The sequence below is a fragment of the Bacteroides propionicifaciens DSM 19291 = JCM 14649 genome, assembly GCF_000375405.1.
In the GTDB taxonomy this organism is placed as follows: Bacteria; Bacteroidota; Bacteroidia; order Bacteroidales; family Bacteroidaceae; genus Bacteroides_E; species Bacteroides_E propionicifaciens.
Genome location: NZ_AQWS01000005.1, coordinates 1 through 92,282, shown reverse-complemented (window position 1 = coordinate 92,282; position 92,282 = coordinate 1). Strand labels below are relative to the sequence as shown.

The 92,282-nt window shown below is 37.3% G+C and carries 77 protein-coding genes and 1 other RNA gene; 28 read left to right on the top strand and 50 right to left on the bottom strand.

The window, feature by feature from the left end:
- The 3 genes from B091_RS11655 to B091_RS0102675 form a co-directional block, all read right to left on the bottom strand.
- On the bottom strand, positions 1 to 197 hold a 197-nt coding region (locus tag B091_RS11655), incomplete at its 3' end, for an ISAon1 family transposase N-terminal region protein (protein WP_018108468.1).
- Positions 198 to 355: 158 nt separating this feature from the next.
- Positions 356 to 2,245 (bottom strand): amidophosphoribosyltransferase, encoded by a 1,890-nt coding sequence (locus B091_RS0102680; protein ID WP_018108467.1) that lies wholly within the window; start codon positions 2,243 to 2,245, stop codon positions 356 to 358.
- A 387-nt stretch (positions 2,246 to 2,632) separates the two neighbouring features.
- Positions 2,633 to 3,148 carry a TlpA family protein disulfide reductase gene (locus tag B091_RS0102675; RefSeq protein ID WP_018108466.1) on the bottom strand — a complete coding sequence of 172 codons (516 nt, stop codon included), beginning with the start codon at positions 3,146 to 3,148 and terminating at the stop codon, positions 2,633 to 2,635.
- 272 nt (positions 3,149 to 3,420) lie between these two features.
- Between B091_RS0102675 and serB the strand changes: the two genes are divergently transcribed.
- Positions 3,421 to 4,656 (top strand): phosphoserine phosphatase SerB, encoded by a 1,236-nt coding sequence (gene serB / locus B091_RS0102670; protein WP_018108465.1) that lies wholly within the window; start codon positions 3,421 to 3,423, stop codon positions 4,654 to 4,656.
- A gap of 102 nt (positions 4,657 to 4,758) precedes the next feature.
- Positions 4,759 to 5,976 carry a DEAD/DEAH box helicase gene (locus B091_RS0102665; RefSeq protein ID WP_018108464.1) on the top strand — a complete coding sequence of 406 codons (1,218 nt, stop codon included), beginning with the start codon at positions 4,759 to 4,761 and terminating at the stop codon, positions 5,974 to 5,976.
- Positions 5,977 to 6,203: 227 nt separating this feature from the next.
- Here the strand turns inward: B091_RS0102665 and B091_RS0102660 are convergent, their stop codons facing one another.
- From B091_RS0102660 to B091_RS0102610, 14 genes are all read right to left on the bottom strand, one after another.
- Entirely contained in the window at positions 6,204 to 8,195 is a 1,992-nt protein-coding gene (locus B091_RS0102660) for a glucosamine-6-phosphate deaminase (RefSeq protein WP_018108463.1), read from the bottom strand.
- 507 nt (positions 8,196 to 8,702) lie between these two features.
- The gene (locus B091_RS0102655; RefSeq protein WP_018108462.1) at positions 8,703 to 10,271 is read right to left on the bottom strand and encodes a RagB/SusD family nutrient uptake outer membrane protein; all 1,569 of its coding nucleotides are present in this window, start codon (positions 10,269 to 10,271) and stop codon (positions 8,703 to 8,705) included.
- Positions 10,272 to 10,289: 18 nt separating this feature from the next.
- Entirely contained in the window at positions 10,290 to 11,555 is a 1,266-nt protein-coding gene (locus B091_RS12810) for a TonB-dependent receptor domain-containing protein (protein WP_238319408.1), read from the bottom strand.
- A complete protein-coding gene (locus tag B091_RS12805; RefSeq protein ID WP_238319410.1) occupies positions 11,486 to 12,934 on the bottom strand; it encodes a SusC/RagA family TonB-linked outer membrane protein in 1,449 nt (482 codons plus the stop codon). The genes B091_RS12810 and B091_RS12805 overlap by 70 nt, the downstream gene beginning before the upstream one ends.
- A 32-nt stretch (positions 12,935 to 12,966) precedes the next feature.
- Positions 12,967 to 13,347 (bottom strand): carboxypeptidase-like regulatory domain-containing protein, encoded by a 381-nt coding sequence (locus B091_RS12800; protein ID WP_051069794.1) that lies wholly within the window; start codon positions 13,345 to 13,347, stop codon positions 12,967 to 12,969.
- A gap of 774 nt (positions 13,348 to 14,121) precedes the next feature.
- Positions 14,122 to 14,516, bottom strand: a transfer-messenger RNA (tmRNA) gene (gene ssrA, locus B091_RS12425).
- 139 nt (positions 14,517 to 14,655) lie between these two features.
- Positions 14,656 to 15,597: a PCMD domain-containing protein gene (locus B091_RS0102645; RefSeq protein ID WP_018108460.1), complete on the bottom strand. Its 942-nt coding sequence runs from the start codon at positions 15,595 to 15,597 to the stop codon at positions 14,656 to 14,658.
- A 63-nt stretch (positions 15,598 to 15,660) separates the two neighbouring features.
- Positions 15,661 to 16,770: a cholesterol-responsive sulfotransferase gene (locus B091_RS0102640; protein ID WP_018108459.1), complete on the bottom strand. Its 1,110-nt coding sequence runs from the start codon at positions 16,768 to 16,770 to the stop codon at positions 15,661 to 15,663.
- 9 nt (positions 16,771 to 16,779) lie between these two features.
- Complete coding sequence (gene cysN, locus B091_RS0102635; protein WP_018108458.1) at positions 16,780 to 18,210, bottom strand: sulfate adenylyltransferase subunit CysN; 1,431 nt, start codon at positions 18,208 to 18,210, stop codon at positions 16,780 to 16,782.
- A gap of 11 nt (positions 18,211 to 18,221) precedes the next feature.
- Entirely contained in the window at positions 18,222 to 19,133 is a 912-nt protein-coding gene (gene cysD, locus B091_RS0102630; RefSeq protein WP_202898293.1) for a sulfate adenylyltransferase subunit CysD, read from the bottom strand.
- 12 nt (positions 19,134 to 19,145) lie between these two features.
- Positions 19,146 to 19,760: an adenylyl-sulfate kinase gene (gene cysC, locus B091_RS0102625; protein ID WP_018108456.1), complete on the bottom strand. Its 615-nt coding sequence runs from the start codon at positions 19,758 to 19,760 to the stop codon at positions 19,146 to 19,148.
- A 14-nt stretch (positions 19,761 to 19,774) separates the two neighbouring features.
- Positions 19,775 to 21,328, bottom strand: coding sequence for an SLC13 family permease (locus B091_RS0102620; protein WP_018108455.1), 1,554 nt, complete (start codon positions 21,326 to 21,328; stop codon positions 19,775 to 19,777).
- Positions 21,329 to 21,341: 13 nt separating this feature from the next.
- The gene (gene cysQ, locus B091_RS0102615; RefSeq protein WP_018108454.1) at positions 21,342 to 22,148 is read right to left on the bottom strand and encodes a 3'(2'),5'-bisphosphate nucleotidase CysQ; all 807 of its coding nucleotides are present in this window, start codon (positions 22,146 to 22,148) and stop codon (positions 21,342 to 21,344) included.
- Between the two features lie 84 nt (positions 22,149 to 22,232).
- Positions 22,233 to 22,742: an SPOR domain-containing protein gene (locus B091_RS0102610; RefSeq protein ID WP_025069400.1), complete on the bottom strand. Its 510-nt coding sequence runs from the start codon at positions 22,740 to 22,742 to the stop codon at positions 22,233 to 22,235.
- A gap of 345 nt (positions 22,743 to 23,087) precedes the next feature.
- Between B091_RS0102610 and B091_RS0102605 the strand changes: the two genes are divergently transcribed.
- The 3 genes from B091_RS0102605 to B091_RS0102595 are packed head-to-tail and all read left to right on the top strand — an operon-like array spanning position 23,088 to position 23,956.
- Positions 23,088 to 23,300: a YtxH domain-containing protein gene (locus B091_RS0102605; protein ID WP_018108452.1), complete on the top strand. Its 213-nt coding sequence runs from the start codon at positions 23,088 to 23,090 to the stop codon at positions 23,298 to 23,300.
- Positions 23,301 to 23,321: 21 nt separating this feature from the next.
- Positions 23,322 to 23,681 carry a phage holin family protein gene (locus B091_RS0102600; protein ID WP_018108451.1) on the top strand — a complete coding sequence of 120 codons (360 nt, stop codon included), beginning with the start codon at positions 23,322 to 23,324 and terminating at the stop codon, positions 23,679 to 23,681.
- Positions 23,681 to 23,956, top strand: coding sequence for a hypothetical protein (locus tag B091_RS0102595; protein WP_018108450.1), 276 nt, complete (start codon positions 23,681 to 23,683; stop codon positions 23,954 to 23,956). The genes B091_RS0102600 and B091_RS0102595 overlap by 1 nt, the downstream gene beginning before the upstream one ends.
- Before the next feature lie 85 nt (positions 23,957 to 24,041).
- On the opposite strand, the gene B091_RS0102590 is transcribed toward B091_RS0102595, so the two are convergent.
- Positions 24,042 to 24,329: a class II aldolase/adducin family protein gene (locus B091_RS0102590; protein WP_026166294.1), complete on the bottom strand. Its 288-nt coding sequence runs from the start codon at positions 24,327 to 24,329 to the stop codon at positions 24,042 to 24,044.
- 204 nt (positions 24,330 to 24,533) lie between these two features.
- Between B091_RS0102590 and B091_RS12795 the strand changes: the two genes are divergently transcribed.
- Positions 24,534 to 24,776, top strand: a complete 243-nt coding sequence (locus tag B091_RS12795) for a helix-turn-helix domain-containing protein (protein ID WP_018108448.1) — start codon at positions 24,534 to 24,536, stop codon at positions 24,774 to 24,776.
- 143 nt (positions 24,777 to 24,919) lie between these two features.
- On the opposite strand, the gene kbl is transcribed toward B091_RS12795, so the two are convergent.
- Entirely contained in the window at positions 24,920 to 26,107 is a 1,188-nt protein-coding gene (gene kbl / locus B091_RS0102580) for a glycine C-acetyltransferase (protein WP_018108447.1), read from the bottom strand.
- Positions 26,108 to 26,261: 154 nt separating this feature from the next.
- Between kbl and B091_RS0102575 the strand changes: the two genes are divergently transcribed.
- The 6 genes from B091_RS0102575 to B091_RS0102550 all read left to right on the top strand — a co-directional run bounded on the left by B091_RS0102575 (position 26,262) and on the right by B091_RS0102550 (position 33,333).
- The gene (locus B091_RS0102575) at positions 26,262 to 27,215 is read left to right on the top strand and encodes an NAD-dependent epimerase/dehydratase family protein (protein WP_018108446.1); all 954 of its coding nucleotides are present in this window, start codon (positions 26,262 to 26,264) and stop codon (positions 27,213 to 27,215) included.
- A 22-nt stretch (positions 27,216 to 27,237) separates the two neighbouring features.
- Complete coding sequence (locus B091_RS0102570) at positions 27,238 to 28,107, top strand: DUF4348 domain-containing protein (RefSeq protein ID WP_026166293.1); 870 nt, start codon at positions 27,238 to 27,240, stop codon at positions 28,105 to 28,107.
- 16 nt (positions 28,108 to 28,123) lie between these two features.
- Positions 28,124 to 29,134, top strand: a complete 1,011-nt coding sequence (gene murB / locus B091_RS0102565) for a UDP-N-acetylmuramate dehydrogenase (RefSeq protein ID WP_018108444.1) — start codon at positions 28,124 to 28,126, stop codon at positions 29,132 to 29,134.
- The gene (locus tag B091_RS0102560; protein ID WP_018108443.1) at positions 29,134 to 29,895 is read left to right on the top strand and encodes an MBL fold metallo-hydrolase; all 762 of its coding nucleotides are present in this window, start codon (positions 29,134 to 29,136) and stop codon (positions 29,893 to 29,895) included. The genes murB and B091_RS0102560 overlap by 1 nt, the downstream gene beginning before the upstream one ends.
- Positions 29,896 to 29,974: 79 nt before the next feature.
- Complete coding sequence (locus B091_RS0102555; protein WP_018108442.1) at positions 29,975 to 31,474, top strand: hypothetical protein; 1,500 nt, start codon at positions 29,975 to 29,977, stop codon at positions 31,472 to 31,474.
- 68 nt (positions 31,475 to 31,542) lie between these two features.
- A complete protein-coding gene (locus tag B091_RS0102550) occupies positions 31,543 to 33,333 on the top strand; it encodes a MutS-related protein (RefSeq protein ID WP_018108441.1) in 1,791 nt (596 codons plus the stop codon).
- Positions 33,334 to 33,418: 85 nt separating this feature from the next.
- Here B091_RS0102550 and B091_RS0102545 read toward each other — a convergent pair whose 3' ends face one another.
- From B091_RS0102545 to dnaN, 6 genes are read right to left on the bottom strand one after another with little or no spacing between them, the layout of a single operon-like run.
- Complete coding sequence (locus B091_RS0102545) at positions 33,419 to 35,122, bottom strand: tetratricopeptide repeat protein (protein WP_018108440.1); 1,704 nt, start codon at positions 35,120 to 35,122, stop codon at positions 33,419 to 33,421.
- 50 nt (positions 35,123 to 35,172) lie between these two features.
- Positions 35,173 to 35,922 (bottom strand): 23S rRNA (guanosine(2251)-2'-O)-methyltransferase RlmB, encoded by a 750-nt coding sequence (rlmB, locus tag B091_RS0102540; RefSeq protein WP_018108439.1) that lies wholly within the window; start codon positions 35,920 to 35,922, stop codon positions 35,173 to 35,175.
- A 17-nt stretch (positions 35,923 to 35,939) separates the two neighbouring features.
- Positions 35,940 to 37,601: a DNA repair protein RecN gene (gene recN, locus B091_RS0102535; RefSeq protein WP_026166291.1), complete on the bottom strand. Its 1,662-nt coding sequence runs from the start codon at positions 37,599 to 37,601 to the stop codon at positions 35,940 to 35,942.
- Positions 37,602 to 37,629: 28 nt separating this feature from the next.
- A complete protein-coding gene (gene coaBC / locus B091_RS0102530; RefSeq protein WP_018108437.1) occupies positions 37,630 to 38,826 on the bottom strand; it encodes a bifunctional phosphopantothenoylcysteine decarboxylase/phosphopantothenate--cysteine ligase CoaBC in 1,197 nt (398 codons plus the stop codon).
- Entirely contained in the window at positions 38,826 to 39,596 is a 771-nt protein-coding gene (locus tag B091_RS0102525) for a 3'-5' exonuclease (RefSeq protein WP_018108436.1), read from the bottom strand. Before B091_RS0102525 ends, coaBC begins: the two co-directional genes overlap by 1 nt.
- Positions 39,597 to 39,622: 26 nt before the next feature.
- Positions 39,623 to 40,747, bottom strand: coding sequence for a DNA polymerase III subunit beta (gene dnaN, locus B091_RS0102520; RefSeq protein WP_018108435.1), 1,125 nt, complete (start codon positions 40,745 to 40,747; stop codon positions 39,623 to 39,625).
- Positions 40,748 to 40,925: 178 nt separating this feature from the next.
- Between dnaN and B091_RS0102515 the strand changes: the two genes are divergently transcribed.
- Positions 40,926 to 41,288, top strand: coding sequence for a DUF3127 domain-containing protein (locus B091_RS0102515; RefSeq protein ID WP_018108434.1), 363 nt, complete (start codon positions 40,926 to 40,928; stop codon positions 41,286 to 41,288).
- A 255-nt stretch (positions 41,289 to 41,543) separates the two neighbouring features.
- On the opposite strand, the gene B091_RS0102510 is transcribed toward B091_RS0102515, so the two are convergent.
- Both B091_RS0102510 and B091_RS0102505 read right to left on the bottom strand, forming a co-directional pair.
- On the bottom strand, positions 41,544 to 41,819 hold the full coding sequence (locus B091_RS0102510) for a putative quinol monooxygenase (RefSeq protein WP_018108433.1): 276 nt from the start codon (positions 41,817 to 41,819) through the stop codon (positions 41,544 to 41,546).
- A 167-nt stretch (positions 41,820 to 41,986) separates the two neighbouring features.
- On the bottom strand, positions 41,987 to 44,620 hold the full coding sequence (locus B091_RS0102505; RefSeq protein WP_018108432.1) for a valine--tRNA ligase: 2,634 nt from the start codon (positions 44,618 to 44,620) through the stop codon (positions 41,987 to 41,989).
- A 132-nt stretch (positions 44,621 to 44,752) separates the two neighbouring features.
- Here B091_RS0102505 and mazG point away from each other — a divergent pair, with 132 nt between their 5' ends.
- Positions 44,753 to 45,538: a nucleoside triphosphate pyrophosphohydrolase gene (gene mazG, locus B091_RS0102500; RefSeq protein ID WP_018108431.1), complete on the top strand. Its 786-nt coding sequence runs from the start codon at positions 44,753 to 44,755 to the stop codon at positions 45,536 to 45,538.
- Between the two features lie 117 nt (positions 45,539 to 45,655).
- Complete coding sequence (gene fumC, locus B091_RS0102495) at positions 45,656 to 47,050, top strand: class II fumarate hydratase (protein WP_018108430.1); 1,395 nt, start codon at positions 45,656 to 45,658, stop codon at positions 47,048 to 47,050.
- Between the two features lie 72 nt (positions 47,051 to 47,122).
- On the opposite strand, the gene B091_RS0102490 is transcribed toward fumC, so the two are convergent.
- The 6 genes from B091_RS0102490 to B091_RS0102465 form a co-directional block, all read right to left on the bottom strand.
- On the bottom strand, positions 47,123 to 47,581 hold the full coding sequence (locus B091_RS0102490; RefSeq protein WP_155888233.1) for a hypothetical protein: 459 nt from the start codon (positions 47,579 to 47,581) through the stop codon (positions 47,123 to 47,125).
- A 4-nt stretch (positions 47,582 to 47,585) separates the two neighbouring features.
- Positions 47,586 to 47,951, bottom strand: coding sequence for a hypothetical protein (locus tag B091_RS0102485; RefSeq protein WP_018108428.1), 366 nt, complete (start codon positions 47,949 to 47,951; stop codon positions 47,586 to 47,588).
- Between the two features lie 43 nt (positions 47,952 to 47,994).
- Positions 47,995 to 48,549: an RNA polymerase sigma factor gene (locus B091_RS0102480; RefSeq protein ID WP_018108427.1), complete on the bottom strand. Its 555-nt coding sequence runs from the start codon at positions 48,547 to 48,549 to the stop codon at positions 47,995 to 47,997.
- 18 nt (positions 48,550 to 48,567) lie between these two features.
- Positions 48,568 to 49,482 carry a ribonuclease Z gene (locus tag B091_RS0102475; RefSeq protein ID WP_018108426.1) on the bottom strand — a complete coding sequence of 305 codons (915 nt, stop codon included), beginning with the start codon at positions 49,480 to 49,482 and terminating at the stop codon, positions 48,568 to 48,570.
- A 124-nt stretch (positions 49,483 to 49,606) separates the two neighbouring features.
- Positions 49,607 to 51,418 (bottom strand): 30S ribosomal protein S1, encoded by a 1,812-nt coding sequence (rpsA, locus tag B091_RS0102470; RefSeq protein ID WP_018108425.1) that lies wholly within the window; start codon positions 51,416 to 51,418, stop codon positions 49,607 to 49,609.
- A gap of 164 nt (positions 51,419 to 51,582) precedes the next feature.
- On the bottom strand, positions 51,583 to 53,781 hold the full coding sequence (locus B091_RS0102465) for a DUF5686 family protein (RefSeq protein ID WP_018108424.1): 2,199 nt from the start codon (positions 53,779 to 53,781) through the stop codon (positions 51,583 to 51,585).
- A gap of 188 nt (positions 53,782 to 53,969) precedes the next feature.
- Between B091_RS0102465 and B091_RS0102460 the strand changes: the two genes are divergently transcribed.
- Both B091_RS0102460 and B091_RS0102455 read left to right on the top strand, forming a co-directional pair.
- The gene (locus B091_RS0102460; protein ID WP_018108423.1) at positions 53,970 to 56,159 is read left to right on the top strand and encodes a glutamine synthetase III family protein; all 2,190 of its coding nucleotides are present in this window, start codon (positions 53,970 to 53,972) and stop codon (positions 56,157 to 56,159) included.
- A gap of 95 nt (positions 56,160 to 56,254) precedes the next feature.
- Positions 56,255 to 56,956, top strand: a complete 702-nt coding sequence (locus tag B091_RS0102455; RefSeq protein ID WP_018108422.1) for a Crp/Fnr family transcriptional regulator — start codon at positions 56,255 to 56,257, stop codon at positions 56,954 to 56,956.
- Between the two features lie 83 nt (positions 56,957 to 57,039).
- Here B091_RS0102455 and B091_RS0102450 read toward each other — a convergent pair whose 3' ends face one another.
- Positions 57,040 to 58,938 carry a DNA topoisomerase 3 gene (locus tag B091_RS0102450; protein WP_018108421.1) on the bottom strand — a complete coding sequence of 633 codons (1,899 nt, stop codon included), beginning with the start codon at positions 58,936 to 58,938 and terminating at the stop codon, positions 57,040 to 57,042.
- Between the two features lie 351 nt (positions 58,939 to 59,289).
- On the opposite strand from B091_RS0102450, the gene B091_RS0102445 reads away from it, so the two are divergent.
- Complete coding sequence (locus B091_RS0102445) at positions 59,290 to 59,985, top strand: UPF0489 family protein (RefSeq protein WP_244847785.1); 696 nt, start codon at positions 59,290 to 59,292, stop codon at positions 59,983 to 59,985.
- A gap of 33 nt (positions 59,986 to 60,018) precedes the next feature.
- On the opposite strand, the gene B091_RS0102440 is transcribed toward B091_RS0102445, so the two are convergent.
- The 4 genes from B091_RS0102440 to mutA form a co-directional block, all read right to left on the bottom strand.
- Complete coding sequence (locus tag B091_RS0102440; RefSeq protein WP_025069396.1) at positions 60,019 to 60,675, bottom strand: glycosyltransferase family 10 domain-containing protein; 657 nt, start codon at positions 60,673 to 60,675, stop codon at positions 60,019 to 60,021.
- A 22-nt stretch (positions 60,676 to 60,697) separates the two neighbouring features.
- Positions 60,698 to 61,069, bottom strand: a complete 372-nt coding sequence (locus tag B091_RS0102435; protein ID WP_025069395.1) for a hypothetical protein — start codon at positions 61,067 to 61,069, stop codon at positions 60,698 to 60,700.
- A 463-nt stretch (positions 61,070 to 61,532) separates the two neighbouring features.
- On the bottom strand, positions 61,533 to 63,677 hold the full coding sequence (gene scpA, locus B091_RS0102430) for a methylmalonyl-CoA mutase (RefSeq protein ID WP_018108419.1): 2,145 nt from the start codon (positions 63,675 to 63,677) through the stop codon (positions 61,533 to 61,535).
- A 6-nt stretch (positions 63,678 to 63,683) separates the two neighbouring features.
- The gene (mutA, locus tag B091_RS0102425; protein ID WP_018108418.1) at positions 63,684 to 65,579 is read right to left on the bottom strand and encodes a methylmalonyl-CoA mutase small subunit; all 1,896 of its coding nucleotides are present in this window, start codon (positions 65,577 to 65,579) and stop codon (positions 63,684 to 63,686) included.
- 237 nt (positions 65,580 to 65,816) lie between these two features.
- On the opposite strand from mutA, the gene B091_RS0102420 reads away from it, so the two are divergent.
- Entirely contained in the window at positions 65,817 to 67,508 is a 1,692-nt protein-coding gene (locus B091_RS0102420; protein ID WP_018108417.1) for a putative transporter, read from the top strand.
- A gap of 103 nt (positions 67,509 to 67,611) precedes the next feature.
- On the opposite strand, the gene B091_RS0102415 is transcribed toward B091_RS0102420, so the two are convergent.
- Positions 67,612 to 68,250, bottom strand: a complete 639-nt coding sequence (locus B091_RS0102415; protein ID WP_018108416.1) for a cytidylate kinase-like family protein — start codon at positions 68,248 to 68,250, stop codon at positions 67,612 to 67,614.
- Between the two features lie 127 nt (positions 68,251 to 68,377).
- Positions 68,378 to 69,760, bottom strand: a complete 1,383-nt coding sequence (locus B091_RS0102410; RefSeq protein WP_018108415.1) for an MATE family efflux transporter — start codon at positions 69,758 to 69,760, stop codon at positions 68,378 to 68,380.
- A 227-nt stretch (positions 69,761 to 69,987) separates the two neighbouring features.
- Here B091_RS0102410 and lysS point away from each other — a divergent pair, with 227 nt between their 5' ends.
- The 4 genes from lysS to B091_RS0102390 all read left to right on the top strand — a co-directional run bounded on the left by lysS (position 69,988) and on the right by B091_RS0102390 (position 74,956).
- Entirely contained in the window at positions 69,988 to 71,718 is a 1,731-nt protein-coding gene (gene lysS / locus B091_RS0102405; RefSeq protein ID WP_018108414.1) for a lysine--tRNA ligase, read from the top strand.
- A gap of 70 nt (positions 71,719 to 71,788) precedes the next feature.
- A complete protein-coding gene (locus B091_RS0102400; RefSeq protein ID WP_025069394.1) occupies positions 71,789 to 72,784 on the top strand; it encodes an NAD(P)H-dependent glycerol-3-phosphate dehydrogenase in 996 nt (331 codons plus the stop codon).
- A gap of 14 nt (positions 72,785 to 72,798) precedes the next feature.
- Complete coding sequence (locus B091_RS0102395) at positions 72,799 to 74,136, top strand: glucose-6-phosphate isomerase (RefSeq protein ID WP_018108412.1); 1,338 nt, start codon at positions 72,799 to 72,801, stop codon at positions 74,134 to 74,136.
- Positions 74,137 to 74,209: 73 nt separating this feature from the next.
- On the top strand, positions 74,210 to 74,956 hold the full coding sequence (locus tag B091_RS0102390) for an inorganic diphosphatase (RefSeq protein ID WP_018108411.1): 747 nt from the start codon (positions 74,210 to 74,212) through the stop codon (positions 74,954 to 74,956).
- Between the two features lie 96 nt (positions 74,957 to 75,052).
- Here the strand turns inward: B091_RS0102390 and panD are convergent, their stop codons facing one another.
- Together panD and panC are read right to left on the bottom strand one after the other, a co-directional pair.
- Positions 75,053 to 75,400 carry an aspartate 1-decarboxylase gene (gene panD / locus B091_RS0102385; RefSeq protein ID WP_018108410.1) on the bottom strand — a complete coding sequence of 116 codons (348 nt, stop codon included), beginning with the start codon at positions 75,398 to 75,400 and terminating at the stop codon, positions 75,053 to 75,055.
- Positions 75,401 to 75,407: 7 nt separating this feature from the next.
- Complete coding sequence (panC, locus tag B091_RS0102380; protein ID WP_018108409.1) at positions 75,408 to 76,256, bottom strand: pantoate--beta-alanine ligase; 849 nt, start codon at positions 76,254 to 76,256, stop codon at positions 75,408 to 75,410.
- Positions 76,257 to 76,474: 218 nt separating this feature from the next.
- Between panC and B091_RS0102375 the strand changes: the two genes are divergently transcribed.
- Both B091_RS0102375 and B091_RS0102370 read left to right on the top strand, forming a co-directional pair.
- Complete coding sequence (locus B091_RS0102375) at positions 76,475 to 77,305, top strand: glycogen/starch synthase (RefSeq protein ID WP_018108408.1); 831 nt, start codon at positions 76,475 to 76,477, stop codon at positions 77,303 to 77,305.
- 22 nt (positions 77,306 to 77,327) lie between these two features.
- Positions 77,328 to 78,806: a DUF4270 domain-containing protein gene (locus B091_RS0102370; protein WP_025069393.1), complete on the top strand. Its 1,479-nt coding sequence runs from the start codon at positions 77,328 to 77,330 to the stop codon at positions 78,804 to 78,806.
- 107 nt (positions 78,807 to 78,913) lie between these two features.
- On the opposite strand, the gene B091_RS0102365 is transcribed toward B091_RS0102370, so the two are convergent.
- The 6 genes from B091_RS0102365 to B091_RS0102340 form a co-directional block, all read right to left on the bottom strand.
- Positions 78,914 to 79,405: a ferritin gene (locus tag B091_RS0102365; RefSeq protein WP_018108406.1), complete on the bottom strand. Its 492-nt coding sequence runs from the start codon at positions 79,403 to 79,405 to the stop codon at positions 78,914 to 78,916.
- Positions 79,406 to 79,476: 71 nt separating this feature from the next.
- The gene (gene lysA / locus B091_RS0102360) at positions 79,477 to 80,637 is read right to left on the bottom strand and encodes a diaminopimelate decarboxylase (protein WP_018108405.1); all 1,161 of its coding nucleotides are present in this window, start codon (positions 80,635 to 80,637) and stop codon (positions 79,477 to 79,479) included.
- A gap of 81 nt (positions 80,638 to 80,718) precedes the next feature.
- The gene (locus B091_RS0102355; protein ID WP_025069392.1) at positions 80,719 to 82,041 is read right to left on the bottom strand and encodes an aspartate kinase; all 1,323 of its coding nucleotides are present in this window, start codon (positions 82,039 to 82,041) and stop codon (positions 80,719 to 80,721) included.
- Positions 82,042 to 82,096: 55 nt separating this feature from the next.
- The gene (locus tag B091_RS0102350) at positions 82,097 to 82,786 is read right to left on the bottom strand and encodes a cell division ATP-binding protein FtsE (RefSeq protein ID WP_018108403.1); all 690 of its coding nucleotides are present in this window, start codon (positions 82,784 to 82,786) and stop codon (positions 82,097 to 82,099) included.
- 321 nt (positions 82,787 to 83,107) lie between these two features.
- On the bottom strand, positions 83,108 to 83,593 hold the full coding sequence (locus B091_RS0102345) for a porin family protein (RefSeq protein WP_025069391.1): 486 nt from the start codon (positions 83,591 to 83,593) through the stop codon (positions 83,108 to 83,110).
- The gene (locus B091_RS0102340; protein WP_018108401.1) at positions 83,590 to 83,820 is read right to left on the bottom strand and encodes a hypothetical protein; all 231 of its coding nucleotides are present in this window, start codon (positions 83,818 to 83,820) and stop codon (positions 83,590 to 83,592) included. Before B091_RS0102340 ends, B091_RS0102345 begins: the two co-directional genes overlap by 4 nt.
- 117 nt (positions 83,821 to 83,937) lie before the next feature.
- Here B091_RS0102340 and B091_RS0102335 point away from each other — a divergent pair, with 117 nt between their 5' ends.
- Positions 83,938 to 85,419: a glycoside hydrolase family 10-like protein gene (locus B091_RS0102335; RefSeq protein WP_018108400.1), complete on the top strand. Its 1,482-nt coding sequence runs from the start codon at positions 83,938 to 83,940 to the stop codon at positions 85,417 to 85,419.
- On the opposite strand, the gene B091_RS0102330 is transcribed toward B091_RS0102335, so the two are convergent.
- Complete coding sequence (locus tag B091_RS0102330) at positions 85,376 to 86,557, bottom strand: hypothetical protein (protein WP_018108399.1); 1,182 nt, start codon at positions 86,555 to 86,557, stop codon at positions 85,376 to 85,378. The genes B091_RS0102335 and B091_RS0102330 overlap by 44 nt on opposite strands.
- A gap of 388 nt (positions 86,558 to 86,945) precedes the next feature.
- Here B091_RS0102330 and B091_RS0102325 point away from each other — a divergent pair, with 388 nt between their 5' ends.
- Together B091_RS0102325 and nifJ are read left to right on the top strand one after the other, a co-directional pair.
- Positions 86,946 to 88,124, top strand: a complete 1,179-nt coding sequence (locus B091_RS0102325) for an ATP-binding protein (RefSeq protein WP_018108398.1) — start codon at positions 86,946 to 86,948, stop codon at positions 88,122 to 88,124.
- Positions 88,125 to 88,152: 28 nt separating this feature from the next.
- The gene (gene nifJ, locus B091_RS0102320) at positions 88,153 to 91,710 is read left to right on the top strand and encodes a pyruvate:ferredoxin (flavodoxin) oxidoreductase (RefSeq protein ID WP_018108397.1); all 3,558 of its coding nucleotides are present in this window, start codon (positions 88,153 to 88,155) and stop codon (positions 91,708 to 91,710) included.
- 336 nt (positions 91,711 to 92,046) lie between these two features.
- Here the strand turns inward: nifJ and B091_RS11645 are convergent.
- The coding region (locus B091_RS11645; RefSeq protein WP_040368768.1) for a transposase at positions 92,047 to 92,282 on the bottom strand (236 nt) is incomplete at its 5' end.

Sequence of the window (92,282 nt, the reverse complement as noted above, 5' to 3'; positions counted from 1 at the left end):
AGAGGATAGTCATGCATCTTTATTTCCTCATAAAAACCTTTACTCTCAAGTTTATCATCGTGGTATTCAATAGGAGTTATATTAAGCTCTTCTAGATAAATATGCACTACTGAATCGCCAGGCTGAAAGTCTGACATCTCAAAATAATCGAATAAACCATCTGGTAAAATAAAGCGAACTAAAGGATCCCAACCCATGGATAAAGCATTTATATATTTTACTGCAAATATATATGTTTCAATCTTTTTTTAATACTTTCCCCACAGCTTTTCGGTATGAGCCTCGATTACAAATATAGCAGCACCTAAATAGATGCTGCTATATATTTTATTTAGACAAGATAGAAAACTATCGCCTAAGCTTTAAAATCATAGTTTTTCTCAACGTAATTTATGAAGGCATCGTTCACTAATTTAACACCTCCAGGCGTAGGATAATTGCCCGAGAAATACCAATCTCCTTTATGATTAGGACAAGCCTTGTGTAAGCCTTCAATCGGCAAGTAAACAATCTGAAGCTCTGCGTTAAATTGCTCTGGTTTAACCAGCTCTGCAATCTTCTGAGAAACATCTTGATCAGTAAAAGGAGCATAGATGTCTTTCACGTAGTTTTTCATTTGCTGGCGAGGAAGATTCAGTTGAGCTTTGGATTTCTTGTAAGCTTCTTCAAGAATACCTAATTGGTTAGTATCCTTTAGTAATTCAACTGCGGCAACAAAAGCAATAAACTCTTCCATCTTAGTCATATCTATCCCGTAATAATCAGGATAACGAACTTGTGGCGATGAAGAGACCACAATTATCTTTTTAGGTTGCAAGCGATCAAGAATGCTCAGAATGCTCTGGCGCAGTGTAGTTCCTCTAACGATACTATCGTCTATAATGACAAGATTGTCTTCATTAGCATTAAGACTGCCATAGGTGACGTCATAAACGTGCGTAGCAAGATCCTTACGACTATTACACTCGGCAATGAACGTACGCAGCTTAATATCTTTAATTGCCACCTTCTCACTTCGAATGCGGTGAGCAAGAATCTCTTGCATCTTTTCGACTGTAGCATCTTTACCCAGCGCTGCAATTTGACGTGCCTTATCTTTGTTTAGATAAATATCCAAGCCTTCGAGCAAACCAAAGAAAGCTACCTCGGCAGTATTTGGAATAAAAGAGAATACAGTGTGATCTAAATCGTGATTAACAGCTTCGAGGATAGAAGGGATTAACATCTCTCCCATCATCTTACGCTCCTTGTAAATATCCATGTCACTACCACGCGATAGATAGATACGTTCGAAAGAACAGGCCTGATTTTCTTTAGCCTTTATAATATTTTGAAAGTGAACTTCTCCAGCTCGATTAATAAGCATAGCTTGACCTGGCTTTAATTCCTTTACATCTTCAGCAAGAACATTCATGGTAGTTTGAATCACGGGACGCTCAGACGCCGCAACAAGAATCTCATCATCCATATAATAAAATGCTGGTCGAATTCCCCAAGGATCACGCATCATAAACATCTCTCCACTTCCTGTAAGACCACACATCACATATCCACCATCCCAATCTTTAGATGTTGAGCGAAGCACATTAAACATATCAACATTATCTTCGATGTAATTGGTGATATCCATGCCTGTACGTCCACCAGATTCGGCAAGATTGAATACACGTTCAACCTCACGATCCAAACGGTGTCCCATCTGCTCTAAAAGAATATAAGCATCGGTATATTTACGAGGGTGTTGGCCAATAGCAGTAATTCGAGAAAATATTTCATCGAGATTAGTCATGCTAAAATTACCACAAAGTGCGAGACTTTTAGCTCTCCAGTTATTTCTTCTCAAAAAAGGGTGTACAAATTCAAGACCAACCCTACCCGAACTGTTATCGCGTAGATGGCCCATGAAAACCTCCCCAGCAAAAGGCAGGTTTTGCTCAACCCAATCAACATCGTTAAGTTGCTCGGGGGTACACGAGTTGAATTTGGAGTGAATTACAGAAAAGATATCAGTTATAGCGTTTGCCCCCATGGCACGTTCACGAAACATATATTCCTCACCCGGCTGAGTCTCAAGTTTTATGCAGGAAATACCTGCACCATCTTGGCCTCGGTTATGCTGCTTTTCCATAAGCAAGTAGAGCTTATTGATTGCATACATCCAGGTGCCATACTTTGCTTGATAATACTTTAGAGGTTTGAGCAAACGAATCATGGCTACGCCACATTCATGTCTAAGTTCTTCCATTTTTTTGGTTAGAGAATTAATCGTTTCTATAAGTTTGTGTTAGCACTGCTTCTTAAGACGACGATTTGGTTGTTGAACAATAAATTTAGGAACAATTGGCAGGCCAGTCAAATGTAGAGTATTTTAGAAAAATAACACATCTACTCCACTTTGAGTAGCACGCACGAAAGTAGTGAATTATTGTGAGTTATAAATGTAATAAACTATTTTTTATCTCCCAGAGAGATGTTCCGTGTCAAATAAAAGTTCCGCCAACTTTATGACAAGTCATAAATGTTGACGGAACAGTTTTGTTGTATATTTCCTTAATCCAAAATCCGAAATTTGCATTCGGACTATTAAAATTTGATTTTATTCCTTTTCTATATTTCCTTATAAGTCATCACATCATGATGCCGATTTCAATAATAGAGAAGGAATCTCTGACGTTGTGACATTTTTGGCTATAATAATGCCATTCTCATCTAGTAAGAAGTTCTTGAATCCTTGGTTCAATTTATATGTTTTAAACAAATTGGATTCGTCACCATCGACCACCAAATAGCAATTGGATAGGTTGATTTGATCCATACGTACAGTCTCTTTAAATATTGATGGAAATTCATCAAAAGAAATAGAGACCATTTGTACCTCTGAGCCCAGATTTTGCAGAGCGCTGTTTAGCTTTATGTTCTGCATTCTTGATGCTGCGTCATAGCTAGCCCAGAAACTGAGTAATACAGGCTTTCCCTTCATTTTAGCGAGTGAAAACTCTGCATTATTACTTTTAACTGATGTAGGTTCGATGTTAAAATCAGGGGCTACATCACCCACATTCAAACCTCCAGTAGTTGTAGATTTATCTGCAAAGGAGGTCAAGGAACTTGCAATTAATACAACAAAAATCCATTTTACATTTCTCATGTAAGTCGAATTTAGTTAGTACTATTCGGGACTGCCTCAAGCAGTAGTTTCAGCCCGAAACATAACTTTTAAATGCTTAGATAAGTCTTAATAACACTGACTATCAAGGCGTTCTATTTTGAAACCGAGTGCAAAGTTAAAGAATAAAATAGCTAACTTCCAAATAATTAATACTAATAAACACTTAGCACTACTTGTTAAATCTTAGTAAAAGCCCCTCATATCACTCTAATTTAACTATTTTTGTTGACGATAATAAACCTATTAGAATTATGACTACTCTTGACTCTTCACTGATACAAGTCCGCATCACAGGCGTCGATAGCATTGGCTTGACGCATAGTATTACACAAATTCTTGCCGCCTATAATGCGACTATTTTAGACATTGGACAAGCCGACATACACGAGTCGCTAAATTTGGGAATATTAATTCACGTTAAAAATAAAATAGTGGATGCACTACTCGATGATTTATCGCATAAATGCATCGAATTGGGAGTTGACCCTCATTTTAAAACTGTTACGCCCCAAGCATACGAAGATTGGGTCGCTCAACAAGGGAAAAACAGGTATATACTCACCATTTTGGGTAGAAGAATAACTGCACATCAAATAGCAAAAACCTCCGAGATCATATCAGCTCAAGGCCTTAATATTGACTCTATAAAGCGTCTAACAGGTAGGGTACCCTTACACAAGAGCATATCAAACCTACGAGCTTGCATTGAATTTTCACTGCGTGGGACTCCTACGAATCAAAAGCAAATGCAAAAACAATTAATGGAGCTCTCTAGCGAACTTCAAATTGATTACAGCCTCCAAAAAGACAATATGCACAGACGTATGCGAAGATTGATCTGTTTTGATATGGACTCTACACTAATCCAAACCGAGGTTATCGACGAACTGGCCATGCGCGCAGGTGTAGGAGATCGAGTTAAAGCCATTACAGAAAGTGCTATGCACGGAGAAATTGACTTCAAGGAGAGTTTCAAAGAGCGAGTAGCCCTACTCAAAGGACTCGACGAATCGGTAATGAAAGATATTGCAGAAAAACTTCCCATCACCGAAGGGTTAGACAGGCTCATGTACGTACTCAAAAAGTATGGTTACAAAACCGCTATCCTATCAGGAGGCTTTACATACTTTGGAGCTTATCTTCAAAAGAAATACGACATCGATTATGTTTATGCCAACCAACTAGAGATTGAAGATGGCAAACTAACAGGACGATATTTAGGCGAAATAGTTGATGGTCAACGCAAGATGGAGCTATTACAAGAAATCGCAACCAAGGAAAAGGTTGATTTAGCCCAAACTATAGCTGTAGGAGACGGAGCAAACGATTTACCTATGATCAACGCTGCAGGGCTTGGAATTGCCTTCCATGCCAAACCAAAAGTACAAGCTAATGCTGATCAAGCCATAAATACGATAGGAATAGATGGAGTACTCTACTTCCTAGGCTTTAAAGATTCAAACTTGGATGAAGTGGGTAAACTCTAATTTTATTTAAGGTCATCGATGTAAATAAACAACTACATACTTTGTAGCACCGTGGATTTACTAGTATCTTTGTAGCTAATAGAGATTGATAATTATATATTTATGAAGTTTTCCGAATTAAATTTAAACGATAACGTTCTAGAAGCTCTAGACGCTATGATGTTCGATGAGTGTACGCCTATTCAGGCCGAAGCAATCCCCATAATCTTAGAAAATAAAGATTTGATTGCTGTCGCTCAAACGGGAACAGGCAAGACTGCTGCTTTTTTATTACCCGTGCTGAACAAACTTTCTGAAGGAAAACACACTCCAGATAAAATCAACACTATCATTATGTCGCCGACTAGAGAGCTTGCACAACAGATCGATAAAGAGATGGAAGGCTTCGGCTATTTTGTTTCGGTATCTAGTGTAGCAATTTATGGAGGCAACGATGGAATAGCTTTTGCACAACAGAAAAAGGGTTTAACCCTAGGTGCTGATGTTGTAATTGCTACCCCTGGTAGATTATTATCTCATTTAAACCTCGGTTATGTTGACCTCTCACACGTAGAGCACTTCATATTAGACGAAGCAGACAGAATGCTTGATATGGGATTCTTTGAAGATATAATGCAGGTGGTTAAATGCTTGCCAAAAGAGAGACAAACAATCATGTTCTCTGCAACTATGCCTTCAAAAATCCAAAAACTGGCTAGCAGCATTCTTACTAATCCTGAGGTTATCAAGCTATCGGTTTCCAAACCTGCTGAGAAGATTTTACAAGCTGCCTACGTTTGTTTCGAGAATCAAAAACTCGAAATTATTCGCACGCTATTTAATAATGAGGACGCAAAGAAATCGGTAATTTTTGCTTCTTCCAAGCTCAAAGTAAAAGAGGTTGCTAGAGAACTTGCCAAGATGAATCTACGAGTTGGTGAGATCCACTCAGACTTAGATCAAAAGAATAGAGAGCAAATGCTCCAAGACTTTAAGTCAAACAATATTGATATTCTTGTGGGTACAGATATAATCGCACGTGGAATTGATATTGACGATATAGGTCTGGTAATCAACTACGATGTACCGAACGACAGCGAGGACTACGTACACCGTATTGGTCGTACAGCACGTGCGAATCATGAAGGTATTGCCATCACATTTATCAGTGAGAAAGATCAAGAAAACTTCTACGAAATCGAACGATTCTTAGAAAAAGAGATTTTTAAAATACCTCTTCCTGCAGAATTGGGTAATGCACCAACCTACGACCCTAAAAACAACAGCCCAAGAAAACAGCAATACAACAAGAGACCTGCTAGAAATAAAAATAAAAACTAACTATAAGCTTCTCTTTGTTTAGAGTTTCTAAGAATATTAAAGTTAACTCACTTCTTAATCAGAAGTGAGTTTTTTGTTACACCTATCTCTTAGAATATAAGAGATAGGTGTAACAAATAAAAAAGAGTACCCGTTAGCTCATTCAAGCCAAACGGATACTCTTTTAATGTATTTAGAACACTAGTTAGAAATAATGACTCATTTCTAACTAGTTATTTACTCTTTGATTATAGAGGAACGTACTCAACAAAAGCTTCCATAGCTTCGTACGAAGCAAGACCAAGCTGAGTGTATAAGTCTGCAGTACCTCTATTTCTTGCTTCACTACGCTGCCAGAACAGGCGATCGTCGTTACCCAAGAATGGAGCACTTTCCATTTGAGATTGGTGCTTCAAGATTGAGTTACGTTTAGCTCTTAGCTCTTCAGGACTAATAGGCACAACCATTTCAATGTTTTCAATTTCCCATTCAGCCCATGCACCACGGTACATCCAAATGCGACAATCTTCTAACCATTTAGCTCCAGCTTGTTTTTCTAAGTCAACTGCAGCGAAAACAGCATCTGTACACACTTTGTGAGTTCCATGAGGGTCAGCCAAGTCACCAGCAACATAAATTTGATGTGGTTGAACCTCTTGTAGCAATTTACGAACGATATCAACGTCAGCTCTGCTAATTGGGTTCTTTTGGATTTTACCTGTTTCGTAGAATGGTAAATCTAAGAAGTGACAATGATCAAGGGGAATATGGTTATATGTACAAGCTATTCTAGCTTCTCCTCTACGAATAAGACCTTTGATGGTAAGAACATCTCTTGAGTCCATATCACCATTTTTCTTATTGGCTAAGAATTCACGAATTTCTTTATACTTATCGTTGATTACCTGATCATCACCTTCGTTGAATATTTGGTTAAAGCCATTGATGAAGTGTAAGAAACGTACAGCCTCTTCGTCACCTACAGCAATATTTCCTGAAGTTTGGTAAGCTACATGTACATCATGATCTTGTTCTACAAGACGACGTAAAGTACCTCCCATTGAAATCACATCATCATCAGGGTGTGGTGAAAAAACAACTACACGTTTTGGGTATGGTGTAGCACGCTCAGGACGATAAGTATCGTCAGCATTAGGTTTTCCACCTGGCCAACCAGTAATTGTTCTTTGGAAGTCATTAAAGATCTTAATGTTTACATTATAAGCAGAGCCGTAAAGAGCTAATAGCTCACTTAGACCATTTTCATTATAATCTTTATTAGTTAATTTCAAGATTGGTTTATTAACCAACTGACATAACCAAACAATAGCACTGCGAATAAGTTTTTCATTCCAATCACATGATGTTACCAACCAAGGGTGTTTGATTCGAGTCAAACTGTCAGCACCAGCAAGGTCTGTTACAACAAATGTATTGTTATGAGTTTGAAGGAAAGTAGCAGGAGTAGTATCAGAAACTTCACCCTCAACTGTAGCCTTAATGATTGAAGCTTTTTCTTCGCCCCAAGCCATTAAGTAGATTTTGTGAGCAGCTAAAATAGTGCCCATACCCATCGTAATAGAGCTGATAGGGGTTTTCTCAACACCACCAAATATCTTTGATGCCTCTTTGTGAGAAGTCGAATCAAGCAATATTAATCTAGTAGTAGAGTTTTGACGAGAACCTGGTTCGTTAAAACCAACGTTACCAAGTCGGCCGATACCAAGTAAAACAATATCAATACCACCTACTTCTTTAATCTTTTGTTCGTATTCAGCACAATGCTCAAAGATTGAATCTTGAGGCATAGTTGTATCTGGTGAATAGATGTTTGCTGGATCAATATCCACATGATTAAGCAGCATTTCCTTTAGCTCATTCAAGTTGCTATTAATAGCATCAGCAGCCAATGGGTAGTATTCGTATAAGTTAAAAACAACTACGTTGTTGAAACTTAAACCTTCTTCTTTATGCATTCTTACTAGTTCGGAATAAACCACACGTGGAGAATCACCACCTGATAATGCCAACACACAGTTACGACCAGTTTGTTGTTTCTCTCTAATTGTTTTAGCTATATCGCAAGCTATTTTCTTAGAGCCTTCATCTACTGATTCAAAAATGTCTGTTGGTAATTTTTCTAATCTAGTTAGTGCAGATTTCTCAAAAGCATTCTCTGGACGATAGTATCGGGGAGATACACGATTTAGAGTGATTTGAGAAGTTAAATTAGTCTTCATAAATTCTATAATAAAGTGTTGTTAGATTTGTTATATTATATTCTTCGTGTATTGCAAAGATACAAAAGTTGTTAAGCTTAAAACTACCAATTGAGAGGTATTGTTGCATGTTTTCTTGGATTTTAACAATCTTTGTTTATTTATATTCATTCTTAATAAGCAACTAACATCAAGGCCACCAACAAACAAGATAACCAAACCAAACAGTAACTGCCAGCTCTATATGCAAAACATTAAACTTAAGCCTAAAACCGACTATCACATGGATAAAGCTTGTATTTTGGCTATCTACTCAGTAAACACAAACAAATAGGTCGCTCACAACTAAGAAGTAAGTCAGTCTAGGCAAACCAGCTAGTCGTTTTTAGTCAATGAAGCTAAAGGCCAACATTTTTTTATACCAAAAAAACTGTATACTTACGACTCTATATGTATGTGTAAAAAAAGCAGGGATGGTATCGATTGATACCATCCCTGCTTACGTTCAGAACATATAAATTATCTTTTCTACAAAGCGTCCGATATATTTTTAGGATTTTGTACTAAAGCATCATTCGATTTTAAATCTACTTCTGGAATCATCCACAAGAAATCTTTTGTAGGAATAAAGTTTAGTGGTAAGAATAAATATAACCCCTCAGACACACCTTTATCAACAAAGGCTTTAAGTCTCTTTCCTAGTCGATTTGTTCTTAACTCATCGTAATAAATTTTTGCCTCACCGATAAATTCCCAGCCTCTTTCTAGAAATATAGCCTCATCAAGATCCTGCTGATTTAAGCCTACCAAATCATCAAGTTTGGAGCGTCTTCTTACTTCATTTAACTTATCCAGTGCGTCTTGTGAACCACCTTCTAATTTATTTTTGGCCTCAGCATAGTTAAGAAGAACTTCAGCATATCTAAGCATATAAAAGTTAGCACATGGCAGAGCCAAATCTACACTGGTCTGAAAGTCGTAATATTTAGCATTACCAGGAGTTGCGGTTAACCAGTTTTCTTGGCCTGGATAATATCCCTTATCTGATGGTAGAAACTTATGTTCTTTATCATTCATCATAAAACTTGTAATAAAGGCACCCAATCGCTCATCTTTCTTATCATAACTTTCCCATGCATAGATAGATGGTCCATAACGATGATAGAATGCAAATCCCATACCTGGAATTGTTATACTATTTCCTAAGCCAAACATGGTATGATTATTATTGAATTGACCTGGCGAAGCCGTGAATTGTAGCTCGAATATTGACTCTTCGTTATTTTTAGCATTAGGATTAAAAGCATACCAAAGATCAGTAAATTTATCCATCAACTGATATTTGCCCGATGCTATAACTGCAGCATTATAATCCAATGACTTCTGATAATAGTCCATATTATCTTCCATAGATGCCATTGTCAAGTAAACACTACCCAACAAAGTTTGTACAGCTCCTTTAGAACTTCTCCAAACTTCATACCCCTCTTCACCTCGCATAGGCAATACTTCTTCGCAATGTTCTAATTCAGCTATAATATAGTCGTAAACTTCACTTACAGACACTCTAGGTATATCCAAATCTTTACTTACCCCCTCTGTAAATTTGGTGGAGATAGGTACTCCACCATAAATTCTTACGAGCACATAGTAAGAGTAAGCTCGCAAAAATCGTGCTTGAGCAAATAAGATCTCTTTTTTTGTTTCATCCATAGGCGTATTTTGACCTCTGGCTATCACCGTATTTGCTCTATTTATTACGATATAAGAATTCTTCCAAACATTAGTAAATGTATGAGTAGAAGCATTGTTTATATCATACCAACTATTAATATATTGACAATCATCCTTGGTATAACTAGGCTGGCCATAGTCTGTGCAACACTCAATTCGCATAATGTATTTATAATCTGCGTTCATTTTTCTAAACTGAGCATACACACTAGCTAATCCATCTTCTAATTGATTTTCATTCTTGTAGAATGCCTTAGGATCAATAAATGTAAATGGCTTTTCGTCTAGGTTTGTACATCCTACAACTGTGGTAAGTGCTACAACAGACAAAAGCATATATTTGAGTATATTTCTTAGATTCATAACGGTCTTTTATTAAAATTAAAATTTAGCATTAACACCAATAATAACAGATTTAGCCCAGGGATTACTAGCGTCGCCATTGATAGGGTTATACCCTCTCTGGTTAGAGAATGTTACGAAGTTTTGGAAGTTGACATTTAATACTAATTTTTTAAAGGCTTTCATCTTAATTATATTTGAGAAGTCATAACTCAACTGGATATTCTTGAGGATAAAGTATTTCCAATTCGCATTGGTTCTATCAGAAAGATAGACGTTATGTGCTCCAGCTGCTGGAAAACTTCCACCAGGATTTGACGGACTCCACATGCGTTTATAGGCATACTCGGTAGGAATATAGATGTTATTGAGCACTTGATTTTCACCATAAAGCATAAAGCCACTCAAATCAGCATACCCCATTGACCAAGAAGAGTTTAAAGCAGCCGCATTTTCAGCACCAAGAATCGAGGCATATTTAGTACCTCCTTGTCCGAAAATACTCAGGCCTAGCCCCTTGTAGTCTGCACTAAGATTTAATCCATAATAATATTTTGGTTGTACTGATCCCAAGCAGATATAATCAGCCGAACCAATCGATCCATCGCCATCTAAATCGGCATACATTTCATCACCAAGTCTGGCGCTTGCAGCAGTATTGGGTACAGTTTCTTTATACCACGCTAACTGTTCCTCTGTTTTAATGATGCCTAAAGATTTTCTAGAGTAAACCCCATCAACAGGGTTACCTACTTTAAGAATTTGTGCAATTCCTGCGGGTGAATATTTAATTGCCACCTCGTCTACATCACCATAAAGTTCTTTTATCTCATTCTTATTGTAGGTTAGGTTTACAGAAGCATCGATATTCAAATCTTTTGTTCTTACAATACTACCACCAATAGTAAGCTCCCAACCCCTATTCATAACTTTACCAACATTACTTAATACTGACTGGAATCCAGAAGTAGAAGGTATTGGAACATTATACAGCAGGTCATTAGTATTTCTGGTATAGTAGTCAAAATTAATAGTCACTCGATTAAAAAGCATCGCATCGAAACCGATATCCCATTGTGATGTCTTTTCCCATTTCAGATCATCGTTTCCGATTGTTTCATAAAAGCCATTTATAATTGAGGTACCATCTGTGTAATTCCCTGACACAAGCTTCGCAAGTGACTGATAATCTCCAATCTCTTGGTTAGCCGTAATACCGAAACTACCTCTGATTTTCAAATATCTTTCAGGAAGTCTTCTTGAGTAACTCTCCAACCAAGCCCAACTGAGGGGAAGAATCCCCATTTACTATTAGAACCAAATCGAGAAGATCCGTCCCATCTGCTGGTTGCTGTAAGAAGATATTTATCATCATAAGCATATGATGCCCTACCCGTAAACGATATTAACGAGTTATCATACTTAGTAGAGGAAACCTTTAAAGATGCATGATCGGCTAGTCCGACATCCCAAGCACCAGTTTGGTCGTTCTCATAGCCACTACCCATTACCGATTGATTATCGTAGGTGAAATTTTGCCATGAATAAACAGCAGTAGCCGAAACTCTATGCTTATCCCAAACTTGATTATAAGACAAAATATGCTCCATAATCTTACTCATTCCCTTACTCCAAAAGTTACCTCCGTCACCATTAACTTTTTTAGTTTGGTTTGAAGCATCTTGAGATGAATTATAAATGTAGTTTCTTAGATTTTTTACATCAGTACCTATAGTTACACGATAGGTCAACTGATCTAAAATTTTAAAGTCCACAAAGGCATTAGCTAAAAATCGGTTGTTCTTAGAACGATTCGTACGTTCTTTCATATCCAAGACAGGATTCCATGGATCATTAATAAATGCATTATTAGTTGAAGACACATTGTACGAACCATCTTCATTAAAAACCGGCTCGGTAGGCCAACCATATCTAAAGATATTGATTAATGCCATATTGAACTTATTCCTTGTAGAATAGGTATATTGTATATTAGCTCCAACAGTAAGCCAATTATTAAATACTTTTTGAAGATTAGATCTCAATGAGTATTTTTCAAACCCTTGTGCTTTTACGAGTCCCTCTTGATTAAAGAAGCCTCCAGAAAGCAAATAGTTTAGACCATTACTGCTCCCATCAAAAGAAACATTATAATCTTGAATCAATGCCGTTTTTTGGAGTACCTCTTTTTCCCAGTTAGTACTAGCATCATAAGTTGATGGAGCATTAGGAAAAGGTACTTTAGAGTCTTTTGAACCTTGGTTTTCATAACCTGCGTTCATGAAGTTTATAAAGTCATCTCCCGAAATTAGGTTTGTCAACCTGCCAGGAGTTTGAATACCTGTTAGAATATTAACATTAAGATTATTTGCTTCTCGAGATCCTCTCTTAGTAGTAATCATAATCACACCATTAGCCCCTCTAGAACCATAGATAGCTGTGGATGAAGCATCTTTAAGGACCTCCATCGATTCAATATCATTAGGGTTAATATCACTAATATCACTATCCATCAAAGGAAATCCATCAACTACAAATAGGGGTTCATTACTAGCCGAAATTGAACCACTACCTCTAATTCTAATTGAAGGAGAAGCACCCGGTTCATTACTGTTGAACACAGCAATACCCGCAGCCTTACCTTGCAAAGATTCGAGCGCATTACCTGATACAGTAGAGGTCAGATCCTCGGGTTTTAATTGTGCGGCAGAGCCCGTTAAGTCGGTTTTTTCACCACACCATAACCAACGACTACAACTTCATCAAGAAGTTCTGTGTCCTCTTTTAGGGTTATCTGAAACATGCGCTTGCCTGAGATAGGGATTGACTGTTTGATGTAGCCAACATAAGAGACTTCTAAAGTCCCACTAGTTGGAGCAGCATTTAGTGTAAACTTTCCATCTATATCTGTCAATGTACCTAGAGTGGTACCCTTAACAGTTACGTTGGCCCCAATAATTGTTTCACCAGATGAATCAATTACCACACCTTGAATTGTGTTTTGAGCATATAAATCTGCCCCATACACCATTAACAGACAAAAAAAGATGGCCTTTAGCCATGTCGTGTTATGGAATAAGTTAATTCTGTTTTTCATACTTTAGTATTTGTTTTAGGTTTATGTGTTGATGCTAAACTACGTTAATACATTTAATAAAACAAGAATTACAATAAAATAACTATATAGTATAAATTACTTAACACAATTGATATGTGTAACAATAATTACTAATTTTATTTAATTAGAAGTTACTACTATTTACAAAACAACGCATTATTTAACAACGATTAACAGATCAGGTCATACCAACCCCAGAAGGCACACAACTGCACTTTTACTGTCATGAAATATAATGCTCGAAGAAGTTTACTATTCCGTGACACCAATACAGCACCATAACAAATATTAATATTATTAATTATACATCTGGTATATAATAATAAAACATAACAATCAAATAATTCACACCAAAGTAATATTTTACAATTATTAGCTTATCACACATAAGAAATCAGTTATTCAAAATCGTGTATTTAGTGAATTTTATACCCTAGCAAACACGAATTTATGCAGAAATTAAATTCACTAATTACCCTAATGTAGAGTAAATAGCACCATGCATAAATTTATATATTAAGCTATTCTCAGAAACTATCACGTAAGCTTCGTGATCTATTGTATTACTCTAAGTTCTCAAGTAGCTTTGCGTACTCATTGAATAACTGAACAACTCACGTTTTTGAGGTAAAAAGTATATGTAAGATATATCAGGACTTAGGAACCAAATGTGAGGTATTGAGGGGGGTGCTAATACAAAAAGCGTTGATATACTGATATATCAACGCTTTTAAATTAATTTGAATTTTATTCCAGTGGAGCTGGAGGGAGTCGAACCCTCGTCCAAACGAGGAAGTAATATGCCTTCTACATGCTTATCTTCGCTTAAGTTTTCGAGTATAGACAAGACCGAAGCTACCAATCTATACCTTATCCTCTTTAATTTCGCCTAAGGTCCGAGGCTACCTTAAACTATTTCCGATATACTGCACCACTTGACCGGAAGACTTCGGAACAACAGTTTCCGAGTGATGTCTCGTCTCAACACCTAGTGCCGAGATAAAGCTAATCTACTGTGATTCGATTAAGCAGCAAGAGCGTAGTTATTTTCGCCAGATAAAAGTTTGATACTATGATTAGAGTGCTTAATATCAATGCACTGCATGCTTACACACCAATTCTACCCGCTGTCAAAGCCAATCAGCCCCAATCTTTACGATGTAAAACCTACACGAGAATATTCTCTAATAACCTTATGTAGGAGTGCAAAGATAAGAATTAACCATGGATTCACCAATAAATGAACCCAGTATTTACTATCCAATTAATATTGCTCGGACCTTATTATTAGTAAACTAGTTTAACATTGTCAACCCAAAAAGTATTACCTGGAGAACCAATATATGCTCCACCATGGCTAGAAGAGAATTGTAAGATGATATGCGTTGGTGCTTCATCAGCATTTGCCCAACCTATCTCTTGTATCAAGACAATATCCCCTTTGCTATTAACAGTATAACGGTCTTGATCTTGAATTTTCATTCGATCTTCTAAATAATATCTATTTGAGGCAATATCACCATACATAATCTGATAGGTAGCATTATCTATCCATTCAGTGTCATCATAGTAATAGTTAACCATCGTTCCTACACGCTTAGCAAACACATTACCTTTTTCATCTTCCCATCGCTTTTGCAAGAGCAAAACAGTAGCTGGCAAATCTTTTCCCTTAATTGTTTTAGTTCTACCAAAACCTGTTGCACGGATACGATCTGGCTCTCCCGAGAGCTTGATTTTGTAGTCATAACGCACAGCACGAGGCTTCTTAGTAAATGGCACACCAAACTGAAGAATCTTTTGAGGGTTCTTTGTACTTTTAATTGGTTCATGAACTGAACCTAAAAAAACAGAGCCTGCAGCCAATACAGTTATATCAATCAGACCAAAAACCTTCACGCTTTCCATACGCGTATCCATACGTGCCGAAAATCCAGTTCCTCTACGATCAGGGAAAACAGAAGTATTTGTCTTTGTAACACCAGCAACTTTGGCCATAACGTTAGAAGTTGCCCAAGGAGAGCCACCCTTATTTACATAAGGAATATCACCCGTTATAACTTCTGTTGGCCCAATAGCATAAACGTCTTTTGTTTTTCCACCTATAATAGCAGATTCGGTAATTCGACGAGTAATCCACTGATTCATGTCACCATACGCTATCATCTCCACACGCTCATTAGCTAAGGTATCACCCAACACACGCTGAGCAGATACACCAGTGGTCATGCTAACGAAGACCAAAACCAGTACAAATAACCTTTGTGTTATATTCTTCATAAAAATTTAATATTAGTCTATAGTATATCCCCATTTCTCGAGGGCAAACGACCAATTGTCTTCAACCAACTTAATGGTACGTTCGTCATACTTATATTTATTTTTCTTATATCCTTTCTTTTCCCCTACATAGGCTTGAAAAGCATCCTTTGCTTTATCATATCCACTTAGATTTAGTTTTTCATAAATCTGCTGAGTCATACCCATAGCATCAGCCTCAAAGTCTTCAAACTTAATTTCTAAAAGATTGCCTTCAGGTATTAGGCTTTTTTCTTCTTCGTATTGATGATATAACTTAGCATAAATAGATAGAATATTTTCTTCAATTTCTTCATTAGAAACATCCTGAAGCTTAAGAGGTTTAATCGTATTGGTAAAAAAACTACGAGTTGACTCTAAAACTGTATACGGATTACGCATCAAGTAGATAAACTTCGCATTTGGAAACATTTTAACCAATTCCTTTACTCGCCCTGTATGTGGAGGGTTTTTGCTAAGGAAACGTTTACCTTTTGTATTCCATAAAGAAATATTTATAAGCTTCTTAAATGTTTGCTCAAATACACCAAGCTCTTCACTGGTGATATCATTAAATAGCAAATATTTATCTGCATACTCTTGCTGATACTTAGGCAAAAACCAGAAGTTATAGTAAGTGTAAGGCATCATATTAGCCAAAGCGAACTCCTCTTCCTGAGGCAAATCTACTGCCAACTCCATATTATCAGTAGGACGCTTATCAGGCATGAGAAAACTCATTGTGCTTTTGAAGAAGGGTTGCCCCCACATCATCAAATGTGGAAAAACAGTCTGAAACGTTGTATTGTATCCAAACTGTTTATCTTTAGACAACACATTATGAACGAAAGTTGTTCCACTTCTCCAATGCCCCAAGATAAAAACAGGATCTTCTGTTTTGGGTGCATTAGCTAAGTATTTAGCATACCTGCGGTCTTGAAACCAACCGAGTGGAGATAATATACCACAAATCATTTTGGTGAGGCGATACTTTCCTTTATAGGCTGGATCAACTTCTCGACCACCGGTGATGGCTTTAAATGTTTTCCAATCTGCTCCGACTAAGGTGTTAATTGGAAGTTTGTCAAATTCTAATAATCCCATTCCTACTTTTTAATTTATTACTTTAATTCGAATTCCTTGTCTTTCAAGCTCAGAAACAGCTTTCAAGACAGCATTATGATGTGAGTGATCAATACCTAATCCTGCTAGATTAAGAATTAAAGCATCGTCTTCTAGGTGAATCTGATCTTCTCCAACTTCACCTAAAATCATTCCTACAGCACTTGTATTATTTGTTATAGGATCAATTAGAATGAATGCTCCACAAGACTTATTGTCTTTGTAAGCATCAAAAAACAGTTCTTTAGCAGAGGTAAATACAACACGCCCGATTTCGTTCAGCTCCAAGAAAGAAACTTCAGAATGCTCCATTGTATTTACATCAACACGATATTTAATATTATCAATACGGATTCTGCTCGTATTAGTAGTATGTTTAATGTAGTATTTCTTCGATACATCCATAGCGTCTTCATCCATCCAAACCAACATAGCTTCGAAGTTGCGAGCTACAATAGGTTGAGCGTGGGGATGAACAAGCATGTCGCCACGAGAAATATCAATCTCATCTTCTAGAGTTAGGGTCACACTTTGAGGGGGAAATGCCATATCAAGTTCACCATCGTAAGTTACAATCTGTTTGACACGTGATTTCTTGCCAGAAGGTAACACCATAACTTCATCACCTTTGCGGACTATTCCTGAAGCAACCTTACCCGAGAAACCTCTAAAATTAAGATTCGGGCGAAGTACGTATTGCACAGGATAGCGAAGCTGATCAAAAGCATGGTCTATTTTAGTCGGTACAGTTTCAAGATGCTCTAAAAGAGAGATTCCAGTGTACCAAGACATATACTTCGAAGGCTCTACAACATTATCTCCATTGAGTGCAGATAAAGGGATATACTTAATATTAGGGATATTAAGTGGCTCAACAAAGTTTTTGTAATCAGCAACGATTTCATCAAAACGAGACTTATCGTAATCGACCAAGTCCATTTTATTAACGGCTAATACAACGTTTTCAATACCAAGTAAAGAAGCCAAGAACGTATGTCTACGAGTTTGAGTAATTACACCCTTACGCGCGTCAACAAGAATAATAGCCAACTGAGCTGTAGAACCACCCGTAATCATATTACGCGTATATTGTTCGTGCCCAGGAGTATCAGCGATAATAAACTTTCTGTTGTTCGTGGATAAATAGCGATAAGCAACATCAATCGTGATTCCTTGCTCCCGCTCAGCTTTTAATCCGTCTAATAGAAGAGCATAGTCTATATTTTCACCAGCATTACCAATGCGCTCACTATCTTTTTTTAGCGCGTCTAATTGGTCTTCGTATAGCTTTTTACTATCGAAAAGCAAACGACCGATCAACGTAGATTTTCCATCATCTACTGAACCTGCAGTAAGAAAACGCAATAAGTCTTTTTGCTCGTCTTTATTTAAAAATTCAATTATATCTTTATTTTCTGTCATGTCTATGTTCTTTAGAAGTAACCCTCACGTTTCTTTTGTTCCATACTAGCATCTTGATCGAAATCAATAACACGAGTTGTACGCTCACTCTTAGTTGTTGTCATCATCTCCTCTACTATCTTCTCAATAGTATCGGCTTCACTCTCTATGGCACCCGTAAGTGGCCAACAGCCAAGAGTACGGAAGCGAATATTACGATATTCAACTTTGTCGCGCAATTCTTCTGGAAAACGCTCATCATCTGGCATAACCAGATTACCATCAAGCTCTGCTACAGGTCGCTCTTTAGCAAAGTAAAGCGGAACAATAGGAATTTTTTCTAAACGAATGTATTGCCAAATATCAAGTTCAGTCCAGTTGCTTAAAGGGAAAACACGAATACTTTCACCTTTATGAACACGAGCATTATAGATGTCCCATAACTCAGGTCGCTGATTTTTTGGATCCCATTGATGAAAGCTGTCTCTAAACGAAAAAATACGTTCTTTTGCTCTTGATTTTTCTTCGTCTCTACGAGCACCACCAAAAGCCGCATCAAATTTATACTTATCAAGACCGTCAAGCAATGCTTTTGTTTTCATTAAGTCGGTATGAACCTTACTACCATGAGTAAAAGGACCTACGCCACTTTCAAAAGCCTCAACATTACTCTCTACGATTAGATTCCAGCCGTGATCTTTTGCATACTTATCACGAAAGTCTATCATTTCCTTAAACTTCCACTTGGAGTCTATATGCATAAGCGGAAAAGGAACCTTACCAGGGTAGAAAGCTTTTTCAGCTAAACGAACCATTACGGAAGAATCCTTTCCAATACTGTAAAGCATTACAGGATTATCGAACTCTGCAGCTACTTCACGAATGATGTGAATCGCTTCAGCTTCTAACTCTTTTAAGTGACTTAAGTTATATTCTGACATAATTATATTTTTATTTTATTTTGTGCTAAACTCAATACGGGGTAAGATAAGATTTAACAGCTCATTGACAGACTCCTCTAAACTCAGTTTTGAAGTATCTATTGAAATATCAGCATGAGTTGGAGCTTCAAAAGGAGATGAAATACCAGTAAAGTTCTTAACCTTACCTTCACGTGCCTTTGCATAAAGACCTTTAACATCACGCACTTCGCACACAGCCAAAGGTGTACTTACATAAACCTCAATAAAATCATCTGAACCAATGATTTCTTCAGCTAGGTCTCTAATCTCTGTAGTAGGGCTAATAAAAGCAGCAAGAGTAACAATTCCCATGTCAATAAATAGCTTAGATACCTCTGCTATTCGTCGGACATTTTCTTTCCGATCTTCTTCACTAAAACCTAAATTGCTATTTATACCAGAGCGAATATTATCACCATCAAGTAATTTACAAAGAACTCCACGCTTATGTAATTCGCGTTCAAGAGCAATTGCAATTGTACTTTTACCTGAGCCACTTAGACCTGTTAGCCAGATCATGATGCCTTTTTGGTTTAGTAATTCTTCCTTATCTGCCCTTGCAAGCATTTTATCGAATACTGGATATATATTATTGGATTGACTATTCATTTATGAAATTTTTATTAAAAAGGCCAAATCAAAGGTATCAACAACATTGAAATGATAAAGGTTATAACATTTAAGGGTAAACCTACTCGCAAGAAGTCCGTAAATTTATAATCCCCTATACCTTGTACAATTAAATTGGTCTGATAACCAATGGGTGTTGCAAAACTTGCAGAAGCTGCAACACAAATTACCACAAAAAATGGCATGGGGCTAACACCAAGTTGACTAGAGATTGAAAGAGCCAAAGGAAAAGATAAAGCTGCTGCAGCATTATTGGTAATAACCTCAGTAAAAATATTAGTTATTAAGAAGAGTGCTGCGAGTAAGACGTGAGGACCAAAGTAGTGGCTCAGTTGTATCATCCGACTAGCGATCAAGTCGGAGACTCCAGAGTTAACCATTGCCTTGCTCACAGCAAAAGCGCAAGCAATTGTTATCAATATATCCCACGAAATATATTTAGTATACTTTCGAGGAGAAAACAACCTCGCCCAAGCCATTATCACAGTTGTAACTGACACAAAAAAGAACATATCCAACTGAATATTTGGAAACATTTCTTTAACGACAGGCAACTCTCCTACTGTAGCACCGATGATCATTAAACCTAAGAGAGTGATTGCTAAAATCTTTCTTTTACTTCCAATAGGGCTAACTTCAGTAGGATCCTCCTGCCCATTGGCTAGCATCACAAATACCGATGATTCTCCCCAAGTAGCAACAAATGATTTATCAACAACCAGCACCAAGGTATCTCCTTCTTTCATACGGATATTTAGCAGTTCTTCTGACGAGAAAAAATCTCCCGCTCGCTTTATTTGCTTGACTTCAGCACCGTAATGACGCTCAAAGTTAAAGTCTTTTAGAGTCTTATTAACTCCAGGAAAACGAGGTCCAATAACCGCTTCGACAATATTGATACAGTTTACATTTTCATTGTCAATTAAAGAGTCTCTACGATCAGGAAGTAACCTAGAAGAAAACACAGACAAATATATTAGACCTGCCAATGCAATAAAGATACCGACTTTACCTAACTCAAACATAGTGAATCCTTCATAGCCTGCTGAGGTAATCATACCATGAACTACAAGGTTCGTAGAGGTACCAATTAACGTACACATTCCTCCCAGAATAGTTATATAGGATAAAGGAATTAAAAATTTAGTTGCAGGAAGTTTTACACGTTCGGCCCACTGCTTGATCATGGGAGCAAAAATAACCACCACAGGGGTATTGTTTAAAAAAGCAGAGATAAAGGCAACGCTTGGTAGTATTCGTAAATGACTTTTAAAAATCGTCGTCTTTTTTACAGGCAGTAGTTTCTTTATAATAGAGCTTAGGGCGCCAGATTTTCGGACCCCCTCACTTACAAGAAAAAGTAAAGCAACTGTAATTACTCCTTTATTACTAAACCCTGCTAATATTTCTTCAGGGCTAATTATTCCAGCACAGAGAAAAAAGACGGATACAGAAAAAAGAATCATTCCTGGTCTCATATAATCGAGAACCAAGGTCACAATCATAAAAACCAAAGCAATAAGAACTAAGGCAACTTGTATAATCATGAGGAGATTTTATCTATTTTACTATAAACCAGGGATTCAAAAGATTCTCCTTATTATAGATTAATGGTAAACCATTCTCTACTTGGATTACTCTCTTACCTGCAGCCAAGGCGATTGCATGACCAGCAGCAGTATCCCACTCCATAGTAGGAGCAAAACGAGGATATACATCAGCTACACCTTCTGCCACCCAGCATATTTTTATGGAACTACCAACAGACACAAAGTCAACCTTGTCGTGTTCAGATCTTAGTTGATTGATATAATCCTCTGTTTCTTTAGACAAGTGAGAACGAGAAGCTACTACAATAAAATCATCTTTAGACGCACTTGTTATAGGCAACTTAAGGCTTTTATTAATCAGAACCTCTAGAGAATCTGTAGATGATAAACGAGTAATCTGGCTTAACTTATATGCCCCTAAATCTTCACTTGAAAAATAAAGGATTTGCTTGACTGGTAGATAAACAACACCTAAGATAGGAGTATCTCCTTTAGCCAAAGCAATATTAACGGTAAACTCGCCGTTCTTCTTTATAAACTCTTTTGTACCATCGAGTGGGTCAACCACCCAAAAAAGGTCCCAAGATCTACGCTCATTAAAGGAAGCGATACTACTTTCTTCACTAAGAATAGGAAAGCCAAGCTTTTCAATTTCTTTACAAAGCACAGCATTTGCTGCTCGATCAGCGATTGTCAATGGAGATTGATCAGATTTCTTTTCAACTCCGAAATCAGCCTTAGGATCAGTGTAAATATCCATAATCGTTGAACCTGCTTTTAAAGCTGCATCAATAGCTACAAGTAATAAATCTTTCATTTAAAGCGTTTCAAAATAAGAATTAAAAATAAAGGGGCATACAACCATAAGTTGAAGCCCCTTATTTATATGGTATTTATATCATTAGAATAAACGGTAAAGTAACCAAGCACCTTGGAAATCTTTACGGTTTGGATATTTTGACTTGAAAGAGTCGCGAGCACGGTCAGCAGAACTTCTTTCATCAAATGTGTTTACAATAACACGGTACATGTTCATATCAGAATTGTAAGCAACAATAGCTGAATAACCTTGTCCGTCAAGATATTTCTTTAAATTTTCAGCATTTGATTTAATACCAAAGCTACCAGCAACAACGCTGTATTTTTTCAGACCGTCAACTCCAGAAACTACAGTAACTTTTTCTTGACGAACACCAGCTTCTTTCTTAGGCTGAGTTCTTACAGGTGCTGCAACAACAGGCTCAACTGTCTGAGTTCTAACAGGTGCAACATATTCCACCTCTTCAACAACAGTCAACTCTTGTTCTTTTGCTTGTTCGTAAGCTTTTTTATAAGCACTCTCAGTAGACTTACAAGAAGCAAATCCTAATAACATAAAAACGCTTAAACTATACACAAATAGCTTTTTCATAATTGTATTTTAAAATATTAATATTCAGCACTATGAATGGCTAAATTTCACAATAGTAGCCAACACCTCAATAATACATAGCAAATTAATAGAATTTTATTGTGGTATCAAAAAAATAGTCAACAAAAAAAGTAAATAGCAACATCTTTTTAGTTCATCAATAAGTATCACCATTAGCTAATTACCCATAATACTACATATGCATATCTAAAAAACAACTATTAAAAACCTTTTTAGACACTAAGACAAGAAACTTAATTTTTCAATCAATTAATGGCAACATAACCAAAACATTTTCATTCATTGCAATGTTTTAAAATAGCAATAACTTAAATACATTTAATTATGAGAACTTTAGGAATAATTGGTGCCTTTATTGGTGGTGCCGTAATTGGTGGAGCTTTAGGAATTTTATTTGCTCCTGAAGAAGGTGAAAAAACTCGTGAAAAAATCGCAGATGCTTTACGTCAAAGAGGAATCAATCTTAATAAAAGAGAGATGAAAGACCTTGTAAACGAAATCGCTTCTGAAATTAAAGGTGGAGTTGACGAGTTGTAATCAACTTAATTAATTTAAAGTATGTCTTTTAGAGAAAACAGTATTAATAACTTCAAGCAATTGTTTAGTGAGATCAAGAAATACCTTGACTTACAAAAAGAGTTTGCCAAAGCCGAGGTGACCGAAAAGCTATCTGCACTAGTCTCTGTACTGGTTTTAGGTGGAATTATTCTTGTATTTGGTGGAATAGCTCTGCTATACATTTCATTTGGCGTAGCATATATGCTTGCCGATTATGTAGGTGGCATGGGTTATAGTCTTGTGATCATGGCTGCCATATTACTTTTCATTTTACTAATTGTATATCTTAGCCGTAAGAAATTAATTTTCAACCCTGTAATTAACTTCTTAGCCAACTTATTTTTAAACGATTCAAAATAATGAATAGAATAAAAGAAAAATTAGAACGCAACGAACAAGTAACTATGGCTGACCTAAGAGAACATAAGAAAGCTGTACTAAACCAACTGCGTCTTCAACAAGAGGCAGTTAAAACTAGTGCAGAAAATATCATCTCACCCATAGCCAATACAGGTAGCTCACTGATCAGCTCATTCAATTGGGGCATGGCTGCTTTTGATACAATATTTATCGGCTTCAGGGCAGTTAAACGTATTTTAGGCTTATTTGCTCGAAAAAGTAGAAGGAGATATTGATATTTCCCTGTTTTCTTTCACACAAAAAAGCGCTCGCAATATCTATTGCGAGCGCTTTTTTGTAATTGAAGTCACACCTGTAAGATTAACACTGAATATTAAATGGTTCAATTAAATCTTTAAGCTGCTGATCTGATAGGCCTTCTGGAGTATAACCACACTGTCTAGCAAAAGCGTATATTTGAGCTGACTTTGAGAGTGTATCAATTAGATCAAAAGTTGCAGCTAGGTTATCACCTACAGCAAACACACCGTGTTTTTCCCAAATAAGAATATCATGCTTTTCTAAAAGAGGCAGAGTTAAATTAGCTATATCTACCGTTCCAGGAATCTCGTAAGGAACCAAGTTAGCAAGTCCAATATTATCAAACAAAGACAACTACTCTATCAGTCATTCTTTGAAAATAATAAAACAGAAACCGAGAAAAAATTAGTTGAGGTAAATTCTAGCAGTACAGAAAAAGAAGATCAAACTGTAATTACACCTCAAGATGAACAGTTTATCAAGGACGTAAAAAGAATTATTGAAGACAATATTGACAGAAGCGATTTCGTTGTCGAAGATCTTGCTAGTGAAATGCTAATGAGTAGAACTGTATTTTTTAAAAAACTTAAGAGTTTAACTGGACTAGCACCAGTTCAATTTATTCGAGAAGTCAAAATCAGATATGCAGCTCAACTCATTATTAGCCATGACTACACTATAAAGGAAATATCCTATATCGTAGGGATAGCTGATCCTAAATATTTCACTCGATGGTTTAAATCCATCATAGGTGTAACCCCAAGTCAGTACCGAGAACAGAACAAGGTATCTTAAACCCTCAAAAAGCTTTTAGAACCGAGTTTAAGAATACAAGAATATAAATATAAAAAGCAAGAGAGAATCTATTAGATTCTCTCTTGCTTTTAGGGGTAAAATGCTGAGCATTTATTATATCACTTTATTCAGTTTTAAGCACCTTACTTAATAGTTCCTAGCTTCTTACCAACTTTAATAAACGCATTAATACATTTGTCTAGCTGTTCACGGTTATGACCAGCCGAAAGTTGAACGCGAATACGAGCTTCATCCTTAGGAACAACAGGGTAATAAAATCCTGTTACATAGATACCCTCTTCAAGCATTTGCGCTGCAAACTCTTGAGAAAGCTTAGCATCGTAGAGCATCACCGCACAAATAGCACTTTGAGTTGGTTTTATATCGAAACCAGCAGAAATCATTTTATCGTAGAAGTAGGCTACATTCTCAGCTAGTTTATCGTGAATGCTATGATCCTCTTTGAGCATTTCAAACACCTCTAAGCTTGCACCAATAATACTTGGAGCTAGTGAGTTAGAGAATAGATAAGGACGGCTACGTTGACGGAGCATATCAATAATCTCTTTACGTCCTGTAGTGAATCCACCCATAGCACCACCAAATGCTTTACCAAGGGTTCCAGTGTAGATATCGACACGGTCGTAAGTACCAAACAACTCACTCACTCCATGACCAGTCGCTCCAACAACTCCAGCAGAGTGAGATTCGTCAACCATCACTAAGGCATTATACTTATCGGCTAAATCACAAAGTTTGTCCATTGGCGCAACATTGCCATCCATCGAAAACACACCATCAGTAACAATAATACGAAAACGCTGAGCTTGAGATTCTTTTAAGCATCTTTCCAAGTCGTTCATATCAGCATTCTTATATCTATATCTTTTAGCCTTACACAAACGTACACCATCAATAATAGAAGCGTGGTTTAAAGCGTCAGAAATAATAGCATCTTCATCAGTAAATAAAGGGTCAAAAACACCTCCATTAGCATCAAAACAAGAAGCATAAAGAATAGTATCTTCTGTCTTAAAATAGTCAGAAATAGCTGCTTCAAGTTCTTTATGAATATCTTGAGTTCCACAAATAAAACGCACAGAAGACATGCCATAACCACGCTCATCTAAGGTTTTCTTAGCTGCATCAATTAATCTTGGGTGATTAGAAAGCCCAAGGTAATTATTTGCACAGAAGTTAAGCACTTGCTCACCTTTAACCTTAATGCTGGCTTGCTGTGGACTGACAATTAATCTTTCGTCTTTATAAAGACCAGCCTCTTTAATATCAGCAAGCTCTTTACAAAGATGTTCTTTCATTTTTCCGTACATAAAAGTATATTTTAGAGTTATATTCCTATCGCTATACAAAGGACACGAATTTTAATTAAATAAACAATTCCGATTCATATTAAATATAAGAAAAAAACGCTTACTTTGTGAATACAATTGATTATATATTTACTGTCACATATCAAAGATTTCAATGAAGAACATACTTGTTATTGGCTCAACTGGTCAAATTGGATCAGAACTAACATTAGAGTTAAGAAAGCGTTATGGCAATGACCATGTTGTTGCAGGGTATATCACAGGTTCAGAACCTCAAGGGGAATTAAAAAATTCTGGACCGTCAGAGATTGCTGATGTAAGTAATATTGCCCAGCTTGAAGCGATAGTAAAAAAATATAATATTGATACCATTTATAATTTAGCTGCCCTACTCTCTGTAGTAGCTGAATCTAAACCACGATTAGCTTGGACCATCGGTATTGATGGATTATGGAATATTTTAGAATTAGCACGTCAATACAACTGTGCTGTTTTTACTCCAAGCTCTATCGGTTCCTTTGGCGGTGGAACCCCACTTGTAAATACTCCACAAGATACCATTCAACGTCCACGAACGATGTATGGTGTATCAAAAGTTACTACAGAACTACTTAGTGATTATTATCATATAAAATACGGTCTGGACACACGCGCAGTTCGTTTTCCTGGTATTATTTCTAACGTTACCCCTCCAGGAGGTGGTACAACAGATTATGCTGTAGATATCTACTATTCAGCAGTAAAGGGAGAGAAATTCATTTGTCCTATTGGTGAAGGCACTCTTATGGATATGATGTATATGCCCGATGCCATTCGTGCAGCTATCGACTTAATGGAAGCAGACCCAATCAAGCTAATTCACAGAAATGCCTTCAACGTTACAGCTATGAGTTTCGCACCCGAAAACATTTATGCCGAAATCAAAAAGCATATACCTAGCTTTGAGATGGAATATAATGTTGATTCACTCAAACAATCAATAGCCAATAGCTGGCCCGATAGTATGGATGATACCTGTGCTCGTGAAGAATGGGGATGGAAACCTAGCTATGATCTTTCTTCGATGACTATAGATATGTTAGAAAAACTCTCTTCTCGTTTAAAGTGATAGATAAAATGTTTATTTTGTTATGATGATATTTAAAAAGATTCAGCCTTTTATTATTTGGTGCGGTGTATTTATGTTTATAGCATGTGGTGGACCTAAAAAGCAGACACAAGAGAATGTCTATGCCCACGACGAACTATATACAGAAGAATTTACTCTTAAAGATTCTACAGGAGGAGATTTTTCAGGACAACCCTATCCTATGGCTGTAGATGAATCTTTTGATGACTTCGTCTTTGCTTATGCTGCAAATAAAGATTTTCAAGTACAAAGAACAACATTCCCTTTAAGAGTATACGAAGCTAATGGAGACTCTTCAGTCATTTCGAAATTACACTGGAAGCCTGATAGCCTCTTTACCGATCGCTATTTTTACACTATCTTATTTGATCAAGAAAATGATATGGAGCTGATCAGTAATCCTGATATAACTGAGGCTAAAGTTGAATGGATATATCTCAACGCAAATAACACTAAATCCTATAACTTTGAAAGAATTGATAAGGTTTGGATGCTAAAGTCTATATCTAAAGGGTATTTGGAAAAATACAACAACGAAGAATTTGTAAAGTTCTATAATCGTTTTGCAACAGATAGTCTGTTTCAGATTTCTAGAATTACTGTTCCGCTGGAATATATAACAATCGACCCTGAAGACGATTTTGAAATTCTTGAAACTGTTATTGACGCTAACAGTTGGACAAGCTTAAAACCCGTATTACCAACTAATAAACTGGTGAACATTAACTACGGACAAGAATATAACTCCAAATCAAAAACAAAAGTACTTGCTGTTAAAGGTATAGGGAACGGTTTTTCAAACGTTTTCTTCTTTAAATTAAACTCGAAAGGCTTTTGGGAACTTTATAAGTTTGAGGATGTTGGGGTATAAAACATTTTAGTTATTTATGATTGACATTAAATACAATTACTCTCTTCGCTCGCACAACACTTTTGGAATTGATGTGCGAGCGAAAAAGTTTATAGAATATGGCACAACCAAAGAACTTGTGCAGTTAATTAAAGAAGGAGAAATAGAATCTCCTTTTTTGCATATTGGTTCGGGTAGTAATTTACTATTTATTCGTGATTTTGAAGGGACGATCCTTCATTCTAAAATCGATAGTATAGAGATAACTCATCAAGACTCTGAATCTGTTTATCTACGTGTTGGATCAGGCATAGATTGGGATAAGTTTGTAGCCTATACAGTTGATCAAAATTGGTATGGACTCGAAAATCTCTCTCTTATTCCTGGTGAAGTTGGGGCAAGTGCAGTACAAAATATTGGTGCCTACGGTGTAGAAGTCAAAGACTTCATCCAGAAAGTTGAAACAGTCGATTTAAGTGGAGACCAACGTATTTTTGCTAAAGATGAATGTAATTATGCCTATAGATACAGTATATTCAAGGAGCCCGAAAATAAGAATAAGGTTGTAACCCATGTACATTATAAGCTCAGCAAAATAGAGGAGCTAAATTTGGGTTACGGAAGCATCCAAGCTGCATTAGCTCGTTATGGTGAGATCTCACTCAAGAATGTACGCAAAGCGATTATACAAATAAGAGAAGAAAAACTACCAGACCCTAGGATTATAGGTAATGCTGGTAGCTTCTTTATGAACCCAATTGTAGATAGAGCACATTTTGAACAAATAAAAGAACGCTATCCTAATATGCCGTTTTACGAACTATCGACTGATCAGGTCAAAATTCCTGCAGGCTGGATGATAGACGTTTGTGGTTGGAAAGGAAAATCACTGGGTAATGCAGGAGTACATAAAAATCAAGCTCTAGTATTAGTTAACCGTGGAGAAGCAACAGGCCAAGAAATCATTAACCTAGCTCACGCCATTCAAAAATCTGTATTTGATGAATTTAAAATCAACATTCATCCCGAGGTAAATTTCATTAAGTAATGACAAATATCCGAATTTTAGGCACTGGCACTTCAACTGGAGTGCCAACAATAGGATGCACATGTCCAGTATGCCAATCAACCGACCCTAGAGATTCACGTCTAAGAACTTCGGTACTCTACCAAGAAGACAACACCAGAATATTATTGGATTGTGGCCCAGACTTTCGTCAACAGGTTCTTCCTTTACGCTTTGAACCCCTTCAAGCAGTTCTTTTAACACATGAGCATTTTGACCATGTGGCTGGCATAGATGACTTACGCTCATTTAGTTATCGAAAAGAATTGCCTATTTATACCAATGAGTTAACTGCTATACATTTAGAACAACGAATGCCCTATTGCTTTGTTGATAAATCGTATCCTGGAATCCCTAAGTTGTCTCTAAAGGAGGTTGAAGCCCATAAAACTTTTAGCGTAGGTTCTGTAGCAATCACACCAATTTCTGTTATGCACGGTGATTTACCCATTTTTGGCTATCGCCTCAATAAAATGGCCTATATCACCGATATGCTTTATATGCCTGAAGACTCATTCGATGAGCTTCAAGGTCTTGAAGTACTTATCATAAATGCCTTACGCATTAAACCCCATAGCACACACGAGTCATTATCAGAAGCAATCCAGGTGGCTCAACGCATTGGAGCTAATCAAACTTATCTTGTGCATATGAGCCATGATATAGGGCTTCATGCTCAGGTTGAGAAACAATTACCCAAAGGAATATTCATAGGCTACGACGGTCAAACTATTGAATATTAAGCAGAATAGTTGAGCCCTACATCCTTTTTTCGAATAGATATGCTTATCTTGTTTTGACTAAATTTAAGCGAAATAAATAATGATCGGAAGCAGATTCAAAAAACTCATACTAATACTTTTATTAGCTTTAATAATTGTAGGTGTATTTTTGTTTCGTTTTTTCCAGATTAGCAAGCCATCAATCACTAACCCTGCTTATCTCATCTCTTCGGCTATGACTTCTGTCTTAGACATCTACGATTTAGATACCACATTACCCCTTCTAAGGTTAGTAAACGATCAAAGTATAACAGACAATAAGGGTTTCATCAAAGTGTTCTCCGACTTTATTTCAGCCAAACCCGAATTCGGTGAATCTCCAATTTGCATTACCCTGGGGCTCTATGATTTATTATCTTTTGAACAAGGGATAATAAGCCTAAAAGATACTGAGCTCAGTAAAACTTGGATTGAGTCCTATCTTAGAGGTTTTTCACAAACAGAAGTTCCACCAAAAATTCATCTTTACAAAGACTATAATATCAATATCTACCCCATAAAAGGTGGAGTATTTAATGCTATACTTAGTATTGATGGCACTATAGTCTTATCCAATAGTCTGTGTAACATCGAATCAGTCATAGACAATCTTGGAGCATCATCCAATAACCTACAAAAAGCAGATTATTTTAAAGATCATAAGAATAAATTATCAGCGGTAGCCTATATCAAGGAAAACAATGGTCGATGGATGAACTACGGTTTATCTGTCAATAAGGGTAGATACGAACTACTTCACCCACTAAAAGCAAACGAAGTGACAGAACTTCACTTCACCCAAGCCCAAGCCCAAGATAGTATGCGAATACAAGTACCACCCAAGGAAACTTTCACTATAAATCATTATACTCCCAAGCAAGTGATGTTTAGCTACCAGCAATCATTAGACACAATTTTAAGTAAGAATGAAAGCGAGTGGAATATCGCTTGGGAACCACTTATACAAGAAAATCTTGATAAAGGGCTATTTGCATTTCGGCTACAAGATTCAGTTGTCTCATCTAGCCTGATATTACAATGCCCTGTTTCCAACAATTTTACATCTAAACTGGAACTATTCAAACAACAAAATAAGAAGCTCATTCGCACGCTCTTAAGAGAGGAAGGGCTGTATTCACACAGAGGAGTACTTGCATTACCTGCTCCATACTGGCTTAATAATTTAACACAAACAAGTAGAGACTTACGTGTGGTATATATGGACTTGCACAAGAACAATTTATTTATCAGCTGGGATTATCAACATCTATCAAACTATATCACTCAACTCAAAATAGATACTAAGGGTACCACCTCTTGGTTACCAGACTTAGCAAAACTACCAAAAACAGCTAATAGCTTCTTCGCAGGAAACATCGAACAGATGTTGTTAGACTCTATCACAAATTACTCCATACTGAGTTATTTTACACCAACCCAACAGAATCTACTTAAGCCTTATGTATTAACTGAAGAATATTTACGAACTAAGAATGACCTATTCTTGCTTATTACCCTTAGTGAGAATAAGCTGAATAAGGCTGGAACACTAAATAAATAGCATAAAGTTGCCACGCTTTGATAATCTTTCTTTATATTCGACACTCATTTAAAAATCTGATTTAGAGCATGAGAAGAAGCGAATATGATAAGCATATCTTAGAAGAAGATATTATACTCAAAAAGCTACATAAGAACAGTAAAATGTTTTTATGGGCAAAATTAGGAACATTTCTAGCAGCGATATTTTTTATATACAAATCAGTATTCAATGATTTTGACAACTATTGGATGATAGCTTTTGGGCTATTTATTACTCTCTACCTGGTTGCCCTATTTTTAGACAGCAAGCTACAGCGCAAGATTGTCTTACATGAGCACCTAAAAAAAACACTCGAAAATGAAATAGCCTACCTCAATCGTGATTTTTCTCCTTTCGATCCTGGCCTAGATTTTATTGATCCCGCTCACCCCTACTCTTTCGATTTGGATGTGTTTGGTAACGAGTCATTCTTTCACCGCATAAACAGAACAGTTACCGACTTAGGAAGAAGAAAATTAGCCAATTACCTAACGAACTTAACCACAAATATACCCAAGATACTCAAACGTCAAGAAGCTTTAAGGGAGCTTGCAAACTTAGTTAAATGGAGAACTCATTTTATTGCTGTGGGCTCACCTACTAAAGTGGATTTAGAAACACTATCGGCAGAGTTGCAAACTAATGCTAATCCTGAAATTTTCGAAACCTCTAAATTTAAAGTCAGTATCAGTATCTCATGCCTATTGACTCTTGGGGCAATTATACTGGCTATTTTGGGTATAGCACCAACTTCACTAGCAATTCTATTCTTTTTATTACAAATACTTGCAGTCATTCTATTCTCGGGCCTAATACAAAAATCCACACAACAAGTGGGCAAACTCTTTAAAGGGCTTCATTCTTATCGAGATATTATTAATCATATTATCCAGACAAAGTTCGAAAGTGAAGAATTAACAATACTAAGAAATACCCTCCAAGTCGACGAAGATGTGGATATACGAAAAGCCTTTAAAGAATTGTCGGGCATTCTTAATAGGCTTGATCAGCGTGCGAATCTGCTTGCATTTATATTTCTAAATGGCCTTTTCCTTAATGATCTTTGGACCATGAGCAGTTTTGCAATCTGGAAGAAGAAGTATGCAAACTACCTTCCCCAGTGGGCCGATACAATTGGAGAGTTTGATGCTCTGATTAGTTTATCAACCTATGTCTACAATCAACCAGCCAATTGCTTTGTAGAATTCACTGAAGACAAGTCCGTATTACGTGCCAATGGGCTTTACCATCCATTCATACCCAAAGACAAAGTAGTGTCAAATGATTTTGATTTGGCTACGCATAATTTCACCATCATCACGGGAGCTAATATGGCTGGTAAAAGTACCTTTTTACGCTCGGTTGGTATAAACTTTATTATGGCACTAAATGGATTAACTGTTTGTGCAAATACGTTTGAAGTGACTCCTATGGAGCTATTCTCTAGCATGCGAACAAGTGATAACTTAGTCAAAAACATATCCTACTTCAATGCGGAGCTTATCCGTCTTGAACAAATGATTAATTATTGCAAGCAAAATAACCACACACTTATTATCCTTGACGAGATATTGAAAGGAACAAACTCCATCGATAAACTCAAAGGTTCTAAACTCTTACTCGAAGAGATATCTAAACTTCCAGTTTCGGGAATTATCGCTACCCACGATTTAGAACTTACAAAGATGGCAAATGAGAACAAGCACATTTGCAATCTCTGCTTTGAGATAGAGCTTGGTGACGAAATAAATTACACCTATAAAATAGAACAAGGGGTAGCGCAAAATTTGAATGCTACATACCTTCTCAAAAAGATAATCAGCAAGATTAATAATTAATCTACTGCTAATAGCCTCATACAAAATAGCACGTCTGACATTAATTCTGCCAGACGCGCTATTTGTATCTAATAACCAAGGTTCATTACTTGCAATTGCTTTTAATTAGATCATCAGCCAATGTGTCGCCAAGTTCTTTTGCCTTTTTCAAGCTACTACAAGCCCTTTTGTCCTTTTTCTGAATGTAGCTAACTCCTTGCAAGCGATAAGCCTCAGCGTTGGTTGGATCTAGCTTAATTATATCTTCGAGCAGCACCAAAGCTTCGTCATACCTACCCACCCTTAAATTTAATGAAGCACGCTCCAAAAGATAAAGTAGATTTGTAGGTTCGAGTTGAATAGCCAACTCTATATCATCAAGCGCTTGATGATACTGACGAGCAGACAAAGCAACTTGTTCTCTAATATAGAAAAAGTTAGCATTCACTCCCCCCTCTACAGCATAGTAATATTCATTTAAATCTTTCAAAGCCTCACGATGTTTACCCATATCGATAAGGTGTAAAGCACGATCAAAAAGATAAGGTGAAGCATCAAAAGCATAAGGTTTGGGCAATCGAACTATACTGCTGTCAAGTAGAGCTAAAATTTCTTCAGGTTTAGCCTCTTTCTGCTTGTAAAGTTGAGCTGTATTATAAAATGAGAGAGAAGAGGCAATATCCGAATTATTAACAATCGCATAAGCTGCAATAGCCTCATCTGTTCTACCCAAATTATCTAAAAGCTCAGCCTTGACTTGCACATAGATAGGCAAAGGGTTTATTGCGATAGCTTGCTCAATCAGACTCAGCGCATCTTCAATAGTCCAGCCTTTGAGGCCATTTAAAAATTCGTTTTGTTGATTCGAACTTATAAACTTGACTATACTAAATAATGCCTCGTCTTTTGCTCTACTCAATTCATTAGCTTTGTCTAAAGTTACCTTAACCTCTTTAACATCAGCCTGCGACTTAGCCCCATTCAAAAGGGATTGTGCATATCGAATATAGCCTTCACTATTGGCAGGAAACTGGCGAATAAAATCTTTGTATATGCCTGCTAATTCATCAGCTGATAGACTAGATTCATTGACATACAAATAGACTAAGGCCTCGTTCTCATCGGTAGGTAATCCTTTCTTTATGAATATATCTTGTAATGCAGGGTCGGCAAACGATAATGCACCAACTTTCAAATCATTAATAAAATCAATACCTACTACATGAGAAATCATAGCACTAGAACTACTGTGATCCTTCTGTAATATACCTATTACTGCTCCATCAACATCCACTACAGGGCAGCTTTCTAAGGCCTCCTGCATGCGCAGGTCAAGCGTATAGTAAGAACGGTTGCCACGAATAACATCAACAGATTTAACCTTACCTGGATAACAAAGTCGATCTTTCTTAACCGAGTAGGGCAAAACTAAAACCTCTGCTCCAATGGGTAAGGATACCTCAATAGCAGCCAAATGATCAACCTTCTTCTTGCCCTGCAAATCAACCAAAAACTTTACCACATCGTAAGTGTCATCCGCACCTAAGATTGAATAAACGGGATATTTTTCACCTTCAGTATCAATAACAACAGCCTTACTAGCTCCTTTAAAAAGATTGAAGTCGGAAACTCCAACTCCAGTTTCGGATATAAAGAAACCATTTCCAGTTTTGAGCAAATTGTCTAAATTATCGAAAGTCATTATAGAAAATACAGCCTTCTTGGCATTGGGTACCCATTTAGGACCCTGTCCAAAAGCTAAGACTGATCCAAAACAGCTTACCAATAGAGTAAAAAGTATACGTTTCATAGCGCGAGAATTAGTTATTTGGTATTAAAATCAGGTCGAACAGGCAAAGACTATTCTGCTTGCTCCGAACGCTTATTTATTGCTTCATAAATCAGAATACCAGCAGCAACAGATACATTCAAAGACTGGATAGTTCCCATAATAGGAATAGTCATCCACTCGTCACAGAGTGAGAGCACATCCGAAGATATCCCCTTGTCTTCAGAACCCATGATTAAGCAAATAGGGCCTGTATAATCTCCCTTAGTATAGCTATAATCACCTTTCTCCGTAGCAGCAAGAATTCTAAAACCACTGTTCTTTAAAAACTTAACAGTAGTATAGAGATTAGTTTCTTTGCATACAGGTAGCGACATCAATGCCCCAGCCGAAGTTTTAACAGCATCAGCATTAACCGAAACACTACCTTTAGATGGAATTACAATTGCATCAACACCTGCACATTCGCAGGTACGGGCTATAGCTCCAAAGTTTCTCACATCGGTCACGCCATCAAGCATAACAAAGAATGGATTTTTTCCCTCTTCGTATAAAAAGGGAACCATGTCTTCGACTGTTTGATAAGTTACAGATGAGATATATGCAATAACACCTTGATGGTTTTTGCCAGTAATACGGTTCAATCGCTCTACTGGAACGTGCTGAACAGTAATCCTGCGGCCTCTTATAGCTTCAAATAACTCTTTAGAAAGTTCACTTTGGATGTCTTTCTTTACTAGGATTTTGTCAATTTCTTTGTCGGCTTCGACAGCTTCGATTACCGCACGAACTCCAAATATGAGTTCATTCTTATTTACCATATTATTATTCTATATATTTATTTATAGCCCAGCAATGCTCTTGCATTACTGAGAGCCGCATCAGTGAGGGTAGCACCACTTAACATGTTGGCTATCTCCTTGATTCGTTCTTCCTTGTTTAATTTCTTTATATTACTGATAGTCTCTTGCTCATTATCCTCTTTGTAGACTTTAAAATGAGAAGATCCCTTGGCAGCAATCTGAGGCAAATGAGTAATGCTAATAACCTGTCGGTCGAGCCCGCCCATTTTAAACATCATATCGGCCATGCGATCAGCTATTTCGCCCGAAACTCCTGTATCAATTTCATCAAATATGATTGTGGGCAACTTAACAGCCCCAGCAATCATCGCTTTAATCGAAAGCATAACACGAGCAATCTCTCCACCAGAAGCTACTGAGGTAATGTTTTGTAATGTTCCATTTTTGTTAGCAGAAAACAAGAATGATACTGCATCCAAACCATGAGCACTTAAAGCCTCCTTTGGAGTAATGTCAATTTGAAAACGTACGTTCGGCATACCTAGAGGTAAGAGACGCATACTCAACTCATCTTCAACTTTTTTAGCAGCAGCTCGTCTTGTTGCCGATAATGACTCAGCAAGTTTAAAAGCAGCATCTAATGCTTGTTTCGTGTGAGCTTCCAACACCTCTATACGTTCGTCATAAGAGGTAATATCATCAAGTTGTTGAATAAATTCACGTTCGATGTCCATCAGCTCCTTTACAGTCTGAACCCTATGTTTTTGCTCCAAGGAGTAAATTGAGTCCAATCGTTTTTCGGCCTCTTGCAGTCGCTCAGGATTATAAGATACCGACTCCCCCTTATCGGAAATCTCTTCGGCAATGTCTTTGAGTTCTATTACAGCACTCGCAACACGTTCGGCTAACTCTTCAACTTGGGGATAGATAACCTTGAGGTTTGAGAGTTCGTTAGAAGCTTCACGCAGTAAAGTTAGTAATCCTACTTGGTCTCCGTCAAAAAGTTGAGTTAATTTATATAGAGACGATTTAATATCTTCGGTATGAGCTAAAGTTTCAACCTCTTGCTCAAGAAGTTCTTTTTCTCCGACCTTTAGACTAACCTCAGCAAACTGTTCGAGCTGAAACCGTATATAATCTTCATCGGCACGAGAACGCTCAGAGAGTTCTCGAAGGCCAGTAAGTTCTTTTTCTAGTTTCCGCCAAGACTCATAAGCCCTAAAGTAGTCGTTATTGAGAGGTTCATTACCAGCAATCATATCGAGTACATCGAGTTGAAAGCCCTCCTTATTGAGTAGGAGATTTTGGTGTTGTGAATGAATATCAATCAACTGATCGCCAAGCTCACGAAGTAAAGTCAGTGAAACTGGTGTGTCGTTTATAAAGGCTCGACTTTTGCCTGAGGCCTGAACTTCACGTCTTAAGATACAAATGTCGTCGTAATCGAGTTTATTTACCTCAAAAAAGGTCTGCATTGCATATTGACTCACTTCAAAAAATGCCTCAATTACACATTTACTTGCACCCACACGAATGGCTTTCACATCGGCACGTTGCCCTAACAGTAAGTTTATTGCACCCAGAATTATAGATTTACCAGCCCCTGTCTCACCCGTAATGACAGAAAAACCAGCATCAAAATCCATATGCAACGCATCAATTAAGGCGTAATTCTTTATATGTAAGGAACGCAACATAAATTTAGACTTTACTGTATAATCAGATTTAAAGAATCTCTACCAAACGATTTATTATATCCTCTGCAACTTCAGGCTTCGATTTTAAAGGGAATTCCGTTTTGGTGGACCTATCAATAAGATAAATCTTATTGGTATCACATTGGAATCCTGCTCCTTTATCTTGCAAAGAGTTGAGCACAATAAAGTCGAAGTTTTTCTTCTCCAACTTGCCTTTTGCATGTGACTCTTCGTCATTGGTTTCTAAAGCAAAACCAACAATACGCTGGTCTTTGGTTTTAAGTTTGCCCAAGTGTGCAGCAATATCTTTGGTGGGTTTTAGATACAGATTGAGTGCCTCACCCTCTATACGTTTCATTTTTTGATCGGCAGCCACAGCTGGTGTATAATCAGCTACAGCGGCTGAAAGGATAGCAACATCCATTTTCGGGAAGGTTTCTACTGCCACCTCAAACATCTGCTGAGCCGAAGAAACATCAATACGCTTGATGTTAGGATGATCAAGTTTTAGTTGGACTGGTCCTGTAACTAAAGTCACATTGGCTCCCCGATTGGCGCATTCTTGAGCAATAGCAAAGCCCATTTTACCTGAAGAGTAATTTCCAATAAAGCGAACGGGGTCAATTTGTTCGTATGTTGGGCCTGCAGTTATTAGCACATTTTTGCCTTTCAAATCTGCTTGCTTTACGAAGTAGTCCTCCAGCACAGCAATGATGTTATCGGGATCTTCCATACGTCCTTTGCCTACCAAGTGACTAGCAAGTTCACCAGATGTAGGTTCAATGATAATATCACCATACGAACGTAGGGTGTCTAAGTTACGATGTGTCGAAGGGTGTGCAAACATATCAAGGTCCATTGCAGGAGCAATAAAAACTTGCGACTTTGCAGATAAATAAGTAGTGATAAGCATATTATCAGCTACCCCATTGGCCATCTTACCCAGAGTTGAAGCAGTAGCTGGAGCAATAAGCATAGCATCTGCCCAAAGACCTAAATCAACATGACTGTTCCAACTACCATCTTTTTGAGCAAAAAACTCACTGATCACAGGTTTACTCGTTAAAGCCGATAACGTAATAGGAGTTATAAACTCTTTGCCAGCAGGGGTAATCACCACCTGCACCTCGGCTCCTTTTTTGATTAAGCCTCGAATAATTAGACAGGCTTTATAGGCAGCAATGCTACCTGTTATGCCTAATATAATTTTTTTACCTTTCAACATTACTGTCCAGTTAATTCTCTAAGTTTAATTTTAGTCAATTCAGCTTTGGTGTTGAGCGTAAAATCATTATTTAACATCCAGCTAAAATAACCCAAGTCTTTTTTTAAAACCTCCGCTACAGGCTGACCTTTGTATTTACCAAAGTTGAACACTTCAACTCCGTTTTCATCAAAAATCATGCGACCTGCAAAATCCACATTCTTATTGAAGCTCGAAAAATCGGCTAAGAAAGCAATATCATTTTCAAGATCTTCGTAACGGTCAAGTTGAGACTTCAACACCTCGTAAGTGGCACGCGTATCGGCCTCAGCTGAATGTGCATCGTCAAGGCTCTTGCCGCAATAGAATTTATAGGCTGCAGAGAGTGTTCTTTGTTCCATTTTGTGAAATATCACCTGAACATCTACAAACTTGCGCTTGCTCAAATCAATATCAACTCCTGCACGAAGAAATTCCTCAACTAAAACAGGAATATCAAAGCGATTTGAGTTAAACCCTGCCAAATCAGATCCTTCGATATCTTTGGCAATATTCTTGGCTACTTCTTTGAACGTGGGGCAATCCACAATGTCTTTATCGTATATGCCATGAATAGCAGAAGATTCTGCAGGAATGGGCATTTCTGGATTAATGCGCAAGGTTTTAGCCTCTTCATTACCATTAGGGTGAACCTTAAGGTAACAAATTTCAACAATGCGATCTGAGTTTATATTGGTACCTGTAGTTTCTAAGTCAAAGAATACTATAGGGTTTTTCAGGTTTAATTTCATTTTGTATGTTTTATGCTTGCTTAAACTTAGTCGTTAAGCATCATTGGCATTAAAAGTGTTAGTAGTTTCTCACCTTCTTCTTGCTCTACAGGAACAATTAAGCCTGCGCGAGAAGGATCGGCCAATTCTAAAATCACTTCAGCAGATGAGATGTTTGAAAGAATATCTATCAAGAAAGTCGATTTAAAACCAATGCTCATTTCTGAATCTGAATATTGGCATGGCAATGACTCTTCAGCAGAAGTAGAGAAATCAATGTCTTGAGCAGAGATATTAATACTGCCCGGTTTGATATTCAACTTCACCAAGCTACTTGCCTGAGAAGAGAAAATAGCAACACGACGCAATGCACCAATTAGTGAAGCACGGTCAACGGTTACTTTAAAGGGGTTGTCTTTTGGGATTACCGAGTTATAATTGGGATAGCGTCCTTCAATCAGACGGCAAATCATATGGTAGTTACCCAATTCGAATACTGCATTTCTTTCGTCGAAAGCAATGGTTACCTCACCTTGTTCTTTAGGAAGGATATTCTTCAACAGATTTGCAGGCTTCTTAGGCAAGATAAATGCAGCTCTGTCTGAGCCTTTAGCATCTAATACTTGGCAACGCACAAGTTTATGACCATCAGAAGCTACCATAGTGATGTCTTCTTGAGTAATATCAAAATAGATACCATTCATAACTGGGCGTAACTCATCGTCGGCAGTAGCATATACAGTTCTGTTAATACCTGTAAGCAATGCATCAACGGGCATAGTGAATTTTACAGCCTCAGCTGAAAGAGCAGTAGCCTGAGGATATTCATCTCCATTTTGACCCATCAAGCTGTACTGACCATTTTGGTAGGTTACAGTAACTTCTAGCGTTGCTGAATCAACACTAAATGTCAATGGCTGTTCGGGAATCTCCTTCAAAGCATCCAATAATGTCTTCGCAGTAATAGCTATTTTGCCTTCAGTAACACTTTCAATTACAGGAATTGAGGTTTGCATGGTTGTTTCACTATCTGATACAGTTACAGAGAGAATACCTTGTTGGAGTTGAAACAAGAAACAATCCAAAATGGGCAATGCATTTTTACTATTAATTACACGACTTACAGCTTGTAAGTGACTGTATAATGCAGCACTAGAAACGATAAACTTCATATCTATGGGTGTTAAATATTATCTATATGTAATTATTATATTATAATCTATAGTCTATACAAAGTTACAAAAAAAGATTGTCCCGTAATAATTTAACCTATTAAAAAAGGCTTTTACAGATTGGTATCTTTCACTAATTATCGTAACTTCGCAGAACGAATTAAAAATACAAAATAGAATGGAATTTACTGGAAAAATCATAGCTGTTCTCCCCGTTAAAAGTGGAACTTCTAAAACTGGAAATGCTTGGATGGTACAAGAGTATGTAGCTGAGAGCAATGAAATGTATCCTAAGAAAATGTGTTTTGACATTTTCGGCGAGGATAAAATTAAACAGTTTGATATTAAAATGGGCGAAGAACTAACTATATCTTTTGATATCGACGCAAGAGAGTGGCAAGGTAGATGGTTTAATAGTGTGCGTGCTTGGAGAGTAGAACGCGTAGCAGCAAGTGCTCCTGGTGAGCCTTTGCCTCCACCAGCACCAACTGAAATGCCCGACTTCCTACAAGGAAGCGACACAGATGATCTTCCTTTCTAAAACAAGAAATACAGATATGAAAACGGCGAGATGCACAAAAATGCATCTCGCCGTTTTGCATTTAGCCCAAAGGCTCGGTTGCCATCCTTGAAAACCAAAGGCTCATCACCTTGCTCCGACCTACTGCCAATACCCAAACGACTTACTCGTTAGCTATATTGCACTAAGTCGTGCCTACAGGGGATAAAAATAAACGCATCTTGAGTCAACGAGATACGCTTAAATATTTACGGTTAGAGCAAGTTTGCTCTGAACTTAGAAGTGAAGTTTTTCAATCTTCATTTTTGCATACTTTTCTAACTCTGGAAGTAGAGAAATAAAATGTGCTGAACTAGAATGTGCTTTGAGTGAAGCCTCATCTTGCCAAGTCTCACAAATCATAAAGACATCCGAGCGAGTTGAACTTTCAAACAAGTCGTAAGCAATGCAGCCTTCATCAGCCAAAGACTTCTCTACCAATTCTTTTGCTAACTCTAAAAACTTTGCTTTTCCTGAACTCTCTACTTGGATAAATACATTTATTCGAATCATAATGATGTTTTGTTTTTAGTATATCTACTCAGCGTTAAATGCTAAGCGAATCTAAAATAACTATTTTTTTGAGACTTTGAGGCTCGCACAAATAAAAAAGTCCTGTAAAGTAAAAACTCTACAGGACTTTCATAATTATTTTCAAGAAAAAGAGCTGAAAAAACTTCTTATTTCTGAGAATCTCTCAGCGACTTGATGTTCTCTTCTAGCGATTTAATGATGCTTTCAGCATCTGCTTTTTTCTTATTCTCAAGGTCTACAACCTGTGCTGGAGCACTAGCCACAAAACGCTCGTTGCTAAGCTTCTTAATTACACCTTGCAGGAATCCTCGCTTATGCTTAAGTTCTAACTCAAGTTTCTGGATTTCGGCATCAACATCGATTGCACCCGATAGCGGTATACTCAACTCGAATGTTCTTACCATAAAGGTAGCCGAGCCGTCTAAGTGATTTTCAACCTCCTGGATAGCCGAGACATTAGCAATCTTCTCTACGATTGAATTGAAGCCAATTACAGGGTTAGTGCCTAAGATATTAAGCTCAAGAGCATCTTTTAGAGAAATGTTCTTTTGTGCTCTAATGGTACGCACGTGACCAATAATATCTTTTACGATGTCAATATTATCCAATAACTCTTTGTTGATTACCTTAGAGCTACTCATTTGTTGAACCATCAAACTAGCTCCCTTAGCTCTTGGTTCCATAGCTTGCCATAATTCTTCGGTGATAAAAGGCATAAATGGATGTAAGAGTTTCAATAAGCTCTCAAAGAATGAAAGTGTCGAAGCGTAAGTTTTAGCATCAATAGGTTGGCTGAAACCTGGTTTAATAAGTTCTAAGTACCAAGATGAGAACTCATCCCAGAATAGCTTATAGATAACCATTAAAGCTTCACTTAATCTATATTTGGCAAACAGCTCATCAACCTCGATTATAGTTTCGTTGAGCTTGCTTTCAAACCAAGCAGTAGCCAATTTAGAAACCTCAGTTTGCTCTAGATCTTTATCAATCTCCCAACCTTGAATCAGGCGGAAGGAGTTCCAGATTTTATTATTAAAGTTACGTCCCTGCTCACAAAGTGCCGTATCGAAAGGAATATCATTACCTGCAGGTGCTGTAAGCATCATCCCCATACGTACACCATCAGCACCGTATTGGTCGATTAGTTCGATTGGGTCGGGTGAATTACCCAGTGATTTGGACATCTTACGGCCCTTAGCATCACGAACGATACCAGTAAAGTAAACATTCTTAAATGGCATCTTATTTTCGTACTCGTAGCCTGCCATAATCATACGTGCTACCCAGAAGAAAATAATATCAGGACCTGTCACTAAGTCAGATGTTGGATAATAATAGTCCATCTCTTTGTTGCCTGGATTATTGATTCCATCAAATAAAGAGATCGGCCATAACCAAGAAGAAAACCAAGTATCTAGACAATCTTCGTCTTGACGAAGATCGGCCATAGTTAAAGCTGGATTACCCGATTTCTCGCGAGCCAACTTTAAAGCTTCTTCCTCGGTGTCAGCTACAACATAACCACCCTCAGGAAGGTAATAAGCAGGAATACGATGTCCCCACCAAAGCTGACGGCTAATACACCAATCACGGATATTTTCCATCCAGTGACGGTAAGTATTCTTGTATTTCTCTGGATAGAAACGAATATCTTCGTTCATTACAGGAGTCAATGCTTTTTCAGCCAAATCTTCCATCTTCAAGAACCACTGCATAGACAACTTTGGCTCAATAACAACGTGAGTACGCTCAGAATAACCCACTTTATTGGTATATTCTTCGACTTTAAGCAATAAGTCAGCAGCTTCAAGGTCTTTCACAATTTGTTTACGCACCTCAAAACGATCTTGCCCCACGTAAAGCCCAGCAGCTTCACTTAATGTTCCGTTATCATTGAAGATATCAATACTAGCTAGGTTATGTTTCTCACCAAGCATATAATCGTTTACATCGTGAGCAGGAGTTACTTTTAAGCAACCTGTACCAAACTCAATATCAACATAATCGTCTTCAATAACTGGTATAACTCTACCTACCAGAGGTACAATTACTTTTTTACCCTTGAGATGTTCATTTTTGGGGTCATTTGGGTTAATACACATAGCAGTGTCACCCATAATAGTTTCAGGACGAGTCGTTGCAACGGTTGCATATCCAGCTTCGCCTTCAACTTTATATTTAAGATAGTAGAGTTTACTTTTCTCTTCTTTGTGAATCACTTCTTCGTCAGAAAGCGCAGTTAGTGCTGCAGGGTCCCAGTTTACCATACGAACCCCTCTGTAAATCATCCCTTTATTATAAAGGTCTACAAAAACTTTCAAGACACTAGAGCTACGGATCTCATCCATTGTGAATGCGGTTCTATTCCAATCACAAGAAGCTCCTAAGCGACGTAATTGCTTTAGAATAATGCCACCGTGTTCTTCTGTCCACTCCCAAGCATGCTCAAGAAACTCATCTCTGGTTAGATCTGTTTTTTTAACACCTTGTTCTGCTAGTCGGTTTACCACTTTGGCCTCTGTTGCAATTGAAGCATGGTCTGTGCCCGGAACCCAACAAGCATTTTTACCCTGCATACGAGCTCTACGCACTAAGATATCTTGAATCGTATTGTTCAACATATGCCCCATGTGCAAGACTCCAGTAACGTTTGGAGGTGGAATGACGACGGTATATGGTTCTCTTCCATCGGGTTTCGAACTAAATAAATCGTGATCCATCCAGTAGGAGTACCACTTCTCCTCAACATTAGCGGGATTGTACTTACTTGCTAATTCCATATTAAATTTTAATCAATTATATATTGGTATATTATAGAGTGCAAAATTAGTAAATATAAAGTGAATAACGACTTTCAATTATGTACTTTTGCCCCGACAGATACATAAAGACCCTATAAATAGTTTAAAAAGATGCATACTAGAGAAGAAAAGTTAGAGGCATTCGGACGTTTTTTGGATGTACTAGACGAATTGAGAGTAAAATGTCCGTGGGACAGAAAACAAACCAACGAGAGTCTTCGTCCCAATACAATAGAAGAAACCTACGAACTTTGCGAGGCATTGATGCGTAATAATGAACTCGAAATCTGCAAAGAGTTGGGTGATGTGCTTTTACATATTGGCTTCTATGCCAAAATCGCCTCCGAAAAAGAGCAATTCGACATTAAAGATGTATGCGATAAACTCTGCGACAAACTGATCTACCGACACCCCCATGTATTTGGCAATACCGATGTAGCCAATTCGGACGAGGTTGAAAATAACTGGGAACAACTCAAACTCAAAGAAAAAGACGGAAATAAGCGCGTACTTAGTGGAGTGCCTGCTGCCCTACCTGCTCTAATTAAAGCTTATCGCATTCAAGATAAAGCTCGTCATATTGGGTTCGACTGGGAGCAAAAAGAACAGGTTTGGGATAAGGTTCGTGAAGAGTTTTCGGAGCTAGAGGAGCAAATCAAGAACCTCAATAAGGAAGAGATGGAAAAAGAGTTCGGCGATCTATTTTTCAGCCTAATTAATGCGGCACGAAAATATGATATCAATCCCGAAAATGCCTTAGAACTCACCAATCAAAAATTTATTCGTCGTTTCAACTATCTTGAAGACCATACACTAAAATCAGGACGTCAACTTAGTGGCATGAGCCTTGAAGAGATGGATCAATATTGGGACGAAGCCAAGGCCAAAGGCTTATAGACTAAAAGAGATAAAACCGAGCCATACATTTATCTATTATAGGATAATTCATAACATACTTGATGTTTTAAGTGTTAATAGTATAATTCAAACTATTCATCTTAAAACATCATTTTTATGGATTATATTATTGAGAAAGACACAATGGGTGAAGTTAGAGTTCCTGCAGACCGTTATTGGGGTGCACAGACCGAACGTTCACGCAACAATTTTAAAATAGGAGCACCAGCCTCCATGCCACTTGAGATTATTCATGCTTTTGGTTATCTCAAAAAAGCGGCAGCCTATACCAATCACGATTTAGGAGTACTCACTAAAGAGAAAAGAGATATTATCGCTCAAGTTTGTGATGAAATCATAGCAGGCAAACTAGACGAACATTTCCCACTTGTGATTTGGCAAACAGGTTCGGGTACACAATCCAATATGAATGTCAACGAGGTTATATCCAAGCGGGCTGGGGTCTTACTAGGAGGTAAACTTGGAGAGAAAAGTCCGATACACCCCAACGACGATGTCAATAAATCGCAGTCGTCAAACGACACCTACCCTACGGCTCTAAATATTGCAGCCTACAAAAAGCTAATAGAGAATACGATTCCTGGAGCAACAGAACTTCTTAAAGAGTTAAGCCGCAAAGCTGATGAATTTAGCCAGATTGTTAAGATTGGCCGAACGCATCTACAAGATGCCACCCCGCTAACACTTGGTCAGGAGTTCTCTGGTTATGCTATGCAGGTGCAAAATGGAATAGCAGCCATTAAGGCTACACTGCCACATCTATCTCAGCTTGCTTTGGGAGGAACAGCAGTAGGTACAGGACTTAATGCACCCAAAGGATATGATCTAAAAGTGGCTCAATACATTGCTGAGTTTACGGGACTCCCCTTTATTACTGCACCGAATAAGTTTGAAGCACTTGCGGCCAACGATGCCATTGTTAGCACGCATGGAGCGTTAAACCAACTGGCAGTAGCCTATTTCAAGATAGCGCAAGATATCCGAATGCTGGGTTCTGGTCCTCGTTCAGGGATTGGTGAGATTCATCTACCCGAAAATGAACCCGGCTCATCAATCATGCCAGGCAAAGTCAATCCAACACAGAATGAAGCCATAACTATGGTTTGTGCTCAGGTGATTGGCAACCAAACTACAATATCTTTTGCTGGAGCGAATGGTCATTATGAATTAAACGTATTCAAACCTGTAATGGCTGCTAATTTTTTGGAATCAGCGCAACTCCTAGGAGATGCTGCACGCTCTTTTAGCCAAAACTGTGTAAAGGGAATTACTGCCAATAAAGACCGCATTGAAGAGTTACTCAATAATTCATTAATGCTAGTTACAGCACTCAATACACATATTGGTTACGAAAAGGCTGCTCACATTGCTAAATCAGCACATCGAAATGGTACAACTCTTCGTCAAGAAGCTATTAATTCGGGATATCTCACTGCTGAGCAGTTTGATGAATGGGTTCGACCAGAAAAAATGGTTGGTAATCTTGAATAAAAAAAGTAGAGCAGCGAATCTTAGTGATCTGCTGCTCTACTTTTTATATCTAAACTAGGGGTAACCATCAATCTACTTACCAGAACGCTTACCTCGTTTTTGGTGATTCATCCCTCGGATAATTTGACGTCTGAACTTAGACTCCGCACGTATAATCTCAAAAATCTTTTTACTTGGTATAACCTGCTTATATTTTTCGTTATACGCTAAGTCTAAATCTGCATTACTCTTCTTAAGTTTAAAAATCTCATCGAGAGTTTGGGTGTACTCTTCATCAGATAGTTCCTGATTCGACTTCTTCATGAGCTCCATAATCTTTCGATTATTTACACGTTTTGCCTCTTGAAGCTCATTATAGAGTGTAAAGAAACTATTTGCTTCCTGAGGTGTAAGCTTAACCTCAGCTGTAATAAATTCGCGTTGCTTCTGCTGAAACTCTACAGGAGTCAAGTGCTGATAAAAATGTGTTGAAGCTTCAGCACCGAGCACTAGTGTCAGACAAAACAAAAAACTGAACATTATCCTTTTCATAAACCTATTCTGTATAACTGGTTAAATAAACGTGCATATCATAATCATCAAGAAAAGCACCTTCAATAGTCTCGTCTATAAATTCATCCGAAACCTCTTCAACATTGATTTGAGAGATGTAATCATACTCCTCTGTTTTAGTGTTAATAAGCACACGAACAATCAAAGCAGCACCAATAAATATAGCAGCTAGATAAGCTAAAGGCTTAACTTTATCCCAAAGACTAACAGGTTGATTTTTAATAGATTCTTCAACCGATGACTTTGTAGGTAACCCCTCCATTATCTGATCCGTAAGCGTACTGAAGTAATCTTCAGGAACAATAAAAGGATTCTCACCTTTAATCTTATCTAAATTTTTATTATCCATAATACCTCCTTCTAGTTATTAGATGACTATTAATGTGAAAGGTTTAATCGAGTTTACGAAAATATTCCTCAATCTTGTTTGTTGCATGATGATAAGAGGCTTTGAGAGCCCCAACAGATGTACCAAGTATCTTAGATATCTCAGTATATTTCATATCATCATAATATTTCATAAGAAACACCAAGCGTTGTTTCTCTGGTAGTTCTTGAATAGCCTTTTGAAGTTCAATGGCTAATTCATCACCACAGAAATAACTATCACTCTTTAGCATATCTTCAAGTCCATGCTCGGGATTATCAATATCAAGAGCAAAACGATTCTTATTCTTTTCTATAAAGCTCAGACTTTCATTGACTGCAATCCGATAGAGCCAAGTAGATATTTTGGATCTTCCTTCAAAGTTTTCGCAACCCAACCATGCCTTCATAAATGTATTTTGAAGTACATCATTGGCATTCTCATGTGTTAAAACTATTCGTCTGATATGATGATACAACGGCTCACTATAGGTATCAACTAAATATCTAAATCCTAATTCAAGGGTTCGTTCGTCTTGAATCAAAAGAGCTATTTGTTCATCTGTTATTTTAGTTTTCATGCGATACCTCAATTAAAATCATACCGTAAAAGTCAACATCTCATCTGCTACTTCAACATTCGGAAAGACCTGCATGGCCTCCTGCCTTAATCGCTCCTCATTGGGATAACGTGCAGAAAAATGTCCAATTAACAGACGCTTCACTTCAGCCTGTTTAGCAATAGTGGCTGCTTGCTCGGCTGTAGAGTGCAGGGTTTGTGCAGCACGAAGAGCTTCAGTGCTCGCAAATGTAGCTTCATGGAAAAGCAAATCGACTCCCTTTACATGCTCTATTACTGGTTCATAATAGGCAGTATCTGAACAATAAGCATAGCTGCGTACAGGCTCAGCAGGGAATGTTAGAACAGAGTTTGATATGGTCTGCCCCTGAGGAGTAACATAATCAAAACCCGCCTTCAGTCGGTTCAATTCAAAGCTTGGAACCTCATAAAAGTCTATCTGTTCCTTATTTATATGGTTAGGCCCTGCTTTCTCCTGAAAACGAAAACCAGAACTGGGCATACGATGCTTAAGCGGAATGCTAGTTACAACTAGCGAACGGTCTTCATAGAGAACAGTAGAAACTTTGGGGTTAAACTCCTCAAATATCACCTTAAATGGACTCTGATTACAAAAGAAGTTCAGGGAGGGTTCGAGAAGTGCAGCCAAGCCTTTAGGACAGTGGATATACAGATCAGCAGTTCGTCCGAGCATGCCAAATGTTGATATCAAGCCCAGTAGGCCAAAGCAATGATCACCATGTAAATGAGATATAAAAATACGCCCAAGTCGAGTAAACTTGAGCTTTGCTTTTCTAAACTGCAACTGCGTACCTTCACCACAGTCGATCATAAAGAGTTTCTCTCTAAAATTTACGACCTGAGAAGTCTGGTTATGCTTGGTGGTGGGAAGTGCTGAACCGCAACCCAATATAGTAACTTCAAACTTTGGCATAATTCAAATAAGGTTTTGAGCAAAGATAAAAACTTCCTACGTACTAATACAAGAATGGGGTGTTTACTTTAAAGTAAACACCCCATTCAATATACTGGAGAATTAATCTAAACTAAGTTTAAGATTAGTTTTTACCTTCTAGTTTTTCTTTCAATTCAGCAAGAGCATCAAAATCACCTAGTGTAGTTGAAGCAGCTTGGTTTTGAGATGGAGCAGCAGCAACTTCTTTCTTAGGAGCTTTTTTAGCAGCAGCTTGGTTGCTAGCTTTTACTTCTTCTCTAGCTTCTCTAGCTTCTGTCTTAGCAGCATCTTCGAAGATACGGCTGTGAGAAAGAATGATACGTTTAGCTTCTTTGTTAAATTCAATAACTTTGAAGTCTAGTTTTTCGTCTAGTTGAGCTTGTGCACCGTCTTCTTTTACTAAGTGTTTTGGAGTTGCGAAACCTTCAACACCGTAAGGAAGAGCAATTACTGCACCTTTATCAAGCATTTCGATGATAGTACCTTCGTGTACTGAACCTACAGTAAATACTGTTTCGAATACATCCCAAGGATTTTCTTCAAGTTGCTTGTGACCTAGGCTTAAACGGCGGTTTTCTTTGTCGATTTCAAGAACTACGATATCAAGATCAGCACCTAGTTGAGTAAACTCAGATGGGTGTTTGATTTTCTTAGTCCAAGAAAGGTCTGAGATATGTACTAAACCATCAACACCTTCTTCGATTTCAACGAAGATACCAAAGTTTGTAAAGTTACGTACTTTAGCAGTGTGGTTAGAACCAACAGGGTATCTTTCTTCGATTGATTCCCATGGATCTTGTTTAAGTTGTTTGATGCCTAGAGACATTTTGCGTTCTTCACGATCAAGTGTCAAGATAACAGCTTCAACTTCGTCACCAACTTTCATAAAGTCTTGAGCTGAACGTAAGTGTTGTGACCATGACATTTCTGAAACGTGGATAAGACCTTCTACACCTGCAGCGATTTCAACGAATGCACCGTAGTCAGCCATAACAACAACTCTACCCATTACTTTATCACCAACTTTAAGGTTCTCATCAAGAGAATCCCATGGATGAGGAGTAAGTTGTTTTAGACCCAAAGCAATACGTTTCTTCTGATCATCAAAATCAAGAATAACAACGTTAAGTTTTTGGTCAAGTTCAACAACTTCTTTAGGATCACTTACACGGCCCCATGAAAGGTCAGTAATGTGGATAAGACCATCTACGCCACCAAGGTCGATAAATACACCGTATGATGTGATGTTCTTAACAGTACCTTCAAGTACTTGTCCTTTTTCAAGTTTGCTGATAATTTCTTTCTTTTGTTGTTCAAGTTCAGCTTCGATAAGAGCTTTGTGTGAAACAACAACGTTTTTGAATTCTTGGTTGATTTTAACCACTTTGAATTCCATAGTTTTACCAACGAACACATCGTAGTCACGGATAGGACGTACGTCAATTTGTGAACCTGGTAAGAACGCTTCGATACCAAATACGTCAACAATCATACCGCCTTTAGTACGACATTTGATGTAACCTTTGATAATTTCTTCGTTTTCAAGAGCAGCGTTAACATGCTCCCATGCGCGAGCTGCGCGAGCTTTTTTGTGAGAAAGGATTAATTGTCCTTTTCTATCTTCCTGGCTTTCGATATATACCTCAACAGTATCACCTACTTTAAGATCAGGATTGTAACGGAATTCATTTAAAGGAATGATACCGTCAGATTTGTAACCAATATTCACAACAACTTCACGTTTGTTCATAGCGATTACAACGCCATCAACCACTTCACGGTCGCTTACTTTGTTTAAAGTTTCATCATAAGCTTTTGCTAGTTGATCGTGGTCAACTCCTGTAGAGATTTCTCCGCTTTCATATGCATCCCAGTTGAAATCTTCAAGAGGAGCAATGTTTTTAAAATTTTCCATTAATTAATTGTTATTAAATACTTTAATTGAATTAGACATTATATTATTCTAGAATCGGGTGCAAAAATACACTTATTGAATGAATTCACCAAAAATTCAAGCGCCTTATTTTTAGAAGAATAAGTAGTTTATAGACTGATTAGCAATTCTATAAAAAATACAGCTTACCTATTAAACAACTCAAAGGTTATCTTACACCCTATTTTTGTATTATTCCAGTTTGCCAAAGCACCAAAAACCCCAAAATCGAAGATATGAGTACCTATACCATAACCTACCTCCATATAAGGATGCATCTGGTTCATTACTAAAAGATTCAGATAAAGACGCTCATTGATTACTGAACGCGTGTACTTCTTTATATGAGGCAGAAGTATGAAAGGTGATTCATAAACAAAGTTCGCTCTCAAATACCACTGCGAAGCATTAAACCATTCTCGCCCTAAGAGCTGAAACGTTCCTCCAATATCATCATTCCACCCTTCGGGTAAGTTGTTTTTAGCAAAATACACAAAGTCAACAAAGTACATTTGGTCTTGATTTGAAAAGACTCCTCCGCCAAAACGGTAATATAAATTCTTCATCATCGTTAGGGCAAGCTTATGTTGAATATTCATTTCAAGCCGCTCGTGAGAACCTGTTGCACCCATAAAACCTTTAATGCCACGCTCCCAGTCGATGATAAAAGTGGGATACTTAGAGTAAAGATTAATCTTACGATACCCATTCATATAGTAATACTGACCAGGAGTCCAAGTTGTACGAACACGTGGTGCCACACTAACGTACCGTCCATTAAACCGTCCATCAAGATTAAGTGAGTCGGGCAAATTGTTCCTAGGACTAACCCTACGAGAGGCAGATAAGCCAATATCGAAATGAAGCCCATTTACGACTTCCCAAGTATGCATAACATCGAAGTGAAGATTTTTAAAGTAGTTCAGATTAAGCTTTTTAAAATCAATCGTATCTGTTTGCCCTTTAAGATCATCAAGCACTTCACTACTATAAATTCGGTTACCATTACCTGTATTAATTTCTATACCTAGACGCTTTTGTGGCCAATAATTAAAATGCGCAAAGGTCTTCCAATAGAACTCTTTATACTTGAAGTTATACCCAAGGGTAGGATAAATCCGCAATAACCTATCATTCTTAAAGAGTCGGTTATATTTAATCTTCAATTTATAAGAAATTCCATCTCGCCCATTATAACTCAACAGAAAAGGATTTAGTATTGGTGAAAACTTCACACTCCCAACTTCATATAGATTAAGTGTGTAGTTGCTCACTAGGAAATCCCCTACTTCACCCCAAAATATTGCTGATTTATTTTTCTTTGTAACATCTTTGTAGATCTGGATCGAATCTTTGGATGCTCTGAGATTGGTGTAAAGTTGAGCCTCATCAGCCTGCAAAGGCAGCAACCTGAATTTATAGAAATTATCATATTCTCGCTCTATTTTCACCGTATCGGGAAACTGAAAAGAATAGGACTCTGTTAAATTGTACTTGCTCTTACGCTCCACCGTGTCTGTTGGAAATTGAACACTCAACTGAGGCTGTATCTTATCATATTTAAAGGCACCTTGATAGACATTTCTAATTTTGTTCCACAAAAACCTAAAAGTAACATCTATATTATGCTTTAAGGGTAGAAATTCTGTAGAGGTTCCAACTTCTCCCAAACGAATGTAACATTGCACACTCAAGTATTCGGAGCGACCATAGAAACTAACTTCACGAATACTCCATACATCATCGCTTACTATAAAATATCCTTCAATCAACTGATAACTTTGGCTTTTGGGTACAAAGCTTATTTTAAACTCCAACTTATTGTTAGCATCTAGGTAAACCTGTTCAATTTTATAGCGATAATATTTGGCGAACTCTTTTTGAATGGGTGAAATTAACTTAGTGTTAAGAAAACTAGTGGAATAAATATTAATTGTAAAATACCTCAGCACACTTGGATTGCTTCCTTTAAGCCTCGGAGTAGTACCTGTTATAGCTTTAACTCTCTGGTCATAAATATCGGGAGCAGTATAATGCACATCACTATAAGTTTCTAGAACATATTTATCAACGCCTTTTTGTGGACGAAACATTTGAGGAATATATCGCATCAAAAAGTTCTTTCGCTGAATATCAATATTTGTTTTCACATATAAATCGGCATCATACTCAGCTATAGCAGTTTTATAATAAGGCGCATAGAAGTATACATTATTCATAATAGAATCAACACAGAAAGACTCAAGACTTGGTGTTTCCAAGCTAGAGTATTGCTGCAATTGAGCTTGAATAGTAAAGGGCAAAAGCAATACACAAAACAGAACCTGATATTTAAGCCATCTCATCATACACTAACAAATATACCTTATTAATGAAAGTTTTCTTCCTTTTTTTATCATTATTATGATAAAACTCTATTCGAGCCAAATGAAATTATTTTTGCAAGGCAAACAAAATACCCCCTCTAATTTAAATGATATTAAGTTCAAATACACTATTTTTGTCAGCAACCCCCCTATAAAATAGTACTAAAATGTCTAAATTACGTTTTTTCGCCCTAAAAGAGCTCAATAATAGAGTTCCACTCAAAGTCGATAGACCTTCGAATAAACTCTCAGACTACTATGCTAGTCACGTGTTCCACCAAAAAAAAATGCAAGAGTATCTTCCTCGAGAAGCTTTCGATGAATATACAAAGGCTTTAGACAAAGGCACTCCAATTTCTAGAGAGTTAGCTGACTTAATTGCAAATGGCATGAAAAGCTGGGCTAAAACATTAGAAGTAACTCATTACACACACTGGTTCCAACCCCTAACTGATGGTACTGCCGAAAAGCATGACGGTTTTATTGAGTTAAATGAAGATTTTGATGCAATAGAACAGTTCTCGGGTAAGGTGTTAGTCCAACAAGAACCCGATGCTTCATCTTTTCCTAATGGAGGCATACGTAATACTTTTGAAGCACGTGGCTATACAGCATGGGATACTAGCTCTCCTGCATTTGTTGTTGATTCAACATTATGTATACCAACAATATTTATCTCATATACAGGAGAAGCACTCGACTACAAGACACCACTCCTAAAAGCTGTAGCAGCTGTCGACAAAGCAGCAACAAAACTTTGCAAACTATTTGATAGAAACATATCTAAAGTTTATGCTAATTTAGGCTGGGAACAAGAGTTTTTCTTAGTTGATATTGCTCTTTACAATGCTCGACCAGATCTATACCTTACGGGTAGAACCCTTATGGGGCACTCGTCGGCCAAAGATCAACAACTCGACGACCATTATTTTGGATCTATTCCACCAAGGGTGACCTCATTTTTAAAAGAGATTGAGATTGAGTGTCATAAACTAGGTATCCCTATTAAAACCAGACATAACGAAGTAGCACCCAACCAGTTTGAGGTAGCACCCATATTTGAAAATGCTAACCTAGCCAACGATCATAACCAGCAAGTTATGGATCTTATGAAACGAGTAGCTCAAAAGCATAGCTTTGCAGTACTGTTTCACGAAAAACCTTATAAAGGAATTAACGGATCGGGTAAACATAACAACTGGTCATTATCTACAGACACAGGAATCAACTTATTTGCTCCTGGTAAAAACCCCAAAGGAAACTTACTTTTTCTAACTTTCCTTGTGAATGCGATTAAGATGGTTTACAAGAACCAAGACCTACTAAGAGCTTCCATAGTAAGTGCTGGGAATACACATCGTTTGGGTGCCAACGAAGCACCACCAGCTATTTTATCGATATTCTTAGGCAGAGAACTCACCGAAACTCTCGACTCAATAGTAGAGCAAGTGGGCGATAACAAGATGACTCCAGAGGAAAAGACCACACTCAAACTTGGTGTAGGAAGAATTCCTGAAATCTTACTTGACTCGACTGACAGAAATAGAACTTCTCCTTTTGCGTTTACAGGTAACCGATTTGAATTCCGAGCTGCTGGTTCGTCAACCAATTGTGCTGCCTCAATGATTGTTATCAATGGAGCTATGGCCTATCAGCTAAATCAATTTCGAGAAGAGCTTGAAAACCTTATAGCCAAAGGAATAAGCAGAGATGAAGCACTCTTTAAGCTACTCAAGAAAGAAATTCTTGAATCACAGACCATTTTATTTGAAGGAGATGGATATTCTGAAGCATGGAAAGAAGAAGCACAACGAAGAGGTTTAAGTAATATTAATCCCGTGACCGAAGCACTGACCTACTATGTTAGTGAGTCAACGAAGAAAATGTTTACTTCAGAACGTATATTCACTGAAAGTGAACTCAATAGCCGCCTAGAGGTAGAACTTGAGAAATACACTAAAAAGATTCAGATCGAAAGTAGAGTTTTGGGAGATTTAGCCATCAATCATATCGTACCTATTGCGGTTAGCTATCAAAACAGACTCTTAAGAAATTTAGTAGGACTAAAAACAATCTTTGATGATGAAGAATTTAAAGTTCTTAGTGCAGACCGTCTAGAGCTTGTGCGAGAAATATCATATCGTGTAACAAGCATAAAAAAACTAGTTAAAGAGATGATTGAGTGTCGCAAGGTGGCAAACAAAATGGACTGCTATACCGAAAAGGCCGAAGCATATGAGAGAACTGTTTATCCTCATCTAGACGAAATTAGATACCATATTGATCATCTAGAAATGGAGGTTGATGATGAAATTTGGCCATTACCTAAGTATAGAGAATTACTTTTTGCAAGATAAACAAAAGACTGATTCATAGTATTATCGGTATTTCATAAGCCTTTTTGTTTTTTTATTTTTATATTTGTGTTGCACAACATAGTTAAGAAATAGTTATGGGCAAAAAGACCTTATCAAATACCGAAATATCAAAAAGCATATCTGATATTTGGGAACCTCTCACTGAGAAACAGAGAGAGCTTCTCGAAGATAGTTATCACCTTCAATCATACAAAAAGAACGAGGTTATTTATGATGAAGATGAGTCACCTAAATACCTCATGTGCTTATTATCAGGTAAGGTAAAAATATACAAAGATGGAGTTGGTGGTAGAAGTCAGATTATTCGAATGATTAAACCCGTTGAATATTTTGGCTATCGTGCTCATTTTGCCAAAGAGGATTATCTTACTGCTGCTTCAGCTTTTGAAACTTCTCTTGTATGCCTTATACCAATGGATATCATAACAAAGCTAGTGTCAGAAAACAGTGAATTGGCTTTATTCTTTATAGAACAACTTTCTACAGATTTAGGAATAGCCGACGAACGTACCGTAAACCTAACTCAGAAACACATCCGTGGAAGATTAGCCGAATCGTTGCTATTTTTAAAGACAAATTACGGACTTGAAGAAGATGGCTATACACTAAGTATTTATCTATCGAGAGAAGACCTTGCTAATTTATCGAATATGACCACCTCAAATGCTATTAGAACCTTATCTAATTTTGCATCCGAACGAATCATAGCTATTGATGGACGAAAGATTAAAATTATCAACGAGCAAAAGCTTCGTAAGATAAGTCAAATAGGATAAAAGTATATAATACCTTTTATAACAAAAGAGTCAGAGCTAATTAGTTCTGACTCTTTTGTTATAAATATATTGGACTACTAAGTTTAATCTTCAACTGCTTGCCTAAACTCACAGCCGTCTTTCCAACAAGAACATCCCAGAGCGTTATTTCCCTGAATCAAAACACCACGACCACAAATTGGGCACGGGTCACCAACTTTCAACACTAGCCTTCTATCGGTGTAATCTTGCTTAACGGCATAGACAACTTCAGAGACCATCGCTTTAAGTTCTTCAATAAACTTTGAGGCACTATAGGTTTGATTTTCGATCTCTCGAAGTTTTTTCTCCCAAATACCTGTCAGTTCAGCCGATTTAAGAAGTTCTTCGTGTATCACACGAATCAGGTCTTTTCCTGTTTGTGTAGGAACAAGGTTTTTTCGTTCTTTTTGGATGTAGTTACGCTTGAAAAGAGTCTCGATAATAGCTGCACGCGTGGAAGGACGCCCAATTCCATTTTCTTTGAGTGCATCACTTAGCTCTTCTTGCTCGACAAACTTACCGGCTGTTTCCATGGCACGCAAAAGAGTTGCCTCAGTATATAACTTAGGTGGTGAAGTCCACTTTTCTTGCAATGCAGGTTCGTGGGGTCCAGACTCCCCTTTTACAAAGTCAGGAAGTACTTTCTCCTCTTTTTCCTTATCGTCATCTTCAGACTCATTTTCGAAGACTACTCGCCAGCCCTTGCTCAGAATCTGCTTACCTGTGGTTTTAAACTTAACTTTCTCAACAGCGCCTTCAACTGTAGTAGTTGATATCTCGCAAGCAGGATAAAATGCGGCGATAAAACGACGCGTAATTAAGTTAAAGATCTTTTTTTCATTATCTGTCAACCCACTTGGATAAACTCCTGTAGGAATGATTGCATGGTGATCGGTAACCTTTGTATTGTTGAATACCTTTTTGGACTTGGTTAACTTCTTGGTTAATAATGGTGCGGTAAGCTCAGCATAATCACGCAGACCCTTTAATATAGAAGGGCATTTAGGGTAAATATCATCACTAAGAAATGTGGTATCTACACGAGGATAGGTGGTTAGCTTTCGCTCATATAACCCCTGAATAAGCTTAAGTGTTTCATCGGCCGAAAAGCCAAATTTTTTGTTACCCTCAACCTGAAGTGAGGTCAAGTCAAATAGCCTTGGCGGAAATTCAGAGCCTTTCTTAATCTGGATAGATCCAACCTGAAAGGGTTTTCCAATTATAGTTTTTAGTTGTTCCTGAGCTTCTTCTTGTTTATCAAACTTACCTTTAGCAGAGTTAAACGTCGTATCTCGATATACAGTTTTAAGCTCCCAATAGGCTTCAGGCACAAAATCATCAATCTCTTGTTGGCGGTTGACAATTAAAGCTAAGGTGGGTGTCTGAACACGCCCCACTGAAAGCACCTGCTTATTCTCACCATACTTTAATGTATAAAGACGAGTCGCATTCATGCCAAGCAGCCAATCGCCAATGGCACGAGCCAAACCAGCTTCATAAAGAGGTTGGAATTCTTTTTCATCTTTGAGCTTAGTAAAACCTTCACGGATTGACTCCTCAGTCAACGAAGATATCCACAAACGCTTCACTGGGCAAGTAGCACCTGTCTTCTGCATCACCCAACGTTGAATAAGCTCTCCTTCTTGTCCAGCATCACCACAGTTTACAATCATCTTAGCTCGTTGCATCAGATGCTCAATCACTGAAAATTGCTTAGCAATTGAGGCTTGCTCAATTAGCTTAATACCAAAACGAGGAGGAATCATTGGTAAGGTGCTCAGGTTCCACGACTTCCAATCAGGAGAGTACTCGTGAGGTTCTTTTAGCGTACATAAATGGCCAAATGTCCAAGTGACTTGGTAGCCGTTACCCTCATAATATCCTCCCTTGGGTTGAACTGCTCCAATTATATTTGCAATATCACGTGCAACAGATGGTTTCTCCGCTATACAAACAATCATACTCTAGTTAATTTTATTCGATGGACTACAAAGTTAATAAATTCATTCATGCCTTTAGAAGTTAAGAGGCAATATTTATAGGCTAAAAACAAGACACAACAATAAGCAATTATAGATATACAGGATCATCCAACACCCAAGACAAACAAGATAACCTCCATATTATAAACATGCTAATCCTTCCAAAGCATCTTATAATTTTGTAACTTGATAGGAAGTATTTAGCGTAATACAACCTTAAAAAATAAACAAACAATAATGTGGATTCTAAAACCCTCAACAAGCTTAGAACTTAAGACTTCTGGAAAAGCACAGCTTAATTTTCTATTTCAACAAGACAAATTTTATATTATGGACAATCACTTAGCAGCAGGCTGGTGTTGGCTTAATGAATTAGATAAAACCAAATCATATAATCTATTCCACATCGACCAACACTGGGATTTATGGAATAAAAGCCCTAAGAGCAGCTATGAATTTCTCTTAAATCACAAAAAGATATCACTTAAGGAGTTTGTCAACCTAACATATACTGATTCGGGCACTGATAAAAAACTCAAAGTATTCAATTATGCCAATTATATATTGACTCTACATAATCTATTCCCCAATTGGTTTGAACACTCTATTTTTGCTTGTGATGGTTATCAAAAAGAGATGAATGACCTCAATGTTTTCTACAACCCATATAGCTACGAGTTGCCTAATAAATTTGGAGAATGGATTCAAAACCCTCCCCTCAACAAAGATTCTCAGGAAAATAACAACCAATGGATAGTCAATATAGATATAGACTATTTTTTTAGATCTAACCAATATCAAATGTACACTGATGCTTACATCACCGAGCTTTGTTTGAAAATAAAGGAAAACTTAGATCGTATTGCTGTAGTAACTATTGCTCTGAGCCCGGAGCATTGTGGGGGCTGGAAAGAATCGCTCAGGGTGGCCAATATCATGGCTAAAGTATTCAGTATAGACTTTAATATCCAACTCCCTAGCCTCTCTTTATCTAGAAGACAGACGGTGCATCATTCTCACTATTAATCTATACTTTTAAAGCTTTAGAACAATAACTATTCAGAACTTACTGCCTATAAAATAGTCTGTTACCTTTCTTTTCAACTTATAATAATTTCTCATAAAGACATAATGTAAAAGATTGCGTTTATTCAATAGAGATACACAAGGCTTTATAACTACATTGGTTTTGGGCAGATTGGGGTCTAGCGAGTCACATATCTTTGCTATATAATCGAATATATTATACTCGTTCAATATTTTATGCTTGCACTCTTTGAGTACTTCAATGTTTTTCTCGTACTGCTCTTCATGAATTACCTTGTCAATAATCTGAACAGCTTGATCAAAATTATTTATGTCTATAGAAGCAAATGCAGTTTCGGGAAAGTAGTTGGAAATATTTTTACACCCGTAATATATTGGGAAGGTTTCAGATAAATAACAATCAGCAAGCTTTTCTGTCCAATAAAAATCAGTAGAGCTATTCTCCAAAGAAATATGATATTTATAGGGAGCTAATACCTCCCATTTATCTTCAAAATCTTTTATGCCTCGCCCAAAGACATCTAATTTATCACCATAGTGTTGCTTAAGTTTTTGAACAAATCGGATTCTCTCTAGATGACCCTGAGTAGTTACTTTATTACTAGTAATTACTGAAATTAGCTTTGTCTTATCTGGAGCAGAGCTACTGATCAATCCATCATAATCCAACGTATAACTTAATTCACCATTCTTATTTTTCTGTATAGCCTACAAACCAAGGAATAAGAGCGGGGCCATAAATAATATTTTTATGCTTTGTTTGAATTTGACTAGAATGCACCACTCCAAACTGTTTAATGTAATTTTGAGGATATTCAAAAATAGTATTAGGTTCTGTAGTCAATAATAATGTATTCTCTTGAGCAACATGACAAGAAACGGGCTCTCTTACACCTTTTCCATGAATTACAAAAAAATCCGCATCGTTAACATCGTCATCAATGAAGAACTCATAACGCCCATCATTTGATAAATTAGTTGATGACTTAGATTGGCGATGTAATATTTTTCCGAAATTACTCCTATAAGAAATCAGTTTTACTTTAAAAGGCATATTATTCATATTGTAGGATTATCAATAAGTAGTCTTAGCTTTTGAAATTAAAGATACATAAATTCAGAATAAGATAAGTTGTAATCACTCAAAACCTAAAGACTTATTGCCGTTGACATATGGGCATAAAAAAAGGAGCAACGCTTTGCTCCAATCTTGTTAACCTTAAATCTAATACTATGAAAAACACATTACAAAGATACAAGTTATTTTCAAACGCGCAAATAAAAAGATAGCCATTTCACACAATAAATGTCTTTTTAACATCAAATTCAATATTAAGCTCCTAGATTTACATATTTTAATACAATTAGAACACTTAATGTCAGTATACATATTGATCTAATAGGCTATATAGAAGGCTCTATAGAAATAAGCTGGACAACTATTACATAGCTATTACAGACAAAAATAAAGGGAGAGGTTTATAAACCTCTCCCTTTATTAGGATTATCTAAAAGGTAGCTTTAGACTACTCTTCTAATAAAATTTCTAATAGTGTTCCAGCAGCTTTAGCAACTGGTGTACCAGGACCAAAGATAGCAGCAACGCCAGCTTTGTATAAGAAATCATAATCTTGAGCTGGAATAACACCACCTGCAATAACTATGATATCTTCACGACCAAGTTTTTTCAACTCTGCAATAACAGAAGGAATCAATGTCTTGTGACCTGCTGCCAATGAAGATACACCTAAAATATGTACGTCATTTTCTACGGCATCTCTAGCAGCTTCTGCTGGAGTTTGGAATAGAGGACCCATATCAACGTCGAAACCACAATCGGCATAACCAGTGGCAACAACTTTAGCACCTCTATCGTGTCCGTCTTGACCCATCTTAGCAATCATGATACGAGGTTGACGTCCCTCTTTCTTAGCAAATTTCTCTACTAATTCACATGCTCTGATAAAGTCTTTATCGTCTTTACTTTCTGATGAATACACGCCTGATATAGTTCTAATTTGAGCTTTATAGCGTCCTACAACAACTTCACATGCATCTGAAATTTCACCAAGAGTAGCTCTAACACGAGCAGCCTCAACAGCTAACTCAAGTAAATTACCTTTCTTAGTTTTAACACACTCAGTAAGAGCAGCAAGAGCTTTTTTTACTTCAGCTTCGTTACGGTTCTTTCTTAGTTCTTCAAGATGCTTAACCTGACCGACTCTTACAGCAGTATTATCTACTTCAAGAATATCGATTGGATCTTCTTTGTCAAGGACATATTTATTAACACCAATAATAGTTTGTTTTCCAGAGTCAATACGAGCTTGAGCACGAGCCGCAGCTTCCTCAATACGCATTTTTGGAATACCAGTCTCAATAGCTTTCGACATACCACCTAGTTTTTCAACCTCTTGGATATGCTCCCATGCTTTGTGAGCGATTTCGTTAGTCAAGTTCTCTACATAGTATGAACCTGCCCAAGGATCAACTTGGCGACAAACTTCAGTTTCTGTTTGGATATAAATCTGAGTATTACGAGCAATACGTGCAGAGAAGTCTGTTGGCAAAGCAATAGCCTCATCTAACGCATTAGTGTGTAATGACTGAGTATGACCCAAAACAGCAGCCATAGCTTCAATACAAGTACGACCAATATTATTGTATGGATCTTGTTCTGTCAATGACCAACCAGAAGTTTGAGAGTGAGTTCTTAGTGTGATCGATTTTGGGTTTTTAGGGTTAAATTGAGAAATCAATTTAGCCCAAAGCATACGAGCTGCTCTCATCTTAGCAATCTCGATGAAGTGGTTTGTACCTATAGCCCAGAAGAATGACAAACGAGGAGCAAAAGCATCAATGTCAATACCAGCTGCTAACCCGAAACGTACATACTCAAGACCGTCAGCTAAAGTATAAGCCAACTCAAGATCAGGAGTAGCACCTGCTTCTTGCATGTGGTAACCCGAAATAGAGATTGAGTTAAACTTAGGCATATTTTGAGAAGTATACTCAAAAATATCTGAGATAATCTTCATTGAGAATGCTGGTGGGTAAATATAAGTATTACGCACCATAAACTCTTTCAAAATATCATTCTGGATAGTACCAGCCATTTCTGAAAGCTTAGCTCCTTGCTCTAAACCTACGTTAATGTAGAAAGCCATAATTGGAAGAACGGCTCCGTTCATTGTCATAGATACAGACATCTTGTTCAATGGAATCTCGTCAAAAAGCACTTTCATGTTTTCTGTTGAACAGATAGACACACCAGCCTTACCTACATCACCAACAACACGTTCGTTGTCTGGGTCATAACCACGGTGAGTTGGAAGGTCAAATGCTACTGATAGACCTTTTTGACCTGCGGCCAAGTTTCTACGGTAGAAAGCATTCGATTCCTCAGCTGTTGAGAAACCAGCATACTGACGAATAGTCCAAGGACGCAATGGGTACATCGCTGAGTAAGGTCCACGTAAGAAAGGAGGAAGACCAGAAGCAAAGTTTAAATGCTCTAGACCTTCAAGATCTTCTTTCGTATAGATGGGTTTTACATCAATTTTTTCTGGGGTTTCCCAGTTTGTTTTGATATTATTTTCTTTTTGCCATGCCATGCCGTCAGTTGCATGAATAGCTGAATATATATCTAAATTTTTAAAGTTGGGTTTCATATCAAATTACTTCAAAAGGTTAGCATTAAATTCTTTCAATGTTTCAAGCACATTTACACGAACATGAATAAAGTATTCGATGCCTTTAGCTTTCAACTCATCCATGCAAGCTGGAGCACCAGCTACTGCAAACATAGCACGATTATTTAATGCTTTAAATGCAGCTTCTGCATATTCTGCATATTCATCATCACTAGAGCAAAGCACAACTACATCAGCACCTGCGGCCATAGCTGCTTCAATACCTTTTTCAACTGTATCGAAACCTAAATTATCGACAACTTCATAACCAGCACAAGCGAAGAAGTTACAAGCGAATTGAGCTCTTGCTTGACGCATCACTAAGCTACCAATAGTAAGCATAAATGCTTTTGGTCTCTTACCTGAAGCTTCAGTTTGTAGTCGTAATTCTTCAAATCCTGAAGCAGCTCTACTCATATTAAGAGTTTTGATACCAGAACCTTTAGAAGAGCTGCAACAAGTAGCAATCTCTACTGGACGTTTGTCGCCAGCTTTTTCATTAAAGTTAGGGAATATATTAGTACCTAGAAGGTTTTCTCTACGTTGAGCTACGTACAAGTGACGTTTGTCATTGCTACTGTTAATTTCATCTTGTACAAGACCTTTCTTAACAGATTCGTAAAAACCACCATCTTCGAGAACTTTCAAGAAGATTTTCCATGCTTGCTCAGCGATTGAAGCTGTTAGTGTTTCAATATAGTATGAACCACCTGCAGGGTCAACCACTTTATCGAAGTGTGACTCCTCTTTAAGTAGAAGTTGTTGGTTACGAGCAAGACGTTCTGAAAACTCATCAGACTCTTTGTAAGTAACATCAAAAGGCAAAACTGTTAATGAATCAACACCTGCTAAACCTGCACTCATCGCTTCTGTTTGAGAACGGAGTAGGTTGACATGTGCATCATAAACAGTCATGTTTGAGAATGAAGTTTGTGCGTGAATACGCATTTTTGAAGCACAACGACAAACGTTGTTTTCGCCTTCGTTCTCACAATCGTGATCACAAGTAGGACCATATGAAGCCACAATATTAGCCCAAAGCAAACGTGCTGCTCTAAACTTAGCAATCTCCATGAAATAGTTTGTTCCTACGCCAAAATTGAATTTAATCTTCTTAGCAACAAGTGCTGGAGGAAGACCTTCTTCCGAAACTAATTTATCGAGGTATTCATTACCCCAAGCAAGTGCATAACCCAATTCTTGAGCTAGGTATGAGCCTGCATTGTTTAATGAACTAGAAGTTACATTAAGAACACGATAAAAAGGTAGTGGTTTGATAGCTTCGATTAAAGCCTTTGAAATTTCGATAAAGTTGCCTTTTTCTTTACCTCTAGTTAGCATTTTGTTAAAGAAGTCGAAATCAATTGATCCGAATAATTTCTTAACATCGTACTTTTTCTCTTGGTAGTAAGCCACTAAAAGTTTTGCTAGGTCAACTATATGACCTTGACAAGTAGAAAAATTCAACTCAACACAGTCAGCATAGATACCATCTAGTAAGTCTGCAAACAAATGATCAGATAAATCTTTTTCGTCAATTTTGAAAGACAAAGACTCAACACCTCTATCTAGTAAGAATAGAGCTTTTTTGTTAGCTTCTTTTACGTCGGTTACTACTAAATCTTGACGGACAAGCCATGCATTAGATTCTTTTTTTGTTCCTCTTAAGTAAGGAAACTCTCCGGGTAAAGAATTTAATTGTTGTAAATCTTTAATGTCTTCCCAACGATAAAAAGGTTGAACATCAAAACCTTCTTGAGTTCGCCAAACTAATTTTTTGTCAAAATCAGCTCCTTTCAAATCTGCCACAATCTTTCCCTTCCATTCCTCTGTAGAAATAGGAGGAAAACTTGAGAAAAGACGCTCTCTTTTTTCTGCCATAGTTTATTAAATTTATTTGTATAAATTTTTAATCAAAGAATATTGATTATCAATTCAAATATTACATAACTTTCATACAAATATAATAATTCAAAAATATATAAAAGGATAAATTACGGAAAAGTTTCGATATTGGATATTTATAGGCAGCGAAACACCTAAAGTCAAGCCCTTTAGTATTGCTTTCGGTTCAAATATTCGCTATTTTTGTTTGCACTCATTTAACTAAAAGCGATTATGGAATGGATTAAAGTTTTACTGTACGACCACAATTCGATTGCACATATTGTGCTATTGTATGCCTTTGTAATAGCCATTGGGGTAGCACTAGGTAAGATCAAATTTTTCGGTGTTTCACTTGGAGTAACCTTTGTTTTGTTTACAGGAATTTTCATGGGTCACTTCGGCTTTAAAGTAAACTCAGATACCCTTCATTTTATTCAAGAATTCGGACTTATTCTTTTTGTCTTTTGTATTGGACTACAAGTTGGACCCTCGTTTTTCTCTTCTTTTAAGAAAGGAGGTATGATTCTTAATTTACTAGCTGTAGGGATTGTCATACTTAATATTGGTGTTGCCCTAGGACTGTTTTTCATACTAGATGGCCGTCTCGAACTTCCCATGATTATCGGAACACTTTATGGCGCAGTGACCAATACCCCAGGGCTTGGAGCTGCACAAGAAGCTCTCAATCAGCTTAGCTATAATGGGCCTGAAATCTCACTCGGATATGCTTGTGCTTACCCCCTAGGGGTGATCGGAATTATCGGCTCAACAATCTTGCTAAGACATATATTTAAGATAAACCTAGAAAAAGAGGAACACGACCTACTGAGTGAAAACCAGTCAAGTCAAGACAGACCCGAAAGAATAACCATCAGGGTGATCAATAAAGCCATAGTAGGAAAGAAAATCAAGGAACTCGCAGCTCTATTGAGTTATAGCTTTGTTTGCTCAAGATTAATGAGGGATTCAAACAGCATAATTCCCGAGGGAAACACAGTTATTCAAGATAATGATTATCTTCTTATCGTCTGCTCAGCCGAAAAAGAAGAAACTGTAGTTGCTTTATTGGGTGAAAAGGTTGAAGGCTTCGTATGGACAGAGAACGTACAGAAGCAAACAGATAATGAATTAGAACTACATAAGATACTCATCACAAAATCAAACATCAATGGCAAGAGCCTTGGAGATCTCCAGATTAGAGCTTTGCACGGCGTGAATGTGACTCGTGTTGCGCGCTCAGGTGTTGACCTACTAGCAGACTCAAAACTCAAATTACAAGTTGGAGATAGCCTTACAGTTGTGGGGACACTTCCCAATATCAAAAAGGTCGAAAGACTGTTGGGGAATTCACTCAAGAGGCTTGACCATCCCAATATCATCACCATATTCATTGGGATATTCGTTGGAATACTCTTTGGTAGCCTACCCTTTCAGATTCCAGGCATTCCAATGCCTATCAAGTTAGGACTAGCGGGTGGCCCCCTGGTTATTGCAATTCTGATTGGTCGATTCGGACACCATTTCAAACTCGTAACCTACACCACCCAAAGTGCTAATTTAATGCTACGCGAAGTGGGTATTGCGCTCTTCTTAGCCAGTGTAGGTCTCAAAGCTGGAGAGAATTTCATTAATACAGTAGTACAAGGTGATGGAATACTTTATGTCGGTATTGGATTTTTAATTACAGTAGTTCCCATCTTAGTCATCGCAACAATAGGCCGACTCTACTTCAAGATTAACTACTTTACCCTTATGGGGCTAATAGCAGGAAGCAACACCGACCCACCAGCCTTAGCTTATGCTAACTCGGTAGGCACGGGAGACGCACCCTCGGTAGGTTACTCTACGGTTTATCCACTAACCATGTTTTTGCGAATTCTTACAGGACAATTAATTCTTGTACTTATGGCCTCCTTCTTTTAATCCTTAGTAAGTACATTATAATAAATAAGTAGCCTCCAGATTATTTCAAATCTGGAGGCTACTTATTTATTATAGATAGGTCTGAAATTTCAAAACAGAGTTATTACTTTTCTATTTTAAGATCAAACTTCTTCTCAATGAAATCAATCAGGAAATCAACCGTACCGTCAAGACCGAATAAAGCTGAGTTTACACAGAGGTCATAAGTTTTGGCAGCCCCCCAAGTTTTATAACTATAATAGTTATAATATTGAGCTCTACCCTTGTCCGTTTTAATCATCATCTCCTCTGCCTCATCTTTAGTGACGTTATGTCTCTCAATCAAGCGATTAATTCTCACCTCATCGGGTGATGAGATAAACAGGCTTACGGAATTTGGATTATTCCTTAATATATAATCAGCACAACGCCCCACAAAGATACACGATTTCTGATCAGCCAAGCGACGAATCACATCGCTCTGAATTCTAAAAAGAGCATCGTTATTCAGAAAATTGAAAGGGATTGTTCCATCAGTAATATAAGGATAACGCATTGCAAAGAGTGAGCCAAACAGGGTTTGCGAAGCTCTTTCATCAGCTTTCTCAAAACACTCACTACCTAAGCCACTCTCTTTGGCTGCGATTTTCATCAACTCACGATCATAATAAGCGATGCCTAGTTTTTGAGCTAACTTTTGACCAATCTCACGACCACCACTACCTAGCTGGCGACCGATGTTTATAACAATCTTTTTTTCCATAGTAGTTTTGTTTTTGATGTACTAAATTGTATTCTTCATTTCTATTTAAAACCACCTACTCGTTTATTATACCCGACCTAGTCACAATACCTAAACCAGTAGATCGTTTTCACTAAACGACTAGCTATTATTTATTGGTGTCTATAAATTCGGAATCAGTAACACCTTTTTTCTTAAACTCTCTAAACTGGTACCATAAAAACAGACCAGCTACCACGCTTGCTATAACATCAGATGCTGGCATACTCGCCCAAACTCCATCAACGCCAAAAGCAAAAGGTAAGAAATACAAACAAGGCAATAAGAATAAGAGCTGTCTTGTTAAAGATAAGAAAATTGCCTTTTTAGCCAAACCAATACTTTGGAAAAAGTTAGAAGTAACCATTTGAAATCCTGCAAGTGGAAAAGCACACATAGCAATCGATAAACCACGAGATGCAATCTCGATCAAGCCTTCGTCGGAAGTAAAGATTGATGCAGTCATATCTGAAAGAAAGTAACCAAATATAAAGCCAAAACAAGCCACAAGCGTTGCCCACTTAATAGTTAGCTTTAATATCTTAGTAACCCTATCATATTGTTTAGCTCCGTAGTTATAACCGGCAATCGGTTGCATACCTTGGTTGAGCCCCATAATAATCATTACGAAAAAGAAGCTTACCCGATTGACAATTCCATAAGCAGCAATATAATAATCATCACCATAAGTTGCCAAGCTATGATTGATAAACAACACAATAAACGAAGCCGCGGCATTCATCAAGAAAGGCGACAAACCAATAGCTAAGATATCACGTACAATATATTTATTCAGGCGATAAGTACCTTTTTTAAAGTAGATCAAGTTTTGGTTATTCATAAAGAATTTGCATTGCCAAATCAAGGCCAAAACCTGAGCCAAAACAGTAGCAATCGCAGCTCCTCTAATCCCCCATTCAAAATAGAATATGAAAATAGGGTCAAGAATCGTATTTATAACCACCGTAAATATAGTGGCAAACATAGCACTTTTAGGATGTCCACTGGCACGCAAGACTGCATTTAATGCAAAATAGGAGTGGGTGATAACGTTACCAAGCAAAATAATCTCCATATACTCTTTAGCATAGCCCAAAGAGGCTTCACTAGCTCCAAAAAGATAGAGAATGGGTTCAAGAAATATGAAAGATACGACAGTAAATAGTAGTCCTATAATAATATTCAAGGTGATTACATTACCTAGAACTTTCTGAGCATTCTTATAGTCTTTTTGTCCCAACTTTACCGATATCAATGTTGCAGCACCGACACCAACCATAGCTCCAAAAGCAGAAGCCAAGTTCATAAAAGGGAAGGTTACCGAGAGCCCTGTCATAGCCATCGCCCCCACTCCATGACCGATAAAAATACTATCAATCATATTATACAAAGCAGCTGCAGTCATGGCTATGATTGCAGGGATGGCATACTTGCCCATCAGCTTGTTCATGTTCTCTGTACCGAGTTCTAATGTTGCTTTATTTCCATCCATATATTTAAATTCTTTTAAAAACGTGCTGCAAAGGTAACAGATAATAGAGAACCAATCAAAAAAGAGCGGCTTTATATAGAACTAAAATGAATTCATTAGACATATGTCAATCTCGCTAAAGTTTATTTTTTTGATTCCTTTTAGGTAACAGTATTCATAGATAAATCTTTAATCTAAAAAAACTTTAGTACTTTTGTGATTGTAAGAAGAGATTAATACGAAATAAAATGAATATTTTAGAACTAAGTGAACAGGAGATTATTAGACGCCAAAGTCTAGATGAGCTTCGCCAGATGGGGATTGACCCCTATCCAGCTGAGGAGTTTAACGTATCTACATACTCCATTGATATTAAGGAGAATTTTAAAGATGATGCAGAAGAATCTCAAAAAGTAAGTATTGCCGGAAGAATTATGAGCCGCCGTATTATGGGCAAGGCTTCGTTTATCGAACTTCAAGATTCTAAAGGTAGAATACAAGTTTATATCACACGCGACGATATCTGTCCTGACGAAAATAAGGAACTATACAACACAGCATTCAAGAAACTTTTGGATCTTGGTGACTTTGTAGGAATAGAAGGTTTTGTATTTCGTACTAAAATGGGCGAAATAAGCGTACATGCTCAAAGCCTTAAAGTTCTATCAAAATCGATTAAACCTCTTCCAATTGTCAAGCATAAAGACGGAGAAACTTACGACTCCTTTGACGATCCTGAATTGCGTTATAGAAGAAGATATGTTGACCTTGCAGTAAATGAAGGCATCAAAGAAACCTTCATTAAACGTACTAAAATATACAATTCGATGCGTAATTTCTTCAACGAAAGAGATTACATCGAAGTAGAAACTCCTGTTTTACAGTCGATCCCTGGAGGAGCTGCTGCTCGTCCATTTACTACCCACCACAACGCACTAGACATTCCTCTTTACCTAAGAATTGCAAATGAGCTTTACCTTAAAAGACTTATTGTTGGTGGTTTTGATGGTGTATATGAGTTCTCTAAAAACTTCCGTAACGAAGGTATGGACAGAACTCACAACCCTGAGTTTACTGTAATGGAGGTTTATGTAGCCTACAAAGACTACAATTGGATGATGTGCATGACAGAGCAAATGATCGAAAAGATTTGTTTAGATGTTAATGGCACAACCAAAGTTCAAGTGGGTAAAAATGAGCTCGACTTTAAAGCACCTTTTAAACGCGTAACAATGCTTGACTCAATTAAAGAGTTTACAGGATACGATTTAACAGGTAAATCAGAAGCTGAGATTAGAGAGATTTGCAAAAAACTTAATATGGAGATTGATGACACAATGGGCAAAGGAAAGCTTATTGATGAGATCTTTGGAGATTTTTGCGAAGGCAACTACATCCAACCTACTTTTATTACAGATTACCCAATCGAAATGTCTCCACTGACTAAAAAGCACAGAGACAACCCAGAGCTTACTGAGCGTTTCGAGCTAATGGCGAATGGTAAAGAGTTGTGTAATGCTTATTCTGAGCTTAACGATCCTATTGATCAGTTAGCTCGTTTTAACGACCAATTAGCACTTAGCAAAAAAGGTGACGACGAAGCTATGTTTATAGATCATGACTTTGTTCGTGCACTAGAATATGGTATGCCTCCTACTGCTGGTATGGGTATCGGTATGGATAGATTAGCTATGCTCTTAACAGGACAGGAAGCTATTCAAGAGGTACTTTTCTTCCCTCAAATGAGACCTGAGAAAAAGGTTCAAAAAGACCCTGCAGCAAGCTATATAGAGCTAGGAATCTCCGAGGAATGGGTACCTGTAATTCAAAAAGCAGGTTATAACTTTGTTTCAGATATGAAAGATGTTAATCCACAAAAATTACATCAAGACATTTGTGGTATAAATAAAAAACATAAACTAGAATTATCAAATCCTACGGTTGACGAAGTAACCCTATGGATTAACAAGATTAACTAATAACTCAATAAAACGTGAGGGCTGAATATATTTTTATAGATTCATTCTTCACGTTTTCATGTATATGAATATGGAAAAACTTGGTAGGATTGCAATAATTGGAGGCGGTAGTTGGGCAACAGCAATAGCCAAAATGGTGCTAACAAAGCAAGATCAGATAAACTGGTACCTGCACCGTCAAGATCGAGTTGACGAATTTATATCCAAGGGCCATAATCCTGCATACCTAACAAATGTTTCATTTGATGTTAACCGAATCAATTTTACGAATAATATCAATGAAGCTATTAATTCTGCAGACACTATTATTTTCGCTACCCCATCACCTTATTTAAAAGAAGAACTTAGCAAATTGACTATCAGTTTGAAAGACAAACTAATCGTTACTGCTATTAAGGGAATAATCCCAGGGAATAATTTAATTATTTCCGACTTCTTTATTCAAGTTTATGGTGTACCAGCAGAGAATATAGCTGTAATAGGAGGTCCTTGTCATGCTGAGGAAGTTGCTAAACACAAACTTTCTTACCTAACTATCTCTTGCACAGACCTAGCTAAGACAAAGTCATTCTCTGAACTTTTAAGTTCGGACTATGTAAAAGTAACGACTAGTAACGATGTAACAGGTGTTGAGTATGGTTCAGTACTTAAAAACGTATATGCTATAGCAGCTGGAATATACAATGGACTAAACTACGGAGATAATTTTCAGGCTGTTCTGCTATCCAATAGCATTCAAGAGATGGATAAGTTCTTAAGCTCAGTCCATCCATTGAACAGAAACATCTGCGAATCTGTTTATTTAGGAGATCTCCTTGTGACTGGATACTCAAAATATAGCCGAAACAGAACTTTTGGTTATTCTATCGGTCAAGGACATTCAGTTCAAGACATTCAAGACAAAATGGGAATGGTAGCTGAAGGGTATTATGGAACAAAGTGTATTTATGAAATAAATAAAATACACGCTATAGATATCCCTATCGCACAAGCTGTATATCAGGTTTTGTACGAACAAGCAGACCCTACTATAGTCATGAAGCAGCTAACAAATAAATTAAAATAAAGAGATAAATTAATATGATTAGTTTAAACATTAAGAAAACATTAGGATTCATTTCACAGGATACCATCAACTCTTACAAAGATGTTGTTAAGAAAGCACAAGAGGCTTTAGAAAATGGAACTGGCCAAGGAAGTGATTATTTGGGTTGGTTACATTTGCCAAGCTCAACAACTAAAGAGCACCTAGAAGATATCAAAGCTACAGCACAAACTTTCAAGGACAATTGTGACGTAGTAGTTGTTGCTGGTATTGGTGGCAGTTATCTGGGATCAAGAGCAGTAATTGAAGCATTATCAAATAGCTTCGACCTACGCCTAGAAAACAGAAAGAACCCTATCATTCTTTATGCTGGTAATAATATTTCTGAAGATTATCTTTTCGAACTTTTAGAGTTCCTAAAAGACAAGAGGTTTGGTATTATCAACATTTCTAAATCGGGAACAACTACTGAGACTGCTCTAGCATTCCGTTTACTTAAAAAACAATGCGAAGAGTTGAGAGGTAAAGCAATTGCAAAAAAAGTAATTGTTGCTATAACAGATGCATCTAAAGGTGCTGCACGTATCACAGCTGATAACGAAGGATATAAATCTTATATCATTCCCGATAATGTTGGTGGTCGTTTTTCTGTCCTAACTCCTGTTGGTTTACTACCTATTGCTATTGCGGGTTTTGACATTGAGCAACTCATTGCAGGCGCAACCCAGATGGAGCAAGCAACAGCCCTAACTGTACCGTTTGAAAACAACCCTGCAGCTATTTATGCAGCAACACGAAACGAACTTTACAAAACTGGCAAGAAGATAGAGATCCTTGTTAACTATAGCCCAAAACTACACTACGTTAGTGAGTGGTGGAAACAACTTTACGGTGAGTCTGAAGGTAAAGAGAACAAAGGTATTTTCCCTGCTGCTGTTGATTTTACAACTGATTTACACTCTATGGGACAATGGATCCAAGAGGGTGAAAGAACAATCTTTGAAACTGTGATTTCAGTTGAGAAAGTAAATCATGAATTGAGAGTTCCTGAAGACAAAGACAATCTTGACGGACTAAACTATTTGGCTGGAAAACGTGTCGACGAAGTCAACAAAATGGCAGAACTAGGTACTCAACTAGCACATGTTGACGGCAATGTTCCGAATATGCGCATTGTATTGCCAAGCCTAAACGAACGTCACCTGGGTCAACTCATCTATTTCTTTGAAATCGCTTGCGGTATCAGTGGATATATTTTAGATGTAAACCCATTTAACCAGCCTGGAGTAGAAGCTTACAAAAGCAATATGTTTGCTCTACTAAATAAACCTGGTTACGAAGAGGAGTCAAAGGCAATTCAATCAAAGCTTTAAAAACTCTATTTTAGAATACATAAGGCTAGCTAAATCAGCTAGCCTTTAATATATCTTTTAAGACCTAATAATTATGTACAAACAACAAATTCTTAGTTATCTCAAAAAAAACAAATCGTCTAAACTCAAACTCAAGGCTATACTCTTTGATATGGATGGAGTACTTTTCGACTCTATGCCAAATCATGTGAAAGCTTGGTCTGAGGTGCTTAAAAACCACAACCTAAGCATTAGCAAAGAGGAGGTTTACATGAACGAGGGAAGAACTGGGAAGGGAACCATCAACATGATTAGCCAACGAGAGTTTGGGCGTGATGCTACAGATCAGGAGGTAGAGGAGATATACAAACAAAAAAGTGAACTCTTTGGCTCTATGCCCAAGCCTGACCGAATGAAAGGTGCCTACGGCCTACTCCTTAAAGTAAAAAGTGAAGGGCTGACTCCAATGGTAGTAACGGGCTCTGGTCAAAAATCGCTCTTGGAAAAATTACAAAAGCATTTCCCAAACACTTTTGACGAAGAGCTAATGGTAACAGCATTTGATGTAAAACATGGCAAGCCACATCCTGAGCCCTATCTTATGGCACTCAAAAAGGGTAATCTAGCACCCAACGAAGCAATAGTTATAGAAAACGCACCTCTAGGTGTAGAATCGGCTGTAGGAGCAGGTATATTTACAATAGCTGTCAATACAGGCCCATTAGATACAAAGGTTTTAGCAGATGCTGGAGCTAATATAATATTTGAATCTATGCAAGAACTAGCTGACAATTGGGATATAATTCGAAACGACCTTATATATTGCAATACGCATAAATAAGCGCTTAGATATAACCGAAAACAAAATCCCCCTTATTTGGATAACCAATAAGGGGGATTTTATTATATATGAGTAGTACTTAGCCTAAATCACTAACTATAATCTATTATCAGGTCTTTTAGGAAAGATTACAGAGGGTTCAAAGTGTTTAGCTTCTTCAAAATCCATCATGGCATACGACATAATAATCACAACATCATCAACTTGTACCTTACGTGCAGCAGCTCCATTAAGACAGATATCTCCACTCCCACGCTTACCTTTGATTACATATGTTTCAAAGCGTTCACCGTTGTTGTTGTCAACTATATGCACTTTCTCACCTTCAATTATATTGGCAGCATCCATCAAATCTTCATCAATGGTAATGCTACCGATGTAGTTCAAATTAGCATCCGTTACACGAACACAATGAATCTTAGATTTTAGACGTTCTATATACATTATCAAATTATTTATTATAAGTTATATTGTCAATTAGACGAACAGAATCACCACAGTAAACTGTGATACAACCCACTACATTTGTAGAATCAGTCCAATTTTGGACAGGTTGTAGATTATTAGCATCAACCATTTCAAAATATTCAAGCTCTAACGCAGGCTTAGCTTTAATGCCCCCAACTACAAAGTCAAATGTTTCTTGAAGCGTATGAGATTTAGCAAACTCTACACTCGAAAACAAAACCTTTGAAATTGTCAAGGCCTCTTTGCGATCAACTGCACTCAGACGGGCATTACGACTACTCAATGCCAAACCATCAGTTTCTCGAACGATTGGACAGCCAACAATAGTTAATGAAGGAAAAAGCTCACTTGCCATTCTTTTTATAATGGCTAATTGTTGGAAATCCTTCTCTCCAAAATAGGCATTATCGGGTTGAACAATAGCAAACAGCTTACTAACAACCTGACAAACTCCATTAAAATGCCCTGGCCGATGTTTACCTTCCATAACCTGATCCAAAGGAGAGTAATCAAACTCACGCGTATCAGGCTCAGGATACATTTCTGAATCTGAAGGGGCAAACACAATGTCTACTCCATTTTCTTGAAGCAATTGGCAGTCTTTTTCGAGTGACCTAGGATAAGTCAACAGATCATTTATATTGTTGAACTGAGTAGGATTTACGAAGACACTGACTACAGTTATGTCGTTTTGCGTTACACTACTACTAACTAAGGATACATGGCCTCGGTGCAAAGATCCCATAGTAGGAACTAGCCCGACTGTCTTGTTATTATCCCTACAAGCCTGTAGCTCAGCCTGTAGATCCTTTATGGTATGAATCAGTTTCATAATTAAAAGAGCATTAACTATATATTTGGGTGCAAAATAACAGATTATTTATCGAAATAAAGAAACTTATACACAATTATTTGAAAGATTCGTTTCCAAAGACTCAAACTAAATAAAAGAACCTTACATTGGTAAGATTTACAATTATAGCAAGTTAGCATTTTCATTAGTTCCGTTTTTTTCGTATCTTTGTTTTATAATTGAGAACAATTGTAAAAATGACAAAGGCGAACAAAATTTTATTTATTACACAGGAGATCTCTCCTTTTGTACCCAAATCAGAAATGTCTGTTATGGGCAAGGGATTGCCTCAGGCAATTCAAGAAAAAGGAAGAGAAATTAGAATATTCATGCCCAAATGGGGAATAATCAATGAACGTAGAAATCAACTACATGAAGTGATTAGACTTTCAGGGATGAATCTTATTATCAACGATACTGATCACCCTTTAATTATAAAGGTAGCATCTGTTCAGCCAGCTAGAATGCAAGTTTACTTTATCGATAACGAAGAGTTTTTCAAAAAACGCAAGCTGACTAAAGACAAAGAGGGTAAAGAGTATACCGATAATGACGCTCGCGCTATTTTCTATGCAAGAGGTGTTCTCGAAACTGTAAAGAAATTACGCTGGTGCCCTGAAATAGTTCACTGCCACGGCTGGATGAGTGCTTTAGCACCATTATACATAAAAAAAGCATTTAGAGAAGAACCTTCTTTTAGAGATTCTAAGATTGTATTCTCTATCTATGAAGAAGAGTTTAAAGAGAGTTTCGATGCTGACTTCAAAGAGAAGCTAATGCTTCAAGGTATTGACAAAGAAGATTTAAAATCACTTGGTGAAGGTCCAGTTAATTATGTTTCATTAATGAAGTTTGCAATAGACCAATCTGACGGCATTGTTCAGAATAGTCCGAATGTGAATGCTGAAGTAATGGAATATGCACGCCAATCTGGCAAACTAGTACTCGAATATCAAGAAGATTTTGATGCTTTCTCAGAATCTTGTAATAGCTTCTACGACAAAGTTTGGGAGTCTGAAACAAAGTAAAAACATATCAGATAATACAATAATGAAAGTAAAGTATCTATGGGCTATTCTTATAGCCCTTTCTTTCTTTGGATGTGATGACAGCACAGGTTCATTAGGTCTGGGGATTCTTCCTGACAAAGATAAAATAGAAATAATATCTAAGAACTACGACACGTCTACTAAATCCATCCTATCTGGTCCTGTCTATGCAAGGACAGATATAGCATATCTAGGTAGATATAACGATAAAGATTTCGGCTCTTTTGAAGCTAGTTTCATGACTCAACTAAACTGTTTAGATAGTTTAGTCTTTCCTGAGGTTTACGATCGTGAAACGAAGAAAGGACTTCTAGTAAAAGATGAAACACATTCTACTGAAATCATACTTGCTTACACTACCTTCTTTGGAGACTCTATTGTTCCCAACCACGTAAATATATACAAGCTAGACGAGTTCATTGAAGAGAGTAGCGAGATACATTACACTAATATTGATCCCTATGCCTATTTTAATAAATCAAAAGGGGCTTTAGGCCAAGCAACATTCACTGCAGCTAACCTAAGTGTTTCTCAGGAAATAAAAAATAGTCCATATTACAAGCCAACCATAAAAATCTCCCTACCCAAAGAAGTAGGAGAAGATATACTCAAAAAGAATCGAGAACATAAAGAGTATTTCTACAATAACGATATATTCCAGAAGGAAGTATTTAAAGGGATATACGCAGAAGTAGACCAAGGCCGAGGAACAATATTATATCTTGATCATGTTGCGTTAAATGTTAGCTTTGAACGTTACGTATTAGATGAAAAGACTAATGAGATTCTCCAAACTTACGATAAGAAAGACTCTACAACTATTTCGATGATTAGCTTCGTAAATACCAAAGAGGTCTTCCAACTCAATCGATTCCAAAATGACCAAGCAGTATTAGATGCTAAAGTTGCTGAGAATAAGCATACTTACATTAAATCACCTGCAGGTATATTTACTGAAATAGCTTTACCAATAGATGAAATCAAGAACGACGACGAAATCAAGAATGATACAATCAATTCGGTAAAACTACAGTTTGATAGCTATGTCAATGAAGATAAAGGGGTATTTACCATGAAAAAACCTCAGAATCTACTAATGATTCGAAAAAGTGAGATTAAGAGCTTCTTTGAAGAAAATAAGGTTACTGACAATATTACATCATACATAGCCCAAATTAACAATAACGGACAATATATATTTCCTAATATCTCTAGGCTTATCAACACATTGAGTGATGAAAAAGCAGCAGCAGAAAGTAAAGAGTTAGCGGAAGATTGGAATCACATGGTTCTTATTCCTGTAATCCTCGATATAACCAAAGAACAAGACATGTATGGTCAGGAAGCACAAGTAATAATAAAAATCAGACATAGTTTAAGACCTGAATATGCCAAACTTAAAGGTGGCATGCTTGGTGATAAGATTAAGCTTGACATGATCTTTACTTCGTTTAATGATCCATCATTTGGACCTCATTAAAATCTAGCTAATACAGACAATAGATACAAAGAAGAGGCGATCAGTTTAAATACTGATCGCCTCTTCTTTATTATAATTCTACAAGAGTTGTAGAATGCAATGATTAGTTATGCATTAGCAGCTCTAACTAAATGTTTATCTAGGTAGAATAATCCGTGAGGACCTGCTTGTTTGATACGTGTTAATAGCTCTTCAGAAGTTGATTCTTCCTCAACTTGTTCACGCACGAAAGTGTATAAAAAGTCTTGACTAGCATAGTCTTTCTCTTCAATCGCAAGAGTCATAAGTTCGTTGATCGCCTCAGAAACATGGCATTCGTGTTTGTATACATTTTCGAAAACCTCTTCTACAGTACCCCAACCTTGAGGAACCACATCAAGCTTATCAACCAAAGCTACACCGTTACGAGTAATCAAGTATTCAGCAAATTGGTGAGCGTGCTCAGTTTCTTCGATAGATTGAGCTTTCAACCATGCAGCAAAACCTGAATAACCTTGGCTAGCCATATAAAATGACATTGATAAGTACAAGTTAGCAGACCAAAGTTCTTCTGTTATCTGCTCGTTAATTTTCTTTTCTAATTTCTGTGAAATTCTCATATCTCTATATTTTAAGTAAAAATCTATATTCTATATTGTCTATCAAGTAACAAGAATAGACACTGTTTTGTTTAGATAAATTCATCCGAAAAGTAAGAATTAGCTAAGGGACGACAGTTGTATTGAGAAGCCATCACCTCACCATAAGCCCCTGCCGATCGGATAGCAATCAAATCACCTCTAGAAACACGGTTCAAATCGACTGACTTTCCAAAAACGTCGGATGATTCACAAACAGGACCTACTACATCATACGATGATAGTGCTTCCTGAGAAGTAATATTTTCTATTTTATGAGCTGCCTGATATAATGCAGGACGAATTAAATCATTCATTCCTGCATCTAAAATGGCAAATTCCTTATTTACACCCTCCTTAACATAAAGAACTTTGCTAATCAGTGTCCCACATTGCCCAACAATGGAACGTCCCAACTCAAAATGAAGTGTTTGGTAGGGGCGCAAACGAAGATGTGTATCGTACACATCAAAATAAGCCTCAAAATCAGGGATACTTTGACGATTAGGGTGGTCATAATCAATCCCCAAACCACCACCTACATTAAGATTAGGAATACGAATGCCACGAGATTCAAGAGCATCCATGATTTCATTGATACGCATACACAATGCTCTAAAATCACTCATGTCAAGAATTTGTGATCCGATATGAAAGTGCAAACCAATAAATTCTATTGACTTAAGCTCCGTCAACACACCAAGAACCTTATCTAAATCTTGAAGTGCAATTCCAAACTTATTCTCAGCTTGCCCAGTTGCAATATTTGCATGAGTATTAGCCTTAACATTCGGGTTGATTCGTAGGCAAACACGCGCTACCTTACCCATAACTTGTGCTATTTCATCAATAACTCGAAGTTCTGCTATAGACTCTACATTAAAACAAAATATATTTAAGTCCAGACCGAGTTCTATTTCCCAATCGGCTTTACCAACTCCAGCAAAGACAATTTCTTGTGGAGAAAATCCTGCTAGGATTGCAGCACTAATCTCACCACCACTAACACAGTCGGCACCAAAACCATTATCTTTAATGATGGATAAGAGTTTAGGATTCACATTTGCTTTCATGGCATAATGTACTCGGAACTGTTCTTGCCCTTTAAGTTGCTGCTTAATAGCATCAAGAGTCTTTTGAAGTAAACCAGTATCGTAATAATAAAAAGGAGTACACAAGCTTGAGAATTGGTCTAATGGAAACTTTCCTTTCATAATGTACAAGTTTTAATAAAAAAGCGTTTTTAACATCCAACTAAGGAGAGGCTAAAAACGCTTCGTGCTGATTATTTGATTTTATTTAATCCCATTAAATAGCCCATCACTTAATTGTTGTAAAGCTCGAGCTTTGTCTGATTTGCGTATTAAAAAAGAGATATTGTAGTTACTACCTCCAAAGGATATCATACGAACAGGAATATTCTTCATAGAATCTAAGGCCTTAGCCTCAAATCCAACATTTTCCCAACGCAAGTCTCCAACCACACAAATGATACACATATCGTGATCTACAGTAACAGTTCCATATTTTTTGAGATCGTTCAAAATCTCATTTAGGTGTTTATTGTTATCAATAGTTACCGATACTCCTACCTCAGAGGTACAGATCATATCGATTGAAGTTTGGTAACTTTCAAAAATCTCAAATACCTTACGCAAAAATCCATGCGCAAGTAACATGCGACTAGACTTAATCTTAATTGCAGTAATATCTTCTTTAGCTGCTACAGCTTTGATTACACCCTCTTCAGATTCATTACTAACCAGTGTACCTGCAGCATTAGGATCCATAGTATTCAGAAGCCTTACTGGAATATTTGCATACTTAGCTGGCTGGATACATGTTGGATGCAATATTTTAGCACCGAAATAAGCCAACTCAGCAGCCTCTTCAAATTGCAGATGACGAACTGGTTTTGTTTTATCAACAATACGAGGGTCATTATTATGCATACCATCAATATCTGTCCAAATTTGAATTTCCTCAGCATTAACTGCGGCACCAATCAATGAAGCTGTGTAATCACTACCACCTCTTTGAAGGTTATCAATCTCACCATATGCATTGCGACAAATATAGCCTTGAGTAACAAACAAAGTAGCTTCATCATGAAGCTCTAGTTGGTTATGCAACTTATCTTTGATATATACAGGGTCAGGATCTGCATTCTTATCCGTACGCATAAATTCTAATGCAGGAAGTAATACAGACTTTACACCTTGTTCTTGTAGATAAAAATTCATCATAGCCGTAGAAATCAACTCTCCTTGTGCTAAAACCACTTTTTCCTCAAACAGCGTAAAGAGATCCTTTGTAAAAGAGCGAATGTAATCAAAATGCGATTTTATCAACTCCATCCCACGTTGCTTAAACTCTGGGGTAGAAAGTAACTCTTCAATATGTTTTCTATATTGAGCTTCTAATTGGTTAATAATCTCATTCGCACCTTCAGGATTTTTCTTATACAGATAATCCGAAATTTCCTCTAAGGTGTTGGTTGTACCAGACATAGCCGATAACACCACTATATTCTTATCACCATTAGTAATTAATTTGGCCACCTCTTTCATGCGAGAAGCACTACCTACAGAGGTCCCTCCAAACTTCATTATTTTCATTTCGCTACGCTATTAAAATGTTATATATTATTTATTTACAGTATATCGTAAGACTTTACTTCATATATACCTTTGAGGTAATATTTTGTAATGTCTGATTTTTTATCTGATAAACGGTTCCTTCATAATCATACACAGACTGCAAATTATGAGTTGCCATTATAACCAAAGTACCACCAGATGCTAAGTCAGACAATAGCTTAAAAATCGTTTTTCCTGTTAAAAAGTCAAGATTGCCAGTTGGCTCATCAACCAATATTATCGACGGATTGTTTAGCAACGCGCGAGCCAAAGCTACACGCTGCTGCTGGCCTCCAGAAAGCTCATCGGGAAACGACTCTAAACTATCCGTCTGATTTACCTGAGCTAAAACATTATTGATCTGACTATCAATCAAAAGTTTATCTTTCAAACCAGTACATTCTAATACCAATCTTAAATTGCTATAAACCGTCTGGTCAGAAAACAGTTTAAAATCTTGGTGAACAATGCCTAGCTTGCGCCTTAAAGATAGCCGATCTTTTGATTTAATCTCACATAGATTAAAATCAAGGATACGAGCTTCACCTTTGGATATAGGTATTTCGCTAAACATCGTTTGCAATAAAGTCGACTTACCCGAACCTACCTCACCTACTAAGTATACCAATTCACCTTTATTTAGGGCCAAATTGACATCTTGAAGCACCAAAGTATCATCTTGAAAGATATCAACTCCTTTATATTCAATAATAGGCTTGTTCATAGACTTTTAATTGATTGATTTTCTGCTCTACATAGTAGTATAAACAGGAATTCTAACCGTAACTACAAAGATATAATTTTATTCTAATTTTTAGGCAGAGTTTTTTAGAAATCCCACCTACCAAATTCAGCTACACTAACTCCCTAAAAAAGATATAACAGTATTTCACATAAGACTTTAAAGAACTTTCAGCTAAACCCTCTAAACTTAGAATTTATACAATGGGTTTTAAGAAATAACTATACAGCTATTTAAATATTAAGGGAGAAGCTATATAAATAACTTCTCCCTTATATTAAATTTCAATGATATGGATTCGATTTAGAAATAGAATGAGAATCCTAATTTTAAACCAAATGCTGTATAATCACTGTTTCTAAAGCTTAAATCCCAATAAATAGAGGGTTCAATTGTTACAGTTCTACTTAAGAAATAAGCATAACCACCTTCCATTATTAATGCAAAATCGTTTGACTTATCTTGTCCTTTATATTGTAAACTGCTTAATTTTAATCCAGCACCAGCAAAAATACCGATCTTATCAAAATAGTAACGACCTTTAGCCGCTAGTTTATACTTATCAACGGGACTTGACCAATCACCACCTAATTCGGCTAAGATGGCAATATTGTCTTTTATAAAATAACCTCCTCCTGCATCTAATCCAAAATGTCCTTTAGTTTGTTTGCTATACGACAAATCTAAACCTGTTAAACCAGCATTAACAAACCATTTACCTTGCTCAAATTGAGCATTAGCACTCATTGTAGCCACAAACAACAGGGCTATTAATAATAATTTTCTCATATTTTATCGTTTTGATTAGTACCTTCTTTTCGCTTTTGTGCTAATTGCTCTTTTTTTCTTAAAACCAACCAAAGAACATAAATGATCAGGTATGAAAAACCTATCGTAAGGTAATGTTCCATGGTGTTTTCACGATCAAAGAAAAACAAAAAATAGATAGCAACTACTGTAGTATATATAAACAGAGCACCAGCAATGATGTTCGCTTTTCTAAGCTTTTTTTTCACTTTGTTTTATTATTACATTTTACGTAAAGATACAAAGCCCACGTTATATTCTATAATATTCACAACTAAAAGTGATATTTCTATCTATCTTTGTAATCATTACGAAATACCCCAAGCATGAAGAAATACATATTTATACTCATCATATTACTGCTAAGCTCATCCCTAAAGAGCAACACACACCCCAAACGAGAGGTTAGAGCTGCATGGATTACAACGGCATACAGACTAGATTGGCCACAAACACTTTCAATTTCGCCAGAAACGCGTAAAAAGCAACAAAAAGAGCTAATTCAACTTTTAGATATACTTAAAGCTGCCAACTTCAATACAGTAATATTTCAGGTTAGAGGTAGAGGAGATGCTAATTATCGATCAAAGTGGGAGCCTTCGAGTATGTCGTTAACAGGTAAAACAAATATAGATCCCGGCTATGATGCTCTCCAATTTGCTATAGAGGAATCGCATAAGCGTGGAATGGAGTGCCATGCATGGTTGGTAGCTATACCGAGTGGAAGTATTAAAACACACCAACAACTAGGAAAGGCCTCACCAATACACAAAGAGCCTAAAACTTTCATTAAATTTAAAGGAGGGTGGTACATTAACCCTGCCAGCCCTACGGCAAAAGACTATTTAGGTAGACTTGTCGAAGACATCACATCAAATTACGATGTTGACGGGATACATTTTGATTATTTAAGATACCCTGATGGAGCTCAAAAAAGCTTTCCCGACCAAAAGGAATTTAAAAAACTAGGTAACGGCAGAACTTTGGATCAATGGAGAAGAGATAATATTACTGAAATCTTAAGTCACTCCTACCACTTAGTGAAGAGCATCAAGCCGTGGGTAAAAGTGAGCAGTAGCCCTATTGGCAAACACAGTGATACCAATCGTTATTCAGCTCGAGGCTGGAATGCTTACGAAACGGTCTACCAAGATGTATTCAAGTGGTTGGAGTTAGGAATACAAGATCAAGTTTATCCTATGATGTATTTTCGAGGAAACAATTATTATCCTTTTGCACTCGACTGGGCTCAGCAAAGCAATGGACGACAAATCATATCTGGCCTAGGAATCTACTTTCTTGACCCCCGAGAAGGAAACTGGACTTCGGAAGAGATTCAAAGACAACTTTATTTCGTACGTCAGAATAACCTTGCCGGCCACGCGTTTTTTAGAGCAGAGTTCTTAGTTAACGATACACAAGGGGTATATACATCTCTAAAAAATATTTATTATAAATACCCAGCATTGATACCCCCAATGCCCTGGCTCGACCAAACGACTCCTCAAATGCCACAGAACCTAACACTCAAAATAACCGATGACTCTGCATTACTTAACTGGGAAATTAATAGCCAAGAGGACGAAGAGGTTAGTTTTGTTGTTTATAAGTCAGATAGTTTTCCTGTAGACACCAGTAAACCCGAAAATATTTTGGATATCTATGTCAAAGGAGTTCAGTATATTTATACTCCAGCCAACCCTATGCTTAAATACAGCTATTTTGCAGTCTCCACAATCGACAGGTTTGGTAACGAAAGTCAGGCTATTCAACTATCACCCACGCTTGACATTGCGACTCTGAAGTAACTGCTGAAAGCGAAAGATAACCCGATATAATTTTACCCTTTTCTAAAACAAGAGGGTATTTATTTTGCCTTTCAATGTGCATAGCCAAAGTCTCGCCTTGGGTCTTACTAAAGTCCACAGCAAAACGTCCTTGTTTACCCTCACGCACAAAGCGTTCATAGAAAAACCGTGCTACAACACCCATATTCATTCGCAGATTAACCTCAACACACGGATGAAGTTTAAAAGATTCATCCGTTGCCTTACAGACCATCATATCTACGCCTAAAACTCCACGATAACCTTGTCCGTAATGAGCAAGCAAGACTTTCATGAGTTGCTGACGAACTGAGAATAAAAATCCATCTTCAAAATATTCACGTTCAATGCGTAAACGAAACTCATCATCACTCAGCAAGTGATTGCCCAAGTAAACACCGTTATCGGTTGTTTTAAAATAGGAGTACCCTATAAAGCTGATTTGAGTCGAATCAACAAGTTCAAATTCCATGGCGAAGTCTTCAACACGCTCATAGATAGGCTCTGCGATGACGGATTTCTGTTGCTTAATTGTGTTATCAAACCAACTAAGGGAAGCTTTATCCAACCCATAGCGACACCATTTCAATCCTCGCCCACTCCCTGAGAATGGCGCTTTAAGCAAAAACCGATCTAAATCTATAGCTAAGCTTAATAGATCGTCTAGACTTATTAAGACTTGGGACTGCCCACAAAACGATGAATTGTGAGGTAAAGCATTTAGCAAGGATTTCATCCAAACCCTGCTGCTAAGATTTCTTATCATGTCAATCTGATCGACAGATTTTATCTTAGCCTCAGGAAAGCCTAAACGCTCAAATTTTCGTCTTACAGCTAAGTTCCACCCCCAAGGATAAAGCTGAAGGTCAAGCTTATCCGAGATAATCTCCGATTCAAGCAATAAGTGAACGTCTAAATCAAATATACTCTTTAGATAATCAAGATAAATTTTATCTACACTTTGGTCCACTAAGACGACTGAACCTCTTTGAGCATACCAAATAGGGAGCAAAGCCAAGTCTTTAGCCAACCACCGAATGGCTTGTGGTGACATAAAATTTGGATCATTATTGGCAAGAGCCAAATCAGTATCGGGATTGAAGTAATAGAGTCTTTGCATAATTAAGATTACAAAGGTATAGACTTTACAACAAACTCAATCCTGTGGGAATGATAATTTAATAAATAGAAGCTTTTTGAATATACTAGGCAATGAAAAACCAAAGGGTGGTTTAACCCCTGCGAGTAGGTCAGAGCAAACAAACCAAAGGATCGTTCAACTAAGCCATAATGCTGATTATAAATAAACTCAGCACCTACATACTCATCTGATTTCGAACAATTAATTAAAGAAGGACGCCCAGCAGTTCCAGTAACTCTTCTGATATGTTTACAAACCTATTTTTAAGCCCAAAACAATCTGAGTTAAATCTTATAATTTTGCTAACCCCACTTTGCAATATATAAAAATTAAAGTATATTTGCTTGTACGTAAATACACACATGGCATGGAATCATTCTATCGCACACACACCTATCTAATAGAGCACAACAATGCGCCCATCCGCAGAGACCTTATGGATGAGATCAATTGGCAAGATCGCCTAATTGGTATTAAAGGGACTCGAGGAGTGGGTAAAACTTCTTTTTTATTACAATATGCCAACGAGAAGTTTGGCTCTGATAGGTCATGTCTGTATATCAATATGAATAACTTCTATTTTTCAACCCATGGACTCCAAGAATTCGTTCAAGAATTCATCGCCCAAGGTGGAAAAGTATTACTCATTGACCAAGTCTTCAAATACGAAGACTGGAGCAAGGAGTTGAAGTTTTGTTACGACAATTTCCCCGAACTTAAAATTGTATTTACGGGCTCCTCAGTAATGCGCCTTAAAGCTGAAAATCCTGAGCTGAATAATATCGTTAAGAGCTATAATTTAAGGGGATTTTCTTTTAGAGAATTCCTCAACTACCAAACAGGAATGAGTTTTCAGGCATTAAGCTTAAAAGACATCCTGACTTCCCATGTAGAAATAAGCAAAACAATACTATCCAAAGTACAACCACTAAGATATTTACAAGACTATATTCATCACGGTTTTTATCCTTTTTTTCTTGAGAAACGAAACTTCTCTGAAAACTTATTAAAGACCATGAATATGATGATAGAGGTCGACATTTTACTTATCAAACAGATAGAACTCAAATATTTATCAAAAATCAAACAGCTGTTATATGCTTTAGCTGTTGACGGGCCAAAAGCACCAAATGTGAGTCAACTGGCCAAAACTATTGATACATCTCGGGCTACTGTTATGAATTATATTAAGTACCTTGCCGACGCTAGATTGGTCAATTTGATCTATCCCTTAGGAGAGACATTTCCTAAAAAACCATCAAAAGTTATGATGCACAATACGAGTCTTATGTATTCTATTTATCCTATAAAGGTGGATGAACAAGATATTATTGAGACATTTTTTGTAAATTGTGTTTGGAAAGATCATCTTGTTAATCAATCTACAAGACAGAAATCATACTTGATAGATGAAAAATCTACATTTAAGATATGTGCTGAAAAGCAAACGACCAAAATCAACTCAGAGATTACGTATGCAATACATAATTTAGAGTTGGGTCATGAAAACCAGATTCCGTTGTGGCTATTTGGTTTTTTGTATTAACTCAATTTTTTACTTAATTATATTAGTTATGACTAAACAGAAGAAATTCATTACTTGTGATGGGAATCAAGCTGCTGCGCATATTTCATATATGTTCACTGAGGTAGCTTCGATTTACCCCATTACTCCTTCTTCAACTATGGCTGAATATGTAGATGAATGGGCGGCTGCAGGTCGCAAAAACATCTTCGGAGAGACAGTTCTAGTACAAGAAATGCAATCAGAAGGTGGAGCTGCAGGTGCACTTCACGGTTCATTACAAGCAGGTGCTTTATCAACAACTTATACTGCATCTCAGGGATTATTATTGATGATTCCTAACATGTATAAGATTTCTGGTGAGCTGCTACCTTGCGTGTTCCATGTATCGGCACGTGCATTAGCAACACAAGCCCTATCTATCTTTGGTGACCACCAAGACGTTATGGCTGCTCGTCAAACAGGCTTTGCAATGCTAGTTCAGGGTTCTGTACAAGAAGTTATGGATATGGCTGCGATATCTCACTTGGCTACTCTTACTTCTAGAGTTCCATTTATGAATATCTTTGACGGTTTCCGTACTTCTCACGAGATCCAAAAAATAGAATCTCTTGAAAACGAAGATCTTGCTGATCTTATCGATCAAGATGCTCTAAAAGAGTTCCGTGAAAGAGCTCTTAACCCACACGCTCCAGTAGCTCGTGGTATGGCTGAAAACCCAGACGTTTACTTCCAACACAGAGAAGCAGCTAATAGTTTCTACGATGCAGTTCCTGCTATTGTAGAAGATTACATGGACAAACTAACGGCTATTACTGGTCGTAAATATGGCTTGTTCAACTACTATGGTGCTGAAGATGCTGATCGCGTAATTATTGCGATGGGTTCTGTTACAGAAGCTATCCGTGAAACTATTGACCATCTAAACGCTCAAGGCGAAAAAGTAGGTCTAGTTGCAGTACACTTATACCGTCCTTTCTCAGCTAAACACTTCCTTTCTGCAGTTCCAAAAACAGTGAAGAGAATCGCTGTTCTTGATAGAACTAAAGAACCAGGTGCTACAGGCGAACCATTATATCTTGACGTTAAAGACTGTTTCTACGGCAAAGATAATGCTCCTGTTATCGTTGGTGGACGCTACGGTCTTTCATCTAAAGACACTACTCCAGCACAAATCCTTGCTGTATATGATAACTTGGCATTGCCAATGCCTAAAAATCAATTTACTATTGGTATAGTTGATGACGTTACATTTACATCTCTTCCACAAGAAGAAGAAATCGCATTGGGTGGTGACAGTATCTACGAAGCTAAATTTTATGGTTTAGGTGCTGATGGTACTGTAGGTGCTAATAAGAACTCAGTGAAAATCATTGGTGACAACACCAATAAACACTGTCAAGCTTATTTCTCTTATGACTCTAAAAAATCAGGTGGTTTCACTTGTTCTCACCTTCGTTTTGGTAACGAACCAATCCGTTCAACTTATTTAGTAAATACACCAAACTTTGTGGCTTGTCACGTACAGGCTTATCTAAGAATGTATGATGTTACTAAAGGTTTAAAACAAAACGGAACATTCCTATTGAATACAATTTGGAGTGGAGAAGAACTAGTAAAACACTTACCAAATAAGATTAAACGCTTATTCGCTAAGCGTAATATTACTGTTTACTATATCAATGCAACTAAAATTGCTCAAGAAATTGGTCTAGGTAACCGTACAAATACAATCTTGCAATCAGCATTCTTCCGTATTACTAATGTTATCCCTGTTGATTTAGCTGTAGAGCAGATGAAGAAATTCATCGTGAAATCTTACGGATTAAAAGGTGAAGACATTGTAAACAAAAACTATGCTGCTGTTGATCGTGGAGGTGAATACGAAGTACTTCCTGTAGATCCTTCATGGGCTAATCTTCCTGATGAAGCTGCTGAAACAAATAACGATCCTGCATTTATCAACGAAGTTGTTCGTCCGATTAACGCACAAGATGGTGACTTATTACCAGTTTCTACTTTCAAAGGTATTGAAGATGGTACATGGCAACAAGGTACTGCTGCTTACGAAAAACGTGGTGTAGCTGCATTTGTTCCAGAATGGAATCCAGAAAACTGTATCCAATGTAACAAGTGTGCTTATGTTTGTCCTCACGCTTCAATCCGTCCATTCCTATTGGATGAAGAAGAGCAAAAAGGTGCAGAATTCCCATCCCTTAAAGCAGTTGGTAAACAATTTGCAGGCATGACATTCCGTATCCAAGTAGATGCGTTAGACTGCTTAGGCTGTAGCAACTGTGCTGATGTTTGTCCAGGTAATCCTCGTAAGGGTGGTAAAGCTCTTGTGATGAAACCATTAGAATCTCAACTAAACCAAGTTCCAAACTGGGATTACTGTGTTGATAATGTTAAAACTAAACAACACCTAGTTGATGTTAGCTCTAATGTTAAAAACTCTCAGTTCGCAACTCCATTATTTGAGTTCTCTGGTGCTTGTTCTGGTTGTGGAGAAACTCCATATGTAAAACTATTGACTCAACTGTTTGGTGATCGCCAAATGGTAGCTAATGCTACAGGTTGTTCTTCAATTTACTCTGGTTCTGTTCCTTCTACACCATATACAACAAATGATCAAGGAAGAGGTCCAGCATGGGCTAACTCACTATTTGAAGATTTCTGTGAATTTGGTTTCGGTATGGAACTTGCAAACTCTAAAATGCGCGAACGCCTTCAAGATTTGATGGTTAAAGCTGCAGATTGCAACGACTGTTCTGACGAACTCAAAGGTCTATTCAATGAGTGGATTGAAAACAAAGAGGTAGCAGATAAAACTAAAGAACTATACGAACAAATCGTTCCTAAAGCTGAAGCTTGTGGATGTCTGATTTGCAAAGATATTCTTGCTCTAAAACAATATATCATCAAACGTTCACACTGGATTATTGGTGGTGACGGTGCATCGTATGATATTGGTTTTGGTGGACTTGACCACGTTATTGCAAGTGGTAAAGATATCAACATCATGGTACTTGATACAGAGGTTTACTCTAACACTGGTGGTCAGTCTTCAAAAGCAACACCACTAGGCGCTATTGCTAAATTTGCTGCATCTGGTAAGAGAGTTCGTAAGAAAGACCTTGGTATGATGGCTACAACTTACGGTTATGTATACGTTGCTCAAATTGCAATTGGTGCAAACCAAGCTCAAACACTTAGAGCTATTCGTGAGGCTGAAGCTTATCCAGGACCATCACTTATCATTGCTTATTCTCCTTGTATTAGCCACGGCCTAAAAGCTGGTATGGGTAAAACTCAAGAAGAACAAGACAGAGCTGTTGAGTGTGGATACTGGCACCTATGGAGATACAATCCACAGTTAGAAGCTGAAGGTAAGAATCCATTTATCCTTGATTCAAAAGAACCACAATGGGATAAATTCCATGATTTCCTAATGGGAGAAGTACGTTACTTATCTGTTAAAAAGCAATATCCTAACGAAGCAGAAGAATTATTTGCTGCTGCTCAAGATAATGCTAAATGGAGATACAATAACTATGCTCGCTTAGCCAACCAATCATGGGGAACTGAAGAAGCTGCTGCTGAGTAATTAAAGAATATTACTCAAAACATATAAGATAAGCGGGTGTGTCATAATTGGCACACCCGCTTCGTTTTTCAAGCTGTCTGGTTCAGCAAATATACTAGGTCTGAACTCATCTAGACGATTGAAGTAAGCTCATAAAGCGCAAGCAAAAAGGTCATAAGAATGTAAATTCTTATGACCTTTCTTGATAGGTAAACTAAGTACTAATATTAGTATTTAATTTCTTTCAAATCAATTTTATAGTTTTCGCCACGAATGGTCGAAATAGTGATTTCTGTAATATTATGTGACACTGTCTCAGGAAGTGTGTAAGTAAATTAAGCTTGGGTTGGGTTATTGTTATAGCCTGACCCTTTCTTTGTAAATAATTAGGAACTGATTTAAAATTATGCCCCAGTCCCTGATAGGCATTGACCACTTCTTTGTGGCCTCTCTAACGGCTAAATATACTGATTTCATCACAGAATCATCGGTTGGGAACGATAATTTGTTCTTGGTGTACTTTCTAATCTTGCCATTAAGATTTTCGATTAAGTTAGTTGTATAGATGACTTTTCTGATTTCTACAGGATACT

Excerpts from the sequence above, each read along its gene's own strand:
- B091_RS0102680 (WP_018108467.1), bottom strand. The coding sequence starts at position 2,245 with ATGGAAGAACTTAGACATGAATGTGGCGTAGCCATGATTCGTTTGCTC.
- B091_RS0102675 (WP_018108466.1), bottom strand. The coding sequence starts at position 3,148 with ATGAGAAATGTAAAATGGATTTTTGTTGTATTAATTGCAAGTTCCTTG.
- serB (WP_018108465.1), top strand. The coding sequence starts at position 3,421 with ATGACTACTCTTGACTCTTCACTGATACAAGTCCGCATCACAGGCGTC.
- B091_RS0102665 (WP_018108464.1), top strand. The coding sequence starts at position 4,759 with ATGAAGTTTTCCGAATTAAATTTAAACGATAACGTTCTAGAAGCTCTA.
- B091_RS0102660 (WP_018108463.1), bottom strand. The coding sequence starts at position 8,195 with ATGAAGACTAATTTAACTTCTCAAATCACTCTAAATCGTGTATCTCCC.
- B091_RS0102655 (WP_018108462.1), bottom strand. The coding sequence starts at position 10,271 with ATGAATCTAAGAAATATACTCAAATATATGCTTTTGTCTGTTGTAGCA.
- B091_RS12810 (WP_238319408.1), bottom strand. The coding sequence starts at position 11,555 with ATGGGGATTCTTCCCCTCAGTTGGGCTTGGTTGGAGAGTTACTCAAGA.
- B091_RS12800 (WP_051069794.1), bottom strand. The coding sequence starts at position 13,347 with ATGAAAAACAGAATTAACTTATTCCATAACACGACATGGCTAAAGGCC.
- B091_RS0102645 (WP_018108460.1), bottom strand. The coding sequence starts at position 15,597 with ATGACCACTGGTGTATCTGCTCAGCGTGTGTTGGGTGATACCTTAGCT.
- B091_RS0102640 (WP_018108459.1), bottom strand. The coding sequence starts at position 16,770 with ATGGGATTATTAGAATTTGACAAACTTCCAATTAACACCTTAGTCGGA.
- cysN (WP_018108458.1), bottom strand. The coding sequence starts at position 18,210 with ATGACAGAAAATAAAGATATAATTGAATTTTTAAATAAAGACGAGCAA.
- cysC (WP_018108456.1), bottom strand. The coding sequence starts at position 19,760 with ATGAATAGTCAATCCAATAATATATATCCAGTATTCGATAAAATGCTT.
- B091_RS0102620 (WP_018108455.1), bottom strand. The coding sequence starts at position 21,328 with ATGATTATACAAGTTGCCTTAGTTCTTATTGCTTTGGTTTTTATGATT.
- cysQ (WP_018108454.1), bottom strand. The coding sequence starts at position 22,148 with ATGAAAGATTTATTACTTGTAGCTATTGATGCAGCTTTAAAAGCAGGT.
- B091_RS0102610 (WP_025069400.1), bottom strand. The coding sequence starts at position 22,742 with ATGAAAAAGCTATTTGTGTATAGTTTAAGCGTTTTTATGTTATTAGGA.
- B091_RS0102605 (WP_018108452.1), top strand. The coding sequence starts at position 23,088 with ATGAGAACTTTAGGAATAATTGGTGCCTTTATTGGTGGTGCCGTAATT.
- B091_RS0102600 (WP_018108451.1), top strand. The coding sequence starts at position 23,322 with ATGTCTTTTAGAGAAAACAGTATTAATAACTTCAAGCAATTGTTTAGT.
- B091_RS0102595 (WP_018108450.1), top strand. The coding sequence starts at position 23,681 with ATGAATAGAATAAAAGAAAAATTAGAACGCAACGAACAAGTAACTATG.
- B091_RS12795 (WP_018108448.1), top strand. The coding sequence starts at position 24,534 with ATGCTAATGAGTAGAACTGTATTTTTTAAAAAACTTAAGAGTTTAACT.
- kbl (WP_018108447.1), bottom strand. The coding sequence starts at position 26,107 with ATGTACGGAAAAATGAAAGAACATCTTTGTAAAGAGCTTGCTGATATT.
- B091_RS0102575 (WP_018108446.1), top strand. The coding sequence starts at position 26,262 with ATGAAGAACATACTTGTTATTGGCTCAACTGGTCAAATTGGATCAGAA.
- B091_RS0102570 (WP_026166293.1), top strand. The coding sequence starts at position 27,238 with ATGATGATATTTAAAAAGATTCAGCCTTTTATTATTTGGTGCGGTGTA.
- murB (WP_018108444.1), top strand. The coding sequence starts at position 28,124 with ATGATTGACATTAAATACAATTACTCTCTTCGCTCGCACAACACTTTT.
- B091_RS0102560 (WP_018108443.1), top strand. The coding sequence starts at position 29,134 with ATGACAAATATCCGAATTTTAGGCACTGGCACTTCAACTGGAGTGCCA.
- B091_RS0102555 (WP_018108442.1), top strand. The coding sequence starts at position 29,975 with ATGATCGGAAGCAGATTCAAAAAACTCATACTAATACTTTTATTAGCT.
- B091_RS0102550 (WP_018108441.1), top strand. The coding sequence starts at position 31,543 with ATGAGAAGAAGCGAATATGATAAGCATATCTTAGAAGAAGATATTATA.
- B091_RS0102545 (WP_018108440.1), bottom strand. The coding sequence starts at position 35,122 with ATGAAACGTATACTTTTTACTCTATTGGTAAGCTGTTTTGGATCAGTC.
- rlmB (WP_018108439.1), bottom strand. The coding sequence starts at position 35,922 with ATGGTAAATAAGAATGAACTCATATTTGGAGTTCGTGCGGTAATCGAA.
- recN (WP_026166291.1), bottom strand. The coding sequence starts at position 37,601 with ATGTTGCGTTCCTTACATATAAAGAATTACGCCTTAATTGATGCGTTG.
- coaBC (WP_018108437.1), bottom strand. The coding sequence starts at position 38,826 with ATGTTGAAAGGTAAAAAAATTATATTAGGCATAACAGGTAGCATTGCT.
- B091_RS0102525 (WP_018108436.1), bottom strand. The coding sequence starts at position 39,596 with ATGAAATTAAACCTGAAAAACCCTATAGTATTCTTTGACTTAGAAACT.
- dnaN (WP_018108435.1), bottom strand. The coding sequence starts at position 40,747 with ATGAAGTTTATCGTTTCTAGTGCTGCATTATACAGTCACTTACAAGCT.
- B091_RS0102515 (WP_018108434.1), top strand. The coding sequence starts at position 40,926 with ATGGAATTTACTGGAAAAATCATAGCTGTTCTCCCCGTTAAAAGTGGA.
- B091_RS0102510 (WP_018108433.1), bottom strand. The coding sequence starts at position 41,819 with ATGATTCGAATAAATGTATTTATCCAAGTAGAGAGTTCAGGAAAAGCA.
- B091_RS0102505 (WP_018108432.1), bottom strand. The coding sequence starts at position 44,620 with ATGGAATTAGCAAGTAAGTACAATCCCGCTAATGTTGAGGAGAAGTGG.
- mazG (WP_018108431.1), top strand. The coding sequence starts at position 44,753 with ATGCATACTAGAGAAGAAAAGTTAGAGGCATTCGGACGTTTTTTGGAT.
- fumC (WP_018108430.1), top strand. The coding sequence starts at position 45,656 with ATGGATTATATTATTGAGAAAGACACAATGGGTGAAGTTAGAGTTCCT.
- B091_RS0102490 (WP_155888233.1), bottom strand. The coding sequence starts at position 47,581 with ATGAAAAGGATAATGTTCAGTTTTTTGTTTTGTCTGACACTAGTGCTC.
- B091_RS0102485 (WP_018108428.1), bottom strand. The coding sequence starts at position 47,951 with ATGGATAATAAAAATTTAGATAAGATTAAAGGTGAGAATCCTTTTATT.
- B091_RS0102480 (WP_018108427.1), bottom strand. The coding sequence starts at position 48,549 with ATGAAAACTAAAATAACAGATGAACAAATAGCTCTTTTGATTCAAGAC.
- B091_RS0102475 (WP_018108426.1), bottom strand. The coding sequence starts at position 49,482 with ATGCCAAAGTTTGAAGTTACTATATTGGGTTGCGGTTCAGCACTTCCC.
- rpsA (WP_018108425.1), bottom strand. The coding sequence starts at position 51,418 with ATGGAAAATTTTAAAAACATTGCTCCTCTTGAAGATTTCAACTGGGAT.
- B091_RS0102465 (WP_018108424.1), bottom strand. The coding sequence starts at position 53,781 with ATGAGATGGCTTAAATATCAGGTTCTGTTTTGTGTATTGCTTTTGCCC.
- B091_RS0102460 (WP_018108423.1), top strand. The coding sequence starts at position 53,970 with ATGTCTAAATTACGTTTTTTCGCCCTAAAAGAGCTCAATAATAGAGTT.
- B091_RS0102455 (WP_018108422.1), top strand. The coding sequence starts at position 56,255 with ATGGGCAAAAAGACCTTATCAAATACCGAAATATCAAAAAGCATATCT.
- B091_RS0102450 (WP_018108421.1), bottom strand. The coding sequence starts at position 58,938 with ATGATTGTTTGTATAGCGGAGAAACCATCTGTTGCACGTGATATTGCA.
- B091_RS0102445 (WP_244847785.1), top strand. The coding sequence starts at position 59,290 with ATGGACAATCACTTAGCAGCAGGCTGGTGTTGGCTTAATGAATTAGAT.
- B091_RS0102435 (WP_025069395.1), bottom strand. The coding sequence starts at position 61,069 with ATGAATAATATGCCTTTTAAAGTAAAACTGATTTCTTATAGGAGTAAT.
- scpA (WP_018108419.1), bottom strand. The coding sequence starts at position 63,677 with ATGAAACCCAACTTTAAAAATTTAGATATATATTCAGCTATTCATGCA.
- mutA (WP_018108418.1), bottom strand. The coding sequence starts at position 65,579 with ATGGCAGAAAAAAGAGAGCGTCTTTTCTCAAGTTTTCCTCCTATTTCT.
- B091_RS0102420 (WP_018108417.1), top strand. The coding sequence starts at position 65,817 with ATGGAATGGATTAAAGTTTTACTGTACGACCACAATTCGATTGCACAT.
- B091_RS0102415 (WP_018108416.1), bottom strand. The coding sequence starts at position 68,250 with ATGGAAAAAAAGATTGTTATAAACATCGGTCGCCAGCTAGGTAGTGGT.
- B091_RS0102410 (WP_018108415.1), bottom strand. The coding sequence starts at position 69,760 with ATGGATGGAAATAAAGCAACATTAGAACTCGGTACAGAGAACATGAAC.
- lysS (WP_018108414.1), top strand. The coding sequence starts at position 69,988 with ATGAATATTTTAGAACTAAGTGAACAGGAGATTATTAGACGCCAAAGT.
- B091_RS0102400 (WP_025069394.1), top strand. The coding sequence starts at position 71,789 with ATGGAAAAACTTGGTAGGATTGCAATAATTGGAGGCGGTAGTTGGGCA.
- B091_RS0102395 (WP_018108412.1), top strand. The coding sequence starts at position 72,799 with ATGATTAGTTTAAACATTAAGAAAACATTAGGATTCATTTCACAGGAT.
- B091_RS0102390 (WP_018108411.1), top strand. The coding sequence starts at position 74,210 with ATGTACAAACAACAAATTCTTAGTTATCTCAAAAAAAACAAATCGTCT.
- panD (WP_018108410.1), bottom strand. The coding sequence starts at position 75,400 with ATGTATATAGAACGTCTAAAATCTAAGATTCATTGTGTTCGTGTAACG.
- panC (WP_018108409.1), bottom strand. The coding sequence starts at position 76,256 with ATGAAACTGATTCATACCATAAAGGATCTACAGGCTGAGCTACAGGCT.
- B091_RS0102375 (WP_018108408.1), top strand. The coding sequence starts at position 76,475 with ATGACAAAGGCGAACAAAATTTTATTTATTACACAGGAGATCTCTCCT.
- B091_RS0102370 (WP_025069393.1), top strand. The coding sequence starts at position 77,328 with ATGAAAGTAAAGTATCTATGGGCTATTCTTATAGCCCTTTCTTTCTTT.
- B091_RS0102365 (WP_018108406.1), bottom strand. The coding sequence starts at position 79,405 with ATGAGAATTTCACAGAAATTAGAAAAGAAAATTAACGAGCAGATAACA.
- lysA (WP_018108405.1), bottom strand. The coding sequence starts at position 80,637 with ATGAAAGGAAAGTTTCCATTAGACCAATTCTCAAGCTTGTGTACTCCT.
- B091_RS0102355 (WP_025069392.1), bottom strand. The coding sequence starts at position 82,041 with ATGAAAATAATGAAGTTTGGAGGGACCTCTGTAGGTAGTGCTTCTCGC.
- B091_RS0102350 (WP_018108403.1), bottom strand. The coding sequence starts at position 82,786 with ATGAACAAGCCTATTATTGAATATAAAGGAGTTGATATCTTTCAAGAT.
- B091_RS0102345 (WP_025069391.1), bottom strand. The coding sequence starts at position 83,593 with ATGAGAAAATTATTATTAATAGCCCTGTTGTTTGTGGCTACAATGAGT.
- B091_RS0102335 (WP_018108400.1), top strand. The coding sequence starts at position 83,938 with ATGAAGAAATACATATTTATACTCATCATATTACTGCTAAGCTCATCC.
- B091_RS0102330 (WP_018108399.1), bottom strand. The coding sequence starts at position 86,557 with ATGCAAAGACTCTATTACTTCAATCCCGATACTGATTTGGCTCTTGCC.
- B091_RS0102325 (WP_018108398.1), top strand. The coding sequence starts at position 86,946 with ATGGAATCATTCTATCGCACACACACCTATCTAATAGAGCACAACAAT.
- nifJ (WP_018108397.1), top strand. The coding sequence starts at position 88,153 with ATGACTAAACAGAAGAAATTCATTACTTGTGATGGGAATCAAGCTGCT.